The sequence below is a fragment of the Bradyrhizobium sp. MV1.5 genome (assembly GCF_055807615.1).
Genome location: NZ_JBVVPL010000012.1, coordinates 34138 through 147000, shown reverse-complemented (window position 1 = coordinate 147000; position 112863 = coordinate 34138). Strand labels below are relative to the sequence as shown.

The following is a 112863-nucleotide window of genomic DNA, read 5'->3' as shown; positions in this document are numbered from 1 at the left end:
GCCGGGTTGAAATAGGTATAGGCGCCTCCAATGTCGATCGCGCCATGACCGAGCCCGATATTGGGAATCCGCGTCGGATCATAGTCACCGACGGGAATATTGCCTGTGACGTAAGCCATGTAATTGTGGACGCCATCGTTCCAAAACACCTCCGCGAATGGCGCGAGGTCGCCGTATGAGACAAGTGAGCCTTCGACAGTCCCAGTGCGCGTCACCACAATCGGTCCAGCCATCGCTGTCAGTGTTCCAGCGAGACTGGCGGCGGCTCTGCCGTATTGGCCGGACATGCCCACGACCAACTGACCGCCAAGCACCGTCGTCTCGAAAGTATACGATGGCGCGAGGGCGACTAGATCAGTCCGTCCGCTCAGACCCAGATTCAAACTGACGTTGACGTTGGCGGGGATTCTGCTGGCTTGGATCTGCTTAGCCACGGCAGCGCTCCCCGCGGCCGCTACGCCTGAATGGTAATCGATGACACTGAGCGCCCAGCCCGGCGTCTGCTGCACGGCGGCAAGACTCGCAAACTGGCCTGGAAACCAGAATGAGCTACCGCCCTGGTCGGCATACGAAACATCACTGCAAAGCACGAGTGCAGCAATCGCGGCCGCATAGTTGATGACGCAGCGTTGCGGTTTGTTTGATCCCATTTACAAACCTCTGGGCAGTATTTGCAGCCAAGCGCTGTTACAGCAAAGCGCTCCGCGAACCGCAGGACCCCAGGTTACGACGGCATTCACTACTAGGCACAAGCAACGTCCAAATGCGTCACAGAATGGTAACAGTTCGAGACAATTGTCTTGGGACGATGACGCAGTCGCAGCTCTCTCAAGGTGCTTGCGCTGGAGATGCTCGGCTTCTTGAGTGCCAAGGATTCATAAGCACAAAAAAGCCCCGGCATGCCGGGGCTTTGGTTTGCCAAGTTGGTGCGATCAATATCTCGCCGTGACCGGTGCGCCGTATCCACCGAAACGGTAATTCAACCGAAGCGTGAGCATGTCCACATCCTGGCTGACCCCGCTGCCGGTGAGGACGAACCCTCCGGGAGTGACGACGCCTGCGAAGCCGGCATTGTCACGCCCCATCCAGAGATGGTCGTATTCGATGCCGAACGACCAATTGGGCGTGAAGCCGTACTCCCAGCCCACGCCAAGGGCGCCGCCCCAGCGTGTGTGGCCCGCCGATGCCAGGCCGACCCCGGTGACGTTGTTGAATATATCGAATCGGTTGCGCGTCACGGCGGCGCCGCCCTTCACGTAAAACAGCGAGGCATTCCACGCCCAGCCGAGCTGCGCCGTGAAGAGCCCGATGGCGTCAATCTTACCGGTTGTCGAAATCAGCGGGTCGATCAGACTGACCCGCGTATTCTTGATTTCTGCCCAATCTCCCTGCGCTTCCAGGCCGAGCACAAACTGATTGGTTTGCCAGCGGTACCCGATCTGTCCGCCAGCGAGGCCGCCGGAGCGATCGGCGCAACCACCTGCGACCGTCCCTGCTGGCGTCACGAAATCCACACAGCCGTGGCTTTGTCCCCAACCGCCGTTGGCGCCGATGTAGAACCCGGTCCAATCATAGATCGGCGCGATCACCGGAGGCGGGGCCTTGACGTAAGGTTTAGCAGCCAGATCAGCCGCTGACGCGGGTGCCGCCATGCTCACCGCCAGCAAGGCCATGCAACTCAACCAAATCTTTTTCATTTTTTTTGCTCCATCCACGTTTCACCCTAACGATGCCGGCTCTTTTGGCAGCCGGCATTCCAGTTCGAAGCTAGCTGAGCCGACTGGAATTCGGTGTGCTTACGCGGCAACAGTTGGGAAAATTGAGCAATTTGCGCGCTTGAGTTGTGTCAGGAATATTGACCGGTCAACTGGCCGCCTGAAATTGTTCCGCGATGGTGGGCAAGGGCGCTTGGTCTCATCCCCGCACCCTTATGCTGAGATCCTAGGCCCCGCGCCAGACGTGCAACACGCCTTCGCGGAACCCGCCGACGAACTGATCAGATGCGTCCGCTGGCAGAATTTCGCTGAGATCATCAAACGACCCGCTCACCATGGTGGCAAGCTCGTGCGCCGAAGCATGCTCTGCCCAGCGGCGACCCAACTCCGAACCTCGTTGCCGATCTGCTTCTGTGTCCATAGTCCTGGACCATCCCCGCGTGGCCCCGGCGAAGCTGATGCCGCGCCGGGGCCTGTACGATCTCGCCAATCCTGGAAGCTTGGGGGCTCGAAAGAATCGGCAAGGCGCACTCTAGACAATCAGATGCGCAGTGCTTGGCCAGTGCACTTTGTGCCAATGGGTGAATGCCCCGGCCGAAAATAGCTTTCGGGCTGTCGGGATAACGGGCTGATCAAGGCTCGTTATCCGAAACAGCCGGGGCGATTCAATGTGCCTGAGAGCCACAGAGGTGTTCGCGGCGGCGGGCTCGTTGAGCCATCTGCAGACTTCGATCGAGGTTGCCTGGTCGCGTCTGGTCTTTAAAGCACCGACTTGGGCTCGTTGTCGGGATGGCTCTCCCAGTCATCAATGGCCGCACGTCCAACTTGGCATTGGGGCGGACAAGCCGCGCAAATCCGACCGGAGGCTTCGCGCGTGATCGACCAGCTACTAGGGCAGAACGGGCTGCCCGCTTGCCCTAGCGCTAGTGTCCGCTTGAGACCCTTAGTAGCCGTTCGGGCAAATCCAGTTTCCGTAGCCATCGTATCCGCAGCCGCCTCCGTAGTACGCGCCTGCTGCGGCGGCGCCGACTGCCGCAGCGCCTACTGCGGCTGCGCCGTAGCGGTAGCCTCGGTAGGCGCCGTAGCCACGGTACGCGCCGGTTCGATAGCCATAGCGTCCGCCGCGCACAGCAACTGCACCGCCTCGATAGCCTCGAACGGCCACGGCTCCGCCGCGGTAGCCGCCCGCCCGCATCGCGCCGCCGCCGTGATAGCCTCCGGCTCGCACGCCTCCACCACCACGACGGGCGAAGGCTTCGTCAGAATGCAAACTAGCTACAAGCAGCGCGGTCGCGGCTGAAGCTGCAATAAGGAATTGGCGGAGCATGGCATTCTCCTTCTGGAGGAAGAGCCGCAGCGCGCTGATACGGCCGCGACCTTCCTGAAGTGCAATGCAGGTGGCACCATCGCCGATTGACGCAGATCAAACATCTCCGTTCATCTATGTTAACTCGATCGTTCCGGCAGGATGCAAGAGCGCTCAGGGAACACATCCACTTACAGCGCCATCGGCGGAACTAGTCATTCGGCAACGAACGTCTAACAAGATCATCGCCAATCGTTACAAGCCAGCCGGAGCATACGCAGCCGAAACCACCATCTCAACCCGACATCGGGTGCAGCGCGCGCTAGTCCCCACGATCTCGCAAGCTGGGTCAGCCGGCACAATGCCGCGGCAGCACTTCGGGCAAGTGTATCCCGCGATCTCTGGCGTGAAGTCATACTCCGGACCAACATAGCACGTCGAGGATCGACCGCCCCGCGGTGATCGACATCAGGTATTCGACGCTTTGAAGCCCTGTCCATATCGAGTCGCGCTCGTTGCTGATCGCGATGCTGCAACTCGCGCCGGCGACGAGCGGATCGCCGAACGCAGCCGCGAGGCGCTCAACCGCGTTCGGTTCGAAGACAGTGTCGGCATCTACGGTTAAGAGAAGATCGCCGCGGGCAAACCGTGCTGCAGCGTTGATGGCAGCGCTGCGGCCGCAGCGCGCCCCATGGCAGATAACCATGTCAACCAGGCCCTGCGCTCTCGCCCGCTCCGCGACCGCACGTGTTGCGTCGGTGGAGCCGTCGTCGACGACGATGATTTCGACAGGTCGCAGGGTTTGCCGGCGCAGCGAGCTGATCGAAGGAGCAAGCCCGGAGCCGCCGTTGAATGTCGGGATAATCACGCTTACCGTTGCCTGGCAAACCGTCTTGCCAGCGCTTCGCCGCTTCGAGCTGAACAGAGTAAGAGAGACCAGCGATAAAGTGTAGCGGGGGATGTCGAATATCAGCAGCGAGAAGGCGAGTAGAAATAAACTCGTTCCGGCGAGCACTTCCACCATTTCGGACATGCCGCCCACCTCCGCTACGACAGGACCATTCCGAACATCCGACCAAACAAGACGCACAAGGCGATTATCAGACGGGAAAATGAAGAACATCGCGTTGATGGTCGAGTGGCAAATTGCGTAAACATTTGCTTCTTGTGTCTGCGCTATTCACCTGAATCGTCGGCTTCGTCAGTTGACGATGACCGGCTCTCGAAGGCTGATTGTTGGCGTGCCGGCATCAGCGTTGCGGTTGGAGTTGTTCCCGGTTCGATAAATCCCACAAGGTGACCGGTCCGTCCAACCTTTCAGGTGCAAGACGGCCTCAGTCTGGGAAGACTGAGGCCGGTGGGGGGCGTCGATGTACCGTTGGGGTCGGTACTCTAGAATTCTAATCGCGACACACCAATTTGCGTATTGTCCTTGAGGACAACCAATCAGCACGTCGTCCCTCTCACACATCTGCGGACCGCCCGACGGGTATGCCGGACGGTCGTCCGTGCCACGCACACGCCGTTGATACGTGTCCTACCGACGCCGCAGGCAGCAGCGACTTCCGTAATCAGGCTTTCGGGCTGCGCAATCGGGCCAGGCGTCATCGCCTGAGCCGATACTGCGAAGAAGAAGGCGAACGTGGCAATTCCGAGCGACTTGATCATATCGTGCTCCCTGGAAGCGCCCAACCGCCCGGCCGGCGCGGCGGGGCGATGGACGCGACTCCCCCAAACTGATACCCCCTCCTGTCGGAGAATTGAGATAGATCAAAGCGACTTCAGTGACTTGCGATGCGGCCATTGCTGCAGGCCCAGACGCGAGCTTAGGACTATGACCGCAAGAAGACTGCGGAGTCCAAATAGCAGCGCGCAAATATCGTCTGTAACTGCGCGCCGCGAAGGAAGATGGTGTGAGGCGACAAACCACCCCGGCCTGAGATCCAACTCCGAACTGGAGCCGGGTACATCGAATAGATCATCCGTGTAGCTTCTCGATTTGTAACATGGCGTCCGCCGGCGCCGAGATCCCAAGCTGCGTGGAAAGCAAGGTTTGCCCTTTCTGTCACGCAAACTCTATCTGATGGGATCTTTGCTAATAAGATCGTGCAGGCGGACGCGCAGAGGCCATCGATTACCACGGTTTGCCCCGTGCCCTTTAACTCATCATAACGATCCAGGTAACGTTGGATCAAACCACCTCGATCGTTCGCAATTCTCACTACGGCTTGGCTCTGGCTGGCGCATGCAATCGACAATGTGGAAGCGAGCAACAGGGCAATAATTTTCATAATTTGCCTCTTCGACTGAGACCGTCATTGCAGTTCTTCGCCCGCACGAAATGGAATAGCGGCTTCGCGATGCGCGAGCGAACGCTCTGCAGCAAATCGTCTTGGGCGGCCGACCGCTCCGCGATCGGGTGCACCGGGGCGCGAGCGTCCGGCAGCGCCCGCCGCGAATGCGTCCAGCGTGAACAGCTCCTCCTCGGCAACTGTCGCCTGAAAACCTCCGGCTCTCATTCGGCCTTCGTGATCCTCCGCCACCCGGAAGCCGCCGCCACCATCGCGACGGGCCAGAGCATCGTCCAGGATCAGGCTCGCGCTGATCAACACGACGACCTCCAAAGCGGAAAGGACGTTATAAGCATCGCGCTTGTCTTCTAGATCGTTCGGCCGTCCTGGAATGACGACGCTGAGCATTCGTGTCCCACGTAATCAATCTTGGATCCCTGGTGGCCCAGTGTTGACCTAGGTCAAACATTGCGAACGCAATGACCTCAGGCATTTGCAGGAAATCGAAGCCCCGCGACCTTTTGAGTTCCCGCCGGAAAAGAAAAGCGGCTTTGGAAGAGCACCGCTTGGACGTTCCGGAGATACGCAGTCGGGCAAATGTGAAAGGGCGCTGCAGCAGAATGTTTCTATTATGGTGACGGGGATCGCCCAATGCTGGATCGCCATGAATGTAGGCTTTAAGGTCTTGAGCAAGGCAGGAGCGAGTTATAGGTCGGCGGGAAGCCTGAGTGCGATACCTAGCGCGACGGGCGGTATTGCACGGTTGGCTTGCGCGCGCGTCGCTGCCTCTGGCCAAGACACAGCTGCGCTACTGTCCAAGGCGGGATTGACGCTGAATGACTTCCGCGACCCTGCAGTCCGGCTCGAGGTGGCGACTCAGATCAAAATTCTGGAATTGGCCTCCCAAGTATTGGAGGACGACATCCTGGGTTTCCGGCTGGCCCGGAGCTTTGATCTGCGTGAGATCGGCCTTGTCTACTACGTTATGGCGTCGTCGGAGAATGTCGCCGACGCGCTTCGTGCCGCGGAACGGTACAGCCGGATCATGAATGAGGGAGTCCGGCTGTGTTTCGACATGGAGGGGCATACTGCGACCGTTGCCCTCGAATATGTCGGTGTCGATCGAAGGGGCGAGCGGCAACAGATCGAATTTTGGATAGTGACGCTGGTGCGGATCTGCAGGCAGGTGACGGATGGCCGTCTGGTGCCGTCCAGGCTCCAAGTGAGGCACCTGCGAGCCGCGCTGCCGCCCGAATTTAGAACGTTCTTTGGCAGGGACGTCGAGTTCGGCGCTGACGGCGATGTGATCTCCTTTCCGGTGCCGGTGGCACTGCTTCCGCTGGTCGGCCGCGACGGCTATCTGCACGATTTGTTGCGACGCTATGCGGATGAAGCGTTGGTACGGAAAGTGCCGCATGGCCCGACGGTCCGTTCAAAAGTCGAAAAGACGCTTACCACACTGCTGCCTCACGGTAGAGGCGTCGCGAAGGAAGTCGCACGGCAGATGGGACTGAGTACCCGCACGTTGTCACGCAAGCTTGGCGAACAGAAGACGTCCTTCGCTGAAATCCTTGATGAGTTGCGGGCCGCGCTTGCAAAGCGGTATCTCAAAGAAGAGCAGCTACCCGTGTCTGAAGTTGCTTGGCTGCTTGGCTATCGCGAACTGAGTTCCCTCACACACGCGTTCAAGCGATGGACCGGAATGACACCACGACAGTTCCGGTCAAGGTCTCAACAGAAGCTGAGTTGCAGCGAAAAGCCCTAATTGCCGTTGATTACTTCGACGAGCGGAGTACTTGCCGAGTGTGGAGCGGAGAAAGGGTGACGTCATGGCGCTCGGGTTTGCAGGCCGGCTCAAGTGCTATTCATAGTGTACCCAAGGACGATGCCCTTTGGTGCAATTGCGAGTCCCTCTACCCTGCTGCAGCTTGCTCCGGAGTAGTTCACTTCGAAGAGGGGGAGATCATGTCTTGTCATGCCTCGATCCGACGGCACTTCCCGGACCCGTCAATCACGGCCGAAGGTACCCGCGAGACGTCTCTGGCGCAAGAATCGCCGCGAGGTTCTATTTTGATCCTTGCAGGATTCCGAACCGAAGTTGAGACCCAATTGGTGATCGATCGACTCTTGAGTGAGTACATTACGCCTGAATCGCGGCCGGCGTAAGCGCCACCTCACGGTCTCTTGCGTCAGTGTGCGCCATCCCTAAATTGACGTGACGAGCACTTCGTTGCCTTCGCGAGGACATACTTTGCTTGAGCCGGGATGGTTGGCAGGGACATTGCTTCGCCGGCGTTGATCTAGATCAACTAGGCCGTCGCCACAACGCCCGAATACAGTTGTGGTCACGGGATGTGTGATCACGCTGTTGCTTGGTCTGGTAGCAATCGTTGCTCGGGAGGTCATCACAATGAGGTGCAGATTGCTTCTGCTTGCGCTGATCTTAGTGTCCTCAGCTTTCGCCAGTGAGGCGCGCGCCACGACGGCCGATATACGCAGCATCACCTGTGGCGAATATCTTGCCATGCCGGCTGCACCGTCGAGCAAGTTTTCGGCTTGGATGACCGGCTGGTTTGCTTATGAAAGTCGGAGGACTTTTGTGGATTTTGACCTGCATCGGACAAATGTCGCAAGCGTAAGAGGGTGGTGCCAATCCAACCCGAGCGCCAGTGTGATGGCAGGGCTGGAAAAATCGATGGGCGTAACTGCGGTGCCTAACGCTACGCTGGATTTTAACAAGATCACTTGCGGAACCTGGTTGGCGTACGGTCCAGCGGATCAAGAGTTTGTAAGATATTTTATGAGTGGCTACTACAACGCCGCAGCAAGCAACAGTTTATTGGACTTCGACCGTCTGCAGAGGAATTCCAGTGCGGTCGTTACGTATTGCAAGAAGAACAAATCTCGCACCCTACCAACGGCCATTCAGAACAGAGCTACCTAAGTCGGCCAGTTTTCCACCCGGCCCCCCGATCTTCGGTGCTTATGAGCATTTCCGTAGCTGGAGAGCCTTGGCTCACCAATTTGACCGCTTCGCCCGTCGGAAACAAAAAGGACCGGAGCGTTCGATCCGCTGCGGCCAAGTAGCAGCAGGCACGTGCTGGGCGCTTGTCTTGGTTTACTCCTCCCTCGGCGGATCATCTTCAGCATGCTTATCTTTCGCAACCCCCGACCCGACAACCTCTTTCGGCGGCTGGGTTGATCTAGGTCAACGTCAGCGATGCTTTCGTGCACAGGCTGCGCGCAGCCGCACCAGAAATGGCACGACGGTGGTGCCGAAGAGAAACGTAGTCATGCGCCACTAGGCAATTCGCAACGAACCAAACAGGAGAAAACATGAAAATATCAGCGGTTTTGGGCGCAGGCCTCGGTGCAGCGATGTTGTGCTTGACGCCAGTGTCGTTTCACCTGTCACCGGCCGGGACAGTCGTTATCTCCGTCGACCAAGCTGATGCTCGTGTCGGTCGTCCGCTCACACCAGGCAGCGTTGCGGGGGTTCATAGGCGAGTGCATCGGCGCGCTTATCGGCGTGGATACTATGGAGCTGCGGTAGGCGCGGCTGCCGTTGGAGCAGCGGCCACGGGAGCGTACTATCACCGTCGACACTGCGGTTATTACCCATATCCGCCGTGCTACTGAGAGCTTCGGTGTCGTTAGAAAGGCACCTAGAAGTTTGCAATCCGGACTCCTGATGACCAAAAACGATTTGAGGGAAAGATGCGCAGCAGCGGAGCAGTGTGAGAGGCATTTGAGCAGCATCCGCCCCCAGGCTTGGATGCCTGCGCGAACTGTTTGACCGGCATCGCCACGATCATGCGCGCCAGCCCGGGATTCTCCAGCCCAGCGGAAATGCGCACGAACGCGGAAAGGTCGTGGGTCTGTGAATCACACTTTGCGGGCGTGATCATTCCAGACCCGAGAAAGTAGGCCACCCACGGCGTGACCGGCCCCGATCAAGATGGTGACTGCACCGGGGCCTTCGACGTTCTCGCCAGTCGTTGGAAGCTTGTACGATTGGCAGGCGCGCCTTCGACAAACAGGATGTCAGTGTTTGGCTACTGCATTGTGTCCCAATGCAGATTGGGCCGTGGCGTGAAGCCCGGCGTGGTGTTGAAGCAGGCGAGGCGGCTATTGGTTACTTCCAAGCGCGCGCCCTAATCGCTCTAATTCAAGCGTTACGCAGAATAGCGCGAACAGCGACGCCAGGAGTTGCAGCCCGCGACGAAACATGAGCCATAGATCGGCGCCCTGATGGATCTCGGGCAAATGTCTGAAGAACACGACGCCGAACAGCGACCCACCAAAAATGAAGGCAAGACGCCCCAGAAACAAAAACAGGTGGCTCAGGATTGGATTCGAGCGCTGAGGGGGAAGCGGAACGCGCTGCAGGCGATACCAATAGGCGACCTGCATTGCCATGATCATGATCGGTGCAGCAAGATTGTCAGATCGTTCGAACGGCAGCTGCTCACCGGGATAGTTCATCAAGTGCCTAAATTCGGGCAAGCCCTCCAAGATTATGAAAAGGGCTCCACTGAGCTGAACCAAAAGAAGAACCAGATAGACGGCTCGCGATTTCAAATTTGTCATTCCGAACACCCGTCGAGACTATGCTAAAGGTTGCAACCGGGTGCATGGAAGCGTTCGAATGCGTGAGCATCGTCCGGAGGTGTTGATGGTCGCCCCAGCTGGCTGGCGTATTCCGCGACGATTCGGCGCGCCATTCCGTGTAGGACAGCTTGAGCTTTTTAGCCGCGCCGCGTTTTCTGACGAGCGGTTTCATGTGCCGACCGTCGGCGCATAAACAAAGGCCGCGTTGAGCTAGATCAAATCTTTGCCCGAGCAGTCCCCAACCTATGTGGTCCGGTACCTGCCTCTGACATGAAGCCGGCCTTCAATGCCAGCTCCACAGCAGCCGCGAGCGTGTTGAGATGTTCCGCAATCTTGGCGAAAAGTTCTCGCTTCTCTGGCGAGGTCGTAAGCGCGCTTATCAACGCAACCTCTGCTGCCTGCTTTCGCAGTGCTTCGAGATGATGCCGGTGATCGTTCATAGCGGCTGGCCCCCGGGCTGGCTCATGGCTGCGGCCTGGGCAACGAAGCCCTCAAGCACCGGTACCGCATCCTCGATGCTGTGGCAGCAGCAGCTGTCGAGTGAAAGCCCGGCACTGAGATCAAACAGCTCTAGCCAAAATAGTGGCACGCCATTCAGATCGAGTTTGGGACCTCGCAACATGCGTATTACACAGCTTGCCACCGTGGCGACCGAAACGGATAAATTTTGATCGTTGTCGGGGATGCACGAAAGCCGAACGTAAGCCTGCGCGATCTTCAGTTGCGTAAGCGCTCTTTCGGGCATGCTGCCGTCGACCAAAATTCGATCCTGGGTGTCTTGTGGGAGCATTGACCAAGCGCTTTGGTCCACCGCGACCAGCCTGCGCATTGGGGTGAGGTCGATCGGAGATAGCAGTACTCGGGAGACACTCGCTTGCGGGAAGTCGCCAAGTTTTTGTTATTTGAGGCCACAAAATGTGTGGGCGCAAAGTCTCTGCCACGGATCGATACGCAGGTAAAAAGAAAGCGCCGCGACGGCGTGAGGTGACCTGTCGCCGATGGGCAGCAGTCAGTAAGGTGCTGACCGGGACGTAATTGCCATAGTTGTCGTACTAGCAGCTGTCGTAGCTCCCTAGGCTGCAGCTCGGAGGGCGGCCCCTCCCACGGCGCCCGCCGCTCCGTATATGCGGTAGCCATAGTAGCAGCCCGGATAACCAGCCACGGGACGATAACCGGGCCGACCGGGACGGCCGGCAACAGGATAACCAGGGCGCCCGGGGCCGACCGGCGATGGGGTGCGACGATGCATCGCTCCGCAAGATCTTGAGCGCGGGCGCCATGCACCGCTCATTGATCACCGCCCCTCTTTGCCCAGGAGTAGCGCGAAACGCATCGTCTGTGGGTCGCGGTTCCCGTCCGGCTTAAAGCCGAACTTGCCGAGTACCGCCTGCATGGACTTGTTCTCGGGCAGGACCTCAGCGGTGAGTTCACGCAATCCGGCATTGGAGGCGATCTCGCCAAGGTGGCGCATCAAGATGGAGCCGATGCCTCGGCCCTGCCAAGCGTCGATGACGACGAAGGCCAACTCGGCTCGTCCGGGCTCAAACACGACGTATCGAGCGCCTCCGACAATCATTGTCCGCTCGGGCTGCCCGACCTCGCACACCAGCGCGACGTGATTCATGAAGTCGACATCCATGAAGAACGCGCGCTCCTTGTCCGAGAAATGACGCTTGATCCCAAAAAAACGGCGCTGCAACGACTGCTTGCTGGTCTGATCCAGCGCGTCGAGGACAGCCGTCTCGTCGGCCGGCCGCAACGCTCGGATTTCGGCCGTGCTGCCGTCCCGCAAGCGTTCCGTCACCCTGTATTTGGCGATGTCCGACATGCGAGGTCTCGGCTCGGGCGGCGGAAAACACGACGGCCTGAGGCTCGTCTATGAACGGGCGGTCGGTTACCCGTTTGATTTGTATCAAGGGCCCCGCAAAAGCCGGCGGCCTGACTCTCGGCAGTTAGCTCGACACATTCGGGCGGGATGACGACGTGACACGACTGGGTCGGCGTACTCGCCGTCCAGCATTGACCTATATCAAAGGCCTGCAGTTGCGGCGGGCTTTGGATGCATTCATACCACATCGAGGTCGGAGCATGCAGATGGAAGTGCCTGGATCACCCGGTGGTCCGATGTCCGGTCTCGTCGCCTCGGCGGTTGAATACATGGTCGATGCTGGGCAACGGAGCATACTCTTCCTCGATGTGATGCGCCGGCGCGGCGACCAATATCGGGAGCACGTCGCCCAAACCGCGCCACACGTTCTGCAATATGCGGCCGAACTGATCATCGATGGCCGCAAGCTGGACGAACCCGTCAATTACGCGCTTGTCCGCATCGTCCCGCCAGCCGGCGTCGAGATCGATTCCACGCGGCGGCCGTTCATCGTGATTGATCCACGCGCCGGGCACGGTCCAGGCATCGGCGGGTTCAAGGCCGACAGCGAGATCGGCGTCGCGATGAAGGCGGGGCATCCCTGCTACTTCATCGGCTTCCTGCCGGAGCCGGTGCCGGGCCAGACTATCGAGCGTATCGCGCGTGCCGAGGCACTGTTCATCGAAAAAGTGATCAGTCGTCACCCGGAAGCTGACGGGAAACCCTGCGTGATAGGCAATTGCCAAGCCGGCTGGGCGGTCATGATCCTGGCTTCGGTTCGGCCCGAACTGTTCGGCCCACTGATCATCGCCGGAGCCCCGCTCGCGTACTGGGCGGGCGTGCATGGCAAAAACCCGATGCGATATTCGGGCGGCTTGCTGGGCGGAAGCTGGCTAACTGCGCTCGTTAGCGATCTCGGCGGCGGGAAGTTCGATGGTGCCTGGCTGGTCCAGAATTTCGAAGGCCAGAACCCCTCGAACACGCTCTGGACCAAGCAGTACAACGTCTATTCAAAGGTCGATACCGAAGCCGATCGCTACCTCGAGTTCGAGCGCTGGTGGGGTGGGCACGTCAATCTCAACGCCGAGGAGATCCAGTTCATTGTCGACGAGCTCTTCGTCGGCAACAACTTGGCCGCCGGCAATATCACCATGGCCGACGGGCAGAAGGTAGATCTGCGCAACATCAGTTCGCCGATCGTGGTGTTCTGCTCCAAGGGCGACAACATCACTCCGCCACAACAGGCGCTGGGTTGGATCCTCGAATGCTACGCCGACGTTGATGACATCAGGGCCTATGGACAGACGATCGTCTATACCGTTCACGAGAGCGTCGGCCACCTCGGCATCTTCGTGTCAGGCGGTGTCGCCAAGAAGGAGCACGCCGAATTTTCCAGCAACATCGATCTGATCGATGTACTACCACCCGGCCTTTACGAAGCGACCTTCGAAGCCAAGAACGAAGAAACCTCCAGTTCCGATCTCGTTGTGGGCCAGTGGGTGATGCGCTGCGAGGCCCGGACATTAGATGATATTCGGGCCATGGGTGGCAATTCGCCTGAGGACGAGCGGCGCTTTGCCGCGGCAAAACGCGTCTCGGAGCTCAATCTTGCCGCCTACCGCAAGTTCGTGCAGCCCTGGATCAAAGGCATGGTGGCGCCGCAGACGGCGGAGATGATGCGCAATCTGCATCCGCTACGGACGCAGTACGAGGCGTTCAGCAGCCAAAATCCGTGGATGAGCGCGGTGAAATCGGCAGCGGAAGGGCTAGAAGAGAACCGCAAGCCGGTTTCGAACGACAATCCGTTCCTGGCATTTCAGGAGCAGGTCTCGAAGCAGATCGTTCATGCGCTGGACAGCTGGCGCGATTCGCAGGAAGCGATGAGCGAGGCGATGTTCCTCAACGTCTACGGCTCGCCGGCGCTACAGGCGGCGGTCGGCATAGATCCGAAAGCTGAACCGTCGCGCCGGCGCGAGATGCCGGCCGAACACCGTGCCATGCTCGACAAACGGATCGCCGAGCTCCGATCCAGGATTGGCGAAGGGGGGCTTCGCGAGGCGGCCATCCGTGCCCTGCTTTATATCGGCTCGGCGAGAGGAATGGTGGATGAACGCAGCATCGAGGCGTTGCGTCAGGCTCGTCGCGACGACAGCGGAGCGCGATTAACGCTTGCCGAATTCAAGATGCTGGTTCGCGAGCAGTTCTTCATGCTGCTGCTCGATCGCGAGGCGGCGCTGGCCGTTATCCCGAAGTTGCTTCCCGACGACGTCAATCAACGCCGCGCGGCTTTCACGACGATGAGCGAGGTGCTGTCGGCCAGCGAGGACATCACAGGCGAGCGCGCCAGCCGCCTGCAGCGTGTCGCACAGCTGTTCGGTCTCGCCGCCGAAACGTCGGGGAGGGCGTCGAACGTTGCCCCTTTCGACCCCAAGGCGAGGGCATCGTAACACTGTCTGGAAGGAACCGGCTCATGTCAGCCGACACGTCGCAGGCACAGTCCCCGAGCAAATACGACCGCTTGATCGCGGCCGCGCAGGCCGTGCCGCCGGCCCCAACCATCGTTGTGCATCCGTGCGATGAAAGCTCATTGCGGGGCGCTGTCGATAGTGCACAGGCCGGCATTATCCGGCCGCTCCTGGTCGGACCTGAAAGGAAGATCCGGGATACGGCCGCCAGGCATGGTCTCGACATCGCGGCCTTCGAGCTTGTTGACGCAGCACATAGCGATGAAGCCGCTGCAAAGGGGGTAGAGCTGATCCACGCCGGCCGAGGTGAGCTGTTGATGAAAGGCAGCTTGCATACGGATGAGTTGATGCGCGCGGTCACCGCGAAGGCCGGAGGCCTGCGTACCGATCGGCGTATCAGCCATGTCTTCGTGATGGACGTGCCGGCCTATGCGGAGACCATCTTCGTGACGGACGCGGCCATCAACATCTTCCCTGATCTGGACGCCAAACGCGACATCATCCAGAACGCCATTGATCTGTATGTGGAAGCTGGGTTCGGCAAATCGCCGCGCGTGGCAATCCTGTCAGCGGTTGAAACCGTGACCTCGAAAATTCCGTCTACGATAGAGGCGGCGGCACTCTGCAAGATGGCGGACCGCGGGCAGATCACCGGAGGGATCCTCGACGGTCCGCTGGCCTTCGACAACGCCATCGACGTGGAGGCGGCGCGCATCAAGGGGATCAAGTCCGAGGTCGCCGGTCGCGCTCAGATCCTGGTCGTTCCCGACCTGGAGGCCGGCAACATGCTGGCAAAGAATCTCGCCTATTTCGCCAAGGCGGACGGCGCCGGCATCGTGCTCGGAGCCCGCGTCCCGGTCGTCCTGACGTCACGCGCGGATTCGGCGCGTGCGCGGATGGCCTCGTGCGCGGTCGCTGCGCTGTATGCCCATGCCCGGCGCCGGCGTGCTCCAACGATTGCCGCGTGAACGCCATGGATACCATCCTTGTGGTCAATGCCGGCTCCTCCAGCGTCAAGTTCCAGGTCTACTCGATCGAGGGTGACGGAATATTGCGGCGACAGCTGAAAGGGCAGATGGATGGGATCGGCAGCCGCCCGCGTTTGCGCGCGAGTGGCTCCACCGGCGATCCGCTTGCGGATCGCGCCTATCCGATCGAGGCGGTGCCGGATGTTCCGGCCGCGATGGACATTGCCGGTGCCTGGTTGCGGGACGAGCAACGCATTCACCCGATCGCTGTCGGTCATCGCGTCGTTCACGGTGGTCCGGACTACGACCGGCCGATCCAGATCGATCATGGTGTCGTCACCCGGCTGGAGCGGTTCATTGCGCTCGCGCCGCTGCATCAACCCCATAATCTGGCGCCGATCCGCTCGATTCTCGGCAATTTCCCGGAGCTTCCGCAGGTCGCCTGTTTCGATACTGCATTTCATCGCACGCATAGCGCGGTCGCCGATCATTATGCGATCCCGCATCATCTTTATGCTGAAGGCGTGCGTCGCTACGGCTTTCACGGTCTCTCCTACGAATACATTGCGAAGACCTTGCCAAAGGTCGCGCCGAAAATCGCGAATGGTCGGGTGATCGTCGCTCACCTCGGAAGCGGCGCCTCGATGTGCGCTTTGAGCGCGGGACGAAGCGTCGAAAGCACCATGGGATTCACCGCTCTCGACGGGCTTCCGATGGGAACCCGCCCGGGTCAGATCGACCCCGGGGTGGTGCTGTATCTGATTTCCGAGAAGGGGATGTCAGCCTCCAACATCCAGAACTTCTTTTATCGCGATTGCGGCTTGAAGGGGTTATCCGGCGTCAGCAACGATATGCGGGAGCTGGAGAGCAGTGAGGATCCGCGAGCCAGACTCGCGATTGAATATTTCAGCTACCGCATAGGGCTCAATGCCGGGATGCTTGCCGCGGCGCTGCAGGGGCTGGACGCGTTTGTCTTTACAGCCGGTATCGGTGAAAATTCCGCAACAATTCGCGCGCATGTCGCTGGCCAGCTCGCGTGGCTGGGCGTCACCCTCAATCAAGCCGAGAATACGCGCCACTCACAGCTGATCTCGGGTCCCGACAGTCGCATTCCAGTCTATGTGGTGCCGACCGACGAGGAGCTGATGATCGCGCAGCACACACTGTCGCTGCTGATGAAGAGAACATCGAACAATCAGAGGCAGGAGAGGGCATCATGATTCCAGTGTTTCCAGATTCCAAGATTGCCCTGAAGGGGAAAAAAGGCCTCGTCGTAGGAATCGCCAACGACCAGTCGATCGCATGGGGGTGCGCCAAGGCCTTTCGCGCTCTCGGCGCTGATGTCGCCGTCACCTACCTGAACGAGCGCGCGAAGAAGCACGTCGAGCCTCTTGCGCAGGCACTCGAGGCGTCTATTTTCATGCCCCTCGATGTCATGACGGAGGGGCAGACTGAAGACGTGTTTGCCCGGATCGAGAGGGACTGGGGCCAACTCGATTTCCTGCTGCATTCGATCGCCTTCTCACCGAAGGAAGCCTTGCACGGACGTGTGGTGGACGTCGGCCGCGACGGGTTTCTGAAGACGATGGAGGTCTCCTGCTGGTCCTTCATGCGCATGGCTCATCTGGCCGAGCCGCTGATGAAGAACGGCGGCACCATGTTTACCATGACCTATTATGGCAGTCAGATGGTGGTCGAGAATTACAACGTGATGGGCGTAGCTAAGGCCGCGCTCGAAGCGTCGGTGCGCTACATTGCGGCCGAGCTGGGCCCGAAGGGTATCCGCGTGCACGCCATTTCGCCCGGACCGCTGGCCACGCGCGCGGCATCAGGCATTCCCGACTTCGACGAACTGATGGACAAGGCGCAATCGAAGGCGCCCTCGCGCAGTCTCGTCAGCATTGAAGATGTCGGCAATGCCACGGCATTTCTCGCGCTCGACGGGGCGAAGCTCATTACGGGAAGCGTTCTCTATATTGATGGCGGCTATCACATCATCGATTGAAGAGGACGGGACGCGGCTCAGCGATAGTGCAGGGCGATCAACTCGGCGACGCAGGCCGGTCGTTTGCCGCCTTCGATCTCGATGACCAGATGATAGTTCACGCGCAGCCCGTCGGGAGGCACGTCCTCCGTTTCAGCAACGCTGACGCGGCCGCGCAGCTTCGAGCCCGCCGGGACCGGTGAAAGGTACCTGATCCGGTCGGCACCGTAGTTCAGGGTGTTTCGGAGGCCTTTTAACCCCATCACCGAGCGGATGAACATCGGTGCCAACGCCAGGGACAGCATGCCATGGGCGATGGTGGTGCCCCCGGGCATTTCTTTCCTCGCGCGCTCCTGATCGACATGGATCCACTGTTCATCGCAGGTCGCTTCCGCAAACTTGTTGATGCGGTCCTGCGTCACCTCGATCCACTCACTAGCGCCGATTTCGGTGCCGACCGCAGATCTTATCTCATCAAAATCGCCGAATATCCGCATGTCCCTTACCTTCAGATCATCATCTCCCGGACATGGTCGCCGACGAGGAGGTCGGCTTCTGTCGCGGCCATCACTTCGCCGATCGTGACGCCCGGCGCGGTCTCTAGAAGCGTCGCCCTGCCATCGGCAAAGCCGATCACAGCCAAGTCGGTGACGACCAGATTCACCGGTCGCGCCGAGGTCAGTGGCAAGCTGCATTTGGCAACGATCTTTGACTTGCCCTTTGCAGCATGCTGCATGGCGACGATGACCCGCTTCGCGCCGCTGACGAGATCCATGGCGCCGCCCATGCCAGGAACCATCTTGCCCGGGATCATCCAGTTGGCGAGATGGCCATGGGCATCGACCTGAAGACCGCCAAGCACCGTGACGTCGACATGGCCGCCGCGGATCAGCCCGAACGACATCGCGCTGTCAAAGGTCGAGGCCCCGGGCAGTGCGCTAATCGGGCGCCCCCCTGCGTCCGTTAGCGTCGGATGAGCCAGGCCTTGCTCGGGGATAGGCCCCGTTCCGATCAGGCCGTTTTCCGACTGGAAGAACACTTTCAGGTCCGTTGGAACGTAGTTCGCGACCAGCGTCGGAATACCAATGCCGAGATTGACGAGATCGCCGCTCCGAAGCTCCTTGGCGACGCGCCGGGCGATGATGATCTGCGGATCCATGTCGTCACCCGTTTGTAATGAGGTAGTCGACGAGCGGCGCCGGGGTCACGACGTGGTCGGGCGCGATCACGCCGACCGGCACAATGTTCTCCGCCGTGACGATCACGGTGTCGGCGGCCATCGCCATGACTGGATTGAAGTTGCGCGAGGTCAGTGCGTACGCCAAGTTGCCGAGGTAGTCGGCAAGGAAGGCGTGCACTAGCGCAAACTGCGCACGCAAGGCCGTCTCAAGCAGAAAAGGCTTTCCGTCGACTTCGATCTCGCGCTTGCCCTGCGCAACCAGCGTGCCGACGCCGGTTGGCGTCAAAACTCCACCCAGCCCGCATCCACCCGCACGAATGCGCTCGACGAAGGTTCCCTGGGGTACCAGATCAACGGCGATCTGGTTTGCCAGCATCTGCTGCTGTGCCTTCGCATTCAGACCGATATGCGTTGCAGTCAATCGCGCGACCAGCGCAGCATCGAACAGCTTGCCGACGCCCTTGCCGGGGATCGCCGCGTCGTTGCAGATCAGCGACAGGCCGCCCTTCTTCTGCCGCACCACCTCGTCGAGCAGGCGCTCCGGTGTCCCGACACCCATGAACCCGCCGACCATGACACTCGCCCCGGCCGGGATCATTGCGACGGCTTCTTCAAGCGAAATGGCCTTCATGAGGGAGAACTCCGGTCGGCGCGTGCAGGGCGGTCGATAAATGCTGGAGGGCGGAAGTCGCGCTGCTTTGATCTGCGTCAAGGCTCCGCATCATTCGCAGACGATTCCCAGGCTCGCGAGCGTGTCGTGCCAGAGCTTGCGCAGTTCGGTGTGTCGGCTTTCCAGGACTGTACTGACGGTGTCGCGGAAGGGTAGCAGGTCGGGACCTTTCAGGAACAGGATTTGCGCCTGCAACAAGCGCCCGCTCTCGAACTCGATGCGGCGCAAAGCCATCACGAAGGGGTCATTCGGGTTTGCCTCAAGCGGTAGTAACGCCGCTGGCCGGATCCCGGCGTGGATGGCATGCGCGAGCGTGGCGAGGTGGACTGCTTGCCAAAGAGAGCGATCGGCAATGCCTTCGTTCGGCGCCGGAAGCCAGGCGGCCTCCCAGGATACGGCCATATAACCCAGGGCGAGATCCGGCACCCATGTGGTTGCGCGCATCAGAAGCGAGACGATCTCGCTTTCGCGGTAGAGCTGAGCGTTCAGTTCTGTCTGCCAACCGGCCTCGAACTTAGCCGGCAGGGCGAGGGCGAACTGCCTTGCGAGAGCGCCATGGGCCGAGATCAGGAAAGCGGCGACGCGGGTCTGCTGGCTGGGCGGCACGCGGCCTTCGGAGTCGAGTGGTCCGAGAAGTCCGCTCATGCCCGGGTCCTCTGGACGGGGATGGCACGCAGATGGTCGTAGCCGGCGGGAAATGGAGTGAGCTCACCGCCAGGATCCTCAGGCGCAATCCAGACCGCCTTGTTCCCCTGCCAGCGTCCGGCCAGCACGTCATCGGCGAAGCGCGCGAGCAGGTCGGCTGTGAGCGCACCCTTTTCCAACGTGAAAGCGTGATAGGCGCCTGGGATGATCACGAGCGCGCTGTTGGGGATTCCGACACGCAGCGTCTCGTGTAGGGCGCGCGGCGTCAGGAAGTCGAACTCTCCGTTTAGGATCATGGTTGGGACGGCGATCGAGGCGAGTTGCGGCGTCAGCGGCTGGAAGTCGAGGAACGACTCCATCAGGTTCTGCAACGCGTAGAGGTCATTGACCAGCCAGCCCTGCCGCTTGACCACGTCGAGCTTGTCCAACAGCGGCTTCAACCATTCATCGGACAGATTCATCGGCAGCAGCAGATCCTGGAGATAGCCGGTTCCACCCAGAATTAGGCCGGTGCGTAGTGCGTTGCCGATCAGGAGAAGTTGAGGCGAAAGCTCGGCAAAGCAACTCATTGGCACCAGACCCGAGAGGCGCGCCCCATGCTCGATGGCGTAGCGCAGCGCGATCAGGCCGCCGAAGCTAATTCCACTGAGGAAGACCGGACCTTCACCAAGCATCTCGATCAGGCGATGCAGCGCAAGGACATGGTCGTCCTGATTAATGAAAAGCGTGGGCTTGTCGGAGGCGCCCTGGCCGAGCAGATCGAATGTCGCGACGCGAAACCCCCGCGCGATGAGCGCGTCGCGATAAGCGGTCCACAGTTCGGAATATTGAGTCAGTCCATTGACCAGCACGTAGGCCGGCGCCGTCGCAGGACCGTCGAGCTCATACCGGATCCGGTAGGAGCCGTGGGTAAGGAAAGGCATCGCGGCGACCCGGCATGTAATTTGTTCTCAAAATTCTCGCGCGGGCAGTTCAAATTCCCTTGCGCTAGATCAAGGGTCGCGCCGCGTCCGCTCCTAGCTTTCGGCAAAAATCAAGCCTGCCGGAGGAATTCGTCATGATCGGGAGACATGTCATGCGGCGATATCTCATCAGCCTGCTGCTGCTGTTGATCGGGACATCGCTCGCGGTCGCGCAGCCCTTCACACGCCGCTCGTCGCAGATACAGCATGATGGGCTGAAGAAGACGTACGAGATTGCGAATTTCCGGCTTGGCGGCAAGTACGATCTCGCTGATCCCTCGAAGTGGGAGAATGGCGGGGAGGGCGGTGTCACCCTTGAATCGCTTGGCGCCGGGAAACTGCACACCGCCTATATCGCCGTCGGTACGCCGCGGCGCAACGCAGCTGGTGAGATCACCAATGCCGTTGTCATCAACTCATATTATTCCGGTGACTCCACTGACATGTACGAGCAGTGGGTCAAAGGAGCAGCGTTATCAGGCACCGTGCCAATTATCGGCCCGGGCCGGCCGATCGATACGGATCGCTACTATGTCATCATGGTCGATCCGCTTGGAACCTGGGGCGCCAGCAAACCTTCGGACGGTCTCGGCGTAAAGTTTCCGCAGTACAGCTACTATGACATGGTCCAGGCCAATTACCGAATGCTGCGCGACGGGCTGAAGGTCGCGCGCGTTGCGCTGGTGTCCGGCGTTTCCATGGGCGGCACGCAGACCTATGTCTGGGGCGTGATGCATCCCGAATATATCGGCGCACTGATGCCGATCGGCGGCACCACGCAGTCGGATGGCGAAGATCCGGTCGGCAACTGGACATTCCAGATGATGACGGCAGCGATCGAATCCGATCCGGTGTGGCAGAACACGAAGGGTGATTATTACAAGCTGCCCAAGGAGAAGCATCCGATGCCGGGCGTGGCGTTCGGCTGGTCGATCCTCGGCATGACGGGCTATGACTTTGCGTTCCGTACGACCCAGAATTGGGGCGCCGTCCAGCCCGAAATCTTCTATTGGGACCCACCGAACGAAAAAGCGGCGTTGAACGTCGTCAACCGTGCCAAGCTTTACGATGCGGTCGACCTGGTCTGGCGCAACCGTGTCGGCGAAACCCACAACATCAACCCTTATCTCGGCCGCATCCAGGCGCGGACGCTGGTGATGCACATCACGAATGACCTGTGGCTGAACTTCAAGTTGGCTCAGAAGGCTGTCGACCGTGTACCCGGTGCGGACCTTATCGCTCAGGAAAGCCCGGTCGCACATTATGGTGTGTTTCCGATCATCAACCAGCGCAAGAACGACCCGAAGTTCGTTGCCTTCATGGATGATGTGGCGAGCCTGGACCGCGCGCAGAAGTTCGTTGACAAGAATTATCGCGTGCCCGGCGTCGCCGAGAACATCGACCCCAAAAAGTCGTTCTGGAAAGAGTTCGTGACCTATCCCTATCCGGTCAAATACGCCAATGCCAAAGACAAGGGCGGAAATTCCTGGCAGATCGGCTACATGGATGAATATGCCGGCACGGAGAAGGATCCGAAGATCCTTGTGATCATCCATGGCAAGGGCGCGTTCGGCGGGCACTACGGCAACATCATGCAGTATGCACTACGCAGCGGCTTGCGCGTGATCGTGCCCGACCTGCCGCATTACGGCATGTCAGGCCCCGGCAATCTCGACAAGAGCCCGGCGCGCACCATGCAGGACATGCGCGAGGTCATCTACGATCTCGTCGTCAACCAGCTCGGCGTCAAGAAGGCGTATTATCTCGGCCATTCGCTCGGCGGTCAGTTCGTGATGGGTTATGCCCTGACCTGGCCGGATGCAGTGCAGGGCCTCGCGCTGGAGGCGCCGTCCGGTCTCGAGGAATATCCGCGCGAGATCACCATCGCCAAGGGCAAAAAGGCGCCGCTGTTCGACCCGGCCTTCGATCATGACTTCGACAAATGGAGGGCGACCTGGGACCAGACCGGGATCCTTGCCGCGGAGAAGGCGCGCGACGAGCAGAACATCCGGGACTTCTTCTACTTCAAGAAGCGTGACCCGGAGACCGGCGCGGTGTCGGCCGCCAAAAGCGGCTATTTCTTCAGCGACAGCGAATATGCCCGCCTCCACACCGAGCAGCGCGTCGGACTGACCAAGGGCAATCCGAAGGAGCTGGAGCAGTGGTGTAATATCTTTATCTACGACATCTACACGATCGGCGCGGAACTGCAGCAGGATGATCCGAAGAACCTCTACAAGCGGCTCACGCAGATCAAGGCGCCGATCTTCCTTGCATTCGGCGACAAGGAGCCGTTCATCCCGACGCCGGCATTCAACGGGCTGACGGACCTCGGACGCGACGCCATCACGCCGTTCATGACGCGCATGAGCAATGCAGGCAATCGGCCGATCCTCAAGATCTATCCGGAGACCGGGCATTTCATTCACACAGACAATCCGGTCGAATACCCGTCCGATGTCGTGGATTTCGTGACGCGGGGAAGCGTCGACACCTCATCGCCGGTCGGAACCGATCGCATGATCAAGGGGGCGGTGGTCTCGGCCTTGCCGGTGGCTCCGACCCCGCCGGGGGCCGCGCCTACCGCTGGCCTCAACAAGTAGGGCCGGTTGATGCCGAGGGTGCAGGCAGGCGAAGTCCAGCTGGGCTGGCGAGAGTGGGGACGAGGCGACGTCACCGTCGTCTTCATCCACGGCAATCTCGCCAGCAAGGACTGGATCGAGCTCGCTGCGCCGCTGTTTCCCTCCGGCCTCCGCGTGATCGGGATCGACTGGCGCGGCTGCGGTGATAGCGACCGGCCGAAGCCTACGGTCGACTACACCAACTATACGATGCAGCAGCATGCGGAAGACATGCTGGCCGCGCTCGATACGCTGGACATTGGATACTGCCATCTTGCAACGCATTCGACCGGCGGCATCATCGCGGCCCGCATGCTGCTGATGCAGCCACGGCGGTTCGGGCGTGTATTTGCGCTTGATCCGGTCACGCCGTTGGGCATGGCCTTCAATGCTGATCAGATCGGACTGTTTCGGGCGATGATGGCGAGCAAGGAGTTGACCCGTTCGGTGATGGCGACCGCGGCATCATCGCTGTTCGTGCCGGAAAGCATGGCGCCGAACAAGATCCCGCAATTCCGTCCAGGGGGCGCGGACATCCAGGCGCTGTTCGAGCGGATCATCGAACAAACCTTCGGCGTCTCCGAGGGCATCTGGATCGGGACGCCCGTCAATCTCACACGCGAGCGGGAGAGTCGGGAATTGGAGAGCCGCATGCCGGAGATCGGGCATTCGCATTTGGTATTGTGGGGCGAACGGGACGGCTGGATCCCCCCCGCCGACCTTCGCACGATGGCCGCGGCAATGCCGGACTGCCGCCTCGTCGTGGTGCCCGGTATCGGACATTCGATGAATCTCGAAATGCCCGCGCTCTACGCCGGCTATTTTGGCGCGTGGTTCGGGGGACTTACGGCATAACAAGGAGGAATGACACCATGGCCGATAGCAATCCATCCGCAGCGGGTATCCGCACCATGCTCGCCGAGACGCTTGTTCGCCTGCGCAAGGCAAACGCCGAGTATTTCGAGCAGCTGGAAATGGGCTTAAGTGCCTCAAAGCTGCCGATTGCAAGCGGCGCCAAGGAGTTCTGCGGCTACATGCAACGCAACGTCACCGCGACGTTCGACCTCGGCGACAGGCTCATGCAGGCCAAGGACATGAAGGACGCCCTCGAGATCCAGTCTGATTTCTTCCAGGCCCAAATGCGATTGCTCACCGAGCAAACCAGAAGCATGGGCGAGTCTGCCATGAAGGCGGCGACCGAAGCGTTTGCACCGAAGAATTAAATCACGCTCCTTGCTGCCATGGCGGCCATCAGGCGCGATCCTCGATCGCCGGCGCCTAGCCCAGGCGTCTTGGTCTTGTCCTCGTTCTTCTCGTGTTTTGTGCCGCGCAACGCATCGGCCATCGCTTTGCGGTGGATCGGCTGGCCCTTGTACATGGGGCTTTCGAACACAAATTGCTGATCCTCCCGCGCGAGCGCTTCCTTGATGATCGCCAGATCAGACAAGGGCTGCTGGATCCCGCGCCGCTTTTTGACCCGCTTGAGGGGCATGTCAAACCGCGGATGCTCGCGGTCGAGTCGAACAACTCGCTCCGGTGCGCGCCGAGCAACTCACGCGAGCGCAGCATGGTTACGAGCTCGAACTTGAGCGCCAGCCGGGTCCGGCGGTCCCAGGGCAGGTCCTTGCGATCCAGTCCATGCCAGAAGATCCTGATCTCATTCTCCGACAGGACTCGCGTGCGCGGATGCCCGGGATCGAGCTTCGGCAGGTTGATGCAAGGACTGGCGGTCACATAGTCGCGGCCCGCTTCAGCCGCCCAGTTGAACAGCCCCGAGGCTGCCTTGCGCATATGGCGGGCGTTGCTGACGGAGGGCTTGCCGAACTTCCCCGCGACAATGTCATTCGAGAGTGTTGCGATGTCAGCTTCGTGACGTCTCTCGCGAGTGTCTTGCCAAGCCTCGCACCGAGAAACCGGCGCAGGTGGCTCGCCGTATTTTCCGAAGCCTCAAGCCGGGGCCGCATCTCGCCATCCGGCTTCTTGACTGGCGTCTTCATCCAGTCGATCCGCTCCTCAATGATCTCGGCGACGGTCTTGCCGCGCTTTGCCTTGTTGGCCTTCTGGTCCCGGAAACTCTCGGCGAGAGCTTTGGCACCCAGTCCCTTGAGGCCGTAGGCCTTGCTGTGGGCGTCCTCGACGGTGAAGGTCTCGGGATTGTAGACGCCGAGCCAGCCGGTACGCTGCTTCCCGGTCTGCCGGTCGGTGAACTTGTACGAGAAGGTCGCCACGCCCGCCGCGGTGATGCTGACGTAGACACCAGGGCGTTTGCGGTCGTAGAGCTTGGCTTTGCTTGGCGACCCGCTTCTCGCACAGGCGGTCGGTCAGGATGACGCTGCTGTTGCGGCCGCGCTTGCCGGCGGCGGAGGCGGCGATGCTGTTATCCATGTGGTTTCGGCTCCTAAGGCTTGGACCAAAGGGCTCGGCTTTGAGTCTTTCAGCTTGTCGTGCGGACCGCTGGAAGGCTTAGGGCCGGGCCCTCAATTTGGTGAAGCCCGCTGAAACAGCCTGCATCAGGGTAGTCGAAAAATCCGTGCTTCAAGTATTTTGTTAGTTTCGGCGTGTTTCACCGGATGCCAAAATATAGACGTGTGGTCCTGGCCGTCGTTGCTGCGGTCAAGCCTTGGCGGATGCGGGATTTGCGCCAACCGGCGATGTTGGCGACTTTCTGTAAAGGCGAGGGAGGGCAGATCGCCGGGCCGCGACAAACAGGCAAGCCGCCCAACCGCTTCAGACAACTGGCACCAATTCAGCATGCGGTCCCATCCGTTATCTTTAGCCAGAAGATTTCCGCCGTCGAAGTGGTGGCCGGAGAAGGGTGAACGGGACGGAGGCGGGAATGGGATTTGCAAGATCACTTTATTGCTCTTAGCTACTCTTTTCTCCGTATGACCTCGAGTTCACCACGCATATCGCATACCGGCCGCTCCGCGGACGCCGTCGCGCCTGCCTCCGTCGGTATCGCTGACAGCGAACTGGTAGTCGGCATTGGCGTAGAAGCTGACGTTGGCGTTCATCCTCACGCTCACCCCGCCTCCCAGTTGCAGGCGCGTGGCCTGCTCCAACAGCGGCACCAGATCGACACCGGAAAATGTCGTCGTCGCCTGCGCCGCCCAATCGCGCCACAGATTGGCGCGAACATAAGGCTGCCACACCTGGCCGCTGTCGCTGACGACGGTCCATCGGCCGCGCAGGCCAATCCGCCCGCTGGTGCCCGACGTAGTACCCAGTGCGACCGCACCTAGGCCATCATGGGCGTCGTCGAACGACACATGTTGCCAGACGATCTGCGCCTGCGGCTCCAGCACGAAGCCCGGCCCGAACATTGGCAGCCGAATGGGATAGCCCGTCTCCAACGACGAGAGGAAGCCGAAACCGGTGGTTGAAAGGCTGGCGAATTGCGTCGAGGCCGCGCCTTCATAGCGCGTCGCCTGCGCCACCGCGTCGAGGTACCAGTCATTCGGGCCGTAATGCGTCCAGTAAGCGCCGCCCGACCATGCATTGAGATTGAGACCGCCGGTGTGACGGAGCACGTAGCCGGTCGCTGCTTCGTTCGTGACCAGGCCGCTCACATCGACATTGGCGTTGGCATATCCGACATAAATGCCTCCGGCATCGCGATGGCCCGGTATCCATTCGCCTCGCCAGAGATCCATTCCGCTCTGAAAACCCAGCACCTGTCCGGAGGTGCGCGGATCAGCGAACGCCTTGTAGTGGTTGTCGATCTGCTGGCCCAGGAACCGGCCCCAGACCGAAGGTCCCCAGACGGCATTCAGGCAATCTGTCGACGCCTTCACCGGTGTCCTGCGCGGCATCCTGTCCCATGTGTTACCATCGGTTGGGCACGGCGTGTCCGTGTTTGCGGTCGGCGAAGTATCGCCGGTGCGTTCATGCAAGGTGCCAAGCGTCGTCATCCCCAATTGCCGGGCGATCGGCTGGACCACGCCATAGGTCGCGATCTCCGGCCCAATAATTGGATAGACGCCCGGCGGCAGCGGCCCTGTCACCGGCGGCTCGGGCGGCAGGATCGGCAGCGGCAAGGTCGGCGGCTCGATCGGCGGCCCCACGGTGAAGGTCGATCGTAGGAACCAGTCGTTGGGACTGTTGCTGGGGTCGAGGCCACCACGGAAAAGAAAATAGTCAAAGGCGCCACCGCGCACCTCGCCGGCAAGCGCGAAAGCACCTTGAGCCGTCGTGCCGCCGTTAATTGCCTGCACCACTGTAATGCCGTTTGCCACCGTCTCGGCGCCGGGGCCGCCGACATTGGTGATGCGCAAAAAGGAATTCCCGGTCGCATTCCCGCCATTGATGACGAGCCTGTCCGACGGCGAACCGTCGGCGCCAAGAAATGTGTTCATCGCGATCGTTCCGCCAATCCCGATGTAGCCGTTCGTCGTCAAGACCGTGCCCGGGGCAGCGCTCGTACCCATGCTCACCAGACCGCGGTTCGTGAGGCTGAGTACGGTCTGGTTGAAGCCGTTGAGATCGAGCGTTCCAGCTGGGGCCACCGCTACTGCCGAATTTGGACTGAACGTATTCACCGCGCCGGCTCCCAACGTGCCCGCGTTGACGTTCGTCGCGCCGAAATAGCTGTTGGCAGCGGTGAGCCTGGTGGTACCGGCAAGCACATTGACGGTGCCGGCACCGCTGATCGTCGGTGCAAACACATAGTCGACGGACGTATGATTGAAGTTGATTGCGCCGGCGCCGGCGCCAAACGTCACGCTCGGGGTGTTGAGCGTGCCGGGCGCAGCCGCCGGGGCGCTCGCGCCCGCGCCGATGTTGAGCGTTCCAGTCGCACCTACATTTGCCGCGATCACAACAGTAGGCGCCGTAACGACGCCGCCTTCCGCAAGCGTAAGCGTGCCGGTGCCCGAGTTGCCGACGTTCACGCCCGAACTGTTGCTCCAGATAGAGCCCGCGCCCGCCACCCTTACCGTACCGAGCGAGCCTGCATTGCTACCAACGTTGGCAGTGAACGCAGTGTTATTGATGACCGTTCCACCGTTCGTGATCGTGAGCGTGCCCGTGCCAAAACTGCCGATATTGAACCCGCCGCCTGCAGTGATGTTCAAACTGGAGCCCGCGCCGGTAACCGTCACTGTCCCCGACGAGTTGGTAGACAATCCGACGGAGACGCCGCCGAAACTGTTCACGGTACCGCCGCTTTCGACGGTGAGCGCGCCCGCGCCCAAACCGCCGACCACGAGGTTGCCAATGTTCGTCCATGTGGAGCCGGCGTCGGAAACGGTCACGGTACCCTGCGAACCCGGCAAATTACCAATAAAGCCGCCTATGTCGGTCAATGTTCCGCCGTTTCGGATGACGAGCATTCCTGTCCCGTTTTGACCGACTGCAAGGTTTAGTGCTGTTGCTCCCGGTCCCCTGACCTCCGTCGAATTTGGGATCACCGTGTCAATGTTTGCGCTGGTCGCCGTGTTCGGAACACCGGCGCTCCAGTTTAGAGGGTTAAACCAGCCATTGGAGAATGCCCCGGTCCAGTTTGTCTGAGCGTGGGTCGAAACCGGTGCTGCAGTGATAAGCGCAATCGTTGCGAACAATCCTGATGAGAGATGTCTGCACGCGGCGCGTGCTGGCGAGGTATCGCGGCGCGATCGGATGAAGAGAAGTCGATCCGGGTCCAAAGCAACCTCCAATCCGCAACGATAAACGCAGCCGTCATGACGGAGTACAAAGGATCACAATCGTGATGGGATGGCCGTAATTGTGACGACAGGAGATGCAACTTGAGTTTGTTGCCCGTTGATGCTCTTCCGCCACGCAATAGGGAGCAATACTGACCGATCGCTGGCATTACAAATGCCCGCCGCCAACTTTTCGCGGCGCCCCTGTAGTGTGCGTGTATTGTCGCGGGTCCCTGCGACTTGCCGCTCGGCTTCGACTACGATTGGCGAGCGACGGAGGTTCCCACGACCTCACGCGCAATGCGGGCAGTAACCAGGACGGTCGCGCGCTCGGCAACCCCGAAACATCGCCAAGCCGGCAGTAGCCAGGCAGCGAAATTTTCAGCTCGTTAACAATGTTGAATCCCTGGCCGGAGCGATTGCCCTACCGTGAACCTTTCCGCTGGGGCTTTCCATGATCGATACCGCGACCAAGGCGTTGTTGCGCACCGTTCTCGACGAGGTGTGTGAAGGTGTTCCACGCTGTGAGATCGGCGCCAGGACCCGCGTAGCCTCGAAGCTTCTGGAGACTGCAAGCAGGGGTGACATCTCTGCGGATCGCCTCAAGCAAGCGGCCCGCAATGCTCTCTCAGAAATCCCGACGATGTGACGATGGTCATGTGGGGGCGGGGGTGAATTTCCACGTGACGGTCCTCAAGATCCTGGTGAGCTACCCGGATGGGTTCGCCGCCTTGGAGGATCTCAAGCGGGATATGGCCATTCTGGCGACCAGCGGTCGCGACTGGGCGGAGCGCACCCGGCGGCTCGCCGGGCGGGTGCCGGGGCTGGACATCTTTTCGCAAGGGCTGATCGACCGGACGAATGGCGGGTGGCGCATCACGGCCAAGGGCCGCGCGGTGCTCGATCTGATGGAAGCTCGTCCGGACCAAGCGCCGATTGCCGCCCAACAACCTCCCTCAGAGCCGGAACTCCTACCGGCGATCACGCGGCACTTTCCGGCGGAGAGGGTCGGAGGACGACTCGCGGCGCGCCGTCGCCGACGCAATGCCCGCAAGCAGGCTCGGGCGTCCTAGCGAGGAACGAGCGTCGCTCCCGAGGCTTGAGCAAACGCCTTGTGATGGAAGACGCTCATGCAAAGTTCCGACGCCACCTTGTCGACCGCCCGTTTGTCGCGAGCGACGGACGATATCTGGGTCGTGGACGACGCGCCAATCAGCGCCGCCGGTCTGAAACTCCCGGTGCGTATGACCGTCATTCGGCTCTCGAATGGCGATCTCGTGCTGCATTCGCCGGTGAGATATTCGCCGGCTCTCCGCGGTGAGCTGGAGCGGCTTGGGACGATAAGGTACTTGCTCGCGCCGAATATCGCGCACTGGATGTTCCTGTCCGAGTGGCAGAGCGAGCTGCCGCAGGTGACGACATTCGCGGCGCGCGGTCTTGCGGCACGCAGGCAAGTGCGGGCGGCACGCATCCGCATCGACCGAGAGCTCGGAGATATGACGCCTGAGGAATGGAGGGCCGACCTCGAAGCCGTCTCGGTGAACGCTCCGATGTTCTCCGAGATCGAGCTGTTCGACAAGCGCAGCCGGACATTGATCCTGACGGATCTCGTGCAAAACCTCGATCCCAATGATCTCAGCGCGCCAAACGAGGCCGCGGCAAACCTCCTCGGCATTTCCAAGCCAAACGGAATGGCGCCGGTCTATCTGCGACTGCTGCTGCGCTTCGGCGGCCGTTCGGTCCGGTCCGCAGGCGAGCGGCTTGTACGGCTATCGCCGGGGCGGGTGATCTTCGCGCACGGTGACTGGTTCGAAGCGGACGGAACCGAGCGCCTCCGGCGATCCCTGCACTGGCTGCTTCCGGCGGGCGGCTCCGGACCCGAGCCGCGGCAGATGACTGGCACGCGCGTCGTCATCACCGGCGCATCGAGCGGAATCGGGCGTGCTACTGCGCTGGCCTTCGCCGGAAAGGGCGCAAGCGTGGTCCTGGCGGCACGCCGTGCTGAAGTCCTGACGAGCCTCGCCGCAGAATGCGACGCGCTCGGAGGCCGCGCATTGGCGATCGCGACCGATGTCACCGATGCCGAGGCGGTGCAGCGACTGGTCCGAGAGGCCGAAGACGCCTTCGGCGGCATCGACGTCTGGATCAATAACGCCGGCACTGGCGTTTTCGGGGCCTATCAAGACGCGGATATCGCGCTTCATCGCCGAACGATCGAGGTCAATCTCCTCGGCACGATGCATGGCGCTTTCGCGGTGCTTCCGATCTTCCTCCGCCAGAACCGCGGCATCCTGATCAACAACATCTCGCTCGGCGGCTGGGCGCCGACGCCTTTTGCTGCGGCCTATACGGCGAGTAAGTTCGGCCTGCGCGGGTTCACGGCGAGCTTGCGCCAGGAGCTCAGGGCTCACCGCAACATTCATGTCTGCGGTGTCTTCCCGGCCATGGTCGACACGCCGGGCTTCGTCCACGGCGCCAATATGTCCGGCCGAACGCTTGATCCAGGTCCGCTGCTGTATCAGGCGGAGGACGTTGCCGAGACGTTCGTGAGCCTCGTTCGCGCACCGCGGGACGAGGTTGCCGTGGGCTGGCCGGCCCGTGCCGGCCAAATTGCCTATGCGATGGCTCCGCAGATCACCGAGAACATCGTGGGAGCTGCCTTCCGCTATCTGCTGTCGCGCGCGCGCCCGGCGAAGAGCAGCGAGGGCACCATGATTGAAGCTGGTCCGCAAGGCGCGTCGATCGATGGCGGTTGGCTGTCACGCAAGCAGCTCCCACCTGCCGAGGTCATCAGTCAGGGGCTCGCGGCGCTGGGACTGGCTGCGGGCGTGGCCCTCCTGGCTTCAGTAATTGCGCGTCGCGCCGGCAGATCGGGACAAGGCGTCGGCAAGCGCAAGCAAGTCGCGCGCCGAGGCAGATCAGGGCAGCGCGTAAGCCCGCACGTAATCGCCGAGTTTAGTTCCGAATGACCCGTGGCCGCCGTCGACCGTGACGACATATTGCTTGCCGCCGGCCTCATAGGTCATCGGCGTCGACTGGCCGCCGGCAGGAAGGCGGTCTTGCCAAAGCTGTCTGCCATCGCGAACGTCAAACGCGCGGATGTAGTCATCCATCGTTCCCGTGATGAAGATGACGCCGCCCGCGGTGACGATCGGACCGCCGAGCATGGGAACGCCGAGCTTGAATGGCAGCGGCAGCGGGGCCTGATCGCGGATCGTGCCGATGCGATGCTGCCAAACCACCTTGTGCGTCCTGAGATCGATCGCTGCGATGTTGCCCCATGGCGGGGCAAGGCAGGGGATGCCGAGCGGTGAGAGGAAAATGCCGAGGTCGACCCCGTAGGGGGCGCCGTACATCGGCTGCACGCCGAGCTCGGTTCCCGGCGGATGCGCTGCGTTCGGCGCGGCCGGATTGTCTTTCCCGCGCGGCACGAGGCGCGAGACGAAGGGAATCGATTGAGGGTTCGCGATCGCGATCTGGCGCTGCGGATCGACGGCGATGCCGCCCCATTCGAACATGCCGAAGTCTCCGGGAAACACCAGCGTGCCTTGTTCGGACGGCGGCGTGAACGGCCCCTCATAGCGCAGGCGCTTGAACTTGATGCGGCAGGCGAGCTGGTCGAACATCGTGCTGCCCCACATCTGCGCGTCCGTCAGTTTGCCCGAGGGGCGGAAGCTCAATTCCGAAAAAGGCTGGGTTGGCGACAGCCGGTCTCCGTTCGCGGCGCCCTGCGGCACCGGCTTCTCCGGTGCGGGCACCAGCTGACGCCCGTCGCGGCGGTCGAGCACGAAGATGTCGCCGGTCTTTGCCGGGATGTAGATCGCAGGCGTCACGCCGCCGTTACGGCGCAAATCGACCAGACTGGGCTGCGAGGGCATATCCATGTCCCAGAGATCGTGGTGCACGTTCTGGAACGACCAACGCAGTTTTCCGGTCGAGACATCGAGCGCAATCAATGCCGAATCGTAGCGCTCCTTTTCGGGCGAACGGCCGCCGCCCCAGATATCCGGAGAACTCGAGCCGAGCGGGACGTAGACGAGCCCGAGCTTCTCGTCGACCGCCGAAATGCTCCACGAATTGGGTGAGCCGGCCGTAAAATGATGCGAGGCCGAGGGCATCTCGTTCGGATCGGAATTGCCGGCATCGAAGGCCCAGATCAGCCGTCCTGAATAGATGTCGAAACCACGGATCACGCCCGACGGGACGCGATCGGAATAGTTGTCGATCACCGCGCCGCCGACGATCAGCACCTTGTCCGTGACCACGGGTGGTGAGGTGCCCTCGTAGAAGCCGAGTGTCTGGATCTCGCTGCCTTGCTTGAGATCGATCTGGCCGTGATTGCCGAAGCTGGCGCAGGGCGTCCCGGTTTGGGCATCGAGCGCGAACATCCGCCCGTCATTGGTCGGTACGAAAATGCGTCCCGCACAATCGCTCGGCGCCGGCGTGCCGTCGGCAGTCACCGCGCCGGGCCTGGTCGCGTGATAGGACACGCCGCGGCATGTCATGTGCTGGAAGGCCTTGTTGTGCTGAACCTGGGGATCGAACTTCCAACGCTGTTTTCCGGTCGCCGCTTCGAGCGCGAACACGATCTGGTGCGGCGAACAAGTGTAGAGGAGATCACCCACCTTGAGCGGCGTTGCCTGGTTGGTGATCTCGTCGGGGTCATCAGGGCCCTTGTGGTCGCCCGTGCGGAATTCCCAGGCGAGTTTGAGGTTCTTGACGTTGTCCTTGGTGATCTGGCTCAGCGACGAAAAGCGCGTACCGAAGCCGCTGCCGCCGTAGGCCGTCCAGTTCTGGCCGGCAGCGGGCTGGTTCGGTTCTGGAGACGCAATGGCTCCCGTTGTTTCGCCCTCAGGTATCGTGCCGGCAAGATCGCGGCGATCGCTCGTCAGGGACATGCCGACGACGATGGCTGCGGCGACCAGCACAAGGCCAAGCGTCCATCGCGCTGCGCGCAAGCGGGGCGCCAGGCGGGAGGCAATGAAGGGCAGCATCAGCCACAAGCCAAGCGGCACGAGCACGTCGCCGCGCGGCGCCAGCGACCAGAAATCGAGGCCGGCCTCCCAGATCGCCCAGGCCATCGTTCCGGCCAGCAGCGCGGCATAGGTCCAGAGCGCCTCGGCACGGCGGCGCGCGAGCAGCCAGCTCGTGAGTAGAAGCATGATGCCCGCGACCAGATAGTAGACGGAGCCACCGAGGGCCGCGAGCCAGGCACCGCCAGCCAGGAGGCCCAATCCCATGATAGCGACGACCACCATGGTGATGGCCAGCAATGGCGCGTCACGGAACCAATTCGTCGAACGATGTATCGGTGTCATGATGGTCACTTCAGCGTATAGAGAAACGCCGCGATGTCCCGCGCGTCCTTCTGCGGGATGCCCATTCGCGGCATGGCATTGCCCGGCAACGCCCGCTGTGGATCCTCGATCCAGTCAGCCATGTTGTCCGGCGAATTGTGGATGTAGCCGGCGATGTAGGTCCGCGTGCCGATCCGATGCAAGGGTGGGCCGACATTGCCTTCGGCGCCGGCAATACCGGGGATATCGTGACAGCCGCCGCACTGGTACTGCTTGACGAGGTCGGCGCCACGACGCGCGTCGCCTATGAAATTGCCCGGACCCGCAGCCTCGCAGGCGGCGGTAGCGGTAGCCAGGAGTGCAGTGACTAGTAATCTTGTGATCGGATTCACCATCACTGCTCCGCTCGGCCGGTCAGGGCTTCTGGCCGAAATTGAAAGACTTGGTGGCAGACCAGGGATCCGTCGTCGAGACCTGCTCGCTCGGGACTTGCTCGACCTCGGGCGACGGCAGAGTCGCCGAGAAGGTGCGGCCCCATTGGTGGCTCGGCTCGTTGCTGATCTTGCCGATATAGGTGACGAGGTCCCAGATCACGCTGTCGGGCAGCACGCCGCCCCAGGCCGGCATCCCGTTCGGCCGCCCCTGGTAGATCGAGAGAAAGATGTTCTCGGGCTGCGAGCCGTAAGTAAAGGTGTTGTTGCTCAGCGCCGGCCCCATGCCGCCGCCGCCATTGGGCGCGTGGCAGCCGACGCAGTTGAAGTTGACATAGTAAGTCATCCCGCGCTGCTCCGCATTGGGATCGCCCTGCACGGGATTCTTGATTTGCGGCGGGTCCGGCTGCGCGCCGGGATGGAGGTGACTGACCGGGACCTGCATGAAGACGCCGGGCCTGCCATTGCCGACGCTGCCACCGAAATTCGGGCGGGGAGACAGCGTCGGCATCTGCGCCTCCTGCGACTGCGGCAAGGTCTGCTGGGCCAGCGCCGCGCCGTTCGGCGTGGTCAACAGCAGCAACGACAGGATGCTTGCGCGCAACGACATCATTGGCCTCCTCCCGATGCCGTGACGGGCAAATCGATCAGAGGCACGCCGTAGCTCCGCAGCAACGCGTTGATCTCGGATCGGTGCTCGTCGATGAAGGCATTGAGCCGGTCTCGCAGGGCGTCGTCGCCTTTGCGGACGCCCATCGCGATGGCGAACTGGAACTGCTGAGGCGCAAAGCGCTCGTAATCCCGGATCGGCGTGACCGTCAGGGGGACGGGAGAGCGCTGGGCGAAATATCCGCCGAGCGGACCCCAGGCTGCGGCGACATCGATCTTGCCGCTTTCGACCGCTTCGATCAGGCGCGCCGGCGGATCGGGTTGGCGATAGTCACCGTAGATGGAGTAGCCGCGGACGTTATCAACGATGCCCTGGTCGCCGAGCACCTGCGCCGGCGGCGGATTGTTGCCGTCATCGCCGATCAGATGCACGCCGATCACAAGGTGATGCAAGCGCGGATCGAGCAGGGATGAAAGGTCGAGGTGCTGGTCCTGCCGCGTGACGAACACGTAGCTCGAGCGATAATAGGGCTTCGTCGTCTCGACCAGATCATAGCCGGACGGCACGCCCATGACGACGTCGCATCTGCCGGCTTTCAGCGTGTTACGGATGAAGCCGCGGCGTTGCGCCCACCAGGTGTAGGAGACCTGCTGGCCGAAATGCTCGGCCATCATGGCCGCGAGCCTGTTCTCGAATCCTGCTTCGGCGCTGTTCGAGAACGGCAGATTGTTGGGATCGGCACAGACGCGAAGCTCGCGATCCGACGCTGCCGCCGCCGTGGTTGCGAGCCCGACCAGAAAACCAAGGGCGATGCCCGGACAACTATTTCGAAGGCGCATGGCTGTTGTCCTCACCATTCGCGCCGCCGAGCTTGAAGACCAGCAGCTCGCTGCCGCCGGCGGTGTAGAACGGCAAATCCTGCGTCGCGCCGGTGAAGCCCAGCGCGGCGTTGCGCACGCGCTGATCGACCTCCGCATTGGCGACCACGCCCGGCCAGCCGCCGACGCCCGACAGGATCGCGACGTATTGCTGCCCGTCGGAGCCGCGATAGGAGATCGGCTGGCCGATGAACCCGGAGCCGGCACGGAATTGCCAGAGCACGTGCCCATCCTTGGCATCCACTGCCTTGAAAAGGCGGTCCATGGTGGCGTAGAAGGCGACATCGCCTGCTGTGACCAGCGCGCCGCTCCAGACCGGCAGCCTCTCGTGAATCTCCCAGACCTTCTTGCGCGCGATGGGGTCCCACGCCATGAACTCGCCGCGATAGCCGCCAGGGCCGGCATACATGTCGACGTCGGCGCCGACATAGGGCGTACCGGCGATGTAGCCGACTTGAGAAGCCTTGAAGTTCATGCAGAGATGCTGATGCGGAACGTAGAGCAGCTTGGTGCGGGGCGACCACGCGCTCGGCTGCCAGTCCTTGGCGCCTGGAGCGGTCGGGCAGATGTTCTCAACCGTCTTGCCGACCAGCGGCGTCTTCTCCTCGTTTGGGATGATCTTGCCGGTCTTGAGGTCGACGCCATTGTAAGCGTTCACGAACTCATAGGCGTCCGCCGAGATGACTTCACCGGTGGCGCGATCCATCACGTACATATAGCCGTTGCGGCCGGGGTGGATCAGCACCTTGCGCGGTTGTCCATTCAGCTCGAGGTCGACGAGCACGTTCTCGTTGATCTCGTCGTGGTCGAACAGATCGTGCGGGTTGACCTGGTAGGCCCATTTCGCTTGGCCCGTGTCTGGGTTTCGCGCGAAGATCGATGCGCTCCAGAGATTGTCACCGCTGCGCTGGTTGGCGTTCCACGGACTAGGATTGGCGGTGCCGTAGTAGATCAGATTCAGATCGGCATCATACGAGATCCAGCCCCACATCGTGCCGCCGCCGACCTGCCAGCGGTCGGCTGGCCACGTCTTCACGCCGAGATCCTTGCCTTTGAGATTGTCATAGAACGGCTTGAAGTCATCGCCGATCAGCACGTCCTTGTCTGGGCCGGTGGCGTAGGCGCGCCACATGATCGCGCCGGTGTTCTCGTCGAGTGCGGTGACCCAGCCGCGCACGCCCATCTCGCCGCCGCTGTTGCCGACAAGGATCTTGCCCTTCACCACCACGGGGGCCATCGTGATGGTTTCGCCCTTGTTGATCTCGCCGAGCTTCGTATGCCAGAGCTCTTTGCCGGACTTGGCCTCTATCGCGACGGTGTGGTTATCGAGCGTGTTGAGGAAAACCTTGCCATTGTCGAAGGCCAGTCCGCGATTGACGACGTCGCAGCAGGCAACGCCCGCGGCAGCGGGCTCCGGCTTCGGTGCGTAGGACCATTTCAATTCACCAGTCGTGGCATCGAGTGCGAACACACGGTTGGGGTAGGGGCCCGCATAGGGGCCGACCACATACATGGTGCCGTCCACCACGAGCGGCGCCGCCTCCTGGCCTCGATCGGCACCGACCGAGAAAGTCCATGCAAGCTGGAGGCGCGATGCATTGGATGCGTTGATCTGGTCGAGTTCGCTGTAGCGGGTGTTGGCATAGTCGCGCGCCGCCATCGGCCACTGGGCCGGGTCTTTCATGCGGCTAGCGAGATCAGTCTGTGCTGAGGCGGCCGACAGCACCGCCGAGGACAAGCAAATCGCGCTCAGTAGCCGCATGAAGCTACGCACTAACATATGTAAAGATCTCCACGGCAGTGACGAGGCCGTGCTGCGTTGCAGGCCGGTTTACGAACCTACAAACGTTCCGCCTTCGCTTGGTTCCAAAATGGTGAGACCGACGAGTTATCTCACGACGTTGCCTGACACGCCGGCGCCGAGGTCGACTGCGATCTGATCCTCCTTGCCGTTGCACTTGGGATGACCAAATCCCGACGGGCTTTTGCCGTCGGGCCCGATGTCATAGATGATCGCGTCCTTCATGTTGGGACTGACGCCGGCGGGCACGCGGTCGAGCCCGAGTTGGTGACGCACGCGCCAGGCCACGTTGTGATCTGCGCAGGAACTGTCGCCGCTGACGCCCAGCGCGCCCGTGATGCCGTTGCCGTCATAGAGCGCCAGCCCGCCTCCGAACACGATGGTGCCGCCGATCGGCTTGCCCACCATCGGATCGTTGGCCGTGCCGAAATTGTCCGGAGAGCCGGCGTACAAGGCTTCCGGGGACGGCGGGTTGCCGAGTGCCGCGCCGAACAGGAATCCGCCGGGCTGCGCACCGGCATAGAGATTGGCCGTCGCCATCGCCTTGTCCTTCAGGCTGAACGCATTCGCCGTGTTGGCCTTTTCGGCTGCGATGGCCCGGCTGCCAAGCCACTGATCATCGGCCTTATTACCGCTGTAGGCGACGGCGCAGACGACGCCCTGTCGATCGACGACGGCAGCCCATTCGTTGTTGTCGAGACCTCCGTTGCTCGGGCCGCCGCCCGGCTTGACACTCTTCTTGAGGATGTCCGCGAGCTTGTCATGGTCGACCGGGCACGAGATCCCTGGCCGGGGTTGATCCTGCGCGTTCAAGACTGCAGGCATCACGAATGTCGCGGTGAAGATAGCCGTTGCCGCTATGACGTATCGTTTTTCCATGTGGCCTCCGTGGAGTGTCGCAGTCGGCAGGCGAACGTCCGAAGAGAAGTTGCGGTTCCTATGCAGCGTCGCTCAGCTCGGATGTTGAAGGAGCGGCAGGTGGGAATGCCCGCCGTTCGCAGTCAGCCACCGATGAGCAAAGAACAACGCAGCCCCCGTGTAGAGTATGCCCATGGGCACCCACATCAGGATGCCGGCGAGTTGCTGGTCCTCCAGTGCCGAGAGGCCGAATTCGCTGGCGAGAGCGCCCTGACTTGGAATCCAGAGCCGGGGTGACACTGTCAGCAGAGCCCCGAGCACACCCGAATGCAAAATCGTGATAAACAGGCACGCGACAGCGATGCCGTCGCGAATTCGTGTGCTACGACCCTGACCGCGGCCATGCAGCAGCACCCACCAGAACAACAGCGCGCTTGCGAAGAAGCTGATGTGCTGGAGACGATGGATGGCCGTATTCTCAAGCGCCCACGCATATAGCGGCGGTGCATGCCAGATCCAGAGCGCTGTGCCATGGAGGGCAGTCGCGCTCATGGGGTGCCTGACAAAACGCCACGGCCACGCCAGTATCGGCCAATTGAGCATGCGACCCGCGGCCGGGCGCAGCCGGGCTGGCAGACTCCACAGCATTGGCCCATTGATCCGGGCGTACGCCATCAGCGGTGCCGCGACCACCATGAGCAGTTCGTGCTCGACCATGTGCGCGGTGAACAGACGCTCGCCGAGCCAGTGCAGCGGCGAGGTCACGGCAAGTGCGGCCACCGGCCATCCGGTCCAGAATGCGGCCACCTGGCGGAAGCTGACGCCGCGGCCGCCTCCCGCATGATGCCAGAGCCGCTGAGTTCCGACATAGAAGCCGATACCGACGGCATAGAGCGGGGCCATGAGCCAGGGATCGTAGCTCCACAGCGAGCCGGGATCGACCTCCGACAGTCCGTGCGCATCGGCCCGCGCCGCGAGCAGTGCAAGCAGCAGTGCTGCAAGGCTCAGCGCAGGCATGGGTTGATCATGAGCGAGGCGGCGAACTGGTTCGCAATCACCAGCGCAAACAGCACGCCGGAGCCGACGCCGACCCAGGCCATGAACGTCCGTGGCCCGCCGCCTTGCGCATCCGTCCATTCAGCCCCCGCGCGGCGTCGAACCGCGCGGGCGGAAATGACAGTGCCCGCGAGCGAGACGACAGCCAGAACCGCACTCATGATCGCGCCGCTGATCCTGGTGCTCTCACAGGAGAAATGCGTCAGCACGTAGACACCTTGCAGATTGATGCCCCATGCGAGAGGCCCCAGTGCAACACCGGCCCAATAGAGCAGTCTGGAACGTCCCTCGGCTTCGGTCATAGGCGCGGCACCCAATCGAGCAGGACATAGAGCGGCAGCCAGGCGAGCACGACGAAGTTCCAATAAAACACGTTATCGGTCACGTCGCTGAACCGGCGCGGTTTCGCATGGCGCGTGAACATCAATACCGCCAGCACGACCGTGTCGCCGAGATCCGTGGCAAGGTGAGTCGTGTGTAGACCCAGAATGAGCCATACAACGGAGCCATAGGCTGAATTGTCCCAGCGGGTGTTGAGATGCGCGAACTCGAAGCCGCGCAGCACCAGCAGCGCGATGCCGATCAGGGCCATCACGATGAGACCGATCCGCACCTTCGCGAGATCCTGCCGGTGTGCGGCGCGGTTGGTGAACTCGTTCGGGATGATGCTTAGTACATAAATCACCGTCTCGGCCGTCCCCGGCCAGAGATCCGGCGGGGAGGCTCCGATCGGCCAGGTCGGGTTGACTGCGTAGAGATAGAGGTAGGCGCCGATGGCAATGGCAAAGCCCATGCCTTCGAGGGCCATGAAACCCATGGCGCCCCACCACGGACCGCTGCGCGGACCGTAGCCGTAAGTCGGCAGGTCCGAGACGTCGCGGACGATCGTCTGTCTCACTCCTCATCCTCCTTGCTGCCGGTCGGCCAGAACCAGCCGATCAAGGTCACGGCCATCGGCGGCGTTCCCCACAGCACGGCCCAAGGCGTGAAGATCGACCCGATGAAGAAGATTGTGGTCGCGATCGCCGTGAGCAGCGGCCAGATGTTCGGCTCGGGCGAAGCTTCGCGGGTCTGCGGCTCGGCTTCCGCCAGCGAGGTCAGGAGAACCTCGCGGCGTTCGGCGCTCAGACCCGCGACCACGGGCAGGCTCTCGCTATCAGCCCACAGCGGATCGCGGTGTTTGACGACCGGAATGCGGTCGAAGTTCTGCGGCGGAGGCGGTGACGAGGTCGCCCATTCCAGCGTCGAGGCATCCCAGGGATTGTCACCCGCAAGCGCGCCCTTGCGCAGGCTGTAGATCACATTGGCCACAAGCAGCGCGAAGCTAAACGCGAACACGAGAGCACCGCCGCTGGACACGAGGTTCAGGTGCGCCCAATCCATGTCGGCGGTGTAGGTGTAGACCCGGCGCGGCATTCCGATCAGCCCGAGGATGTGCATCGGGAAGAACGCGACGTTGAAGCCGATGAAGGCCAGCCAGAAATTCCAGCGCCCGAGCCGTTCGCTGAGCATGCGGCCGGTGATCTTGGGAAACCAGTAGTAGACCGCGCCCACCAGCGGGAAGACGGCGCCGCCGATCAGCACATAGTGGAAGTGGGCGACGACAAAATAGGTGTCGTGCACCTGGGTGTCGATCGGGACCGAGGCGACCATCACGCCTGACAGGCCGCCGAGCACGAAGATTACGATGAAGCCGAGCACGAACAGCAGCGGTGTCCGGTAAACCGGACGCCCGTCCCACAGCGTGGCCAGCCAGCAGAAGATCTGGAGTCCGCTCGGCACAGCGATCAGCATGCTGGACGCCGTGAACAGCCCGGCGCCGAGCTGGGGCAGGCCCGTGACGAACATGTGGTGAACCCAGAGGCCGAACGACAGGAAGCCGGTGGCGATCAGGGACAGGATAATGACGGGATAGCCGATCACCGGGCGGCGCGCGAAAGTGGCGAGAATCATCGACACCATTCCCGTGCCCGGGATGAAGATGATGTAGACCTCGGGATGGCCGAAGAACCAGAACAGATGCTGCCAGAGCAGGGGATGTCCGCCCGAAGACGAATCATAGAAGCGGGTGTTGACGAGGCGGTCCAGGATCAGCGACGTCGATGCGACCATGATCGACGGCATCGCGAACATCACCAGGAAGGCGGTGACCAGCATGGCCCAGACGAACAGGGGGATGCGGTCGAGGGTCATCCCTGGCGCGCGGAGCTTGAACACGGTCACGACGATCTCGACGGCGACCGCGAGCGCCGCGACCTCGGTGAAGGTGATCATCTGCGCCCAGACATCGGCCCGCTTGGTGGGCGTGAACTGCAGACTGGAGAGCGGAACGTACGAAAACCAGCCGACGTCGGGGCCGACGTTGAACAGAAAGGAGATCCACAGAAAGCAGCCGCCGAACAGAAACATCCAATAGCTGAAGGCATTCAGGCGCGGAAAGGCGATGTTCCGCGTGCCAACCATCAACGGCACCAGATAGACGGCGAACGCCTCCATGACAGGCACGGCGAACAGGAACATCATCGTCGAGCCGTGCATCGTGAAGACCTGATTGTACTTGTCGGCCGAGAGAAACGTCTTCTCGGGCCCGGCAAGCTGAATGCGCATCAGGATCGCAAGAACGCCGCCGAGAAGCAGGAAGGCGAATGCGGTCAGGATGTAGCGACGTCCCACAACCTTGTGGTCAACCGACATGAGCGCACCGACAAGTCCAGACGGCGTGCGCCACACCCGCTCGAGCTGCGTCGAAAGCTGCAGGCCGTTCAGGACGTCGTCGCGCAACTCATTTGGTTCAGCGGCCATGCTCACTTGAGCTGCTCCACATAATGAATGATGGCGATCAGCTCGTCCGATCGCAGCGGCATCTTCGGCATCAGATTGCCGGGCTTGATGTGCTGGGGATCGGCGATCCAGGCGCCGAGCGTGGCCGGGCTATTCGGCAGCGTCCCCGCCGCGATGGTCGTGCGGCTGCCGATATGCGTGAGGTCCGGACCCAGCTGCCCGCCGGCCATCGTACCGCTGATGTTGTGGCACAAGGCGCATCCGCGCGCCCGGAACAGAGCCTCGCCCTGCTTGCCGAGCTGATCCGCAGGGCTGTTCGCGCTCTGGTTTTCATGATCGCGCCAGCGGCCGAACTCGTCGGGCGACATCGCGATCACGGCGAATGCCATATGGGCGTGCTGGATCCCGCAGAACTCGGCGCATTGCCCGCGATAGATGCCCGCGTTCTTCGCCGTGAATTGCAGCTCGTTCTTCTGCCCGGGGATCAAGTCCATCTTGCCGGTCAGGCTCGGCACCCAGAAGCTGTGGATCACGTCGGCGGATTCCAGCTCGACCTTCACCGGCTGGCCGGTCGGGATCCGGATCTCGTTGGCGGTCACGAAACTGTGGTGCGGACTGTCAGCCTCATAGCGGACCTCCCACCACCATTGGTGGCCGATGATCTTCAGGATGTGGGCTTTCTCGTCCTTGGCAAAGACGGTGCGCTGACCGGCATAGCTGACAAGGGAGAGGCCGAGCACGATGACGGTGGTTGCAATCCCAAGCGCAAGAATGACGCGCCCGGAGCGTTCCTCGAAGGCCTGGTGAAGATCGAGCGGCCGATCGGCCGCGCGCTTCCGCCGCAACATTCCGACGCCCAAGACGATCACGACAGAGGTCCAGACGATCGCTGCTACAGCGAGGAAGGTGAACAGCGTGTGCAAGATCTGGCCCGATTGCGGCCCCTGAGGGTCAAGCGCCGACTGCCGGCCCGCGCACGCAGCAAGCGGCCACGTCATGCACAACACCAAAACCCTTCGCACCCAGACCGGCATTGACGTTTTGTCGCACTCCGCTTCACATGCGGAACCGGTCAGGCCTACAAAGGTTCCTATGCGCTGATCGGAGCGATTGGCCGAAGAGGGATATGTCCGACATCGATCACCGGACTAAAATGGCCACCCCTTCGCAGCGATCACGATGGCTGCGTCGCCTGCGGCCATCAGCAACAGGACGGCGAGACAGGCGATGATCGCGCCCGGCTGGGCAAGCACGCGCAACTCTCCGAGCATGTGTCGGCTCCAAAAGCACAGCAATGCCGCGATGACCCTGAGGGTTCCTGCGGATGCGCCGGGAGTTGACGTGCGAGCGCCGGAACGAAGGCTCGACATCGCGCGTTCCTGCGACGGATTCGAGGGTTCACGTGCCGCGCTATCATTTCGATCTGGTCGATTCGAAGACCGTTGCAGACGAGGGAGGTGCTGAATTGCCTGACGACATCATGGCGCTGGATGTCGCCGAGGAGATCGCGAAGAGGCTCCTTGCGGTGCGTCCCGAACTCAGAAATCGTCATTTTTCCATCCTGGTCACGAACCAAGAGGGTGAGGAGATCGGCAAGGTGCCACTTGATGTCCTGCACTGAAGCCTTGGTCTGACATGGCATTGAGGATCACGGCGTTGAGGATCGGAGTGATCTCGGATACGCACGGCCTTCTCAGACCTGAGGCCGAACACCGTCTTGCGGGGGTGTCGCATATCCTCCATGCCGGTGATATCGGCGCGCCGGAGGTTCTGGAGAGGCTTTGCCGAATAGCGCCCGTCACCGCCATCAGGGGAAACGTCGACGTCGGCAGTTGGGCGAGGCGCTATCCCGAAACCGAAACAGTGCACCTCGGCGCTCGTTGTTTCTACCTCCTTCACGATCTCAAGGCGCTCACCATCGACCCTGCGGCAACCGGTGTGAACGTGGTGATATCAGGACATTCGCATCGGGTGCAGGTCAACACGATCAACGGAGTGCTTTTCCTGAATCCCGGGAGCGCCGGTCCAAGGCGCTTGAAGCTGCCGATCACGCTGGCAACGCTCGATCTGGATGAGAACGGCGACCTGCGGCCCACCATCCATGAGCTCGACGCGTGAACGAGGTACGTGCGTGGCAGCTGTGGCAGCTAGTGGGTATTCGATCTTTGCCACCGTTCCAGATCGATCGGGGGACGCTTTGGGTCGATCTGCTCCTTCTCGGGATTTCCCTGCCAAGGCTGGTCCGTCTGCCGGTGGGTTGGCAAATCGGTCTGCTGTCGCGGATCGTCGGCCGGGGTTTCTCTCGGGTCGTTCTCAGGTGCTTTCGCTCTCGGCATAAGCTGTCCTCTCTACAATTTGTCGAAGCGGCGGCACGCGATCAGCGTACCCCAGCGATGATTGCGGCCACGCGGCGCGAATGCTGATCGACGATGACGAGATCATTCCCGGCGATCAGGTACTGGTCGCCCCAGAACCCGTTCAGAACTTGCGTGACCTCGGGCGGCAAGTCGGCCACCTCGGTCTGGCGTGGCACGGAAGTGCCGATCATCATCTCGAAATTCGGGCGATCCATTGTCGGGCTATGCGCCGATGAGATGATGGCGCGGAGCTGCTCGCGTTGCTGATCGTTGAGGCCAGCCGGCTGGGCGGTCTGCTTCACATCCCGCGCACGGGCGCCGGTCGCGTCCTCATTGCCGGCCGGGTTTTCCTTGGCAGCTTTGCTGACGGCTTCGCGCTGCGTCGGAACTCCCGTGCCCACCGTCGTGGCCGCCGCACCTTTGTCTGCTCCTGTGGAGGGGCGGCCCAGATAGTCCGTTGCCCCGAACATCTGCGGGACGGCGAACCAGACGATGAAACCTACAAACAGAACCGCGGCCACGACCGATCCCGCCATCATCACCTTCCGGGTTCCGTCCTTCTCCGTTTTCCGCGATAGATCCTTGACCATGAACTGAAAGCCTTCGGTATGAACTGCGGGGTCAACACGGGCAGGAATCCTTCGTTCCTACGGGCATGCATCAGCATCGATCAGGAACGACCGCCGCCGCATCTCATTGCCAGCGCATGAGGTCGCGAGACCCAAACACGGAGCATGCAATGACCAAAATGCCCCCCGTACCGCCAGAGCAGCGCAGCGACAAGGGACCCGGATCTGATCCTGGAATCGAGACGGACGTAAAAGTCCCCGGCGGTGAGAACTTCGACACGCAAGGACGTCATGGCAACATCAAGCAGAACACGACGAACCAAGGCTACCAGCAGGATCGATGAATGCCACACAAGACACTGAGCGCTTCGGTGGTCCGGCTCCTCGCGGCAGGACCGCAAGCACCCTGAAAAGGGAGGTCGCGAGCACGAGCGACCTGCGCCCGGAACGCCCACCAACGACCGCAAATCACACGTCTCCGGAGGCGGTGGTGAGCGCGATCAACATCACACGCACGATGATCGTGAGAGGAGCTGAGCAATGGCTAGGACAACTTCGAGCTTGATGCTGATCGCGTTCATGGCGACGGCGTCGATAGGGGCCGCCTCGGCGCAGAGTGGCGGTGGCGGCGGCGGCGGTTCGGGAGGATCGGGCGGATCAAGCGCGAGCAGCACGAGCGGCGGCACCGGCGGTGCCACAAGCCCTGGGTCGGCCGGCGGTGCCTCAAGTCTCGGGTCCGCAGGTCCCGGGTCTGCAGGTCCTGGGTCTGCAGGCCTTGGGTCTGCGGGAGCTACAAACCAGACTGGCGGTGCATCGCCCAGCCTGGGCAATCCAGCCGACGCGGCCGCGGCTTCGCGCGGCACGACGGTTACCGGCACGAACACCGCTGGAACGGCCCAATCGACCGGTGGGGGTCCGCGAGGATCGACTACGGTCGGGCGGGCGGGCAATCCTGCGGGAGGAACCAACAGCGGACGCATCGACGGAACTGCGACACCCGGTCCGTCGATGCCGGGCGACGCCGAAATACGCTCGGAGAACTCTCAGGATTCCCACGTCGATCGGAAGATCAAGAGCATCTGCAAAGGTTGCTAGATCGGCTATCAGGACGCCGGGTTTTCCGACGTCCAATCGAGGTCGTCCTCGCATCGAGGTTCGGGGTCGGGCGAGCAGGGCTTGATCTTCAGGTCGTCCTCGAGCCTGGGTTGAGCGCCGCCGCTTTCGACCAGACCAGCGTCGTCGGCCTTTTTCAGGGCTTCCTCTTTCGTTGAAAACGTCCGGCTTAGTTTTTCGTCGTCCTTGAACAGGGCATACGCCATATCGGCTCCTCGCGATTCGAATCATCGAAGACTTTGACGGGGCCGATACACACGGCCATCGGCGCTCCTTGTCGCTGGGGTGAACCTCTAGCCGACTTCCCTGAGATTGCTCAGGATCGCCAGGTGGCGTTGAATGATCGGCAGCGACATCTGTGCGACCTGCTGTTCGACGGGGTTGCCGCCGGATCGCAAATAAGACGTGTTGAGCGCGAGCAATTCACGGTGCCCGCGGATCTGCCCCTGTACATACATCCGGTCGAAGGGACCCGACGGTGCGGCCTGAAGGCGCTGAAAGAGGGCGGCATGATCCGGCCGCAGCGGTGCCGATCCCGGCGCTGCTCCGAGCGCGCTCGCGACCTGGACCTGTTCGGCGATCTGTGCATTGGCGAAATTGACGATGTCGGGATTGCCGGTGCGCGTCAGGGCGAGGTGACTCGTCTGCATCGCAAACGACCCACCCATGAGGTCGGCCGTTCGAAAATCCCGCTGCGGGATTGGTTTGGATTGCGCAGCGTAGGCGGATAGTCCGAGGCCGCCCAACGCAAGCAAAAACGATCTTCTCAGCATGATGAAATCTCCAATGTTGAATTCACAAGACGCTGCGACTGTTTCGAACGTTCCGATCATCGCCGTAAACCGCCGAGCGATGCTCCGCCTGATGTTATCGGCATCGTGGCATGAGCCGGCAGGTTAACGCAGGTTATTGGCACGGGAAGTGCGTCATGATCATAGGAACGGCAGCACTGAGGACGGTTTGTCCATCATCCAGATGCCGACCGGCGCACGAGTCATTCATGCAAGACAGCAATTCATCCAGCTTCCCGATTTCCGCGGGTGTCCTTCTCGGGCTTGGTCTGGGCGGGTTTTTCGATGGCATCGTGTTTCATCAGTTGCTGCAATGGCATCATATGTTAAGCGGCTGGTACCCGCTCGACTCCATCGACAACGTCAAGCTCAACACGACCTGGGACGGCATCTTCCACAGCGCGGCCTATGTTCTTGTGCTCCTCGGCCTGTATGTGCTGTGGCAACGGGCGCGCAGATCCGACATTCACTGGTCGCGCGGCCAGTGTCTCGGCGCGATCTTGCTCGGTTGGGGCATCTTCAATCTGGTTGAAGGCGTGATGGATCATGAGATCTTGAAGCTGCATCGGGTGAATGAGACGGTCCCTGACGAGCAGCGCATCTTCTGGGACATCGGCTTCCTGCTATGGGGTGCGGCCATGTTGGTCATCGGCGCCGCCATGTCACTCGCCGGCACGCAGGGGAGGGTCCATGCGGAAAGCAGTCTACAGGTTCGCTAGAGAGACCCCGCCGGCTCTGGTCTATGCCATTTTCATAGTGCTGCTGGTGCTGGCGATAGCACCGGTTTTTCGCATCGTGCTGTTTGGTGTGTCGCTGGACGATCTCCTGCAACTCCGTTGCTTCAATCCCAACTGATGCGGTTGTCAGCGCTTCATGTCTGCCCGGAGGTACCATGGTCGAGTTCAGGCTTCCGAAACACTCCCGCGTCGAAAAGGGAACGATCTGGCCCAAGCCGGACAGCAAATCGTTGCGCGAATTCCAGGTCTATCGCTGGAATCCCGACGATGGTCGCAATCCTCGGCTCGACACCTACTTCGTCGATATGAGCGATTGCGGGCCCATGGTGCTGGACGGTCTGATCTGGATCAAGAACAACATCGACTACACGCTGACATTCAGGCGGTCCTGCCGCGAAGGCGTGTGCGGCTCCTGCTCGATGAACATCGCCGGCCAGAACACGCTTGCCTGCACCAAGTCCATGAGCGAGGACGTCCCGCAAGGCGAGCCGCTGCGCGTCCTGCCTTTGCCGCACCAGCCCGTGGTGAAGGACCTCGTTCCGGACCTGACGAATTTCTACGCCCAGCTCGCATTGATCGAGCCTTGGCTGCAAACCGTGTCGCCCACGCCGAAGAAGGAATGGCGGCAGAGCCATGAGGATCGGGCCAAGCTCGACGGTCTCTACGAATGCATCCTCTGCGCCTGCTGCTCGACGTCTTGTCCAAGCTATTGGTGGAATTCCGAGCGTTTCCTCGGCCCGGCGGCCCTGATCCAGGCGGCGCGGTGGGTCAATGACAGCCGCGACGAAGCGACAGGCGAGCGTCTCGACAAGCTTGAAGACCCCTTCAGGATCTATCGCTGTCACACCATCCTCAACTGCGCGAAGGCGTGTCCCAAGGGCTTGAATCCGGGCGAAGCCATTTCCGGATTGCGCCTCAAGATGGTCGAACGGAAGTTCTGATCGGAGATGGACGCTCCCCGCAGAAAGGAACAATGGCTGCGGCGTAGGCTTATCGACCAAACTGGAGGCGCCCGATGGGCAAGAAACAATTCGCCGCGTTGCCGTTCACGCTGAACAATTCCGAATTGCGCGTGATGCTGATCACGACCAGGCGCAAGGGCAGGTGGAGCGTCCCGAAGGGATCGCCGATGCGCAAGACGGAGCCGCATCGTACGGCTGCGCTGGAGGCGTACGAGGAGGCCGGTCTTGTCGGCGTCACCGCAAAGCGCGCGCTCGGGTCCTTCAAGCATCGCAAGCGGAAGGGTGATCGCAAGCGGACCATGGACGTCGCCGTCTTTCCCATGAGGGTCCACGGGCAGGAGCGCTGGTGGCCGGAAAAGGGAGAGCGCGAAGCAATCTGGGTCTCGCCGAAGAAGGCGAGCCGTCTGGTGCACAAGGCGCAGCTTCGGCGTCTAATCGCACGCTTCGCGGCGCAGACGGAGAAGACCCCCTCCTCACCGTTGGTCGATGCTGTGACTCGAGGAACCCGGGTGCCCTCCAATAATTCAAGGTAGATGAACCAGCAGGCGACCGGACACGCATTCGAGGAGCGACCGCCTCGTGAGGTCCTGGCCGCTGCGGTCAAGCGGCGCTGCGCGATCCTGTTCGTCGGCGCCGGCGTCTCGATGGCTGTCGGCCTGCCGTCCTGGCAATCTCTGATCGACCATCTGCTGGATGACCTTGGACTTGAACGCAACGTGATCGATGGAATGCACGGCGGCTACCAGATGCTGGCGGAGTACTACCGGCTGAAGCGCGGCGGAATTGGCCCGCTCCGCAGCTGGCTCGACCGCAACTGGCGCGTCGACCCGGACAGGATCGCGGCCTCACGGCTCCACCAGCTGATTGTGGAGCTCGATTTTCCGACCATTTACACCACGAACTACGACCGCAACCTCGAGACGGCATTCGAGGTTCTGGAAAAGCCCTATGCCAAGATCAGCAACGCAAAGGACATTGCAAGCGCCCGTTCCGGCGTCACGCACATCATCAAGTTTCATGGCGACTTCGACGACGATGCCTCGCTCGTCCTGACCGAGACCGACTTCCTCAACCGGCTCGCGTTCGACTCGCCACTCGATATCCGGTTTCGCGCCGATGCCTTGGGCAGCACGCTGCTTTTCATCGGATACAGCATGTCCGATCCCAATATTCGGCTCCTGCTGCACCGTATTTGGCAGAGTTGGGACGAATCCGGGCACCGCCAGGACCGACCAAGGTCCTTTGTTTTCGTCACGCAGCGCAATCCGGTGCAGGAAGCGGTATTGGCGAACTGGGGCATCATCACCATAGCGCCGCCTGAAGGCGTCAGCCTGGATGATGGTATTAGCCGGCTTTTGCTGGACATCCGCCAGCGTATCGACCGAGAGACCTAACGCGGACCATGGCGCGCTGAAACGCTGATGTCCATTCAAGTCCGAGTTGGTCAGCTCACTAGCGCTCGATCGTGCCGATCCGCCGGATCTTCTTCTGAAGCAGCATCACGCCGTACAGAAGCGCCTCTGCAGTTGGCGGGCAGCCGGGCACGTAGATGTCGACAGGCACGACGCGATCGCAGCCGCGCACGACCGAGTACGAATAGTGGTAGTAACCACCGCCGTTGGCGCACGACCCCATCGAGATCACGTAGCGCGGCTCAGGCATCTGATCGTAGATTTTGCGAAACGCCGGCGCCATCTTGTTGGTGAGCGTGCCCGCGACGATGATCACATCTGACTGGCGTGGCGACGCGCGCGGCGCGAATCCGAAGCGTTCGGCGTCATAGCGCGGCATCGACATCTGCATCATCTCGACCGCGCAGCAGGCGAGCCCGAACGTCATCCACATCAGCGACCCGGTTCGCGCCCAGGTGATCAGCTCCTCCGCGCTTGCCGTGAAGAAGCCCTTGTCCGCAAGATCGTCGCGAATCGTCATGAAGAACGGATCGGAAGCGTTGTCCGGGGGTCCCTCACCGGGCCGGCCAAATCCGGGCCTGCCCGGTCCAGGCCGGCCAAGCGAAGGGCCTGAGTTGCTGACGTGCGGAGAGCTGCCTGTCATTCTTGTCCCTGAGCGCTGCGGTCGTTCGGCGATGCGACCACCCGCTCCGGGAAACAGTCATTTGTATGCGACGTTCCTGCGGCGGTAAGGGGATTTGTGTTCTGTTATCGCAGGTTAGCTTCGGGTCCGGCGGCGGGACCCAACGTTGGCATCACGGATCACCCTAGGAACGATCCACCGAAACTACGGTTGGCGGCAACAAGGCCCATGAAATGGAGAACATGAAATGACGAACGCAGCCCGCGATACATTCGTAGTCGGATTACGTAATGCGCATGCGATGGAAGTGCAGGCGCGAGAGCTGATGGAACGTCAGTCGGAACGACTGGACGAATATCCCGAGGTCAAGGCTAAGGTCGCCGCCCACCTTCAAGAGACCAACGAGCAGCTGAAGCGCTTGGAGAGATGCCTGGAAGCCTGCGGCGAGAGTACCTCCAGCCTCAAGGATACGACGCAATCCATGATGGCGAACATGCAAGCCATGGCACATTCGGTTGCCGGCGACGAGATTCTCAAGAACACATTCGCCAACAATGCCTTCGAGAATTTCGAGATCGCTGCCTACAAGTCCTTGCTCGCCCTCTGCGGCGCCGCTGGTTTCGCGGAGGCCAAGGAGCCTCTCGAGACATCGCTGAAGGAGGAGCAGCGCATGGCCGCCTGGATCGACTCAAACGTCGAGAAGGTGACAATGGAATATCTGGCGCATCAGCGCCAGGCAGCCTGATCGTACTCCATCGCCATCACGGCGAGACCGCCGGTCCCGTCTGGTGCGAGACCGGCGGGTTCGGCCGCTAAGGTTGCCTGCGCTCTCATATGGGCTCGCAGGACCGAAACCCTCTCATCCGCGTTTTGCTGTCATGGCGCACATCATCTTCAGCGACTACCGCAATCCTGCTGCCGAACAGGCCTATGAGATCGCATGGGACTTTCTCGCCCGCAGCGGGGCGATCCACGATGAGTTCGAGGCGTGCGTATTTCTCGCCCAGCGCATCACCATGATGGTCGAGGAAGGCCAGGAAAACCGGATCCGGATGGCCAATCGCGCGATCTCCGAATACCAGTACCATCTCGAGAACTTCTGCAAGCGGGCCCGCGGCGCGGCTGCTTCACGGGCTTGAGAGCTTGCGAGGGCCCGTGGGTGCTTTCCGCTGATCACTGCCGATCGGCGATCGTCAGCTGGCCGCGTGCCCCGGTACGTCCGCCCCTGCGCGGTGCAATGGCAGGAACGAGCGCCGGCGCTTCCCCGGCCATGCGCATGGCGAAATAGGCGATCGTCGCCCTGAGACCGTCTTTGAGCGCCACGCGCGGGCGCCATCCCAGCGCTCGAACGGCTGTGTCGATCACCGGTTTGCGGCGCTTTGGATCGTCCTTGGGCAACTCCTCGAACCGGAGCGGGGAAATTGAGTCCGTGTACGCCAGCACGTCGCGCGCAATAGCCTCGATGGTGACCTCGTGGGGGTTGCCCAGATTGCACGGACCGGTAATCGAGGATGGACTCTCCATGAGCAGCTGGAGGCCGCGCACGAGATCGTCGACGAAACAGAAGCTCCTGGTCTGCGTACCACCTCCATAGATCGTGATCGGCTCTCCGCGAAGTGCCTGCACGATGAAGTTGGAGACCACGCGTCCGTCATTCTCCAGCATCCGAGGTCCGTAGGTGTTGAAGATGCGCGCGACCTTGATGTCGACCCCGTACATGCGATGGTAATCGAACATCAGCGTCTCCGCGGCCCGCTTGCCCTCGTCGTAGCAGGCCCGGGGTCCGATCGGATTGACGTTGCCGAGATAGGTTTCGGGCTGGGGATGGACCTCCGGATCGCCGTAGACTTCGCTGGTCGATGCCTGCAGCACCCGGGCGCCTTTCCGCTGCGCGAGCTCAAGCATGTTGATGGTGCCGAGCACGCACGTCTTCATCGTGCCGACCGGATCTTTCTGATAGTGACGGGGCGACGCCGGGCAGGCGAGGCTGTAGATCCGGTCGATGTCGCCCTCGATCTCGGCGGGATCGCGCACGTCATGTTCGATGAAGCGAAAGTTCGGATGATTGAGCAGCGGCCGGATGTTGTCGATCCTTCCCGTAAACAGGTTGTCGAGGCAGATCACGGTGTGGCCGCGTTGCAGAAGCGCGTCGCAGAGGTGAGATCCGATGAAGCCGGCGCCGCCGGCCACCAGGACGGTGGGAGAGCGGCGGGACGCGTTGATGCGGGTCTGAAGTGTCATGGTGCTGCCTTTCAGATTTGGGCGACCTGCATGGGACGCGAGGCGGGAAGTTGCGGGGCTTTCCGGCGGCGACGGACCGATGCCTCGGCGTAGTAGGTCTCCACTTGCCGGGCGCGATGGTCGGAGGTGTGGTCGGCCAGAACGCGGCGCCGTGCGTTTTCCGCGATCGTGCGCCTTTGCTCCTCGGGCATGTCGCGCAGGATCTCCATGACGTCGCGGGGGCTCGATGCGAGCAGGATTTCCCGCGAAGGCTCGAAGACGGTCTCGATTCCAGGCCACCGGTCCGAGATGACGGGCGTGCCGCACGCGGCCGCTTCGAACAGCCGAACGCTGGGCGAGAAGCCGAGCGCGCGCATGTCGGCGCGGGTGGCGTTTAGCGTAAAGCGTTGCTCGGCGTAAAATCCCGGATGATGTCTGGGCGTGAGGTGCTCGATCCGGGCGACATTGGCGGGCCAGACCACCTCCTTGGGATATTGCGCACCGGCGACGACGAATTGCTCGCGTGACAGAGTGCGAGCAGGGGCGAGCAGCAACTGCTCCAGAACCGGCTGCCGGTCCTCGCTGTAGGTTCCGAGATAGCCTAGTGCCCATTTCTGCTCCGCGCGTTGCGGCGCGTAGATGTCGGCGTCGGCACTGCAATACAGCACCCGAGCTAGCGGACTGCCATAGTTCTCCTCGATCATGCCGGGCACCGGGCCGCCGGCAAAGGACAAATAAAGGTCGAAGCGCGGGATCATCGCAGCGGACAGGTAGTCCAGGCCCTGCTCGAGCTTCGCAAGCGTGACGGGCGTGTCGATGTCGTAGAAGGCGGTAATCCCCCGGGCATGGGTCGTGATCCATTCGGAGATCGCGATGCCTTCGGGCACGTAGGAGCCGATGACGACCAGATCGGCATCCCGGATCATCTTTCCGAAACGCTGCGGGATGTCCTTCAAGGATTGATAAAGCTCGACAGTCCAAGCGGAAGGCTTGGCAAGATCACGATGCTCGCGATACCAGGGGACGTCGCGTTCCAGAAATGTGACCTGGTGACCTCGTCGTGCCAGGGCTTCGATCAGGGCGCGGTAGGTCGTGGCATGGCCATTGCCCCAGGACGAAGTAACCGAAAGACCGACGACGACGATGGTGAGGTTCATTCTGCTGCCTCGATTCGCGAATTGCTTGCGGCAAAGAGATTGTTGAACTGGCGCGCGCGCTGCCGGTAGGTGTGATGGCTCAGAATGCGCGCACGAGCGCGCGCTGCGATCGCATGGGCCCGGTCGGGGCGCAGTGCGGAAAGATGCTCTGCGACCTCCGCCCCGCTCGCGGCCACCAGCACCTCGCGATCTGGCTCGAGAAAATGATCGATGCCGTCCCACTGGTCGGTGATCAGGCAGGCTCCGGCACCAATGGCTTCGAACACGCGTGTTGGCGGCGAGAAGCCGTAGCGCGCCATGCTGTCGCGATTGACGTTCAGCGTAGCCAGACCGGAGCCGAAGAAGGCGTTGTGGTCGCCGGTGCCGACATGCCCGACCTTGCGCAGATTGGCTGGCGTGTCTTTGGAGTCCCACCCCGATCCACCGAGCAGGAACGTCTTGTCCGGCAATTGGCGTGCGACATCGATAAAGAACCGCTCCACGCGTTGCTCGCGATCAGGGAGGCGATTTGCCAGCAAGCTCAGATCGCACGCGAAGTGTGGATTTGGCGGAGCCGGAAAGTGTGTGGCGGGGTCGAGCGCATTGTAGATCGGCACGCAGTCCCGCGCGCCGATGCCGCGATAGGCGGATACGACTGCATCGCCGCCGCCATAGGTCAAAACCATGTCGTAGGACCGGATCGCATGGCGCAGATGATGGTCTGGATTGTCCGCCACCGACTCCAGCGTCGCGGGGGCATCGACGTCCCAGTAGATGCGCATTGCATTCGACGGAATTTCGGCGACCGCGTTCTCCAGTTCCCGATCGAAGACACCGACGCCGCTGGCCTTGACCAGCATGTCGGACGACCGTGCGGCTTCGTCGAGCGAGCTTCGCCAGCCGTCGGGCGTCGCGGCATAGACCACCACCTCCGCCCAGTCGGGATCGTCGATGTCACGATGGGCCTGGCGCTCGAAAGCATCGGGCTCGAAGAATGTGACGTCGTGGCCGAGGGCGGCAATCTCCTTCAGTATGCCGCGGTAATAGGTGGCGGCACCGTTCCAGTAGGATGAGACGAGGCTGGATCCGAAGAAGCAGATCTTCATGCGGAGGCTCCGAGATATCGCAAGGGCTGTGTGGCGTGGCCTGAGGCCCTGAGGTCCTGCACGATGCCGACTAGCTGCTCCGCCCGGTGACGGCAGGTGTGACGCTCCTTGATTGTCCGGAGTCCGGTCTCCACGGTAGCGGACCATAACTCCCGGTCATCGAACAGCGTACGAAGCGCCCGCTTCATTTCGGTGCCGTCAGCGGCGCTCAGATAGGCACCTTCCGGGAACAGGCCTTCCGCGTCTGACCAAGGGGCCGAGACCAGTGGAATGCCGCACGCCATCGCTTCGAAGACGCGAATGGTTGGAATGCCCGGAAGCAAGCGGACATAGGGGCCGCGGGGAACGTGGACAGTCGCGCGCGCGCCGGCGAAAGCAATGGGAGCCCAGTGTGCGGGCAGCCAGCCGCCATACCGAATGCCTGCCGCCTGAATGGTCGCGAGCGCCGCGTCCGAATAGCGGACGCCATAGACCCCCGCGCGCAGCTTCAACTCGGCCACGGGTTCGACCAGAAATTCGTTGAGCTCGGCGCTGCGTTCGCCGTCGCCCCAATTGCCAATCCAGACGACATCGTCGGTGCGCTCGATATCTGGCAGCGGATGGTACAGGGCGATGTCGGCCGCCTCGTGCCAGGTGAAGGCCCGGTCGGCCCAGCCGAGCTTCAGATAGATTTGACGAAGGATCTCTCCGAAGGCGAGCACACCGTCGAAGCCGTCGAGGTCGAATTGCGCAAGTTCGTCCGGTGAGCTGACGGCGCGATGATGGGTGTCGTGGAACAGTAGCGTGAACGGAGCGCCGTGAGCCCGTCTCGATCCGATGTCCGCGATCAGATCAGGCGAATTCCATTCGTGGACGACGACGAGATCGGCGCCGTGCAACGCTTCATCGAGATCGAGGGAGGCGTCGTAGCGACGGATACCGATGCCGGGAAACAGCATTGGAATGTCCTCCATCGTCTGACTGCCACCCTCGCGGATCGCATTCAAGCGGCTCCAGCCGTCGATCGGCTCGAACACGACGACCTCATGACCCAGCGCGTGAAGTTCGCGGGCATAGCCGCGCAGGAAATGGGCATTGCCGTTGTTCCAGCAGGAGGTGAACGCGTGGTAGAACAGAACGCATTTCATGCGCGGACCTCCATGGGGGCGGGCGCGTGATTGACGGCAAGCAGCTCCTCGTAGAGGCTGAGATAGGCGCTCGTGGTTCGGGTCAGCGAGTAGGTCAGGGAATGCTCAAAGGCGGCACGTTGCAGCCGCACCCGCTCGCGATCGTCGGTGCACAGACCTGCGAGTGCTCGACGCAGCGCCTTGCTGTCGGTGGGATCGACGAACAGCGCCGCCCCGCTCCACAATTCCCTGAAAGTGGGAATGTCGGACAGAACGAGGGCGCATCCCGCGGCCGCGGCTTCCAGAACGGAGAGGCCGAACGGCTCATAAAGCGCGGGGCTGGCGAAGATGGCGGCGTGCTGGAAGTGCGCGCGCATGGCTTCGTGAGGCAAATGCCCGAGCCAGGTGACGGAAGCCGAAGGGTACTCGTCCGCCGGCCCGGCGACCTGAACGGGCCAGTCCAGCCCAGGCGCTGCGGCCGCCAGGACCTCGATGTTCTTGGCGCGGTCCCAGAGCCGGCCCGCCGCAAAGATCATGTCTTGCTTTCGTCCCGCGAGGCCCTGAGGGCTAATTCCATTCCAGATGACGAGCCCGCGCGAGCGAGGCCGATAGATCTCCACAATGTCATCGTGGAAGGACTGGCTGGGACAAACCCAGGCCCGTGCCGTGTCGAGTGCGGCCGTCACTCGTTCGGTGTAGCCGCGCCATTTCGGTTCGCCGAGCCAGCTCGTATCGCGGCAGGCGAGCCCCCAGGAGTTGACGCAGGAATGCGCGACGACCACCACCGGAGCGCGCCAGGCGAAGGTCGCCTCGCGAAAACTGTTGAGGTGAACGACGTCAGGCCGCATTCCGGCTTCGAGCTTCGCAAGGACGCGCCTGGCCTGGGCCAGATCTTGTCCTTCCGGGTCCTGCCATTCGAGTGCAAGGTCCGTTTCGATCAGGCGGACCCGCGAGCCACACAGCATCTCAAGCTGGCCGGCCCGCGCGCGCGGGCCCATCGTCACCAGGATGACGTCGGCGCCCTTCGCGGCAAGGGACGAAGCAAGCGATGACGAGTAAGTCCAGACGCCTCCGACGGTATCGGTCGTCATCAGGATCCTGAGCTGCGAGCTGCGGCTCATGATGCCACCTGCAGTTCGAGAACCTCGAGCGGGACCGGGCGATCGTTCTGCACGTCGCTGAACTGATCGAACATCGTGAGATAATGCCGGTGCGCGCGCTCCCAGGCGAAATCGTCGGGCTCGCCCCACAGCTTCCGATAATCCGGCGAGCCCGGATAGGGATACAGCGGGACCGGATCGTTGGCCCAGATGCCGGCATCCTGCATCGTTCGGCGCCAGCGCTGCACGACGGGGTCCTCGTCCTCGGGGACTTCGATCAAATTGGCCTGCACGAAAGGAACGTGACGGCGCGCTTCAACCAGCCGTTCGGCAAGCTGGTCGGTCGTCATCTTGCAGTTCTTGGCGAGCGCGGCGCGGCCCTCGACCGTAAGACTCTCGATGCCGGCTTCGATCGAGACGCAGCCGGCGCGGCCGAGCAGAGCCAGCATGTCCGGCTTCCAGAGGTCGATGCGGGTCTGCACCCCGAACTTCAGCCCGCGTGTGGTCAGCCCTTCCAGCAGTTCCGCGTTCGGTAGGAAAATCTCGTCGATGAAATAGACATATTCGATGCCCTGATGACGCAGGCCATCGATCTCTTCGAGAACGATGGAGGGAGGCCGCTTGCGGTAGGCGTTGCGGAAGTTCTCCTTGGCGCAGAAGGTGCAGTTGTACGGACATCCCCTGGACGACTCGACCTCGGCACCAGGCGCCTGCGGCTCCGCTTCGAAACGATGATGGTGATGGTGATGCCGCCGGATCATCTCCTCCGGCCAGTCAAGCGGCGCCTGATCCGTGAACGCGACCGCCTGCGGGCCGCCATTGACACGGAGCGATGTGCCGTCGGCGAAGCACAGGCCCGGAAAATCCCGCTCGCCATTGGCAAGACGCAGCAACGAGGCCTCGCACTCGCCCATCACGATGAAGTCGGTGCCGAGCTTTCGAAGCGCCGCTTTTGGCACAGTCGAGCCGTGGGGACCCACCGCGATGAGGATCGGAGCCAATTCGCGCACCGCCATCGCAAGCTCTTGGGGAACGCGGAGCTCGGGAGGGGCGCAGCGCCAGAACAGATAGGTCGGCGCCGTCGTGATGACGATCTGATCGGGGCCGAACGCGCGCAGCTCGGCTTCGATCTCGGCGAGAGAAAGGTCGAACATGTGGGCGTCGAGCAGCAGCGTCTTGTGCCCGGCCGCCTTCAGGTAGTGCTCGGAGATCCCGAGTTCGAGCGGAAGGTGAGGGGATCGGCAGCCGAAATAGATGCTGCCGCCAAAATCCCAGTTTGGGTTGATGAGGGCAACACGCGTCATGCCAGCGCCTCGCGGTTGCCTTGTGACGATCCGAACCGGCCGTCCAACCAGGTGTGGAGGGATCGGAGGCCGTCTGCGAACGAAATCTGAGGGGCCCAGCCGAGCGCGCTGGAGAGCGCGCGCGTGTCGGTCACGTACCAGGGCTGATCCCCAGGCCTCCAATCGGCAAAGCGATAGGCCACCTTGCGGCCGGTCAGATCGGTGATGCGGTCGATCAATTCCAGCAGACTGATCGCGTTGGCCGGACCGCCGCCGAGATTGAACACGCGTCCACGGGCGAGCGCGATGCCATCGAGCACGGCGAGCCAGGCCGAGGCCGCGTCGGAGACGTGAAGCGCATCGCGGACCTGATGGCCGTCGCCATAGATCGTCAGCTCCTTGCTGCGGATGGCGCTCAGCAGGAAATGCGCGATCCAGCCCTGATCCTCCGTGCCGAATTGACGGGGCCCATAGATGCAGCTCATGCGCATCACCACGGTCTGGAGGCCGTAGACCCGCGCATAGTCGTGGACGTATTGATCCGCCGTTCCCTTGGAGCATCCATAGGGGCTGTAGAAGTCGAGCGGCGCATTTTCCGAGATGCCGGCGGCGAGCAGGCCGCTTGTCGGCGTGTAGCGGCGGCCGGTGAGCGCGATGTCGCCATCGTCGATCAGGCGTCCATAGACCTTGTTGGTCGAGGCGAACACGATCGGCGCGGCGTTGTTGTGGAGCCGCACGGCTTCGAGCACGTTCAATGTGCCACGCGCATTGATCTCGAAATCGCCCGCCGGATCGCTCACGCTGTCGGTGACGGCGACCTGGGCGGCCAAATGCAGCACGGCGCGGGCTTCGCGTACGGCGTCGATCACCGGGATCGGCTCGCGAATATCGGCCACGGTGATTGTGACCCGGTCGCCATGCCGGGACTTCAGCCACTGCGCATTCTCCCGCACGCCGGCGCGGGCGAGATTATCCAGGATCAGCACCGGCTCGCCGCGCTCCGCGAGACGGTCCGCGAGGTTGCAGCCGATAAACCCGCAGCCGCCGGTGATCAGGACGGGTCTGTTGTCTCGTTCACTCATCACGCGACCAATCCTCGTTGCTGCAGCTCCCTGGTGGCTCGCTCCGCCTGATCGTCGGCGATCTGGTCGGCGAGATATTCCGCCAGCTCTTCGAGCCCGTCCCTGAATGCGACGCGAGGTTCGAAGCCGAGCACGTCGCGGGATTTTCCCATGTCGGCGAAACAGTGTCGGATATCCCCGGCGCGATATTTCCGCGTCAGCTCGGGCGCAATGTCGCGGCGCCCCATGACTTCGGCCAGATCCTCCGCGACCGACAGAATGGTGCGACTCTGGCCCGAGCCGACGTTGAAGACGTCCTGCGCGTGCTCCGCCTCCAGCGCCATCCGACAGGCGCGGGCGACGTCATGCACATGGACGAAGTCGCGGCGCTGCCGGCCGTCCTCGAAGACGAGGGGAGGGCGGCCGTTGAGCAGCCGGGCGGCAAAGATGGCCAGCACGCCGGTATACGGATTGGACAGGGCCTGACGCGGCCCGAACGCATTGAAGAAGCGTAGCGCCACGGTCGGGATGCCATAAGCCTTTCCCGTGATCAGGCACATGCGCTCCTGCGCATATTTGTTGAGCGCATAGATCGAGCTCAGCGAAGGCTGCTTTGTCTCCGGCGTAGGGACGGGATCGAGCGGGTTGCCGGCTGCATCGCGTAGCTCCCAATCGCCGCGGCGAAGCTGCTCGACCGCCCGCTCCTCGCAGGCGACCACGCTCTGATCGGCGCTCCGGTAAAGGCCTTCGCCGTAAATGCTCATGGACGAGGCCACCACGAGCCGCGCGACCGGGCGTTTGGATAGTGTTTGCAACAGCACGGCGGTACCGAGCTCGTTGGTTCTGACATAGGGTTCGATGTCGTACATGCTCTGGCCGACGCCGACTGCTGATGCGAGATGCAGGACCATGTCGGTGCCGCGCAACGCATGCTCGACCGCGCGAGCGTCGGTGACATCACCGACGACGAGCTCCGCGTCTTTGGCAAGATAGGCGGGACGCTGGCGGTTGCCTCCGTGGACCTGCGGCGAGAGATTGTCGAGTAGGCGGACTTCATAGCCGGCCGCCAGCAGCGCGTCGGCTGCATGCGATCCGATGAATCCCGCACCTCCAGTGATCAATACTCGCGTCATTCACCGCTCCGTGCCGCCGTGAGATCGATCCTGCGGGATCAATCCTTGATGAGAATGAAAGCGCGCTGCTGTTCTGGTCGGGCGACCGGCGCGCCAGTCACATTTGGAATTAGAAGCGATGCAAGGAATGTTCGTTCCTGCGAAACCTACAAACGAATATTTCTCTAACCTGGATCAATAACCCAGGTGAATCTGCCGGATGCAGCCAACTAGAATTGCGCGCCGTGAACCGGCGCCTGCAGGTCGAGATGGCTCGCGACCGTCGCGCCGATGTCCGCAAATCCGTCGCGCTTGCCGATCGGAGAAGTCGACCGCGCGCTCCACGCCAGGATCGGCACCTGTTCCCGCGTATGATCGGTACCGCTCCATGTCGGGTCGCAACCATGATCGGCCGTGACGATCAGGAGATCATCGTCGCGCAGGCGGTTCAGCAGATCCGGAACGCGGGTATCGAAGGTTTCCAGCGCCGCTGCATAGCCCGCGACATCTCGGCGATGGCCGTACAGCGTGTCGAAATCGATGAAATTTGCAAAGAGCATGCCGCCCTCTGCGAGGGAGGCCAGCCCATCGAGCGTGGCATCGAACAGCGCCTGGTTGCCATCGCCGCGCAGGTTCCTCCCGGTCGCGCGATGGGCGAAGATGTCGTCGATCTTGCCGATCGTGACGATGTCGCGGCCCGCGCTTTCGGCGAGATCGAGGATCGTCCGCTCCGGCGGCGGGACGGAAAAGTCCTTCCTGTGCGCTGTCCGCTTGAAGTCACCTACCGACGTGCCGATGAACGGACGTGCGATGACGCGCCCGATGTTGAGGGGATCGACCAGTCGGCGCGCAACGCGGCAGACCTCATAGAGGCGTTCGAGTCCGAACGTCTGCTCGTGCGCTGCGATCTGAAACACGCTGTCGGCCGACGTATAGCAGATCGGTTCGCCCGTCCTGATGTGAAGCTCGCCGAATTCTCCGATGATCTCGGTGCCGGAGGCGTGACAGGTCCCGAGGATGCCGGGCAGTCGAGCCTGTTCGCACAGGCGCTCCATCAGGTCGCGCGGGAAGCACGGCTTGGTTCTTGGAAAATAGCCCCAGTCGAATGGCACCGGCACGCCGGCGATCTCCCAATGGCCGGATGGCGTGTCCTTGCCTTTGGAGATCTCGCTCGCGCAGCCAAATCGCGCATGCTTAGGACGGCCATCCAGCCCCGGCGGCACGCGCCCGGTGGCGAGACGGCAAGCCTCGCCAAGGCCGAGCGCAACCAGATTGGGAAGCCGAAGCGGCCCCTCCCGGCGAGGTCCGTCGGCATTGCCGGCCATGCACATGTCAGCAATGTGGCCGACAGTATCTGCACCCTCGTCGCCATAACTGACGGCATCGGGCGCGGCGCCGATCCCGACGGAGTCCATCACCAGGATCAGGGCACGCATGTCGGCTCCGAGATGGCCGGGCGTGAACACGCTGCGGACGGCGCCAGCCCGGTTTTCGCGCAATAGCGTTCGACCATCTGTGCGCAGAAATCCGCGAACTCGTTCACGTCGAGCGGCGGGCTGGTGTGATGAGGCTCGATACCCCGATGTTCCGGGGTGAAGCAGAAGGTCACTGTGACCTGAAACTCGGCCAGCGCGTCCATCTGCCGATCGAACCAGTCGAGTGCATTGGGACGGAAGCTGTCGGCCCAGGACAGGCCGGTCCTGAGATGCTGCACGCCGAGCCGGCGCATCCAGCGCACGGCGTCATCGAGGCGGTGGTCCTCGAAGTGAAACCACTGGCACAGGCCCATCGCCGGTGCATATTGGGCGAACAGGTCCGCCGAGGCTTTCGGCGTTCCGTCCTCGCGTAGCAGGCCCATGTGAAAATGCCTGTAGTAGGACGAACCTTCAGCCTCCTTGTGCCGGGTCGTGGCCTCCCAACTCGAAGGCAGATCGTAGAGGCTGTACCAGTGAATGCGCGGAGCGCGGTCGATCAACAACTCCGCCGTTCGGGTCAGTCCCCAAGCCTGCACCTCCTCGGCGCCGAAAGACGAGACTCCCACCTCCGTTACCCAAACCGGCAGCGGGGTGACCGCCTTGATCTCGTCGAGCTTGGCCGGCCATTCCGCGATCTGCCACAAGTTCCAGTCCAGCGGAAAGCCGTGCACGGCCGCGGCATCGACATGATCGAGCACGCCGCGCGCCTGCATGTTGCGTATGAAGGACGGATCAATCGGCGATATGCCGCCAAGCACTCGCGGGAGCGTGGGATGCGCGCTGCGGATCGCCTTTCCCGCAGCGAGCGCCAGGCTCGCGAACATGGTCCAATCCGGATCGATCAGGATATCCCAGTGCGACTTGTTGTTGGGCTCGTTCCAGATCTTGGCGGCTTCGATCATCGGCCGGTCTCCCGCGACGGATAGACCGGACCTTCCACCTGCGGCCTTGTCACCCGCTTGCAGAGATAGACTTCCTCTTCCGGATGCGCTGCGATCGCAAAGCCGGCGCTGCGCAGCATGGCTTCGGCGCAAGCGCGGTTCGGCACCCACCAATTGGTGGGGTCGTCGGCATATTTGTTCTCGATGAAGTGCAGCTTTGGATAGCCCGGGGAATCGAACTGATCGGTGGTCCAAAAGTCGTAGTTCTTGTCGAGGGAATCCACGCGGCTGTCGCCGCGCTGCATCGACTGGAACAGCAGGAGATCGCCGGCCACGTGCTCGTGGATCAGGTCGAGTGCCAGCAGAGGGTGCCGCAGGTGATAGAGCACGCCCATGAAGATCACGAGATCGAACTTTTCGCGGAGTTGTCCGACATCGTAGGCTGACATCTTGCGGAATTCGATCCTGAGCCCGTTCACCTCAGCCGCGAAGCGGGCTTGCGCGAGATATTCGTCGTCGGTGTCCAGGCCGAGAACGCGCTCGGCGCCGCGCCGCTTCATCTCCATGGCGTAGAAACCGGCATTGCAGCCGATATCGAGCACGGTCTTGCCTTCGAGGCGGTCCGGAATGATCCCGGAGAAGCGTCGCCATTTCACGTTGGGATAGTCGCCAAGAAAGTGTGAAGGCGCCGTCGGCACGCCGTTCAGGTCCAGATTGTGAAACCATGGCCCGAGCGCATCGACGCGCTGGCGGATTTCCTCGCGGGAGAGGGCGCCTCTGCTCATGCGGTCACTCCATTGTTCATTGCGTGAGCCGGGCGGGCTGCCTCCGGCGAACCGCCGGCCAGCAGTCGAGAGCGTCCGTTCCCGACGGAGCTTTCAGCGAGCAACGCCATTGCCGTCCGGTAGCCGTCGATGGTGCCGACGTCGACATAGGATTCGCCGGCCTTGACGCCGAGACCCTGGCCGCCGGCCGCGATGTAGGCATTGACCAGCGTCCCGAAATATTCATCGCGGCGCTCGCGCTTCGTCCACAGCGACTGGAGCTCGCGAAATCCGTTGCCGGACATCTTGAAGGCGCCCCATATCCATTTCGATGCCGCATCCGGCTGCTTGACCTGGATCTCCGTGACGCGGTCACCGTCGAGCACGACGGCATCGAAGAACTCGGGGTGCTCGACTGGAAACAGCAGAAACGACAGGTCAGCGGCCGGCAATGCCTGCAGGGCCGCCTTTGGGAACCAGACGGTATCCGGAAGTCCGACCAGGATGTCTTCGTCGTGGCCAACCACCGTGCCTGCCCTGAACACGGCATCGCACAGCCCCGACGCATCGGGCTGCACGACGTAGGCGAGCTGGGCACTGCCATAATGATCGCCGAAATATTCGAGGATGTCCGATTTTCCGGGCGAGATCACGAAGCAGATCTTGTCCGCACCTCCAAGGATCAGCCGCTCCAGCAGATATTCGGAGACGGCGCACGGACGGTCGATGCCGTCGTCCCGTTGGCTTCCGACCGGAAGCAACTCCTTGGAGAAGGCGAGCGGCTGGATGCGGCTGCCGCGGCCCGCGGCCGGAACGATGCCCCACATGATCAGGCCTCCTCGGGTTGCTGTCGGCGCGCGCCGAAGCATGCCGTCCGCTCGAGCAGCGAAATCAGTTCGGCTGCACGCTTGTCGGATGTGTGCTGATCCATGGTCCGTTCATATGCGCGCCCGGCGATGTGCTGAAGCTCGGCGTCGGCCATCGCCAACGCAGCAAGCGTGTCCTTCGCATCGCGTGCGATCAGGATTTCCTGGCCGGGTACAAAGAATTCATCGAGTCCCGGCCAATCGTCGCTGAGGAGCGGGGCCTTGCAGGCCGCGGCTTCGAACAGGCGGCCGGAGGGACACCAGCCCATCTCCGCCATCGCGCGGCGCGTGACGTTGAGTGTCAGCCGGGACGACGCAAAGAACGACGCGTGCTCCGACGGCGGCAAGTGCTGCACGAAGTAGATGTTTGGCGACCAGGGAAAATCTTCCGGATATTGTGCACCCCCGATCAGGAAGCGCCGATCCTGCCTGTTACGTGCGGGTTCGACGAACAGAGCCTCGAGCGCGCGCTGGCGGTCCTGCGAATATGTGCCGAGATAGGACAGATCCGCACGGTAATGCGGCTGCGACGGCACGGACCGATGGATGTCCGTATCGACATGGCCGTAGAGCGGACGGACATTGCAAGCGCCGAGCCTGTCGCGAAATTCGTTGCAGATGCGGGAACCGCCGGTGAAGCTCAGGACCAGGGCGAAATCCCGCAGGCCGCGCGGCCCGATATAGGGAACGGCCTCGCCGTCTATGAGCTTCGCCAGCGTGACCGGCGTGTCGAGGTCGTAGAACACGGGCACCGCACGGCCCTCGGACAGGACGAGCTCCGTCGCGGCGATCGCGTCGGGACAATAGGAGGTCACGATCGCGACATCGGCCTCACGAATATCGCTGCGCGCCAAAGGAAGCACATCGTCCCAGTTCGAAAACAGTCGCAATTGCCCGCCAGGCAGTTCGTGCAAATCCCGCGCCCCGGCGTAATAGGGCACGTCGCGCTCGAAAAAAACGACGCTGTGGCCGGCTCGCGCGAGATGCTTGCAAAGCCCTCGCCACAAGGTGGCGTGACCGTTGCCCCAGGACGAGGAAATTGTCAGGCCGAAAATGACGATCTTCACGCTGGCACCCGCTGATTGATCCCGGTGATCTTGATTCCGCGATTGTCCACGCTGAGGGTGCTGACGCTGCCGGGGTCGATCTCGATCGAGAGGAAGTCGTCGAGCTCTTTCCGGGAATAATGCAGCAGCGCCGCGCGGATCGGTTCGGCATGGCTGACGGCGACGACGACGGTGCCGCTACCATGATCATTGCGCAACTGCTCCAGATGGGCGACGACGCGCTTCTGGAGCGACCGCATGCTTTCGCCGCCCGGCGGGCGGTTCGTTCCGCGTTGTTCGTTCCAGCGCGACCACCGGGGGTCCCGGACGAGCGCCTCGAACGACAGTCCGGTCCATTCGCCGTAGTCGAGCTCGTCGAGTGCCGGCACGATCTCGACCGGCAAGCCGAAACGCGCCGCCAGGATGCAGGCCGACTGCATGCAGCGCCGCTGCGGGCTCGACTGCACCATGCTCGGCGGCGGCGTGAAGGTATCGGCGCATCGCGCGATTTCCTCGCAGCCGAGATCATCGAGTTCTACGCCCTTCATCCGGCCGCAGAGCGTGCGGCCGAGCAGGGCATGATGCCCATGGCGGATCAGATGAATGATCTTCGCCATCAGGTATACGCCTTGTCGTCGATGAAGGCGCGCGTCCGTCGCCCGGCCTCTTCGTCCGTGAACTGCTGAGGCGGCGACTTCATGAAATAGCTCGAGGGGCCCGTCAGCGCGCCGGCCTGCCCGCGGTCCATGGCAAGCTTGGCGCAGCGGACCGCGTCGATTACGACACCCGCCGAGTTCGGGGAGTCCCAGACCTCGAGCTTGACTTCCGCGCTCAAGGGCACACCGCCGAACGTCGTGCCCTCCAGGCGGATAAAGGCCAGCTTGCGGTCGGTCAGCCACGGCACATGGTCGCTCGGGCCGACATGGATGTTGTCGGCATCCATGGGCACGTCGAACTGGCTGGTCACGGCCTGGGTCTTGGAGATCTTCTTCGACGTCAACCGCTCGCGCTCGAGCATGTTCTTGAAATCGGTGTTGCCGCCGACATTGAGCTGGTAGGTTCTGTCCAGCCGCACGCCGCGTTCGCGGAAGAGATTGGCGAGCACACGGTGCAGAATGGTGGCGCCGACCTGGCTCTTGATGTCGTCGCCGACGATCGGAAGGCCTGCATCCTCGAAACGCCGCCGCCAGTCCGGATTCGAGGCAATGAAGACCGGGATGCAATTGACGTAGCCGCAGCCGGCCTCGATCGCGCGCGCGGCGTAAAATTCGCTCGCACGCTGCGAGCCGACGGGAAGATAGGACACAAGCACGTCCGTGCGCGAGGTCGCGAGCACTTCGGAGACGTCGGCTTCCGGCACATCCGCAATCGGGACGTCGTCCTTGAGATAATGGCCGACGCCGTCCATGACCGGGCCGCGTTGGACCATGATCCCAGTGGGCGCGACGTCGGAGAAGCGGTGCGTGTTGTTCGGTGCTGCGAAGATCGCCTCGGCCACGTCGCGTCCGACCTTGCCGGCATGGACGTCAAAGGCCGACGCGACCTGAATGTCGCTGATGTGGTAGCCGCCGAGATCGGCGTTCATCAGCCCAGGCACCGGCTCATTCGATTTGGCGTCCCGGTAGTAGGAGAGCCCCTGAACGAAGGAGCTCGCACAATTGCCGACACCGACGATGCCGACGCGCACGCGCCGCCTGTCCTGAAGACGAGAATGCATGGATCGAGGCCCTCCGGAAGACGTGCAGCGTTAAGGCATGCAGTGTTGAAGACGTACTGTGTTGACGTAAGTACGTCGGCGAACGTGAGGAACGTATGTTCGTTCCTGAACTCACCCCACTAAGTCCGCCTCACGTCAGATTCCGGCCAAAAAAATTTAGCGCGCTTAACCTGGGATAGAATTCGAGGCCGTTTGGCGGGAACGAAAAGCTTCCATGATGAAGATGAAGAAGATGATGCTCCGAGAGAGCCCCACACCACGAAAGAACAAATCCTCCCGTCCGGCGTTCACGGCGAACAGTCTGACGCGACGACCTATGCGTCGCTCGCTCTTTGTCAGCCATCGAGGTGTCACATGTCATCATCACAAACCAGCGAAGCCCAGCAGACCACCAGCCACGACGTCATCCGGAAATGGGCGGAGGAGCGCGGGGGAAAGCCCGCGACGGTCAAGGCTACCGAGGAGGACGGACACGCCGGAATCCTGCGCATCGATTTCGATCCGCCCGACGCAGGTCTCGACAGGATCAGTTGGGACGAATTCTTCGCCAAGTTTGACGAGACCGGCATCGCGTTCCTTCATCAGGACCGCACCAAGGACGGCAAGGTCAGTCGCTTTCACAAATTCGTGCGTCGTTGATCGGATCACCGGGCGTTTCGGGCGGTTGGACGGAGGCGATGCGGGCAGGCGACTTCGAACGCGCCTGGGCGATCAGCGACCGCGATCTGACGATGCTTGCGTATCCACCCAAGCACACCGGGCCGCGTCATCTCCAGCGGATCTGGCGCGGCGAGGAGCTGAGGGGCAAGGATGTGCTGGTCCGCTGCTACCACGGGCTCGGCGACACCATCCAGTTCCTGCGCTTCATGCGGCCGCTTCGTGACTTCGCGCGCCGCGTCACCGTCTGGTGCCAGGGCGAGCTTCTGCCGCTGGTCGAGAGTGCGGCCGGCGTCGATCGGGCCTTCGCGCTCCATGACGGTGCACCTGAAATCGACTTCGAGGTCGATATCGAGATCATGGAGGTGCCCCATGCCATAAGGGCGAGGCGGGAGCAGGTCGAAATGCGCGCACCTTACCTGTCGTTGCCGGCCAAGGTCGAACCAGCGCTCCCGCAAGACCGAGGTCTCGAACTCTGGGGCCTTGCCGTCGGTCTGGTTTGGGAAGTCGGCAACTGGGACAAGCGAAGGACCATCCCGCCGTCCCTGTTAGGGCATCTTGCCGTTCCCGGCGTGACGCTCTGCTCACTGCAACGCGGGGCCCGAACGCGCGACCTGGCAGAGATCGGCGCGAGAGACGTCAGTACGCCTGACATTACTGTTCTCGGTCATCTCCTCCGGCGGCTCGATCTGCTCATTTGCGTCGACACCATGGTGGCCCATCTCGCGGGAGCACTCGACCGTGACGCGTGGGTCTTGTTGCATGCGGATTGCGACTGGCGCTGGCCGTCATCCGAGTCCCACTCCCTTTGGTATCCGAGCCTGCGGCTGTTTCATCAGAGGACACTAGGCAATTGGGATGACGTCCTCGGAGAGGTGCGGGAGGCTCTGATTGCACACTCCGCAAGTCTCCAGGGTGTCGTCCGAAAGGAGCTCAAGCGAGCGCAAGGTCCGCCGTAAGTGGTTTGAGACGCGAGGACGACGCATCGTCGCGGCTGGACTGAATGCCCAGGTAAGTCGGATCGAATCTTGCGAGCCGCACGAGCCCCGGCCAGTCCGTGATCGTTACCGTCTTACCCTGCCATTGCAGGAGATTGCATCGTCGCAGTTCCTGAATCGTGCGGTTGGCGTGGACCGGGGAGATGCTGCATGCTGCCGCAAGGTCCGATTGGGTAAAGGGTGACGGCAGTCTGAGATCTCTCGCCAAGCCGACGCTTTGCAGCCGGGTGGTGATCTCGCACAGCAGATGCGCCACGCGCGTCAATGCATCACGGCTACCCAGGTTCACCGTCCAGTTGCGCTGAATGGCGTGGCTGGTGAGCAGCATCAGCAGCAGTGCGCGAGACATCGCGGGCGAACGCGCGGACAAATCGTGAAAGAAGCGGTGTGGCACGAGAGCGACGATGGCAGGGCCGAGCGCGATCAGGTTGCCGTCAATACGAGGACGATAAAGCGTGTGTAGATCGGCGATGTCACCGGGAACATGGATTGACGTGATCTGCCCGTCCGCACTCTCTGCATCCTGCCACGACAGATATCCCTGAAGGAGCAGACAGCACTGGGTGGCATCGTCGCCATGCCGCAAAACGGCCTGACGCGAACTGAGATGCGCGATTGTGCTTGCCATGTCCGCGAGCAGGTGGAGATCGTCGGCCGTTACGGGAGTGAGGCTCGCCAACCGGTCGGCGAGCTTGGAGAACGCAAATCCTGCCTGCATTGGTCGCCTGACAACTCAGAACCCGTCCCCAATCTGATCGATGAAAACGACAGAGCGCATTAAACTTTGATAGTTTCACTCCATACAGGTCATTGTTTGTCTGCCCAGCATGCGCCCGGAAGTTCGGAGGGACCAACGGTCAAACGGTTCCGGAACAGTAGACGGCGCATGCGATCGTCCTCAGGGATCGGACGATTAGGGAACCGGAAGCGCGAGGAGCGCTCGATCGCGCTACTCATGCTCATATTGTTCCGAGAGAAACTGGTTGATCGCGTCGAACGCCTGCAACCGGTTCTTCTCCAGCAGAACCATGTGCGTGCCTTCGCCGATCTCGACCCATCGCCGATATCGCGCGTGCTTCAGCGAGAGGAAGAAGTCCTGCGCCGAGCTGATGGGCACGTCCCGGTCCCATTCGGCGTGAACCAGGAGCACCGGCACGCGAATGTCGCTGGCGTCGTAAAGGGCCTTGCCGGCGGCCCAGTACTCGCGGATGTCCAGGATCGGGCCGTTCACGGCACGCATGAGCGGACGAGCTCCTGGGCCGGCCTGCGGGTCCGTCGCGAGCGAGATGTTCGCCCAGAGTTCGAAGCCGCCTGCCGGAATTAGACTTGATCGCGCTGCTTCCGGCGCTGCCGAAAGCCAGCGCTCCCTGAAGTCCAGAACAGGGACGTTGCGATAGGCCCCAAGGCGGCCGCCCGCATCGATCGGAGCCGGGCCGTTCAGCAGCCACAGCGGCGCGACCAGCGCGAGCTTTACGATCTTGTCGTTATTGCCCGCCGTGTAAGCGCCGGCCACAGAGCCGCCCCAGGACATGGCGACCAGATTGAGCTGCATGATTTTGCGCTGCTTCAGAATGTAATGAACTGCGCTGGCGAGATCGCGCACGCCCACCTCGGTGCGCACGAGCGGCTCTGAGTCCTCGGGCGGCGCGTCCATTTGGGGCGGACGCGTCGATCCGCCATAGCCGCGCACGTCGAGTGCAAAGACGTCGTAGCCGTGCCCGGCGAGATAATCCATGAAGGAGATGCCACCGAGCGGCGCATCGAACAGGCTTTCCGACGAATAGGTCGCGCCATGCACCATCAGGATGGTCCGCTCGGCGGAAAACGTCGTGTGCATCGCTTGTCGCTTGTTGCGCAAGTGAAGCGAGATGCCGGCCGTGTCGCTCGGGATCATGAGATCCTCGACCATGATGTCGGATCCGTCTGCCTGCGCGTAAGTTTTCTGGTCCATGGTCGGTCTCCTTGATCAGAGGAATTGCCAGGCGAAGCGATCGCCGCGACGGTCGATGCGTCCGACGGACGATTGTGCGAAATGGGTGGTGAAGACGGTTGCGCCACGCTCGGCAGCGTCCTCCAGGACGCTGGCGCGCGAGCGCAAGGCGGCCTCGGGGAATTCGCAGAAGCAGGAATTGAGCGAAGGCTCATACACCTGCAACGGATGGTGCATCACGTCGCCGGCAAAAAGCGCCTGCTGGCCGCGGGATACGAGACGGATCGACGCGTGATCGATACTGTGGCCGGGCGTCGGAATGAAGGAGACGCCGTCGAGGACCTCCTCACCATTCACGGAGATGAGCTGGGCAAGCCCGGCCTCGATCACGGGCCGCACGCTGTCGTCATAGACGCGATCGGCCGGCTTGCGCGCCGCCGGGCCGAGCGCCGGGTCCGGGCGGGCTGCCCCTGTGGGCTCCGCGCCCGCCGCGAGGCGCTCGCCATATGCCTGCTCGATCCCGGAGAAGACGTAGGTCGCATTCGGGAATGTCGGAATCCAGCGACCGTCGACCAGGCGCGTGTTCCAGCCGACGTGGTCAGCATGGACATGCGTGAGCAGGACGTAGTCCACCTGTTCCGGGGTGACGCCCGCCGCGGCCAGCCGCGCCAGGAAGGGCTCGTTCAGACGATGGAGCGGCGGGATGTCGGGCCGGTTCTTGTCGTTGCCGGTTGCCGTGTCGATCAGAATCGTGTGGTGCGGGGTTTTGACCAGCCAGCTGTGGATGCTCTGAATGAAGGTGCCGGTCGCAGGATCGAACGAGCCCGCCTCGAGCCGGTCGCGATGGCGCTCAAGCGCATCCGGCTCGGCGTCAGGATAGAGGGCGCCGAACTTGAATGCGGCAAGCCGCAATTCATCGATCCGCGTGACGGCTGCATCGCCAACGCGATAGGTTTTCGTCGCTTGCGTCATCAAGGTCCTCCACTCCAGGTCGTGGCTGAGCCGGCCTGATTGCCGGCGCCGCCGTGACCGTGAAGTACGAAGCGCACCATGCCGCGAGGAGGGCCGTGGGCTCGATAGGTCCCATCGACCGCGTCGATATCGAAAGGCTGTCAGCCGAGCTTTTCAGACCGCCATTTTGGCTTTACCTCTCTCATCGCGGCTCGTCCGGCCGCGATCATGTGCCTTGAACGGAGGAGGACCGATGCCGGATGCGGAACACGGTCCAGGTCGGCTGGCCGACGACACCGATCTCGCCGAGATCGACCTTGGCCTGTTGCTCGCGCTGGAGGCTCTGCTACGCGAGCGGAACGTCACGCGTGCGGCGTCGCGCCTGAACATCGGCCAGCCAGCGCTATCGGCTCGGCTGAACCGGCTGCGACAGGTCTTTGCCGACCCGTTGTTCGTGCCCGCGGCGGCGGGCCGCGGCGTGGTGCCGACGACGAGAGCGGTGGAGCTGCAGGCGGAGCTGGCAGACGTGCTCGGCAAGCTCCGTCGCATGGTCGAGGGACCGGCCGTATTCGACCCTGCCCGCAGCCAGCGCACCTTTGTCGTTGCCATCCATGAGAATCCAGCCGTGACGCTGGCGCCCGGATTCGTCGCGCGGTTGACCGCCACGGCCGCACGGGCGCGGCTGGCCTTCGTCCATCCTACGCGCGACGTCGTCGATCGTCTTGAGCGGGGCGAGATCGACATTCTGGTGACGGGGGCTGATGGGGCACACGGCGATCTGATGCAGCGTCCGCTTTTCGAGGACAGCTTCCTCTCCGCCCAGCGCAAGGGTCATCCCCGCGGCAACGGCGCGCTCGATCTTGATCGCTTTTGTGCGCTCGATCATCTGCTGATCTCTGCCGACGGCGGCGGCTTCTCAGGCCTCGTCGACGATGCGCTGGCTGCGCTCGGACGTTCCCGACGAGTCGCCGTCTCGATTCAAACCTATGCGCTGGCGCCGGTCATCCTTGCCCACAGCGACTGCATATGTACCCTTCCGCGGCGTTTTCTGATGCGATTTTCCCACGAGCTCGATCTCACGCCGCCGCCGCTCGATCTGCCGCCGGCACGCATCATTGCGCTGTGGCATCCGCGCAATCAGGAGGACGGCGCTCATGCTTGGTTACGTGAGTGCCTGTACCAAGCGGCCGCCTCCTGATTCGACTTGCCTCAACCGCACCAGGTTACGCATCCAGACTTGATGATCCTCGAGCGGCGATGGCCGTGATCTCGAGTTTGACACGGGGACCGAGATCGGCCACGCCGATCGCGGCGCGCGCCGGCAGATGAGCGTCTGCAAAATGCGCTTTCCAGGCCGCGTTGAACTCTGCCTTTTCCTTGAGGCTCGTCATGTAGATGGTCACTTGCAAGACGTTGCTCAGATCGGATCCGAGGGTCTTGAGCAACTGCCCTAACTGCGCGAGGACGTCGTTTGCCTGGCCGGACATGTCGAGGCTCGTGTCCTCGGGGACGATTCCACCGATGTAAAGCACGCCATGATGCTCGACCACTTCGTGGAGCAGACCTTCGTAGGGCAAGACGCGCTTGATCATGATGGGACCGATGTTGCTGAGTGACGGGCCGGGATATCGCACATTTCAATGTCAGTGTCGTCGCAAGAGATCTCGCGCCAAGTCTTGCCGGAAAAGTCTTGCCGGAAGGCGGCCCGCGCGGCTCTGAATGCAGACCGCTAAGACGTTGACAATAAAAGCACAAATTGGTCGAAAAATCGCCACCGGTCGTCCCCGCGAGTCTTCGTCAAGCTGCCCTTGCACGAGCGCCCGGCATTTTCGCCGGCCCTGACCCGACGACATCGAAGAGCGGATCGCTATACTGCTACCTGGATGGCATCGGTGCGGCCAGGACAATGCCGCGACCGGAACAAGGAATGCGACGATGGACGATACGATTGGCTTTCCCGACCCCGGCCTCGACCTGTCCGACGGCTTCAAGCCGCACACCTCGCATTGGGGTGTGTTCTCGGCACGTCAAGGCGAGGCCGGGCTCGAGGTCAGGGCGTATGCGGGCGATCCCGATCCGAACCGCATCATCGACAATTTTCCCGGCGCGCTGCGCCATCAGGCGCGCATCACCCAACCCGCGATCCGCCGCGGCTGGCTCGAACGCGGTCCTGGTCCCGATCATCGCCGCGGCCGCGACGAATTCGTCTCCGTGAGCTGGGAGAAGGCGCTCGATCTGCTCGGCGACGAGCTGGCACGCATCCGTGACACGCGCGGCCCCGGCGCGGTGTTCGGCGGCTCCTATGGCTGGTCAAGCGCGGGCCGCTTCCACCACGCCCAGAGCCAGGTGCATCGCTTCCTCAACATCGCCTTGGGCGGCTACGTGCGCTCGGTGAACTCCTATTCCTCCGGCGCGTCCTCGGTGCTGCTGCCGCAGATCCTCTGCGGTTACGAGGACATCACCAAGCGCAACGTCACCTGGGAGCAGATCGCGGCCGACACCGACATTGTGCTGGCGTTCGGCGGCATGGCGCTGAAGAACTCGATGGTCGCCGGCGGCTCGATCAGCAAGCATGTCGAGCGCGGCGCGATGGAAGCTGCGCGCCGCCGCGGCTGCGAGTTCATCCTGGTCAGTCCGTTGCGCGAAGACCTGCCCGTCGAAGCCGGCGCCGAATGGATGACATGCGTGCCCGGGACCGACACCGCGCTGATGCTCGGCATCGTTCATACGCTGGTCGCGGAAAACCTGCACGACCAGGCTTTCCTCGATCGCTACACTGAGGGATGGCCCGTCTTCCTGCGCTATCTCACCGGTGACAGCGACGGCCAACCCAAGCACGCCGAATGGGCCGCCGCGATCTGCGGCGTCGACGCCGCCACAATCCGCAAGCTGGCACGCCGGCTCGCCGGCAAGCGTGCGCTCATCACCGTCTCTCATTCGCTCCAGCGCGCCGAGCATGGCGAGCAGCCGGTGTGGATGGGCATGGTGCTGGCGGCAGCGCTCGGCCAGATCGGCCTCTCCGGGGGAGGTTACGCCTATTCGTTGGGGGCGATCGGCTATTACGGCCGCCGCGTCAACGACGTGCCGGGGCCGACACTGGGGCAGGGCCGCAACGCTGTCCGCGATTTCATTCCTGTGGCGCGCATCGCCGACATGCTGCTCAATCCCGGCAGCACCTATCGCTATAACGGCGAGACGCGCACCTATCCGGATATCCGCCTCGTCTACTGGGCCGGCGGCAATCCCTTCCATCATCACCAGGACATCAACCGCCTGCGCAAGGCGTTTGCGAAAGTCGACACGCTGGTCGTGCACGAGCTCGCATGGACTGCCACGGCCCGGCATGCCGACATCGTGCTGCCCTCGACCATGACGCTCGAGCGCGAAGACATCGGCTATTCCAGCAACGATCCCCTGATGGTCGCGATGCACCGGATCGCCGAGCCGTTCGGCCTCGCGCGCGACGACTACGAGATCTTCGCCGATCTCGCCGACCGTCTCGGCGCGCGCGAACCCTTTACCGAGGGGCGGACGTCACGTCAGTGGCTGGAACATCTTTATGAGCCGACCCGGGCCTCGCTCGAAGCGCGCGGCCTGGAGGCACCGAGCTTCGAAGAGTTCTGGCGGCGGGGCAGCCTGGTCGTGCCGCAACAGCCCGACGACGGCGGCCGGCTGCGCCGTTTCCGCGACGATCCCGTCAATCACGCTCTGCCGACGCCGAGCGGCCGCATCGAGATATTCTCCGCCAAGATCGCGGGTCATGGCGATACGGATTGTCCGGGCCATCCGGTCTGGCTGGAGAAGTCCGACATGCCCAAGCCGGCGGCGCCGTGCTTTCTGGTCGCCAACCAGCCGGTGACGCGTCTGCATAGCCAACTCGATTTCGGTGGACATTCGCTTCAAAGCAAACATCGCGGGCGCGAGGTCGCGCGCATGAACCCGGTTGATGCCGATGCCCGCGGCATCAGGGACGGCGACATCATCCGCCTGTTCAACGCGCGGGGCGCCTGTCTCGCCGCGGTCCACGTCACCGACGGCATCGCGCCCGGCGTGGTCCAGCTCCCGACCGGCGCGTGGTACGACCCGATGGACCCCGAAGACGACGCGCCGCTCTGCGTGCACGGCAATCCGAACGTGCTCACCCGCGACGTCGGCACCTCGTCCTTTGCGCAAGGCTGCACCGGCCAGCTCACGACGGTCGAGGTCGAGAAGTTCACCGGCAATCTGCCGCCGATCCGGGCTTTCGATCCGGTGTAGAAAAAAAGGGGCCGCACTGTGTGGGGTGCAGGGGCGGCCCCGAGTGGCTCGCAGGCCCGGGAGGATGAGGGCGCGAGCGGATGCTTATGCGGCTGCGCTGATCCAGCCCCTCTCCGTAGAAGGACGACGCGGCGGCACTGCTTGCACCTCTCGCCGCTCGCCCTTGCTGGCGAGGCGCCAGCGTGCCGGGGATTGGTCGCTGATGCGCTTGAAGACGGTCGAAAAATGCGCCTGCGTGCTGAAGCCGACCGCAAGCGCAATCTCCGCCAGCGGCCGTTCCGTGGTCGCCAGCAGCGTCTTGGCCTGCTCGATCCGGTGATTGAGCAGATATTCGCGGGGCCGGTAACCGGTCGCGACGCGGAACTGCGCCGCAAAGTGCATTCTGGACAGGCCGGCGACCTTGGCGAGTTCGGACAGGCTGATGCAGCGGTGGAAATGATCGGCGACATATTGCTCGACCCGCCGCAGCCGCCATTTCGGCAAGGCATTGACCCTGGCGCGTGGCAATTCCAGGCGCGCCAGATGCATCGCAAGGGTTTGGCCAATGCAGCGCGTGAACTCGCGGTCCGCGGCGTCGCCAAGTTCGATCAGCGCCTTGCCAAGCTCGGCCGCGAGCGGGTCGCGCAACAGGACGAGATCATTCAATCCTTCGGTCGCCGAAGATTGCTCCGGAAAATGATCCGCGGATATGTGGAAGTGCAGGAAGGCGCATGGCGACTGGAATTGCACAGCGACAGGATTCGACGGCGCGGTGAGATACAGTGTGCCCGCGGGCATGGTGCCGTCGAAAATGACCTGACGATCCCGGGTGAGTTTCGCGCGCGTGGCCTTCAGTGCGATGCCGACGAAATACCGATCCTCAGGGGTCGTCGCCTGGTGCGACGAGGTGCTCCGCGGGTCTTCCCATCGCGAGATCGCGATGTCCTCGGCCGCCGCCCCCGTGCGCGGACCGATCTGACGCCATTGACGCTCCCGAATGATCGCCTGTGTTGCCTGGGGGATCTCGCAATCCCCCGAGCCGCCCGGAAATTCAATCCAGGCATCAGCCGCCTGCAAATTGGTCAACATCGTTCGTCCTCTCCGGGCTTTCTCCGCTGTTTGCGACCAGCAAACGCGCAAAGCCCCGCGTTTTCCATGGTGAGAGGATAGGGGTGAGCTGCGCTGCAAGCTCGTTAGTGGTGATTAGGATGTGTTAGTTTTTGTGGGACCGCATCAGGTGCGACATCCCGTCTCAGGAAGCGTCCTTTTTTCAAATTTTATCAGATATTTGCGCATCTCCGACCCGACTCGGAGAGCGCAGAACATCCCGTGGAGATCGATGCGGCGGTGTGAGTTCTGTGCGGTGCCCTCGCTGGACCTCGCACCAGTGCCGGGTATAGTCACGCCGCATTTCCATGGAGCAGCTGTCAGGATGAGTCAGAAGTGACCGAGCTCTCGGCGGGACACGGCCCCCGCGGCAGCGAGGCCGCGACGATGCTCGATTTCGATACCGTCGCGTTCGGGCCATTTTCGCTTCGGTCGCGGCTGCTGGAGAAGGATGGCTTGCCGGTCAGGCTCGGCAGCCGCGCGATGGATATTTTGCGCCTGCTGGTCAGCCGCGCCGGCGAAGTGGTCCCGAAGGACGAGATTCTCGGCTATGCGTGGTCCGGGCTCTCCGTCGAGGAGATCAGCCTGCGCGTCCACGTTGCGGAGCTACGCAAGGTGCTCGGCGACGGAAAGGATGGTGCCCGCTACATCACCACCATTCCGGGCCGGGGCTATTGCTTCGTCGCGCCCGTGCGGCGTGGCGAGCGCGCGGAGGTGTCTGCGCCGGCGTCGCGTGCGCCTGTAAGGGGCTCGCCGCCACCGTCGCTGCCGCGCCGATTGGACCGGATGGTCGGGCGGGAGGACGCTGTGGCCGAGTTGGCGGCGCGCTTGCTCCGCGATCGCTTCGTCACGCTGCGAGGGCCGGGCGGCATCGGCAAGACCACCGTTGCGACCGCGCTCGCGCACGAGATGTGCGAAAGGTTCGACGGCAACGTCCATTTCCTCGAATTTGGTCCGCTCAAGGACGCGGCCCTGGTCGCGAGCACGGTTGCTGCCGCGTTGGGGCTCGTCGTGCACCACGATGATCCCTCGGCCAGCATCGTCAATTTCCTACGCGGCCGGCGGCTGCTTCTCGTGCTCGACAGCTGCGAGCACGTCATCGAGGAGGTCGCGCGTCTTGCAGAAAATATCTACCGGGAGGCGCCGGGCATCGTCATCCTCGCAACCAGCCGTGAGTCGCTGCTGGTGGAAGGCGAGCAGATTTTCGAGCTCGTTTCGCTCCCGGGGCCGCCCCAAGGCACCCGCCTCAGTGCCGGCGAGGTGCTGGCCTATCCCGCTGTGCGCCTGTTCGTCGATCGGGCCGTCGCGGCGGGGCATCGCGACGACATCACCGACGAGGATGCCGAAGTCCTGGCCCGGATTTGCGGCAAGCTCGATGGCATCGCGCTGGCGATCGAGCTGGCTGCCGCACGCGTCGGTCTCTATGGACTGCGCGAGATGGCGGCGCTGCTCGACAACCGGCTGCAGCTCGAATGGCGCGGGCGGCGGACGGCGCCGCCGCGGCAGCAGACACTCGGCGCCACGCTCGACTGGAGTTTCGGTCTGATCGGCGAGAGCGAGCGGATCGTGTTTCAGCGCCTCGCCGTCTTCGCAGGTCACTTCACGTTGAAGGGCGCGATAGCAGTCGCGGCCGGGGCGGAGATGCCGGAGGATCGGGTCGTCGAGGCGCTGGAGCAACTCGTGGTGAAGTCGCTGGTTTTCACCCAGCCGGACGGCGCATCGCGGCGCTATCGCCTGCTCGACGCAACGCGTGCCTATGCCCTGCAAAAATTGGCCGACGGCGGACAGCTGGCGCAGATCGCGCACCGTCACGCTCTCTATGTTCAATGCACGCTCGAAGCGGGCATGAAGGACAAGGAGGGCAGCGATCATGCGTCGCGATTGCAGGAACGCGCGAGCCTGCTCGCCGATGCCCGCGCTGCGCTGCAATGGATTTATGCCAACGACGAGGGCGCCGGCTTGCGCGTGCCGCTCGCCGGCAGCTGCACAAGGCTGTTCGTCGAACTCAATTTGCTGAACGAGGCGCGCATCTGGTCCGATCGCGCACTCACAATGCTCGACGAGGCCGACCGGGGCGGCGCATGGGAGCTCGAACTTCAGTCGACGCTCGGTCACGCCTTCATGTTTACCGAGCGCAACAGCGAGCAGGCGGAAGCGGCGCTCAGGCGCGGGCTGGAGATAGCGGAAGCGCTTTCCGATCACGCCAACACATTCAGGTTGCTGTCCCGGCTCAATATGTTCTACCGCCGGACCGGTCGCTATCGGCATCTGGTGCCGACTGCGCTTCACGCCGAGCGGATTGCCCGCGTGATCGGCGATACCGCGGGCATCGCCGGGAGCAAAGCGCTGCTCGGCGTGTCATATCACCTCGCCGGAGATCAGGCCGAGGCGCAAGCCCATCTCGACCAGGGCCTGCGCGACGACGCTGCGCTCCGCGGGACCCAACCCGGGCACTTCGCCTATTCACGCACACCGCAGATTCCGCTTGCGCGTGTGCTATGGCTGCGCGGCTTTCCCGATCGCGCGCTTGAATGCGTCCGGCCGCTTGTCGGCGCTTCAGCGCCGCATGACGTGGTCATGCATTGTATCGCATTATGCTGGTCCGCTTCGGTGTTCGGCTGGCTCGGCGACTGGTCGTCAGTCGAGGCCATGACCGGTCGTCTGGCCGCGCATGCGAGCATGCACGGACTCGTGCCCTACGAAGCCGTCGCTGCGGGTTTTCGGGCGCAGAGCATGATCGCTCGAGGCGAGGTCGCCGGCGGCGTCGACCTGATGCGGAGTGCGCTTCCACGCCTGCACGCCGATCGCTACGAGCTCTATGCCTCGGCGTTCGCCGCGGATCTGTCCCAAGGTTTGGTCACCTTGGGACGGTTGGCGGAAGGCATTCAGGTTCTTCACGAAACCATTGTGCGGGTCGAGCAGGAAGGCGGCGCCTTCGACATGCCCGAGCTGCTCCGTCTGCGGGGAGAGCTGGAGGCCCATGGCGGCAATCTCGACGCGGCCGAGGCAGATCTTGTCGCCTCGATCTCGCTCGCCGAACAGCAGGGCGCATTGTCCTGGCGGCTGCGAGCCGAGATGTCGCTGGCGCGGCTTCGAGTCCGGCAGCGCGGGCAAAGTCCGCTCGAACAGCTCGCTCAAACCTATGCCCGGTTCTCGGAAGGGTTCGAGACCGCCGATCTCATTGCTGCACGGGGCATGCTGAACGAGCCGGCGACCTGACCAGTCGAAGCGAATCGCGCGTGCCGCTACTCGAAGACGGCGTCAAAGATCTCGACATCCATCAGCACGGGCTTGGCGACCACGGTTCCGTCGGGCCGCAGCGTCTGCGCGCGTCGGAGTGTCGGCACCACAATGCCGCCGAAGCTGTCATGGGCCCAGGAGTAATGCGCGACCTTCATTCCAAAGAGATCGTGATCGGTCCGCCGTTGCAACGCGTTGTCGTCGAAATAGAAGATCTGCTCGGGCGCGAGCGTGATCAGGCCCGGCGGGAACTGCGCCCGCAACCTCCGCCATGACTCGTTGTTCTCCTGCCATGGTGGCAGTTCTTCCACCACGACATCGGGATGAGCGAGCAGGAATGGATTGGTCAGATAATTCCAGATCGCGACGCCGCAGAAGAAGACGAGATGCAGTTCGTCCACCAGCGTGGGCGAACCGGCCTCGGTGAACGCAAGGCTTGGATTGCGCCAGGTCCGCAGGATCTCACCCTCGAGGCTTTCGATCGTGATCGCGTCCGGCTGAAAAGAGCCGGAGTGTTCGCCTCCGGTGATGCCGGTGAAGCGGACCGACTGCGTGCGGGTCGAGCCCTCCGCCGTCACGTCCTTGAATTCGCTGGCATGTCCGGTGCTGGAGAACAGCGTTCCGGCGACGGAGAGGTGAAGCGTGAACCGGCTCAAGCTATTCCAGCGGGCCATTCCGCCGCTGGCATCAATTACATCGTCAAGAAGCGCCATGTCCCGCCATATCCACCATGAAGTGCCACCACCATGGCGGGGCGGATGCGGCTTGGCGTGTTAGAATTTGTTAGGAGTTGCGAGCGGAAATTCTTGTGGTATCCCGTTGAAGATATTGTCAATTCAGCGCCGCAAGGAGCTCCCTGGCCGCGACGAGATCACGGGTCTGGAGGCCCTCCTGGTAGCGCGCGACCAGCGGGGCGAGCAGGGCGCGTGCGTCTCCGGCTTTTCCGGCCTGGCGCCAGACCCGGCCGAGACTGATGGCCCCCCGCAGCTCCCAGCCGAGCGCGCATTGGCGGCGTGACAGATCGAGCGAGTCCCGGAAACAGCTTTCGGCCTCCGCGGCATTGCCCGACCGGGCGAGGATGTCGCCCTTGACCCTGAGCATCTCGGGCATGTCGAAGGATTCACCGTGAGCGGGGATTTCCGCGATGGCACCATTGATGGTCTGCAAGGCTTCGTCGGCCAGGTTCTGCGCCACGAGTCCCTCCGCGAGCGCGGTCGCAAACACCGTGGTCATGATCCGGTGTCGCGTCGCGTACAGCGTAGCCTGGCTGCGGCGGAGATGCTCGATGCCGGCGGCGGCGTCGCCGCGGCGAAGCAGCAGCTCACCCTTCTGGCCGATGCCGACCGCATGATAGGGCCCGAGGAAGTGCCGCGCGGAATGATCGATCAGTCGCTCGATCAGGATTTCCGCATTGGCCAAGTCGCCGACCCAGAGGAACACGTAGATGGTCCAGATCAAGGAAATACCGAGAGTGAGCGGCTGTTCGAGCAGCTCGGCTTCGCGAATGGTGTATCGGGACGCCTCGATCGCACGATCGGGCCGGCCGGTGAGCCAAAGCCCGCGCGCCAGCGCCACCAGTGCGACGATGCGGTCGTCATAGCCGAGATGCCCGATATTCAGCCGCTGCGAGCCGGGATTATGCAGCATCGCGCTCTCGCAGAGCTGCACCGCCTTGTCCTGGTTGCCGATCAAATGATGCGCGACGCCCAACATCCATTCGACGTTCAGCGTGCTGGCAGGATCGTTCAGCTTCCGCGCGACGCTCTCGCCCTGTTCGCCGGTTCCGAGCGCTCCGTGAAAATCCCCGACCCTGGTGAGGTAGATGTGTAGTCCGCGCAGCAGCCAGAGCTGCCAGTGCAGATCCTGGAGCTCCCGGGCAAGCTGGAGACTGCGCGTGAATGCCGAGCGGACCGCTTCGGTATTGCCCTGCGTGAACATCGCGGAGACGCCGAGCGCCGCCTGCAAGATCATTTCATTGCGGCCATCCACCGCGCTCGCGTCGAGGGACGCCAGCGCCTGTTGAATCCAGCGGTAGCATTCCGTCAGCAATGTCAGCTCAAGGAAGAACTGGGCCGCTGATGCCGCCAGATCCACGCCGATCGTTCGGTCCCCGCCATCTGAAAAGCTCCAGGTCAGCGCGGCCCGGACATTGGGCAGGTGGTCGGCATAGGGAAGGAAGCCGCCCGCCGTCTGCATGCCCGTGGATTTGACGGCGATGTCGCGCAGGAAGTCGCGGAAATATTCGGCGTGGGCGCGTGCGACGCGGTCAGCGTCGCCGTTCTCGACGAGCTTGTCCGCGACGAAGGCACGTGTGGTGTCGAGCAGGCGATAGCGCAGCCGCCGCTCCGCAGGCGAGGTCGCGATCAGCGATTTGGAAAGTAGATTGGAGATCGCCTCGGCGGCTTCTGCCTCGCCGATGCCCTGACAGGATGCAACCGCAAGCGCGGCTTCCAGCGTGAACGGCCCGACGAACGCCGACAATCCGCGCAGTGTTGCGCTTTCGGTTGGCGGCAGCAAATCATAGCTCCAGGCGAGCGCCGCACTCAGGGTGTGGTGCCGCGGGACAGCGGTGCGCCGCCCGCGCCAGAGCAACGAGAAACGGCTGTCGAGCAGCGAGGCGGTCCCGGCAATGCCATAGGCGTTCACACGCCCGGCCGCGAGCTCGATCGCGAGCGCGATGCCGTCGAGCCGACGGCAGATATCGGCCACAAGCGGCGCATCCTCTTCGCTGAGCTCGAATTCGCTGAGGCTCTCTGCAATGCGTTCCACGAAGAGCTGAGTTGCGGGATAGGCAAGGATGTCGGCGATGCCGAGTCCGTCGCGCTGTGGCGGGCAATCCAGTGGAAACAGCCGATGGACACGCTCACCTTCGGCGCGGAAGGATTCGCGGCTGGTGGCGAGAATATGCAGCCCGCCCGCTTCCCGGACGATACGCTCGGCGAGAGGGGCGAGATCGTCGAGGATGTGCTCGCAACTGTCGAAGACCAGCAGCATCCGCCGGTTGCGCAGGAACGTCAGCAATCCCGGCATCGGGTCGTCGGAATTGACGGTCAGGCCCAACGCGGCCGCAATCGTTCCCGCAACGAGCCGGGTCTCCCTCAGTGCGCCGAAATCGACAAAACACACATGGCCGTCGAAGGCCTGGAACTCGCGATGCGCGACCGCCAGTGCGACCGAAGTCTTGCCGATCCCGCCGGGGCCGACGATCGTGACGAAGCGATGTTGCGCAAGCTCGGCGGAGATTTTCGCGACCGCATCGTCCCGCCCGATCATCTTCGAAAGCGGCGAGGGCAGCGAGCGCGGCCCAGCAACGGGCAGGCTGGTCCGGTTCTCCGACGGGGCGGCCCGGAGCAGCGCGGCCGTGAAGCAATAACCCCGTCCGGGGACGTTGACCACGTAGCGGGAGCCTTCGCCCGCATCGCCCAAGGCCTTGCGCAGTGTCGTGATGTGAAAGCGCAGGCTGCCTTCGTCCACATTCACGTCGGACCAGACCCGCCGGATCAACTCACGCTTGTCCACGACCTCGCCGGCGCGCTCGGCGAGAAAAACGAGAATGTCGAGCGCACGGCCGCCGAGGTGAACCGGGGCGCCGTCCTTCTCGAGCAGCCGCGTCTTTGCGAACAGCCGGAATGGCCCGAAAGCAATGGCCGAATCCTGGTCGTTAGTGTCCGGCACGGGCCAATCATTCCAGTGAAAGAGCTGAACTCTGCACTTTGATCTACCAGAAGGGAACCCAGAGTAAACTGGCCGAAAGTGGCGAAATCGCGTGGGGCGCCGGCAATTGGCCGGCTCTCGCGGCGATCCCTATCAAATTGGCTTAAACGCCAACATCTTGCGAAGCGATCGGGCAACCCGGCGGCGTGCTTGACGGCCAAGCTTACGGCTCGGAGTCCGGTCGTCGTACCCTCATCATAACAGAATCTTGCAACGTCTAACGAGCAATGCGCGCGAACTGCATCCAGTATCCGTTCCGAGTTTGGCGTTAGTTCCAACGGGGAGGCTACGATGTCCGGTTTCAATGCTCGGCCGAATGACGACGTCGTTCGATCTCAATTTGTGGCCAGTTTAGACGATCAGTCGCGTGACTGGGAGCTCGTGCTGCGGGAATCCCACCATCGGATGAAGAACACGCTGACGATACTGGGTGCGTCAGTCCGCCGCGATTTCACCCGAACGGGTACCAGGGATGTGTCGCTTGCAGCGGACCGGCTCGAGCGGCGGATCGTCGCCTTCGGAAGGCTCTATCAACTCCTGTCCGACAATGACGACCATACGGCGATCCCGGTGGCGGCCTTTTTCGAAAATCTGTGCGGAGCGATTTCCGAGGCGGTCCTGGAGCCAGCGGGCATCCGCTGCGAGGCGGCGATCGAGAACGGCACGCTGCCGGCGTCGCAATGCCACCGGCTTGCGCTGATGCTGACGGAGCTGGTGACGAATGCGGCCAAGCACGCCTTCCCGAACAGGAATGACGCAATGATCCGCATCGACATGGCCAATCGCGATGGCGCCTGGTTCTGCACGGTAACAGACAACGGGATCGGCGCGACCGGGCCGCTTCAGGGCACCGGCAGCCGGATTCTCGAAGGACTCGCACGCAGCATTCACGCCCGGCTGCAGGGCGAAGCGGGAGAAGACGGCACACGCGTAACGATCGTGATGCCGATCGCTGCTGCTTGAAGTTCGTCTTAGATCCAACCCAGGGAGTTCGACATGGCCACTACCGAAATCGACCGCGACGCCGCGGCCGATCCTTCCAACAAGTCTGCGAACAAGCGTTCGACATTGCGTGGCGTTGATCAGAGGCTCGAGGTGATCGTGATCCCCGTGTCCGATGTCGATCGCGCCAAGGCCTTCTACGCGCGTCTCGGCTGGCGATTGGACGCCGATTTTGCCTCCGGCGATGATTGGCGCGTGATCCAGTTCACGCCGCCAGGCTCGGCCTGCTCGGTGATCTTCGGCAGGAACGTGACCGCGGCAGCGCCGGGCTCGGTGCGAGGCCTTTACCTGATCGTCTCCGATCTGGAGGCGGCGCGAAAGGATCTGCTCGACCGCGGCATCGAGGTCAGCGCGCCATTCCATGGCGCCGGCGATGTTCACGCGGGAACCGACGAGCCTTATCTCTCCGGCAGCGTTCGGGTCAGCGGTGCTGATCCGAAGCGCGGCAGCTACGGCTCATATGCCTCGTTCAGCGATCCCGACGGCAATGGCTGGCTGTTCCAGGAGGTCACGACGCGATTGCCGGGACGGATCGCGGGCGACGGTACGACATTCGCTTCGCAGGCTGCGCTGGCCGCGGCAGTGCGCCGCGCGGCGGCGGCCCATGGCGAGCACGAAAAGCGGACCGGCGGGCACGATGAGAACTGGGCCGATTGGTACGCCGATTATATCGTCCGCGAGCAGGCGGGCCAGCCGCTGCCGTCCTGAGTGGGACAGCACGGATTCTCCGACTGATGCAAGTCGACGCGGCGCGCGATGAATGAGTTCATCGCGTGCCGTGTTGCTTTGGCCGCGAGCTTCGTGGATCGCCGATCGCTCGCCTCTGTGTTGCGCGGCTCGCAACCGCTAACGCGGTCTAACAACCCATAACGAGCAAATTGCCAAGGCCTGCGCCAATCTCTCTGCATGACGAACCGAGGCGTTGATGTCGAATTCGGTCAGCGTCACCGACCAAAATCAGGGAGATCGAACATGACCACGCAAGCACGTACCGACATTCTCAATCCAGACCGCCGTCAACTGTTGGGCCAGGCCGCGATGACCGCGGTTGCCGCAGGCGTATCGAGCTTGCTGCCGCTGCATTCCGCCAAGGCTGGCGTGAGTGGCGCGGTTCGCCCGTTCCACGTCAGCGTGCCCGAGCAGGATCTGCTCGAACTTCGCCGCCGTCTCGCGGCGACGCGCTGGCCGGATCGTGAGATCGTTGCCGATCAATCGCAGGGCGTGCAGCTGAAGACGGTGCAGCAGCTCGTGAACTATTGGCGGAACGACTACGACTGGCGCAAGATCGAGGCGCGGCTGAACGCCTTGCCGCAATTTGTCACCGAGATCGACGGCGTCGACATCCACTTTATTCACGTTCGCTCGCGTCACGAAAACGCGCTGCCGATGATCGTCACGCATGGCTGGCCCGGTTCGATCATCGAGCAGATGAAGATCGTCGGCCCGCTCACCGACCCCGCCGCACATGGCGCGACGGCGGCGGACGCCTTCGATCTCGTGATCCCCTCGCTGCCCGGTCACGGCTTCTCCGGCAAGCCGACGGAGCTGGGCTGGGACCCTCAGCGCGTCGCGCGCGCCTGGACCGTGCTGATGAAGCGGCTCGGCTACAACCGCTATGTCGCGCAAGGCGGCGATTGGGGCAATGCCGTGACGGAGCAGATGGCCGTGATGGCGCCGCCCGAGCTGCTCGGCATCCACACCAACATGCCCGCGACCGTTCCGGACGACATCGCCAGGGCGCTTCAGCCCGGCGGATCGCGGCCGTCGAACCTCTCGGCCGACGAGCGTTACGCCTACGATCAGCTCGATGACTTCTACAAGCACGGTCTCGGTTACGCGATCGAGATGTCGAACCGGCCGCAGACGCTCTATGGCCTGGTGGATTCGCCGGCGGGCCTCGCGTCCTGGATGCTCGACCATGATGCGCGCAGCACCGCGATGATTGCTCGGGTGTTCGACGGCAAGACGGAAGGGCTGTCGCGCGACGACGTAATCGACAACATCACGCTCTATTGGCTCACCAACACCGCGGTGTCCTCGGCGCGGCTGTACTGGGAGAACAAGCTGGTGTTCTTCGAGCCCAAGCACATCAAGATCCCGGTCGCCGTCAGCGTCTTCCCGGACGAGATCTACGCCGCCCCGCGCAGCTGGACCGAGAAGGCCTATCCGAAGCTGATGCATTACAACCGCCTCGACAAGGGCGGCCATTTCGCGGCGTGGGAGCAGCCAGCGTTGTTCTGCGCGGAAATGCGCGCCGCCTTCCGACCGCTGCGTCAGTCGATCTGAGACCTGCGGGGACGCGCACTTCCGCGCGTTCCCCTCTTTCCCCACAGACCAGGAATCCAATCATGAACCGCCCCGAACGCACCTTCACGACCAACGAAATCCGCCTGGAACGTCGGCTGCCGTCCTATTGGCGTGTCACCTTCGACATGCCCCCGGTCAATATCTTCGGCCCCAAGCAGCTCCCGCTTCTCGACGACGTCGTCACGGCGATCGAGACCGATCCTGAGGTGAAGGTCGTGGTGTTCGACAGCGCCGTCGAGGGCTTCTTCATTACCCACTACGACTTCCTCGCGCCGCTGGAGGATTCGCTTCGTATCCCGCCCGAGCCGACCGGCCTGCAGGCACTGCCCGACATGCTGGTGCGTCTCAGCCGCGCGCCGGTCGTCTCCATTGCCTCCATCAGGGGCCGCGCGACCGGCGTCGGCAGCGAGCTCGCGCTCGCGAGTGACATGCGCTTTGCCAGCCGCGAAAAGGCGATCCTGTCGCAATGGGAGGTCGGTGCGGGCCTGGTGCCCGGCGGCGGGCCGATGGCGCGATTGCCGCGCCTGATGGGCCGCGGCCGTGCGCTCGAAGTTCTGCTCGGCGCCGACGACATCCACGGCGATCTCGCCGAACGTTACGGCTATGTGAACCGGTCGTTGCCGGATGCCGAGCTCGACGGCTTCGTCGAGGCGCTGGCCATGCGCATCGCGTCCTTTGACAAGGAGGCGATTGCCGAGACCAAGCGCCTCGTCGACGTCGCGAGCCTGCCGCCGGATGTCGAGATCAAGCCGGAATGGGACGCCTTCCTGGCTTCGCTCAACCGCCCCGCGAGCCAGGCCCGCATCAAGGCGCTGATGGCGCGCGGTTTCCACCGCGCTGGCGACGTCGAGAACCGGCTCGGCTTCCACGTCGGACAGATCGGTGGCTAGCGGAACTGTTACGGCGTTCGACCGGTTGGAATGGCGACAGGCGGCCGTGCCAATGTCGCTTTCGTCCGGTATCGAGTGCCGGTGCTAAAAAAATCAGCAAGGAGAATTGAGATGATCCGCAAGGCAACAGCAGTCTGGAAGGGCACCGGCCGCGATGGCACTGGTCAGCTATCGAGTGAATCTGGCGTGCTCGCCGCAACACCTTATTCGTTCAAGACGCGCTTCGAGAACGAGAAGGGCACCAATCCCGAGGAATTGATCGCTGCGGCCCATGCCGGCTGTTTCACCATGGCGCTGGCCTTCGGCCTGCAACTCGCCGGTTTCACGCCGGACGAACTCTCGACGGAAGCCGCGGTCACGCTCGAGCCGGAAGGCAAGGGTTTCAAGATCAGCAAATCGGCGCTGACGTTGCGTGCCAAGGTGCCGAACCTCGACGACGCAGGTTTCGCCAGGATTGCCGGCGAGGCCGAGAAGAACTGCCCGGTGTCGAAAGTTCTCAACGCCGCGATCACGCTCGACGCTAAACTGACGTAGGGCGCGCTTTCATTGTGTCTCCATCCGGTTCTGGAAGCTTTGGCCTCCATGAGAGGAACTGGATGGACAAATGCCCGGCTTTCGGCTCGGCCGCCAAAAGCATAGGATGCGACGGATGCAGAACGGACAGACGGATCAATCGGGAGTGGTGATATGACAACGGAACGCGCAATTCTAGCCGGAGGCTGCTTCTGGGGCATGCAGGATCTGATCCGCAAGCAGCCGGGCGTGGTCGCCACCCGCGTCGGCTACACCGGCGGCGCGGTGAAGAATGCCACCTACCGCAATCACGAAGGCCACGCCGAAGCGATCGAGATCACCTTCGATCCCGCCAAGACCAGCTTTCGGACCATGCTGGAATTCTTCTTCCAGATCCACGATCCGACCACGCTCAACCGTCAGGGCAATGATTTGGGCACGAGCTATCGCTCGGCGATCTTTTATACGAGCGACGAACAGAAGCGCATCGCCGGGGATACGATCGCAGACGTCGAGGCCTCCGGTTTCTGGCCTGGCAAGGTCGTGACCGAAGTCGCGCCCGCGGGCGAGTTCTGGGAAGCCGAGCCGGAGCATCAGGATTATCTCGAACGTTATCCTGACGGGTACACCTGCCACTTCATCCGCCCCGACTGGAAGCTGCCGCGGCGCGGGGCTGCAGCGGCAGGCTAGGCTAGTGAGCGCGCGTTCAGGTTCGCAATTGCGCGACCAGATCGCGGGCAACGCGCATATCGACGAAGTCTGAGCCCTCGGCAAACGCTCCGCAGACATGATCGAGAACCGCCAGAGCGTTCGCGCTCTGGCCAGCCCCGATCATCAACCGCGCCAGGCTGACCGCGCTTCGCAGCTCCCAGAAGCGCGCGCCTTGCTGGACGGCAATGTCCATGGCCTCGCGAAAGCCCGTCTCGGCATCCTCTGAATGCCGGGCGCTCCTGAGCATCAACTCTCCCTTGATGCGGATCAGCTCCGGCAGATACCAGAGCTCCTGCCGGTCGTTGCAGCGGGTCAGGACATCCTCGATCACGTCGAGCCCGCGATCGACCTGGTCGGCCTCTCCGGAACACGCGGCGAGCTCGCCGAGCAGGGGTAGAAAGCGCGGCAGGAAGCGCGCATCGCCGGCGCGATTGAGCTCCTCGCGCAGCAGCGGCAGGCCGGTCGTGACGTCGCCGCGCCTGACCATGACTGCGGCGTTGAAGGCCCGTGCCCACAGGCCCCACAGCCGGATGGCGTGGCGCTCGGTGTGTTCGAGCAGCTCGATGCCGTGACGCTCCGCGGCGTCGAAATCGCCGGACCAGAAGGCGATCGGACAGGCGGCTTGTCCGAGTACGCTGCAGAAGGTCAGCGCGTGGCCATTGGCGCGGCCTTCCTCGATGTTTCTGGCCGTGAGGGCCTGTGCCTGATCGGCCAGGCCCTGAAGCCACAGGATGCGAGCCCGAAAATATTGCGTCGAGATTCTCAGATCGAGCGGGAAGATCTTCGGCTTCTCCGCCAGTACATGCAGCGATGCATTGACCCGGTCGATGCGCAGCCGAGCCTCGTTCTGATCCCCGAGATAGTGCAGCGCCACGGCCATCAGCCGGTCGCCCAGCATGACATCGGTCCTGTCGGACGAGTTCGCAGCTGCGTTCGCAAAGCGATCGGCGAGCGCACGGGCCTTGCCGAACTGTCCGTTGTTGAACTGGTCGATGCACAAGCCCCAGAGCGCGCGCAGCCTGAAATCCTTGTCGTCGAGCCTGTCAGCCAGCTCGAGGGTCGTATCGAGGATCGGTCGCGCCTCCCGCGCGCGACCCTCGCCATACATGAGCGACCAGCCGAGCGCCGACAGGAGCTGCATGCGGATGCGGTCGTCGTCGGCGGTGTCTCCGAGCGCCGCGAGGGCCGTTCTGCTGCGCTCACGGCATTCCGCGAACAGCGAGAGACGCACCCACAGGGTGACCGCGGCCGCCGTCAGCGCGACACCGAGCCTCGCCTCGCCGTCGGGCCCGAACGCCCAGTCCAACGCCGCACGCACATTGTCCAGCTCCGCGCCATAGATGCTCAGCCATTCGGGCAGCGGCGTCGAAATATCGGCCTCCGCGCGCTCGAATAAATCGCGAAAATGCTCGGCATGACGCCGCGCGAACTGCCTGGCTTCGTCGAGCTCGTTGAGTTTTCCGTATGCATAGGTGCGCGTGGTGTCGAGCAGCCGATAGCGCAGCGTCCGCGAGCCGGACGGCGAAATTAGCGACTTGGTTACCAGGCTGTCGATTGCTTCGAGAGTCTCGGATGCGTTGAGGCCGTCACCGGACGCGACCGCCGCAGCCGCCTCCGGCGCGAAAGGCCCGGCAAAGACCGACAGGCGTCGCAGCGTGGCGCTCTCCGCGGCAGGCAGAAGGTCGTAGCTCCAGTCGAGAGCCGCTGCGAGCGTCTGGTGCCGTGGCACGGCGGTGCGCCGTCCCCGCCATTGCAGCGAAAAGCGGCTGTCGAGCAGAGTTGCCGTCCCGGCGATGCCGTAAGCATTGACGCGGCCCGCCGCGAGCTCGATCGCCAGCGCGATGCCGTCGAGGCGCCGGCAGATGCTCGCGACGAGGGGGGCCTCTTCCGCGCTGAGCTGGAACGGGCCCGAGCTCTGCGCAATGCGCTCCACGAAGAGTTGAGCCGCAGGGTAGGCAAGGATCTCGTCGACGGCAAGCCCTTCGCGCTCGGGCGGACAATCCAGCGGGAACAGCCGGAAAATCCGCTCGCCTTCGCTCCGGAACGACTCGCGGCTGGTTGCGAGAACACGAAGCTGCGGTGCTTCGCGAACGATGCGCTCGACGAGCGGCGCCAGATTGTCCAGCACATGTTCGCAACTGTCGAAGATCAGAAGGGCCGGGCCGGTCTTGAGAAACGTCAGCAGGGCCGGCGTCGGATCCTCCGCGCTGATGGTCAGTCCGAGCGCCGAAGCAATGGTGGTCGCGATGTGACTGGCATCCCTCAGCGGACCGAAATCGACAAAGAAGACTCGCCCGGCGAAATCCTGGGAACGGCGATGCCCGACGGTGACCGCGACCGAGGTCTTGCCGATACCGCCCGGGCCGACGACGGTCATGAAGCGATAGAGCGAAAGTCCGTTCGAGATCTTCTCGATGACATCTTCCCGGCCGACCATCCTCGTGAGCTGAGCGGGCAGCGAGCGGGGAGGAGCGGCTTCGGCCGGGAGCGGTGCGGCCGGCGCAGCTGCTTGAGCGAACGAGGCGACAAAACAATAGCCTCGGCCGGGCACGTTGACGACGTAACGGGCCGACTTGCCGGTGTCGCCGAGTGCCTTGCGTAGCGCCGCGACGTGAAAGCGCAGGCTGCCCTCGTCGACATTAACGCCGGCCCAGATGCGCTTGACGAGCTCTCTCTTGTCGACGACTTCTCCGGGGCGTCCTGCAAGGAAGATGAGAATGTCGAGCGCGCGGCCGCCGACATGAAGCGGCGAGCCCTCCTTCTCCAAGAGTCGGGACTTCGGAAACAGTCGAAATGGCCCAAAGGAAATGGCCGAGTCTTCGCTATGATCTGGCACGCGCCATCGCCCCCTCGAAGGGAGTCAAAAGGTATTACTTTCTCGTCTACCAGAACGAGGCGTACAGTAAACTGGCCGAAAGCAGTGGGCAGGGCTGGCAGCCCTGCGTGGACGGCTTGGGTCGGCGCGCTCGCCGAATAACGCTTGGAAAGTAAAGAGTTAGGCCGATGTGACAATGCGGTGACGCCGGGGCTCGCCCAGATGGAGCATTGACTGTCATGCCGGATTGCTGCGATGGCATCGTCCGGGAGCCGGTCCCGCCACCACATTGACTGCCGACTTCCGGAATTTCCAGCATGGCCTCTTTCACGCGGCGACAGTTCGTGCACGCGTTGACAAGCGCAGCGGCGCTCGCCGCGCTTCCCCGCAGCGGACAAGCCGCCGACTATCCGTCTCGTCCCATTCGCCTGGTGATTCCCTACGGAGCCGGCGGATCGGGTGACCAGATCGCGCGCCCCTGGGTGGACAAGATGTCGTCGCTGCTCGGGCCGACCTTCGTCGAATATATCGGCGGCGCGGGCGGCGCCATCGGGACCGCGGCGGTCGCGCGTGAGGAGCCCGACGGCTATTCGCTGCTGCTCGGCAACGGCAGCACGCAGGTCATCATTCCCATGACGTCGGCGAATCCCGGATATTCCGTTGGCGATTTCCGCGCCATCTACCGCCTGATCAACAGCGCATTGGTTTTCGCCGTCAATCCTTCGGTGCCTGCCGCAAACCTGCGCGAGTTGATCACCTATGCGAAAGCCAATCCAGGAAAGCTGTCCTATGGCACGCCGGGGATCGCCACCGGAAACCATCTGGTCGGCGAATCCTTCAAGCAGCAGGCCGGCGCGCTGGACATCGTCCACGTGCCCTATCGGGGCATTGCGCAGGCGACCAACGACCTCGTCAGCGGCCAGATATCGCTCGTCATTGCCGTCATGTCCGTTCAATTGCAGCAGCTGGCCCAAGCGGGGAAAGTCAGGCTGCTCGCGGTCACCACCGAAACGCGGCTGAGCGGCGCGCCGGAGATCCCGACCGCCGTCGAATCCGGCATGCCCGGCATCCGGTATGAGGGATGGTTCGGTCTGTTCGCACCCAAGCACACCGACGATGCGATCATCGACCGGATCGGGCAGGCGACGCGGCTCGCCATGGCCGATACGGCGCTTCTGGCGAGCTATCGCGCCCAGGGCATGGAGCCGGACGACGATTCAAGCCCGGACAAATTCCAGCGCATCGTGGAGGCCACATCCGCAAGCCTCGCGCCCCTGATCAAATCGATCGGGCTGAGCAATTTGTGAGGCCGCTCAGCTGTCGGCGCGCGTAACAATACGCGCCGTCAGCGTGACGAGGCCCATCAGCGCGGTCAGGAGCCAGAACGCCACCGGCAATCCGCCAAGACGTGCCACGAAGCCGACACCGGCGGGGCCGACGAGAACGCCGGCGTAGCCGGCGGTCGTGATCGCCGCGACGGCGAGCCCGGTGGGCATCACCGTCTGCCTCGCCGCCCGGCGGAACAGCACCGGCACGAGGTTCGATGCGCCGAGGCCGATGAGCAGGAAGCCGCCTACGGCGACCGCCACGAGGGGAGCGGTGAGCAGGACCACGAAACCCGCGATCGCAATCAGGCTGCCCCAGAACAATGTCGTGCGGTCTCCGATGCGTGCGACGACGGCGTCGCCGGCGAGCCGCCCGATCGTCATCGCGACCGAGAACACGATGTAGCCGATCCCGCCTTGCGCTTCGGAAACGAGACCCGCCCCGATGACGAGCAACGCGCCCCAATCAAGCATCGCGCCTTCGACCAGGAAGGTGATGGCGCAAAGCAGCGCGAGCAGGAGCACGGCGCCATGCGGCAGCACGAACAGCGGTCCTTCCTGCACCTGCACGGAGCGAAGCAGCCGCGGCCAGGCTGCCAGCATCGCGATCAGCATCAGGACGGAGCAGATCAGCGTGCAAGCGAGCGCACCGAGTTGCAGCGAGAGCAGTGCGGTCATGAGCGCGGCCCCGGCGAAGCCGCCGATGCTGAACAGCGCGTGGAAGCCGGACATCAGCGGACGTCCCGCGGCGCGCTCCACCTCAACCGCGTGGATGTTCATGGCGACGTCGATGGAGCCAAGCGCGGCGCCAAATGCGAGCAGTGCCAGCGCCAGCGTCATGGGCGAGCTCGCGATTGTCAGCAGAGGCAGGACCAGGGCAAGAGCGAGCCCGCCCGCAATGATGATCGGCTTGCTGCCATAGCGCGCGCTCAGCACGCCGGTCAGAACCATCGCGATGACCGAGCCGATGCCGAGGCTGAGCAGGAGCAGTCCGAGGATGCCGTCGTCGACGGCGAGCCTCGCCTTCGCGAACGGCACCAGCGGTGCCCAGCACGAGATGCCGAAGCCCGCGACGAGGAAGGCAAGCCTGGTCGCAAGGCGTGTCGCTGGCCTGTCGGCAGAAGACATGGGAACTCCGGGGAGGGGGAATCAGGGCAGGGGCAATCGACAAGCCTCGCAATTGTCGCGTCTTTATGTCCGCGGCGGACTCGAAGTGTCGCAGGCGGCCCCTGGGCGGCCGGAACGCCAGTGCGAACCAAGGAGTGAGGCTTCGTAGCCCGGATGGAGCGCAGCGCAATCCGGGGCCGCTCGCGCCGTGTTTCGCACCTTCCCGGATTACGCTTGCGCTCCATCCGGGCTACGGGACCTCGCCTGTGTCGCGCCTCTGTCAATCCGCCCGCGTAAAAATATTCCACTTTACCGAAATTCGGAAATGACGTATATGTCGCCCATCCCGGCTCATCCTTGAGGGGCGATCTTGTGGTCGTCACGTTCGCGAGCCGGGCTTGCGGTGGACGCGGCAGCGTTCGGGTGCGAGAGGCCAAGGGCAGGGCGGATTGCTCTCCGTGAGCCCATGGCTTCGTTCCGACGAGCGGCGCTGTTAGGTTCGTCTCGTCTGTAAGTTTCCGGCTCCGTCGACAGGGCTGGAAAAACTGCGGCGAAATGGCGGGCCGTGCGTACGGCAAAACCGTGTGGTCCTGGCCGTCGTTGCTACGGTCAAGCCCTGGCGGATGCGGCATCTGCGTCAACCGGCGCGATGCCGGTGACTTTCGCGAAGGCGAGGGAGGCCAAAGAGAACTCGGCTCCCGGGAGAGCACGGCATAAGCCGTCCAACCATCGCGCAGGGAAGGCCGAGTGATTGGCACCACCTGTATGCTGCTGTGCGGTTTTCCTGCGTGTGCTTTTCGCGCAGCGGACCGCGGGTGCGAGGTCAGCACCCGGCCTTCCCTGCGCCCTCTTGGAATAGAGGGTGGAATGACGAAGCAAAGCTCGGGCGAAACGCGCCGCGAGGCTGCGAGCTGTGTCTGCAATTGGAAAATGAACGCGATGAATATCCGCTCTCGCGCCCCGGACGCAGCGCAGCGCTCTTGCGGTGCGCTGCAGAGCCGGGGCCCATGTCTCCGCATTGTACCGTGTCGCCCCTGGGTCCCGGCTCTGCGCAGCAACGCCATAAGCGCGTTTACGCGCGTCTTCGACACGCTATGCGCGTTGCAGCGCGTCCGGGACACGAGCCTAGCCTCCAAGTATCCGCCGGCAAGCGTCGACGAACACCTGGGCGCCGGTGACGATGTCGGCGTCGGCGGTGTTCTCGGTCCAGTGATGGCTGATGCCGCCGATCGACGGCACGAACAGCATGCCCGCGGGCATGATTGTCGCCAGCATCTGCGCGTCGTGGCCGGCGCCGCTGGGCATGCGGATGGACCGTCCGCCGGCCAGCGCCTTGCTCGCGGCTTCGATCGCGTCCTGGATGCCCGCGTTCATCATGGCCGGCGCGCCGGTACGCAGTTTTTCCACGGTGACGGTGCAGGGGCCGTTCGCGCCGACCTCGTTCGCCATCGTGCGCAGCAACTCCTCCAGCCGCGCGATGACCGATGGATCGTCGTCGCGGATCTGGAACAGCATTTCGGCACCACCCGGAATGATGCTCGGCGCGCCCGGATCGAGCGTGATGCGGCCGGTGGTCCAGACCGTGCGCGGGCCGCAGCTATCGGGGAAACGCTGGTCGATTGCGACGCAGAACTTTGCCAGCGCCAGCCCGGCATCCTTCCGTGCAGCCATGCGGGTGGTGCCGGCGTGATTCTGCTCACCGACGAAATTGATCTGGTACTGCCAGATGCCGACGATGGAGGTGACGACGCCGATCGCGAGGCGGCCGCTTTCGAGCGTGTCGCCCTGCTCGATATGCGCTTCCAGATATCCGACATGCCGGCCCGGCTCCGCGGTGATGCGCGGTCGTCCTGCGAGCCCCATGTCGGCGAGCGCGTCCCGCATGGTGCGGCCGCTGGTACGGTCGCATGCGGCATCGATGTCGGCCTCGGTCACTTGCCCGACATAGGAGCGCGACCCGAGGAAGTGCCCAAAGTGTCCTTCCTCGTCGCACCAGGCGGCAATTTCGATCGCGCCTTTGAGCGAGGGATCGCCGTTGAGCACGCGGGCCGCTTCGAGCGCGTAGACGACACCGAGCGGACCGTCGAGCCAGCCGGCGTAGTTCTGGCTTTCGAGATGCGATCCCGCGAGCAGCTTGGGTCCCGGCTTTACGCTGGTGCCGAAGACGTTGCCGATGCCGTCGATCGCGGCGGTGAGGCCCGCGTCGGGCAGATTCTGCACCAGCCAATCCAGCGAAAGCTTGTGCGGCTCGGAGAAGGTCGGCTTGTGTACGCCGGTCTTGTAGGCGCCGATGGCACGGAGCGCATTGAGATCGGCGAGAACGCGCATCCCGTTTGCGCGCGAAAAAGAGTCAGGCATGTTCGGCAACCTTCAACGCCTCGGTGCGGATCTCCTCGACCAGCCGTTCCTTCAACTGGACGAATTCGGGCGTGGTCTTGATCTTGTAGGACCGCGGATGCGGCAGGTTCACGTTGATCTCGGCCTTGATGCGGCCGGGACGCGCGCTCATGACGATGACGCGGCTGCCGAGGAAGATCGCTTCCTCGATGTCGTGGGTCACGAACAGCACGGTCTTCTGGTCGCGCTCCCAGATCCCGAGCAGCATCTCCTGCATCAGGGCGCGGGTCTGGTTGTCGAGCGCGCCGAAGGGCTCGTCGAGCAGCAGGATCTTGGGGTCATTGGCGAGCGCGCGTGCGATCGCGGTGCGCTGCTGCATGCCGCCGGAGAGCTGTTTTGGCCAATGCTTCTCGAAGCCGGACAGACCGACCTGGCGGATGAAGGCATCGGCGACCTTGTTTCGCTCCGCCTCGGGCATGCCACGCTCGCGCAGGCCGAAGGCGATGTTCTCGCGCACGGTCAGCCAGGGAAACAGCGTGTAGGACTGGAACACCATGCCGCGGTCGGCGCCGGGGCCGGTCACCTCGCGTCCATCGAGCACCACGCGTCCGCCGGTCGGGCGATCGAGGCCGGCGACGATGCGAAGCAGCGTGGACTTGCCGCAGCCGGAAGGGCCGAGGATGGTGACGAAGTCGTTGTTGCCGATCACAAGGTCGGTCGGCTCCAGCGCCTTGGTCGGGGCGTTGCCGTGGCGCGCGGGAAAGGTTCGCGAGACCTGTTCGATCTTGAGGATCGTCATGCGAGCCTCCAGGGAAACAGCCACGCGTTGAACGCCTTGAACAGGAAGTCCGAGACGAGGCCGATCAGCCCGATCACGATGATGCCGAAGATGATCTGGCCGGTGTTGAGCAGCGCCTGGCTGTCGGTGATCATGTGGCCGATGCCGGAGGAGGAGCCGATCAGTTCGGCGACGATGACGTAGGTCCAGGCCCAGCCCAGCACCAGCCGCAGGATCTCGGCAATCTCCGGCGCGGAGGAGGGCAACAGCACGCGGCGGATGATGCCGCGGTCGCTGGCCCCCAGCGTATAGGCCGCCTCGACCAGATCGCGCCGCGTCGTGCCGACGGTGACCGCGATCATCAGGATGATCTGGAACACCGAGCCGATGAAGATGACGAGCAGCTTCTGCAGTTCGCCGATGCCGGCCCACAGGATCAGGAGGGGAATGAAGGCGGAGGCCGGCAGATAGCGCGCAAAGGAGACGAACGGTTCGAGGAACGCCTCGACCGGCTTGTAGGCGCCCATCAGCACGCCGAACGGCACGGCGATGAGTGCGGCCAGCACGAAGCCGCCGACGACGCGCCAGATCGTCATGCCGATGTCGACCAGGAAGCCCTGTTTGATGATCAGATCGACGCCTTCCTGCACCATGGTCAGCGGGTTGGCGAGGAACACTTTCGACACGTGGCCGCCGAAGGTCGCCCAGGACCAGAGGGCAACGAACACCACGAAGAACGCAAGGCCGTAAGCCACGCGCTGCCTTGACGTCACGGGATCGAGGGGACGCATCAAACTGTCTATCCGGGCGGTGAACAAGTTTGCCGGCCCCGCCGCGAGACGGGGCCGGCGGCTCCTGGGAGATTTACTTGATGTAGCTGGCGTCGAAGAGATCCTCGACCTTCGGCGCGGCCTTGATGATGCCGATCTCCAGCAGGAGGTCGGCGGCCTCCTTGTTGAAGGTCAGGAAATCGCCGGCGAAGAATTTCTGGTTCGCGGCCTTGTCCTGCCAGCGCAGATACTTCGCCGAGTTGCCGAACGCCTCGCCGGTCTGCTTCACGTCGGCGCCCATGATCTCGTAGGCCTTGGCCTGGTCCTTGGCGATCATGTCGAGGGCCTCGAAATAGCTGTCGGCGAGCGCCTTGGCGGCCTTCGGGTTCTCGGTGAGGAATTTCGGTGTGCAGCCGAACGTGTCCATGACCATCGGATAGTCGAGCGTGGTGGCGATGATCTTGCCCTTGTCGGGGGCGGCACGAACCGTCGACAGATACGGCTCATAGGTCATCGCGGCATCGTTCTGGCCGGAGACGAAGGCCTGCGCGGCGGCGGCCGGCTCGAGGTTCACGACGGTGACGTCCTTCACCGACAGGCCGTTCTTCTTGAGCATCCAGGCCAGCGCGAAATAGGGCGAGGTGCCGGGCGCGGAAGCAGCAACCGTCTTGCCCTTCAGATCCTTGATCGCGGCGAGATCGTTGCGCACGGCCATGCCGTCGGCGCCGTAGCTCTTGTCGAGCTGGAAGATCTGCTTGGTCGCGACGCCGTTGGCGTTCCAGGAGATCCAGGTCTCCACGGTCGTTGCCGCGCACTGGACGTCGCCGGACGCGATTGCCAGATGGCGATCCTTCTGCGGAATCTTCTTGATGGTGACGTCGAGGCCGTTCTTTTTGAAGATGCCGGCCTCCTTCGCCAGGGTCAGCGGCGCGAAGCCGGTCCATCCGGAGATACCGACGCCGACCTTGACGTCGTCGGCGAGCACGGGGGTGGAGACCGTAAGCGCAATGACTGCCGCAAATACTTTCGAACTACGCATGATTGTCGTCCTCTTGCCGATCGATGGATTGACGTCCTGTTGATCTTGGTCGGTCCGCGTGGACCGCTGCCCGAAACGTTGCACGATTTGTGCCGACATCGTCCTCTCAGCCTCCCTTGAATCGGGCGACAAGGCGGTGAGAGTCACCGGGATAGAGCAGCCGCACCGCGGTGATCGTGCGCGCGCTGCGCCAGGTATAGCGGTCGATCACGAGGCAGGGCGCGCCGACGGCGATGTCGAGCGCTTCGGCCGTGCGATCGTCCGCAACGATAGCGCTGATCGTATGCTCGGCCTCTGTCCATGGCACATGGTGAAGCAGCCACGAGCCGGGCGGTTCACGCGAAAAATCCGCGGTCGCCGCATCCGGCACCGACGCGAGATCGATCAGCCGGTCTTCGACGGCGAAAGGCACGTCGTCGGCGCTGTGGCGGCAGGTGATCGCGACCACCTTGCCGGCCTTCTTGACACCGAGGCGGTCACGGTCGGCCGCGGTCGCGGCGCGGAGCTTGCGGCCGATCAGCTCGTAGCCGTAAGCACGCCCGAGCGCGGTGATCTCGGCGCGCATGTCGGCGATCTTGAGCACGGCAGACTGATGTTGCGGCCGGCGCACGAAGGAGCCGGCACGTCGCCGCCGCTCGATCAGGTCGGCTTGCGCGAGCTCCGACAGCGCCTTGTTCACGGTCATGCGCGAGCAGCCGTAACGCGCGACCAGTTCGTGCTCGAACGGGATGCGATGCCCGGGGGGCCACTCGCCGGTCAGAATGCGCTTCTCGATATCGGCGCGGATCCGTTTGTAGAGCGTCGGCTGGTCGTGTGTATCAGTGGCGAGGCTCATGCAACGAGCCTCCGTACCGATGCGTTGAAGCGTTCGCGCGCGGCCTGGCGCAGTCTGTGCCGGCCGCCTTCGACGACCTTGTCGCCGCCGGCCCAGACGCAGTCAATCGCGCCGCTGCCCGCGGCAAAGATCCAGCCGTCGATGACGGCGTCGTGCGCGCGCCCCGCCAGCGAGGGATGCGTGATGTCGAGCGTGACGATGTCGGCGCGCGCCCCTGGCGTGAGACCGACTGACATCTGTGCCAGTGCCCGCGAACCGCCCGCAAGCGCATGATCGAACAGGGCGCGCCCCGTCGAGCGGCCTGCGCCGGCCGAGAGCACGTTGCGCTCGCGGTGCTTGAGCCGTTGGCCATATTCGAGCTGGCGCAGCTCATCGGCGACGCCGACCAGCACATTGGAATCCGTGCCGACGCCATAGGCGCCGCCGGCACCGACGAATTCGCGGGCCGGGAAAATGCCATCGCCCAGGCTTGCCTCGGTGACGGGGCAGAGGCCGGCGACCGCACCGGTCTTGGCGAAGCCGCGGACTTCCTCGTCCGTGGTGTGGGTGGCGTGAATGAGGCACCAGCGTCGGTCGACCGGCGCGTGCTCCAGCAACCATTGCACCGGACGTCGCCCGGACCACGCCAGGCAATCCTCGATTTCCTTCACCTGCTCGGCGGCATGAATGTGGATCGGGCCGCCCTCAGCAAGCGGAATGATCGCTCCAAGTTCGTCCGGCGCCACCGCGCGCAAGCTGTGCGGCGCGATGCCAATGTTGGCATCCGGCAATGTTGCGATCGCCCTGCGCGACGCATCCATCAGCGCGGAAAATTGGTCAACGCTACAGATGAAGCGGCGCTGGCCGGCGTGCGGTGCTGCGCCCCCAAACGAGCCATGCGCATAAAAACTCGGCAGCAACGTCAGCGCAATTCCCGAGGCTTCGGCGGCCTGCGCAATCCGTGCGGCCATTTCGGCGATGTCGGCGTAGGGCGAGCCGTCGCGATCATGATGCAGATAATGGAATTCGCCGACGCGGGTAAAACCCTGCTCCAGCATCTCGACATAAAGCAGTGTCGCGACCGCTGCGACGTCGTCAGGCGTCATCGCCAGCGCGAAGCGGTACATCGTCTCGCGCCAGGTCCAGAAGGTGTCGGTGCTGTCGCCGCGCAGCTCCGCGAGACCCGCCATGCCGCGCTGGAAGGCGTGGCTGTGCAGGCTCGCAAGTCCCGGAAGCGCAAGGCCGCGGCGTTCGTCGCCGGAGGTCGGCGCCACGCCCGGCGTCACCTCGGCGATCGCGCCGCCGGTGATCACCACCTGCACGTCATTGGCCCAGCCCGAGGGCAGGAGCGCGGAGGCGAAATGCAGTCGTGTCATGTTTCCATGCCGGCTGGACAGAACCGCGACACGATTATATGTCTAGACATATAAGTCAAGCATCCCAGGGCGCAGGGGCATCCGCGAAGGGACAGTTGCATGGCAGAGCGCTTCGACCGGATCTGGCATAACGCCCGGCTCGCCACGATGCGGGCCGACGGTCCCGATCCCGGCGAGATCGAGCACGGCGTGATCGCCGCGCGCGGCGGCCGTATCGTCTATGCGGGTGCGCAGACCGATTTTCCGGCGAGTGCCGATGCAGCCGACCGGATCGATTGCGAGGGGCGCTGGATCACGCCCGGTCTCGTCGATTGTCACACTCATCTGGTCTATGGCGGTAACCGCGCCCAGGAATTCGAGCTGCGCCTGAAGGGCGCGAGCTACGAGGAGATCGCGCGCGCCGGCGGCGGCATCGTCTCGACGGTGGCCGCGACGCGCAAGGCAAGCGAGGCCGAACTCATAGCACACGCGCTGCCGCGGCTCGATGCGCTGATTGCCGAGGGTGCCACAACGGTCGAGATCAAGTCAGGCTACGGCTTGGACACCGAGACCGAGATGCGGCAGCTGGCCGCCGCCCGAAGCCTCGGCCGGCAGCGGCCGGTCGCGATCCGCACATCCTTCCTCGGCGCGCATGCGCTGCCGATCGAAGCCGATGGCGACAAGGATCGCTACATCGATCTCGTCTGCAGGGAGATGTTGCCGGCGGTCGCAAGGGCCGGCCTCGCCGATGCCGTCGATGCCTTCATGGAGGGGATCGCATTTTCCGGCGAGCAGACGGCGCGGGTGTTCGAGGCGGCGAGGCGGCTTGGACTGCCGGTCAAGCTGCATGCCGACCAGCTCTCGAATCTCGGTGGGGCTGCGCTCGCCGCGAAATTCTCAGCGCTATCGGCCGATCACCTCGAACACGCCGACGAAGCCGGTGCAGCGGCGATGGCGAACGCCGGAACGGTGGCCGTGCTACTGCCCGGCGCCTTCTACTTCATCCGCGAGACGCAAAAACCGCCAGTCGAAACGTTCCGCAAGCACGGCGTCGCCATGGCGCTCGCGACTGACTGCAATCCGGGCAGCTCGCCGCTGACCTCGCTCCTGCTCGCCATGAACATGGGCGCGACGCTGTTCCGGATGAATGTGGCCGAGTGCCTTGCCGGGGTCACCCGCGAAGGCGCGCGTGCGCTCGGCGTGCTCAATGATACCGGCACGTTAGAGGCCGGCAAATGGTGCGACCTCGCGATATGGGACATCGAGCGCCCGGCCGAGCTGGTCTACCGCATCGGCTTCAATCCGCTCCACCGCCGGGTGTGGAGGGGACAATGACAGACCAGCGCGCGCAGATCGTCGTCAAGCCGGGAACGGTCAGCATCGACGATCTCGCGCGCGTGCTCGAAGGGCATTCAGTGCTTCTCGATCCCGTCTTCTGGCCGCGCGTCGACGCGGCCGCAGAGATCGTTGCAGGGGCCGCGCGAGCCGATGCTCCCGTGTACGGGATCAACACCGGCTTCGGGAAACTTGCCTCGAAGCGCATTCCGCCCGACCAGACCGCGCTGCTCCAGCGCAATCTCATCGTCTCGCATTGCTGCGGCGTCGGCCCGGCGACCCCCGAACCGATCGTCCGCCTGATGATGGCGCTGAAGATCATCTCGCTCGGGCGCGGCGCCTCTGGCGTGCGCCGCGAGGTGATCGAGCAGTTGCAGGCCATGCTAGCCCGGCACGTCTCACCGCTGGTGCCGCAGCAAGGTTCGGTTGGCGCTTCCGGCGATCTCGCGCCGCTCGCGCATATGACCGCCGTGATGATCGGCGAAGGGCAGGCCTTCGTCGGCGGCAAGATCGTGTCGGGTAGCGACGCGCTCGCCGCGGCCGGCCTGCCGCCACTGACGCTCGGGCCAAAGGAAGGGCTCGCGCTGATCAACGGCACGCAATTTTCCACCGCCTACGCCGTCTCCGGCGTGCTGCGCGCATTTCGCCTGGCGCGCGCCGCGCTCGTCACCGGCGCGCTGTCGGTCGATGCGGCGATGGCCTCGACGGCGCCGTTCCGCCCCGAAATCCAGGCGTTGCGCGGCCATTCCGGCCAGATCGCGGCTGCGGCAACCCTGATGGCGCTGCTCGAGGGCAGCGACATCCGCCTGTCGCATCTCGAAGGCGACGAGCGCGTGCAGGATCCCTATTGCCTGCGCTGCCAACCGCAGGTCGCTGGCGCGGCGCTCGACCTGATCGTGCAGGCGGCACGGACGCTGATCGTCGAGGCCAATGCCGTCACCGACAATCCGCTCGTCCTGGTCGAGACCGGCGAGATCGTCTCCGGCGGCAATTTCCACGCCGAACCGGTGGCCTTTGCCGCGGATGCCATCGCGCTGGCGCTGTCGGAGATCGGCGCGATCAGCGAGCGGCGCATTGCGACGCTGGTCGATCCCGCGCTCAATTTCGGCCTGCCGCCGTTCCTCACTCCCGATCCCGGTATCAATTCTGGCTTCATGATTGCCGAGGTGACGGCGGCCGCGCTCTATGCCGAGAACAAGCAGCGCGCGGCCGCCTGTTCGATCGATTCAACGCCGACCAGTGCCAACCAGGAAGATCATGTCTCGATGGCCGCGCATGCTGCACGGCGCCTGTCTGACATGGCGGACAATCTCGCCACCATCCTGGGCATCGAGCTGCTAGTCGCCGCCCAGGGCATCACGCTGCGCGCGCCGCATGCAACCAGCGCGCCGCTCGTTGCCGTCATTGCCGCACTGCGCGAGCAGGTGCCGGCGCTCGGCGCCGATCGCTACATGGCCGGCGATCTCGCCAAGGCTGCCGCGCTGGTCGAAGCCGATGCGCTGCCGGCTGCGGCGCTCGCCGTACTTTCAACTGACCCGTTTCCGACACTTGCCTGACGAGGTGCTCCGCATGAACCGCCGACTGGACAATGACCGCACCATCCGCGCGCCACGCGGCAGCGAAATCAGCGCCAAGAGCTGGTTGACGGAAGCGCCCTTGCGCATGCTCATGAATAATCTCGATCCCGATGTTGCAGAACGTCCGAGCGAGCTCGTCGTCTATGGCGGCATCGGCCGCGCCGCACGTGACTGGGAGAGCTTCGACCGGATCGTTGCTTCGCTGCGCGAGCTCGAGGACGACCAGACGCTGCTGGTCCAGTCCGGCAAGCCGGTCGGCGTGTTCCGCACCCATGCCGACGCGCCGCGCGTCCTGATTGCCAACTCCAACATCGTGCCGCACTGGGCGACGCTCGATCATTTCAACGAGCTCGATCGCAAGGGCCTGATGATGTACGGCCAGATGACGGCGGGTTCCTGGATCTATATCGGCAGCCAGGGCATCGTGCAGGGCACCTACGAGACGTTTGTCGAGATCGGGCGTCGCCACTATGGCGGCAGCCTCGCCGGCAAATGGATTCTGACCGCCGGTCTCGGCGGCATGGGCGGCGCGCAGCCGCTGGCTGCGACCATGGCGGGGGCCTCGATGCTGGCGGTCGAATGCCAGCCGAGCCGCATCGAGATGCGTCTGCGCACCGGTTATCTCGATCGCCAGGCCACGACGCTCGACGAGGCGCTTGCGATCATGGCGGAGGCGGCGAAGACGAAGAAGGCGGTCTCGGTCGGCCTGCTCGGCAATGCCGCGGAGATTTTTCCCGAGCTGGTCCGCCGTGGTGTCAGGCCCGACATCGTCACCGATCAGACCAGCGCGCACGATCCGATCAACGGCTATTTGCCGAAGGGCTGGACGCTCGCCGAGTGGGAAGCCAAGCGCGCCGCCGACCCCAAGGCCGTGGAGCGCGCCTCGAAGATCTCGATGGTCGAGCACGTCCAGGCCATGCTGGATTTCCATGCGCAAGGCATCCCGACGCTCGACTACGGCAACAACATCCGCCAGATGGCGCAGGACATGGGCCTGAAGAATGCCTTCGATTTCCCCGGCTTCGTCCCTGCCTATATCCGTCCCTTGTTCTGCCGCGGCGTCGGGCCGTTCCGCTGGGCCGCGCTGTCGGGCGATCCCGAGGACATCTTCAAGACCGACGCCAAGGTCAAGGAGCTGATGCCTGACGACAAGCATCTGCACAATTGGCTCGACATGGCCAGGGAGCGCATCAAGTTCCAGGGCCTGCCGGCGCGGATCTGCTGGGTCGGGCTCGGCGATCGCGATCGCCTGGGCCTTGCCTTCAACGAGATGGTGGCGCGTGGCGAATTGAAGGCACCCATCGTGATCGGCCGCGATCATCTCGACAGCGGCTCGGTGGCGAGCCCCAACCGCGAAACCGAAGCGATGAAGGACGGGTCGGACGCTGTGTCCGACTGGCCCTTGCTCAACGCGCTGCTCAATTGTGCCAGCGGCGCGACCTGGGTGTCGCTGCATCACGGCGGCGGCGTCGGCATCGGCTATTCCCAGCATGCCGGCATGGTGATCGTCGCCGACGGTACGCCGGAAGCGGCGAAGCGCATCGCGCGCGTGCTCTGGAACGATCCTGCCAGCGGCGTCATGCGCCACGCCGACGCGGGCTACGACACCGCGATCGGCTGCGCCCGCGACAAAGGGCTCGACCTGCCGAGCCTGCGCTAGGCGCGACTCAGGCCACGACCCTGGCTCCGGCGCCGCTGAGGCGCTGGCGTTCCTTTGCGAGATACTCGTCGATCGCGTCGCCGTGCATGGGCTTTGCGAAGTAGTAGCCCTGGATGAAGTCGCATCCCAGCCGGCGCAGGGTGTCGAGCTGAGCGCGGGTCTCGACGCCCTCGGCGACGCAGGCGATCTCCATGTCGTCACAGAGGCCGGTGAGGGACTTGATGATCTTGTGACTTACTGCATTGTCGTTGACGTCGGCGATGAAGCTGCGGTCGATCTTGATCTTGTCGAGCGGCAGCCAGTGCACGTGGCTCAGCGAGGAATAGCCGGTGCCGAAATCGTCCAGCGAAATGCCACAGCCCATCGCCTTCAATGCCGCGATCGACTGCTGCGCGCGTACGAAATCGAATGTAACGGCGGTCTCGGTGATCTCGAAATCGATCCGGTGCGGCGGCAGCCCGCTCTTCTCGACGATAGCGATCAGCGGCAGGACGCCCTCGGGCGAGCAGACGTCGTGGGCGGACAGGTTGAACGAGAGGCGGATGTGGTCGGGCCAGGTCCTGGCCGTCGCGAGCGCGCGCGCCAGCAGCGCTTGCGTCAGCGGCCGGATCAGGCCGATGCGCTCGGCGGCCGGAATGAAGTCGGCCGGCGAAACCAGGCCGAGGCGGGAGCTGCGCCAGCGCGCCAGGACCTCGAAGCCGGCGGTGTGCTCGCTCATGGCGTCCACGATCGGCTGGAACACCAGGTCCATCTCGGTGCTGAAATCGGCGGTGCGCAGCAAATTCTCGATGACGCCGCGGCTGCGGATCTCGGCCTCGAGCTCGCTCGAGAAGATCACGGTGCGGCCGCGCAGGTGGCGCTTGGCGTGATAGAGGGAATAGTCGGCGCATTCATAGAGCGCTTCCGCCGTCGTTGCCGATTGCGGGAATAGCGCGAAGCCGATCGAGCAGGACAGTCCGGTATGGGCGGTGTCGAGCTGGTAGGGCAGCTTGACCTGGTCAGCGATGCGTTCGCCAAGCCGCATCAGATCCGCCTCATCGGGGTCGCCGCACACGACGAGGCCGAACTCGTCGCCGCCGAGCCTGGCGAATTCCACCCGCTGCGGGCCGAAGCCCTCGCAGACCTCGCGGATGCGCCGGCCCGCCTCGATCAGAACGCGGTCGCCGACGGAATGGCCGTAATTGTCGTTGACCGGCTTGAAGCCGTCGAGGTCGATGATCCCGACAGCGACGCGAACTTTCCTGCGCTCGGCGTCAGCGAAAGCGCTCGACAGCTCGGCGAAGAAGCGGCGGCGATTCGGCAGCTCTGTCAGAGAATCGAGGTTTGCGAGGCGGAAGTTCTCGTCCGAAAGGGCTTGGGTGGCTGCCTGCTGCGCCAGCAGCGATTTGCGGCTGGCGACGAGGTCGGCGAAGTCGCGATAGTAGATGAACAGCACCGTCACCATCGCACCCGACACGAGCAGATTGTTGACGGCGATCGCCTTCAGTGTGGGCTCGCCGGTGGTCCAGAAAAACAGAACATAGGGCACGTCGACGACCAGCGTCACAATCAGTGCCGCCGAGCGCAGATGCATCAGCGAGAAGATGCAGCCGATCACAGTCACCGCCATGTAGAAGGCAACCTGGCTCTTGGCGAAAGCATCGCCGTAGGGATACAGGGCAAACGACCAGACAGTAAAACCCGCCGCGATCGGCGCTGCAATCCAGTTGGTGAGACGCAGGTTGCGCAGGATGTCGGCATCGTTGCGGACGACACGGCGCTGGCGCAGCCACCAGAATGTGCGAAAGCCCGTCATCGCGATCAACAGGGCAGGCACGATCATACTGAGCGAGGGCGGTGCCAGCGGCACATAGGTATAAGCCACCGCGATCGTGTTTGTGATCAGGATGAAATAGAGCAGCGGGATCTGTTTGGAGAAGGCGTCGAATTGCGCCCGCATCAGTTCCGGATTGTCGGCCGGCACCCGAAACAGCTCTGCAACGGCAGCTAGATGAGACTTAAAATTGGTGACAGGCATTGCAATACGAGCCCCGGATCCCCTTCGAAACGCCGGCGATCTTGCACGGCGGGGGTAAAGGTGGCGTTAGGTGGATTTCGCCGGAAAAGCGGGGAAGGTTGTACGCTACCGCGAAGTCTTCCGGCCGCGTGCATTGGTGAGGCCGCGTTAACGATATGTGGCGGCAAAAACGGATGTATCGACTGCAAAGGACTGCAAAAACCTTGGTGAGGTTCTGCTAACCATCGGTGTCGGCGCAGCATTCTGTCGCATCGCCAATGATGGGGCCGACTTGTTCGCATACCTCTCCCCGGCGAGGAGTCGCCTTCCTTCGCGGTGCGATCGACCTTCGCCGGGAAGGCAAGATTGTCGTGCGGTGGATTTCAGAAGCGTCATATCTATCGCGTTTTGATTGGGCGGTCCTTCACGGCGCGGCCGGCCGGCAAGCGACGCCGCGCGAGGTGCGGCAGCAACGGCCAGATGTCTGGATAATTTCGTGGCAGTGCGCGGAATAACCGTCCCTGTCCGGTTTGAGCATGGCGGCCATAGCTGCAATGCGGCCGGCTGGGGTTTGACCGCGCGTAGGTGGCTCGTCATACTTTGCGCCAAGGCGAGCCAGAAAGACTCGTCAGCACCGGGAGCTGAAATGACCAATTCGTTGTCCGTCCTTGCGGGGACGCTGATTTCCCTCGTCTCCTTCACTTCAATCGCGCTTTCGCAGCCGGCCTGCGTCACCCAGAACATGGTGGTGCCGCCCGGGGCCAACACCGCCGACAAGGCGGGCCCGTTCTTCATCGATACGGCGGGTCTCGATTTCAAGACGGCGCCTCCGACGCGCGATCCGTCCAATCCCAACTATCCGCGCGCCACTGAGCTTCCTGACGGAACGCTGCCGCCACCGGGTGCCGAGGGCAATTTCATCATCGGTCCCACCCACAATCCTGCGCCGGAGACGATCGCGAAGGAGGGCGTGCCGCGTGGGACGACAAAGTCCTTCACGCTGTCGTCGAAGGAGAGCACCATCTACAATCCCGGCCTGATCCGCGATGACGCCGCCGGTTGCACCAATTCCTCGATCATGACGACCGTTACGGCGCCGGATGACAAGTCGCACATGATTGTCACCACCAGCCACCCAGGGATCTGGTCGCGCACCATCGACGTCTATGTGCCGGCGCAATATGTGCGCGGCAGCGAGGCGCCGTTCATCGTGGTCGGCGACGGCGGCTCCAACGCCTACAAGGATCTCGCCGTAACGCTCGACAATCTGATCGCGCAGCACCGCGTGCCGCCGATGATCGCGATCCAGATCGGGAATGGCGGGCAGGACGCGCAAGGCAGTCAGCGTGGCCGCGAATATGACGCGGTGTCAGGTGTCTACGCGCAGTTCGTCGAGCGTGAAGTGCTGCCGCTGGTCGAAAAGAACGCCGACGTCAGGCTGACCAAAAATCCCGATGGACGTGCGACCATGGGGCTGAGTTCGAGCGGCGTGGCAGCCTTCACCATGGCGTGGTTCTATCCCGATCTCTATCACCGCGTCCTGGCGTTCTCGCCGACCATGGTCAACCAGCAATGGCCGCATGACCCGTCGCTGCGCGGCGGCGCCTGGGAATATCACAGCGCATGGACGGGGCCGGCCACACCCAACCTCATCTCCAAGGCCGGCGTGCTCACGCCGGCCGAGCCGCCCGGCGTGCCGCTAATCGTCGCTGCGCCGACCAAGCCGATCCGTTTCTGGTTCTTCGGCGGCGACCAGGACCTGTTCTATCCGAACCCCACCATCCCCGACGGCATGCACGACTGGACCCTGTCCAACGCGCTGATGGCCAAGGTGCTGGCGGAGAAGGGCTACCACTATCAGTTCCTGTTCGTGCGCAACGCCAAGCACGTCGACCGTCCGACGATCGCCCAGACGCTGCCGTCGGCGCTGGAGTGGGTCTGGAAGGGTTATCCGATCCCCTGAGCGCAGGGAACAAAGGGTCAGGCGAGAGCGGCCTGGCGTTCCCGCATCGGTTCGCGGACCCGGTCGTGTTTCCCCGGCTCGGCGAGCCGCGTAAAACTGCGCTGGCTTGCGTGTGCGGGTGCCTCGACAATCACGCCTTCGCAGACGATCTGTCCGCCGAGCATCAGGAATTCCAGCTTGTCGTAGCGCGGCATCGTCTCGCCGGGCGCGGGCGGCAGCAGCCCGACGCTTCCCTGGATGTTCAGCGTGGCATCACCGGCGCCGTGGAGGCGGGGATTCCACATCCTGATTCCGGTCTCCGCCCAACGCTGCCGGATCAGCGCGGCACGGTCGGCGGGTTCTACGATCTTTGCACGGGTCTTCGGCGCGCTGGTGATCTCCGGAGCGGGAGCCTCGAGGGCCGGCTCCGGCGCAACATCCGTGACGACGCTGGGCGTGTCGGCGACGACGACTTCCGCGGCACCGGGGCAGGGATTGCTGTCGATGCTATCCTCGGGGACATGCTCTGGCGAGATGTCGCGGTCGGCGAACGCGATACACGTGTCCTCAAGAATCGAGCGAGTATCCACGCTGACGACGAGAGCGATGGCGTCAACCGGAGCGACCTCGACATCGACCGGAGACGCCTTCTCCGCGATAACGGGCTCAACGTCGTCCACGAGTTCGGAAGATGGACCGCTGTTGACGATGATTTCGGGGAGGTCGGCCGACTCGCGCTCGACGTCGATGGTCGTGACCGAAGCTTCCTCCACGACGACCGGCTCGACTTCCGTCAACGTCTCCCGGGATGAATCGTCGCTGCCGCTGATATCGGCTGGCGCTTCCGACGGGCTCTCCGCGATGACAGGGCTGGCACTGTCGTCTTCGGCTGAAGCCGCGACCGCGGCGTCGCAGTTCAACGTATCCGCGCTGATGCTGGTGTCGAGAACCTCCGCGGCTTCTGCAATGTCGGCAACGAGGGCGGGTGAGGGGTCTGCGGTATCAGGCGCGACGTCGATGCTGCCGCCGTGCGGCAAGGGCCGAAGCCGGGTGAACGCCCATTTCACCGCGGGGATGCGGCGCAGCAACGATATCAGTCTCGAAAGCACTGGGAGTTGTCCAAGAGGTACTCGGCTTGAGGCCATCGCTGATTCGTCAGCAATGTAAAAATCCCCGGCTGTCACACTGATGTCAATGTAGATGGGACCAATTGCAGAACATTCACGCTTTCAGAGCGCACGGCTGCAATTTAGTCGGCGTGACTGTAGTGCCGACGTGACCGTAATCAAAGTGCAGCACCGCCAATATGCTTCGTTCGACACCAAGACCTTCGCGTATGACGTCGACAAGCTCTGACGGCACGAAGACTTCTGGATAGGGGACGATCGCCCCCTCTCCAGAATTTCCGATCGATGCCAGCCTACTTTCCGGAGCCAGCGCCGCCGCCGGCCTGGCTGCCCATGTTATTGGTGTTGCTGCCGCCGGCCGACGGAGTCTGCTTGCCCTTGCTGTCAGCGGCCTCGTTCTGCATGTTCGAGGAGGCGCCGGTCGTCATGCCCTTGGTCGCGGGGCCCCCCCCCCCGGGGGCCACCGCGCCCGGGCCCGCTGCGGCGGGGGGGGGGTGTGTGTGGGCCAAAGCCCCCCCGGGCGCCCCCCCCCCCCACCCCCCCGCTGGCAAAAAA

General features: G+C 63.1%; 104 protein-coding genes (1 of these 104 only partly in view). 38 read left to right on the top strand and 66 right to left on the bottom strand.

Features of this window, described 5'->3' with window-relative positions; translation table 11 throughout:
* From AC0L2J_RS14570 to AC0L2J_RS14550, 5 genes are all read right to left on the bottom strand, one after another.
* On the bottom strand, positions 1 to 650 hold the 5' portion of the coding sequence (locus AC0L2J_RS14570; protein ID WP_473390989.1) for a SphA family protein. Its footprint begins 403 nt before the window's first position; only the first 650 of its 1053 coding nucleotides appear in the window; it begins with the start codon at positions 648 to 650; its stop codon lies off the left edge, out of view.
* A gap of 282 nt (positions 651 to 932) precedes the next feature.
* Positions 933 to 1697 (bottom strand): outer membrane protein, encoded by a 765-nt coding sequence (locus tag AC0L2J_RS14565; RefSeq protein ID WP_007613237.1) that lies wholly within the window; start codon positions 1695 to 1697, stop codon positions 933 to 935.
* Positions 1698 to 3433: 1736 nt separating this feature from the next.
* Complete coding sequence (locus tag AC0L2J_RS14560) at positions 3434 to 4054, bottom strand: glycosyltransferase family 2 protein (RefSeq protein ID WP_245313332.1); 621 nt, start codon at positions 4052 to 4054, stop codon at positions 3434 to 3436.
* A 799-nt stretch (positions 4055 to 4853) separates the two neighbouring features.
* Positions 4854 to 5312, bottom strand: coding sequence for a hypothetical protein (locus AC0L2J_RS14555; protein WP_473390983.1), 459 nt, complete (start codon positions 5310 to 5312; stop codon positions 4854 to 4856).
* Between the two features lie 24 nt (positions 5313 to 5336).
* On the bottom strand, positions 5337 to 5720 hold the full coding sequence (locus AC0L2J_RS14550; protein ID WP_473390980.1) for a hypothetical protein: 384 nt from the start codon (positions 5718 to 5720) through the stop codon (positions 5337 to 5339).
* 85 nt (positions 5721 to 5805) lie between these two features.
* Between AC0L2J_RS14550 and AC0L2J_RS14545 the strand changes: the two genes are divergently transcribed.
* The gene (locus AC0L2J_RS14545; RefSeq protein WP_473390976.1) at positions 5806 to 7077 is read left to right on the top strand and encodes an AraC family transcriptional regulator; all 1272 of its coding nucleotides are present in this window, start codon (positions 5806 to 5808) and stop codon (positions 7075 to 7077) included.
* A 591-nt stretch (positions 7078 to 7668) separates the two neighbouring features.
* Positions 7669 to 8256 carry an HdeA/HdeB family chaperone gene (locus AC0L2J_RS14540; RefSeq protein ID WP_473390973.1) on the top strand — a complete coding sequence of 196 codons (588 nt, stop codon included), beginning with the start codon at positions 7669 to 7671 and terminating at the stop codon, positions 8254 to 8256.
* Between the two features lie 1184 nt (positions 8257 to 9440).
* Here the strand turns inward: AC0L2J_RS14540 and AC0L2J_RS14535 are convergent.
* From AC0L2J_RS14535 to AC0L2J_RS14525, 3 genes are all read right to left on the bottom strand, one after another.
* Complete coding sequence (locus AC0L2J_RS14535; RefSeq protein WP_245313335.1) at positions 9441 to 9902, bottom strand: hypothetical protein; 462 nt, start codon at positions 9900 to 9902, stop codon at positions 9441 to 9443.
* 457 nt (positions 9903 to 10359) lie between these two features.
* Positions 10360 to 10752, bottom strand: coding sequence for a hypothetical protein (locus AC0L2J_RS14530; protein ID WP_473390970.1), 393 nt, complete (start codon positions 10750 to 10752; stop codon positions 10360 to 10362).
* 465 nt (positions 10753 to 11217) lie between these two features.
* On the bottom strand, positions 11218 to 11751 hold the full coding sequence (locus tag AC0L2J_RS14525) for a GNAT family N-acetyltransferase (protein ID WP_473390966.1): 534 nt from the start codon (positions 11749 to 11751) through the stop codon (positions 11218 to 11220).
* 260 nt (positions 11752 to 12011) lie between these two features.
* On the opposite strand from AC0L2J_RS14525, the gene AC0L2J_RS14520 reads away from it, so the two are divergent.
* From AC0L2J_RS14520 to fabI, 4 genes are read left to right on the top strand one after another with little or no spacing between them, the layout of a single operon-like run.
* Positions 12012 to 14237, top strand: a complete 2226-nt coding sequence (locus AC0L2J_RS14520) for a DUF3141 domain-containing protein (protein ID WP_473390962.1) — start codon at positions 12012 to 12014, stop codon at positions 14235 to 14237.
* A gap of 23 nt (positions 14238 to 14260) precedes the next feature.
* Positions 14261 to 15223: a phosphate acetyltransferase gene (locus AC0L2J_RS14515; protein ID WP_473390960.1), complete on the top strand. Its 963-nt coding sequence runs from the start codon at positions 14261 to 14263 to the stop codon at positions 15221 to 15223.
* Between the two features lie 5 nt (positions 15224 to 15228).
* The gene (locus AC0L2J_RS14510) at positions 15229 to 16443 is read left to right on the top strand and encodes an acetate/propionate family kinase (RefSeq protein WP_063995339.1); all 1215 of its coding nucleotides are present in this window, start codon (positions 15229 to 15231) and stop codon (positions 16441 to 16443) included.
* Positions 16440 to 17228 (top strand): enoyl-ACP reductase FabI, encoded by a 789-nt coding sequence (fabI, locus tag AC0L2J_RS14505; protein ID WP_063995340.1) that lies wholly within the window; start codon positions 16440 to 16442, stop codon positions 17226 to 17228. Before AC0L2J_RS14510 ends, fabI begins: the two co-directional genes overlap by 4 nt.
* 17 nt (positions 17229 to 17245) lie before the next feature.
* On the opposite strand, the gene AC0L2J_RS14500 is transcribed toward fabI, so the two are convergent.
* The 5 genes from AC0L2J_RS14500 to AC0L2J_RS14480 all read right to left on the bottom strand — a co-directional run bounded on the left by AC0L2J_RS14500 (position 17246) and on the right by AC0L2J_RS14480 (position 20625).
* Entirely contained in the window at positions 17246 to 17704 is a 459-nt protein-coding gene (locus AC0L2J_RS14500) for a MaoC family dehydratase (RefSeq protein ID WP_007613199.1), read from the bottom strand.
* An 11-nt stretch (positions 17705 to 17715) separates the two neighbouring features.
* Positions 17716 to 18366 (bottom strand): 3-oxoacid CoA-transferase subunit B, encoded by a 651-nt coding sequence (locus tag AC0L2J_RS14495; protein ID WP_063995341.1) that lies wholly within the window; start codon positions 18364 to 18366, stop codon positions 17716 to 17718.
* A 4-nt stretch (positions 18367 to 18370) separates the two neighbouring features.
* Complete coding sequence (locus tag AC0L2J_RS14490) at positions 18371 to 19018, bottom strand: CoA transferase subunit A (RefSeq protein WP_007613196.1); 648 nt, start codon at positions 19016 to 19018, stop codon at positions 18371 to 18373.
* A gap of 90 nt (positions 19019 to 19108) precedes the next feature.
* Positions 19109 to 19702, bottom strand: a complete 594-nt coding sequence (locus tag AC0L2J_RS14485; RefSeq protein WP_007613194.1) for a hypothetical protein — start codon at positions 19700 to 19702, stop codon at positions 19109 to 19111.
* Positions 19699 to 20625: an alpha/beta fold hydrolase gene (locus AC0L2J_RS14480; protein WP_063995342.1), complete on the bottom strand. Its 927-nt coding sequence runs from the start codon at positions 20623 to 20625 to the stop codon at positions 19699 to 19701. Before AC0L2J_RS14480 ends, AC0L2J_RS14485 begins: the two co-directional genes overlap by 4 nt.
* 134 nt (positions 20626 to 20759) lie before the next feature.
* Here AC0L2J_RS14480 and AC0L2J_RS14475 point away from each other — a divergent pair, with 134 nt between their 5' ends.
* From AC0L2J_RS14475 to AC0L2J_RS14465, 3 genes are read left to right on the top strand one after another with little or no spacing between them, the layout of a single operon-like run.
* The gene (locus tag AC0L2J_RS14475) at positions 20760 to 23267 is read left to right on the top strand and encodes an alpha/beta hydrolase (protein ID WP_063995343.1); all 2508 of its coding nucleotides are present in this window, start codon (positions 20760 to 20762) and stop codon (positions 23265 to 23267) included.
* 9 nt (positions 23268 to 23276) lie between these two features.
* Positions 23277 to 24140, top strand: coding sequence for an alpha/beta fold hydrolase (locus tag AC0L2J_RS14470; protein WP_473390958.1), 864 nt, complete (start codon positions 23277 to 23279; stop codon positions 24138 to 24140).
* Positions 24141 to 24157: 17 nt separating this feature from the next.
* The gene (locus AC0L2J_RS14465; RefSeq protein ID WP_007613186.1) at positions 24158 to 24508 is read left to right on the top strand and encodes a phasin; all 351 of its coding nucleotides are present in this window, start codon (positions 24158 to 24160) and stop codon (positions 24506 to 24508) included.
* On the opposite strand, the gene AC0L2J_RS14460 is transcribed toward AC0L2J_RS14465, so the two are convergent.
* From AC0L2J_RS14460 to AC0L2J_RS14450, 3 genes are all read right to left on the bottom strand, one after another.
* A complete protein-coding gene (locus AC0L2J_RS14460; RefSeq protein ID WP_231170972.1) occupies positions 24505 to 24732 on the bottom strand; it encodes a hypothetical protein in 228 nt (75 codons plus the stop codon). The genes AC0L2J_RS14465 and AC0L2J_RS14460 overlap by 4 nt on opposite strands.
* Before the next feature lie 283 nt (positions 24733 to 25015).
* Positions 25016 to 25513, bottom strand: a complete 498-nt coding sequence (locus AC0L2J_RS14455; protein WP_007613183.1) for a hypothetical protein — start codon at positions 25511 to 25513, stop codon at positions 25016 to 25018.
* Between the two features lie 669 nt (positions 25514 to 26182).
* The gene (locus AC0L2J_RS14450; RefSeq protein WP_473390949.1) at positions 26183 to 28615 is read right to left on the bottom strand and encodes an autotransporter family protein; all 2433 of its coding nucleotides are present in this window, start codon (positions 28613 to 28615) and stop codon (positions 26183 to 26185) included.
* 766 nt (positions 28616 to 29381) lie between these two features.
* On the opposite strand from AC0L2J_RS14450, the gene AC0L2J_RS14445 reads away from it, so the two are divergent.
* From AC0L2J_RS14445 to AC0L2J_RS14435, 3 genes are read left to right on the top strand one after another with little or no spacing between them, the layout of a single operon-like run.
* Positions 29382 to 29576, top strand: a complete 195-nt coding sequence (locus AC0L2J_RS14445) for a hypothetical protein (protein ID WP_063995349.1) — start codon at positions 29382 to 29384, stop codon at positions 29574 to 29576.
* Positions 29548 to 30000 carry a hypothetical protein gene (locus AC0L2J_RS14440; protein WP_063995350.1) on the top strand — a complete coding sequence of 151 codons (453 nt, stop codon included), beginning with the start codon at positions 29548 to 29550 and terminating at the stop codon, positions 29998 to 30000. The genes AC0L2J_RS14445 and AC0L2J_RS14440 overlap by 29 nt, the downstream gene beginning before the upstream one ends.
* A gap of 57 nt (positions 30001 to 30057) precedes the next feature.
* Positions 30058 to 31896 carry an SDR family oxidoreductase gene (locus AC0L2J_RS14435; protein ID WP_473390943.1) on the top strand — a complete coding sequence of 613 codons (1839 nt, stop codon included), beginning with the start codon at positions 30058 to 30060 and terminating at the stop codon, positions 31894 to 31896.
* Here AC0L2J_RS14435 and AC0L2J_RS14430 read toward each other — a convergent pair.
* The 12 genes from AC0L2J_RS14430 to AC0L2J_RS14375 all read right to left on the bottom strand — a co-directional run bounded on the left by AC0L2J_RS14430 (position 31846) and on the right by AC0L2J_RS14375 (position 43910).
* Positions 31846 to 34245 (bottom strand): glucose/quinate/shikimate family membrane-bound PQQ-dependent dehydrogenase, encoded by a 2400-nt coding sequence (locus AC0L2J_RS14430; RefSeq protein ID WP_473390939.1) that lies wholly within the window; start codon positions 34243 to 34245, stop codon positions 31846 to 31848. The genes AC0L2J_RS14435 and AC0L2J_RS14430 overlap by 51 nt on opposite strands.
* Positions 34246 to 34250: 5 nt before the next feature.
* Positions 34251 to 34619: a c-type cytochrome gene (locus AC0L2J_RS14425; RefSeq protein WP_473390936.1), complete on the bottom strand. Its 369-nt coding sequence runs from the start codon at positions 34617 to 34619 to the stop codon at positions 34251 to 34253.
* 19 nt (positions 34620 to 34638) lie between these two features.
* The gene (locus tag AC0L2J_RS14420; RefSeq protein WP_473390933.1) at positions 34639 to 35268 is read right to left on the bottom strand and encodes a c-type cytochrome; all 630 of its coding nucleotides are present in this window, start codon (positions 35266 to 35268) and stop codon (positions 34639 to 34641) included.
* Complete coding sequence (locus AC0L2J_RS14415; RefSeq protein ID WP_473390929.1) at positions 35265 to 36104, bottom strand: substrate-binding domain-containing protein; 840 nt, start codon at positions 36102 to 36104, stop codon at positions 35265 to 35267. The genes AC0L2J_RS14420 and AC0L2J_RS14415 overlap by 4 nt, the downstream gene beginning before the upstream one ends.
* Positions 36088 to 37905: a PQQ-dependent dehydrogenase, methanol/ethanol family gene (locus AC0L2J_RS14410; protein ID WP_473391036.1), complete on the bottom strand. Its 1818-nt coding sequence runs from the start codon at positions 37903 to 37905 to the stop codon at positions 36088 to 36090. Before AC0L2J_RS14410 ends, AC0L2J_RS14415 begins: the two co-directional genes overlap by 17 nt.
* A 126-nt stretch (positions 37906 to 38031) precedes the next feature.
* Positions 38032 to 38823, bottom strand: a complete 792-nt coding sequence (locus AC0L2J_RS14405; protein WP_473390926.1) for a GlcG/HbpS family heme-binding protein — start codon at positions 38821 to 38823, stop codon at positions 38032 to 38034.
* A 72-nt stretch (positions 38824 to 38895) separates the two neighbouring features.
* Positions 38896 to 39819 (bottom strand): cytochrome c oxidase assembly protein, encoded by a 924-nt coding sequence (locus AC0L2J_RS14400; RefSeq protein WP_473390924.1) that lies wholly within the window; start codon positions 39817 to 39819, stop codon positions 38896 to 38898.
* The gene (locus tag AC0L2J_RS14395; protein WP_473390920.1) at positions 39807 to 40160 is read right to left on the bottom strand and encodes a hypothetical protein; all 354 of its coding nucleotides are present in this window, start codon (positions 40158 to 40160) and stop codon (positions 39807 to 39809) included. The genes AC0L2J_RS14400 and AC0L2J_RS14395 overlap by 13 nt, the downstream gene beginning before the upstream one ends.
* Positions 40157 to 40756: a cytochrome c oxidase subunit 3 gene (locus tag AC0L2J_RS14390; RefSeq protein ID WP_473390916.1), complete on the bottom strand. Its 600-nt coding sequence runs from the start codon at positions 40754 to 40756 to the stop codon at positions 40157 to 40159. The genes AC0L2J_RS14395 and AC0L2J_RS14390 overlap by 4 nt, the downstream gene beginning before the upstream one ends.
* Complete coding sequence (gene ctaD, locus AC0L2J_RS14385) at positions 40753 to 42660, bottom strand: cytochrome c oxidase subunit I (RefSeq protein ID WP_473390912.1); 1908 nt, start codon at positions 42658 to 42660, stop codon at positions 40753 to 40755. Before ctaD ends, AC0L2J_RS14390 begins: the two co-directional genes overlap by 4 nt.
* Positions 42661 to 42662: 2 nt before the next feature.
* On the bottom strand, positions 42663 to 43637 hold the full coding sequence (gene coxB / locus AC0L2J_RS14380) for a cytochrome c oxidase subunit II (RefSeq protein WP_473390909.1): 975 nt from the start codon (positions 43635 to 43637) through the stop codon (positions 42663 to 42665).
* 150 nt (positions 43638 to 43787) lie between these two features.
* Positions 43788 to 43910 (bottom strand): hypothetical protein, encoded by a 123-nt coding sequence (locus AC0L2J_RS14375; RefSeq protein ID WP_007613138.1) that lies wholly within the window; start codon positions 43908 to 43910, stop codon positions 43788 to 43790.
* A 131-nt stretch (positions 43911 to 44041) separates the two neighbouring features.
* Here AC0L2J_RS14375 and AC0L2J_RS14370 point away from each other — a divergent pair, with 131 nt between their 5' ends.
* Positions 44042 to 44260 (top strand): DUF6894 family protein, encoded by a 219-nt coding sequence (locus AC0L2J_RS14370; RefSeq protein WP_007613137.1) that lies wholly within the window; start codon positions 44042 to 44044, stop codon positions 44258 to 44260.
* A gap of 14 nt (positions 44261 to 44274) precedes the next feature.
* Positions 44275 to 44757 carry a metallophosphoesterase family protein gene (locus tag AC0L2J_RS14365; RefSeq protein ID WP_473390906.1) on the top strand — a complete coding sequence of 161 codons (483 nt, stop codon included), beginning with the start codon at positions 44275 to 44277 and terminating at the stop codon, positions 44755 to 44757.
* A gap of 29 nt (positions 44758 to 44786) precedes the next feature.
* Here the strand turns inward: AC0L2J_RS14365 and AC0L2J_RS14360 are convergent, their stop codons facing one another.
* Together AC0L2J_RS14360 and AC0L2J_RS14355 are read right to left on the bottom strand one after the other, a co-directional pair.
* Positions 44787 to 44975, bottom strand: coding sequence for a hypothetical protein (locus tag AC0L2J_RS14360; protein ID WP_473250192.1), 189 nt, complete (start codon positions 44973 to 44975; stop codon positions 44787 to 44789).
* 41 nt (positions 44976 to 45016) lie between these two features.
* Positions 45017 to 45586 carry a DUF1236 domain-containing protein gene (locus AC0L2J_RS14355; RefSeq protein WP_063995361.1) on the bottom strand — a complete coding sequence of 190 codons (570 nt, stop codon included), beginning with the start codon at positions 45584 to 45586 and terminating at the stop codon, positions 45017 to 45019.
* A 149-nt stretch (positions 45587 to 45735) separates the two neighbouring features.
* On the opposite strand from AC0L2J_RS14355, the gene AC0L2J_RS14350 reads away from it, so the two are divergent.
* A complete protein-coding gene (locus AC0L2J_RS14350; protein ID WP_473390901.1) occupies positions 45736 to 45909 on the top strand; it encodes a hypothetical protein in 174 nt (57 codons plus the stop codon).
* A gap of 759 nt (positions 45910 to 46668) precedes the next feature.
* On the opposite strand, the gene AC0L2J_RS14345 is transcribed toward AC0L2J_RS14350, so the two are convergent.
* Both AC0L2J_RS14345 and AC0L2J_RS14340 read right to left on the bottom strand, forming a co-directional pair.
* Positions 46669 to 46884, bottom strand: a complete 216-nt coding sequence (locus tag AC0L2J_RS14345) for a hypothetical protein (RefSeq protein ID WP_473390897.1) — start codon at positions 46882 to 46884, stop codon at positions 46669 to 46671.
* Positions 46885 to 46971: 87 nt separating this feature from the next.
* Complete coding sequence (locus tag AC0L2J_RS14340; protein ID WP_473390893.1) at positions 46972 to 47511, bottom strand: DUF4142 domain-containing protein; 540 nt, start codon at positions 47509 to 47511, stop codon at positions 46972 to 46974.
* Positions 47512 to 47678: 167 nt separating this feature from the next.
* Here AC0L2J_RS14340 and AC0L2J_RS14335 point away from each other — a divergent pair, with 167 nt between their 5' ends.
* The 5 genes from AC0L2J_RS14335 to AC0L2J_RS14315 all read left to right on the top strand — a co-directional run bounded on the left by AC0L2J_RS14335 (position 47679) and on the right by AC0L2J_RS14315 (position 50562).
* Positions 47679 to 48188 (top strand): DUF2243 domain-containing protein, encoded by a 510-nt coding sequence (locus tag AC0L2J_RS14335; protein WP_473390890.1) that lies wholly within the window; start codon positions 47679 to 47681, stop codon positions 48186 to 48188.
* Positions 48160 to 48324, top strand: coding sequence for a hypothetical protein (locus AC0L2J_RS14330; RefSeq protein WP_473390887.1), 165 nt, complete (start codon positions 48160 to 48162; stop codon positions 48322 to 48324). Before AC0L2J_RS14335 ends, AC0L2J_RS14330 begins: the two co-directional genes overlap by 29 nt.
* 37 nt (positions 48325 to 48361) lie before the next feature.
* The gene (locus AC0L2J_RS14325) at positions 48362 to 49147 is read left to right on the top strand and encodes a succinate dehydrogenase iron-sulfur subunit (RefSeq protein WP_473390884.1); all 786 of its coding nucleotides are present in this window, start codon (positions 48362 to 48364) and stop codon (positions 49145 to 49147) included.
* Positions 49148 to 49221: 74 nt separating this feature from the next.
* Complete coding sequence (locus AC0L2J_RS14320; RefSeq protein ID WP_473390880.1) at positions 49222 to 49701, top strand: NUDIX hydrolase; 480 nt, start codon at positions 49222 to 49224, stop codon at positions 49699 to 49701.
* Positions 49702 to 50562, top strand: coding sequence for an SIR2 family NAD-dependent protein deacylase (locus AC0L2J_RS14315; protein WP_473390876.1), 861 nt, complete (start codon positions 49702 to 49704; stop codon positions 50560 to 50562).
* 58 nt (positions 50563 to 50620) lie between these two features.
* Here the strand turns inward: AC0L2J_RS14315 and AC0L2J_RS14310 are convergent, their stop codons facing one another.
* Positions 50621 to 51223 (bottom strand): NuoB/complex I 20 kDa subunit family protein, encoded by a 603-nt coding sequence (locus AC0L2J_RS14310; RefSeq protein WP_473390873.1) that lies wholly within the window; start codon positions 51221 to 51223, stop codon positions 50621 to 50623.
* 226 nt (positions 51224 to 51449) lie between these two features.
* Between AC0L2J_RS14310 and AC0L2J_RS14305 the strand changes: the two genes are divergently transcribed.
* The gene (locus AC0L2J_RS14305) at positions 51450 to 51947 is read left to right on the top strand and encodes a ferritin-like domain-containing protein (protein WP_026234016.1); all 498 of its coding nucleotides are present in this window, start codon (positions 51450 to 51452) and stop codon (positions 51945 to 51947) included.
* Positions 51948 to 52080: 133 nt separating this feature from the next.
* The gene (locus tag AC0L2J_RS14300; RefSeq protein ID WP_007613108.1) at positions 52081 to 52341 is read left to right on the top strand and encodes a hypothetical protein; all 261 of its coding nucleotides are present in this window, start codon (positions 52081 to 52083) and stop codon (positions 52339 to 52341) included.
* A gap of 34 nt (positions 52342 to 52375) precedes the next feature.
* On the opposite strand, the gene AC0L2J_RS14295 is transcribed toward AC0L2J_RS14300, so the two are convergent.
* The 15 genes from AC0L2J_RS14295 to AC0L2J_RS14225 form a co-directional block, all read right to left on the bottom strand.
* Positions 52376 to 53443, bottom strand: coding sequence for a UDP-glucuronic acid decarboxylase family protein (locus AC0L2J_RS14295; RefSeq protein ID WP_473390869.1), 1068 nt, complete (start codon positions 53441 to 53443; stop codon positions 52376 to 52378).
* Positions 53444 to 53454: 11 nt separating this feature from the next.
* On the bottom strand, positions 53455 to 54579 hold the full coding sequence (locus AC0L2J_RS14290) for a CgeB family protein (RefSeq protein WP_473390865.1): 1125 nt from the start codon (positions 54577 to 54579) through the stop codon (positions 53455 to 53457).
* Positions 54576 to 55664 carry a CgeB family protein gene (locus tag AC0L2J_RS14285; protein WP_473390862.1) on the bottom strand — a complete coding sequence of 363 codons (1089 nt, stop codon included), beginning with the start codon at positions 55662 to 55664 and terminating at the stop codon, positions 54576 to 54578. The genes AC0L2J_RS14290 and AC0L2J_RS14285 overlap by 4 nt, the downstream gene beginning before the upstream one ends.
* Entirely contained in the window at positions 55661 to 56791 is a 1131-nt protein-coding gene (locus AC0L2J_RS14280) for a CgeB family protein (RefSeq protein WP_007613096.1), read from the bottom strand. Before AC0L2J_RS14280 ends, AC0L2J_RS14285 begins: the two co-directional genes overlap by 4 nt.
* A complete protein-coding gene (locus tag AC0L2J_RS14275; protein WP_473390856.1) occupies positions 56788 to 57891 on the bottom strand; it encodes a glycosyltransferase family 4 protein in 1104 nt (367 codons plus the stop codon). Before AC0L2J_RS14275 ends, AC0L2J_RS14280 begins: the two co-directional genes overlap by 4 nt.
* Positions 57888 to 59174 carry a TIGR04295 family B12-binding domain-containing radical SAM protein gene (locus AC0L2J_RS14270; protein WP_473390852.1) on the bottom strand — a complete coding sequence of 429 codons (1287 nt, stop codon included), beginning with the start codon at positions 59172 to 59174 and terminating at the stop codon, positions 57888 to 57890. Before AC0L2J_RS14270 ends, AC0L2J_RS14275 begins: the two co-directional genes overlap by 4 nt.
* A complete protein-coding gene (locus tag AC0L2J_RS14265) occupies positions 59171 to 60235 on the bottom strand; it encodes a GDP-mannose 4,6-dehydratase (RefSeq protein ID WP_473390849.1) in 1065 nt (354 codons plus the stop codon). The genes AC0L2J_RS14270 and AC0L2J_RS14265 overlap by 4 nt, the downstream gene beginning before the upstream one ends.
* On the bottom strand, positions 60235 to 61347 hold the full coding sequence (locus tag AC0L2J_RS14260; protein WP_007613087.1) for an NAD-dependent epimerase/dehydratase family protein: 1113 nt from the start codon (positions 61345 to 61347) through the stop codon (positions 60235 to 60237). The genes AC0L2J_RS14265 and AC0L2J_RS14260 overlap by 1 nt, the downstream gene beginning before the upstream one ends.
* Before the next feature lie 209 nt (positions 61348 to 61556).
* Positions 61557 to 62762 carry a phosphopentomutase gene (locus tag AC0L2J_RS14255; protein WP_473390843.1) on the bottom strand — a complete coding sequence of 402 codons (1206 nt, stop codon included), beginning with the start codon at positions 62760 to 62762 and terminating at the stop codon, positions 61557 to 61559.
* On the bottom strand, positions 62750 to 63703 hold the full coding sequence (locus tag AC0L2J_RS14250; RefSeq protein ID WP_473390839.1) for a glycoside hydrolase 5 family protein: 954 nt from the start codon (positions 63701 to 63703) through the stop codon (positions 62750 to 62752). Before AC0L2J_RS14250 ends, AC0L2J_RS14255 begins: the two co-directional genes overlap by 13 nt.
* Positions 63700 to 64467, bottom strand: a complete 768-nt coding sequence (locus AC0L2J_RS14245; RefSeq protein WP_473390835.1) for a TIGR04290 family methyltransferase — start codon at positions 64465 to 64467, stop codon at positions 63700 to 63702. Before AC0L2J_RS14245 ends, AC0L2J_RS14250 begins: the two co-directional genes overlap by 4 nt.
* Positions 64464 to 65273 (bottom strand): nucleotidyltransferase family protein, encoded by an 810-nt coding sequence (locus AC0L2J_RS14240; protein ID WP_354204913.1) that lies wholly within the window; start codon positions 65271 to 65273, stop codon positions 64464 to 64466. Before AC0L2J_RS14240 ends, AC0L2J_RS14245 begins: the two co-directional genes overlap by 4 nt.
* 2 nt (positions 65274 to 65275) lie before the next feature.
* On the bottom strand, positions 65276 to 66379 hold the full coding sequence (locus AC0L2J_RS14235; protein WP_473390832.1) for a CgeB family protein: 1104 nt from the start codon (positions 66377 to 66379) through the stop codon (positions 65276 to 65278).
* Entirely contained in the window at positions 66376 to 66975 is a 600-nt protein-coding gene (locus tag AC0L2J_RS14230) for a histidine phosphatase family protein (RefSeq protein WP_473390828.1), read from the bottom strand. The genes AC0L2J_RS14235 and AC0L2J_RS14230 overlap by 4 nt, the downstream gene beginning before the upstream one ends.
* Positions 66975 to 68075 carry an inositol-3-phosphate synthase gene (locus AC0L2J_RS14225; RefSeq protein ID WP_007613064.1) on the bottom strand — a complete coding sequence of 367 codons (1101 nt, stop codon included), beginning with the start codon at positions 68073 to 68075 and terminating at the stop codon, positions 66975 to 66977. Before AC0L2J_RS14225 ends, AC0L2J_RS14230 begins: the two co-directional genes overlap by 1 nt.
* Positions 68076 to 68429: 354 nt before the next feature.
* Between AC0L2J_RS14225 and AC0L2J_RS14220 the strand changes: the two genes are divergently transcribed.
* Complete coding sequence (locus tag AC0L2J_RS14220; protein WP_063995382.1) at positions 68430 to 68714, top strand: hypothetical protein; 285 nt, start codon at positions 68430 to 68432, stop codon at positions 68712 to 68714.
* Between the two features lie 38 nt (positions 68715 to 68752).
* Complete coding sequence (locus AC0L2J_RS14215) at positions 68753 to 69691, top strand: glycosyltransferase family protein (protein WP_473390823.1); 939 nt, start codon at positions 68753 to 68755, stop codon at positions 69689 to 69691.
* Here the strand turns inward: AC0L2J_RS14215 and AC0L2J_RS14210 are convergent.
* The 3 genes from AC0L2J_RS14210 to AC0L2J_RS14200 form a co-directional block, all read right to left on the bottom strand.
* The gene (locus AC0L2J_RS14210; protein WP_473390820.1) at positions 69666 to 70448 is read right to left on the bottom strand and encodes a Crp/Fnr family transcriptional regulator; all 783 of its coding nucleotides are present in this window, start codon (positions 70446 to 70448) and stop codon (positions 69666 to 69668) included. The genes AC0L2J_RS14215 and AC0L2J_RS14210 overlap by 26 nt on opposite strands.
* Before the next feature lie 231 nt (positions 70449 to 70679).
* Positions 70680 to 71681, bottom strand: coding sequence for an alpha/beta hydrolase (locus AC0L2J_RS14205; RefSeq protein ID WP_473390818.1), 1002 nt, complete (start codon positions 71679 to 71681; stop codon positions 70680 to 70682).
* A gap of 15 nt (positions 71682 to 71696) precedes the next feature.
* Complete coding sequence (locus AC0L2J_RS14200) at positions 71697 to 72632, bottom strand: MBL fold metallo-hydrolase (protein WP_473390816.1); 936 nt, start codon at positions 72630 to 72632, stop codon at positions 71697 to 71699.
* A gap of 232 nt (positions 72633 to 72864) precedes the next feature.
* Here AC0L2J_RS14200 and AC0L2J_RS14195 point away from each other — a divergent pair, with 232 nt between their 5' ends.
* Entirely contained in the window at positions 72865 to 73809 is a 945-nt protein-coding gene (locus tag AC0L2J_RS14195) for a LysR family transcriptional regulator (protein ID WP_473390814.1), read from the top strand.
* Between the two features lie 25 nt (positions 73810 to 73834).
* On the opposite strand, the gene AC0L2J_RS14190 is transcribed toward AC0L2J_RS14195, so the two are convergent.
* Positions 73835 to 74203, bottom strand: a complete 369-nt coding sequence (locus AC0L2J_RS14190; RefSeq protein ID WP_473390812.1) for a RidA family protein — start codon at positions 74201 to 74203, stop codon at positions 73835 to 73837.
* Positions 74204 to 74546: 343 nt separating this feature from the next.
* Between AC0L2J_RS14190 and AC0L2J_RS14185 the strand changes: the two genes are divergently transcribed.
* A complete protein-coding gene (locus AC0L2J_RS14185; protein WP_473390811.1) occupies positions 74547 to 76868 on the top strand; it encodes a molybdopterin guanine dinucleotide-containing S/N-oxide reductase in 2322 nt (773 codons plus the stop codon).
* An 84-nt stretch (positions 76869 to 76952) separates the two neighbouring features.
* On the opposite strand, the gene AC0L2J_RS14180 is transcribed toward AC0L2J_RS14185, so the two are convergent.
* The gene (locus AC0L2J_RS14180) at positions 76953 to 77936 is read right to left on the bottom strand and encodes a helix-turn-helix domain-containing protein (protein ID WP_473390809.1); all 984 of its coding nucleotides are present in this window, start codon (positions 77934 to 77936) and stop codon (positions 76953 to 76955) included.
* Between the two features lie 354 nt (positions 77937 to 78290).
* On the opposite strand from AC0L2J_RS14180, the gene AC0L2J_RS14175 reads away from it, so the two are divergent.
* Entirely contained in the window at positions 78291 to 81173 is a 2883-nt protein-coding gene (locus AC0L2J_RS14175; RefSeq protein ID WP_473390807.1) for an ATP-binding protein, read from the top strand.
* 26 nt (positions 81174 to 81199) lie between these two features.
* Here the strand turns inward: AC0L2J_RS14175 and AC0L2J_RS14170 are convergent, their stop codons facing one another.
* Both AC0L2J_RS14170 and AC0L2J_RS14165 read right to left on the bottom strand, forming a co-directional pair.
* On the bottom strand, positions 81200 to 81907 hold the full coding sequence (locus tag AC0L2J_RS14170) for a hypothetical protein (protein ID WP_473250227.1): 708 nt from the start codon (positions 81905 to 81907) through the stop codon (positions 81200 to 81202).
* A 118-nt stretch (positions 81908 to 82025) separates the two neighbouring features.
* On the bottom strand, positions 82026 to 84869 hold the full coding sequence (locus tag AC0L2J_RS14165; RefSeq protein ID WP_473390804.1) for an ATP-binding protein: 2844 nt from the start codon (positions 84867 to 84869) through the stop codon (positions 82026 to 82028).
* A 330-nt stretch (positions 84870 to 85199) separates the two neighbouring features.
* Between AC0L2J_RS14165 and AC0L2J_RS14160 the strand changes: the two genes are divergently transcribed.
* The 6 genes from AC0L2J_RS14160 (at position 85200) to msrA (ending at position 90310) form a co-directional block, all read left to right on the top strand.
* The gene (locus tag AC0L2J_RS14160) at positions 85200 to 85871 is read left to right on the top strand and encodes a sensor histidine kinase (protein ID WP_007613045.1); all 672 of its coding nucleotides are present in this window, start codon (positions 85200 to 85202) and stop codon (positions 85869 to 85871) included.
* 33 nt (positions 85872 to 85904) lie between these two features.
* Positions 85905 to 86618, top strand: a complete 714-nt coding sequence (locus tag AC0L2J_RS14155) for a VOC family protein (protein WP_473390798.1) — start codon at positions 85905 to 85907, stop codon at positions 86616 to 86618.
* Positions 86619 to 86882: 264 nt separating this feature from the next.
* On the top strand, positions 86883 to 88196 hold the full coding sequence (locus tag AC0L2J_RS14150; RefSeq protein ID WP_473390796.1) for an epoxide hydrolase family protein: 1314 nt from the start codon (positions 86883 to 86885) through the stop codon (positions 88194 to 88196).
* A gap of 62 nt (positions 88197 to 88258) precedes the next feature.
* Entirely contained in the window at positions 88259 to 89107 is an 849-nt protein-coding gene (locus tag AC0L2J_RS14145) for an enoyl-CoA hydratase/isomerase family protein (protein ID WP_473390792.1), read from the top strand.
* A gap of 111 nt (positions 89108 to 89218) precedes the next feature.
* Positions 89219 to 89641, top strand: coding sequence for an OsmC family protein (locus tag AC0L2J_RS14140; protein ID WP_007601290.1), 423 nt, complete (start codon positions 89219 to 89221; stop codon positions 89639 to 89641).
* Between the two features lie 153 nt (positions 89642 to 89794).
* A complete protein-coding gene (gene msrA, locus AC0L2J_RS14135) occupies positions 89795 to 90310 on the top strand; it encodes a peptide-methionine (S)-S-oxide reductase MsrA (RefSeq protein WP_063995393.1) in 516 nt (171 codons plus the stop codon).
* A gap of 16 nt (positions 90311 to 90326) precedes the next feature.
* Here the strand turns inward: msrA and AC0L2J_RS14130 are convergent, their stop codons facing one another.
* Positions 90327 to 93167, bottom strand: a complete 2841-nt coding sequence (locus AC0L2J_RS14130; protein WP_473390786.1) for an ATP-binding protein — start codon at positions 93165 to 93167, stop codon at positions 90327 to 90329.
* Between the two features lie 296 nt (positions 93168 to 93463).
* Between AC0L2J_RS14130 and AC0L2J_RS14125 the strand changes: the two genes are divergently transcribed.
* Positions 93464 to 94453: a Bug family tripartite tricarboxylate transporter substrate binding protein gene (locus AC0L2J_RS14125; protein ID WP_473390782.1), complete on the top strand. Its 990-nt coding sequence runs from the start codon at positions 93464 to 93466 to the stop codon at positions 94451 to 94453.
* Positions 94454 to 94459: 6 nt separating this feature from the next.
* Here AC0L2J_RS14125 and AC0L2J_RS14120 read toward each other — a convergent pair whose 3' ends face one another.
* From AC0L2J_RS14120 to AC0L2J_RS14090, 7 genes are all read right to left on the bottom strand, one after another.
* On the bottom strand, positions 94460 to 95599 hold the full coding sequence (locus tag AC0L2J_RS14120) for an MFS transporter (RefSeq protein ID WP_007613023.1): 1140 nt from the start codon (positions 95597 to 95599) through the stop codon (positions 94460 to 94462).
* 1104 nt (positions 95600 to 96703) lie between these two features.
* Positions 96704 to 97936: a Zn-dependent hydrolase gene (locus AC0L2J_RS14115; protein WP_007613021.1), complete on the bottom strand. Its 1233-nt coding sequence runs from the start codon at positions 97934 to 97936 to the stop codon at positions 96704 to 96706.
* Positions 97929 to 98714 carry an ABC transporter ATP-binding protein gene (locus tag AC0L2J_RS14110; protein ID WP_007613016.1) on the bottom strand — a complete coding sequence of 262 codons (786 nt, stop codon included), beginning with the start codon at positions 98712 to 98714 and terminating at the stop codon, positions 97929 to 97931. The genes AC0L2J_RS14115 and AC0L2J_RS14110 overlap by 8 nt, the downstream gene beginning before the upstream one ends.
* On the bottom strand, positions 98711 to 99484 hold the full coding sequence (locus AC0L2J_RS14105; protein ID WP_007613015.1) for an ABC transporter permease: 774 nt from the start codon (positions 99482 to 99484) through the stop codon (positions 98711 to 98713). The genes AC0L2J_RS14110 and AC0L2J_RS14105 overlap by 4 nt, the downstream gene beginning before the upstream one ends.
* 73 nt (positions 99485 to 99557) lie before the next feature.
* Positions 99558 to 100502, bottom strand: a complete 945-nt coding sequence (locus tag AC0L2J_RS14100; protein ID WP_007613014.1) for an ABC transporter substrate-binding protein — start codon at positions 100500 to 100502, stop codon at positions 99558 to 99560.
* Between the two features lie 106 nt (positions 100503 to 100608).
* The gene (gene hutC / locus AC0L2J_RS14095) at positions 100609 to 101337 is read right to left on the bottom strand and encodes a histidine utilization repressor (RefSeq protein WP_007613013.1); all 729 of its coding nucleotides are present in this window, start codon (positions 101335 to 101337) and stop codon (positions 100609 to 100611) included.
* Positions 101334 to 102692: a formimidoylglutamate deiminase gene (locus AC0L2J_RS14090; RefSeq protein WP_007613011.1), complete on the bottom strand. Its 1359-nt coding sequence runs from the start codon at positions 102690 to 102692 to the stop codon at positions 101334 to 101336. The genes hutC and AC0L2J_RS14090 overlap by 4 nt, the downstream gene beginning before the upstream one ends.
* Before the next feature lie 99 nt (positions 102693 to 102791).
* Between AC0L2J_RS14090 and hutI the strand changes: the two genes are divergently transcribed.
* From hutI to hutU, 3 genes are read left to right on the top strand one after another with little or no spacing between them, the layout of a single operon-like run.
* Entirely contained in the window at positions 102792 to 104006 is a 1215-nt protein-coding gene (hutI, locus tag AC0L2J_RS14085; RefSeq protein WP_473390766.1) for an imidazolonepropionase, read from the top strand.
* Positions 104003 to 105562, top strand: coding sequence for a histidine ammonia-lyase (hutH, locus tag AC0L2J_RS14080; protein WP_473390763.1), 1560 nt, complete (start codon positions 104003 to 104005; stop codon positions 105560 to 105562). The genes hutI and hutH overlap by 4 nt, the downstream gene beginning before the upstream one ends.
* A gap of 13 nt (positions 105563 to 105575) precedes the next feature.
* On the top strand, positions 105576 to 107243 hold the full coding sequence (hutU, locus tag AC0L2J_RS14075; protein WP_007613005.1) for a urocanate hydratase: 1668 nt from the start codon (positions 105576 to 105578) through the stop codon (positions 107241 to 107243).
* Between the two features lie 7 nt (positions 107244 to 107250).
* Here hutU and AC0L2J_RS14070 read toward each other — a convergent pair whose 3' ends face one another.
* Positions 107251 to 109260, bottom strand: coding sequence for a putative bifunctional diguanylate cyclase/phosphodiesterase (locus AC0L2J_RS14070; protein WP_473390760.1), 2010 nt, complete (start codon positions 109258 to 109260; stop codon positions 107251 to 107253).
* Positions 109261 to 109885: 625 nt separating this feature from the next.
* On the opposite strand from AC0L2J_RS14070, the gene AC0L2J_RS14065 reads away from it, so the two are divergent.
* Entirely contained in the window at positions 109886 to 111202 is a 1317-nt protein-coding gene (locus tag AC0L2J_RS14065) for an alpha/beta hydrolase (protein WP_007613002.1), read from the top strand.
* 17 nt (positions 111203 to 111219) lie between these two features.
* Here AC0L2J_RS14065 and AC0L2J_RS14060 read toward each other — a convergent pair whose 3' ends face one another.
* Complete coding sequence (locus AC0L2J_RS14060; protein WP_473391030.1) at positions 111220 to 112290, bottom strand: hypothetical protein; 1071 nt, start codon at positions 112288 to 112290, stop codon at positions 111220 to 111222.
* A 311-nt stretch (positions 112291 to 112601) separates the two neighbouring features.
* Complete coding sequence (locus AC0L2J_RS14055; protein WP_473390754.1) at positions 112602 to 112736, bottom strand: hypothetical protein; 135 nt, start codon at positions 112734 to 112736, stop codon at positions 112602 to 112604.
* Between the last annotated feature and the right edge of the window lie 127 nt (positions 112737 to 112863).

Excerpts from the sequence above, each read along its gene's own strand:
- AC0L2J_RS14295 (WP_473390869.1), bottom strand. The coding sequence starts at position 53,443 with ATGACACTTCAGACCCGCATCAACGCGTCCCGCCGCTCTCCCACCGTC.
- AC0L2J_RS14350 (WP_473390901.1), top strand. The coding sequence starts at position 45,736 with ATGACCAAAATGCCCCCCGTACCGCCAGAGCAGCGCAGCGACAAGGGA.
- AC0L2J_RS14525 (WP_473390966.1), bottom strand. The coding sequence starts at position 11,751 with ATGTCGGACATCGCCAAATACAGGGTGACGGAACGCTTGCGGGACGGC.
- AC0L2J_RS14510 (WP_063995339.1), top strand. The coding sequence starts at position 15,229 with ATGGATACCATCCTTGTGGTCAATGCCGGCTCCTCCAGCGTCAAGTTC.
- AC0L2J_RS14560 (WP_245313332.1), bottom strand. The coding sequence starts at position 4,054 with ATGTCCGAAATGGTGGAAGTGCTCGCCGGAACGAGTTTATTTCTACTC.
- AC0L2J_RS14375 (WP_007613138.1), bottom strand. The coding sequence starts at position 43,910 with ATGCTCGGAGAGTTGCGCGTGCTTGCCCAGCCGGGCGCGATCATCGCC.
- AC0L2J_RS14190 (WP_473390812.1), bottom strand. The coding sequence starts at position 74,203 with ATGATCAAGCGCGTCTTGCCCTACGAAGGTCTGCTCCACGAAGTGGTC.
- AC0L2J_RS14395 (WP_473390920.1), bottom strand. The coding sequence starts at position 40,160 with ATGACCGAAGCCGAGGGACGTTCCAGACTGCTCTATTGGGCCGGTGTT.
- AC0L2J_RS14210 (WP_473390820.1), bottom strand. The coding sequence starts at position 70,448 with ATGCAGGCAGGATTTGCGTTCTCCAAGCTCGCCGACCGGTTGGCGAGC.
- AC0L2J_RS14305 (WP_026234016.1), top strand. The coding sequence starts at position 51,450 with ATGACGAACGCAGCCCGCGATACATTCGTAGTCGGATTACGTAATGCG.
- AC0L2J_RS14115 (WP_007613021.1), bottom strand. The coding sequence starts at position 97,936 with ATGCCTGACTCTTTTTCGCGCGCAAACGGGATGCGCGTTCTCGCCGAT.
- AC0L2J_RS14250 (WP_473390839.1), bottom strand. The coding sequence starts at position 63,703 with ATGATCGAAGCCGCCAAGATCTGGAACGAGCCCAACAACAAGTCGCAC.
- AC0L2J_RS14445 (WP_063995349.1), top strand. The coding sequence starts at position 29,382 with ATGATCGATACCGCGACCAAGGCGTTGTTGCGCACCGTTCTCGACGAG.
- AC0L2J_RS14355 (WP_063995361.1), bottom strand. The coding sequence starts at position 45,586 with ATGGTCAAGGATCTATCGCGGAAAACGGAGAAGGACGGAACCCGGAAG.
- AC0L2J_RS14100 (WP_007613014.1), bottom strand. The coding sequence starts at position 100,502 with ATGCGTAGTTCGAAAGTATTTGCGGCAGTCATTGCGCTTACGGTCTCC.
- AC0L2J_RS14530 (WP_473390970.1), bottom strand. The coding sequence starts at position 10,752 with ATGCGCAGGCTGGTCGCGGTGGACCAAAGCGCTTGGTCAATGCTCCCA.
- AC0L2J_RS14265 (WP_473390849.1), bottom strand. The coding sequence starts at position 60,235 with ATGAGTGAACGAGACAACAGACCCGTCCTGATCACCGGCGGCTGCGGG.
- AC0L2J_RS14215 (WP_473390823.1), top strand. The coding sequence starts at position 68,753 with ATGCGGGCAGGCGACTTCGAACGCGCCTGGGCGATCAGCGACCGCGAT.
- AC0L2J_RS14230 (WP_473390828.1), bottom strand. The coding sequence starts at position 66,975 with ATGGCGAAGATCATTCATCTGATCCGCCATGGGCATCATGCCCTGCTC.
- AC0L2J_RS14440 (WP_063995350.1), top strand. The coding sequence starts at position 29,548 with ATGCTCTCTCAGAAATCCCGACGATGTGACGATGGTCATGTGGGGGCG.
- AC0L2J_RS14485 (WP_007613194.1), bottom strand. The coding sequence starts at position 19,702 with ATGAGCGGACTTCTCGGACCACTCGACTCCGAAGGCCGCGTGCCGCCC.
- AC0L2J_RS14320 (WP_473390880.1), top strand. The coding sequence starts at position 49,222 with ATGGGCAAGAAACAATTCGCCGCGTTGCCGTTCACGCTGAACAATTCC.
- AC0L2J_RS14290 (WP_473390865.1), bottom strand. The coding sequence starts at position 54,579 with ATGAACCTCACCATCGTCGTCGTCGGTCTTTCGGTTACTTCGTCCTGG.
- AC0L2J_RS14205 (WP_473390818.1), bottom strand. The coding sequence starts at position 71,681 with ATGGACCAGAAAACTTACGCGCAGGCAGACGGATCCGACATCATGGTC.
- AC0L2J_RS14160 (WP_007613045.1), top strand. The coding sequence starts at position 85,200 with ATGTCCGGTTTCAATGCTCGGCCGAATGACGACGTCGTTCGATCTCAA.
- AC0L2J_RS14260 (WP_007613087.1), bottom strand. The coding sequence starts at position 61,347 with ATGACGCGAGTATTGATCACTGGAGGTGCGGGATTCATCGGATCGCAT.
- AC0L2J_RS14415 (WP_473390929.1), bottom strand. The coding sequence starts at position 36,104 with ATGCGCCTTCGAAATAGTTGTCCGGGCATCGCCCTTGGTTTTCTGGTC.
- AC0L2J_RS14110 (WP_007613016.1), bottom strand. The coding sequence starts at position 98,714 with ATGACGATCCTCAAGATCGAACAGGTCTCGCGAACCTTTCCCGCGCGC.
- hutH (WP_473390763.1), top strand. The coding sequence starts at position 104,003 with ATGACAGACCAGCGCGCGCAGATCGTCGTCAAGCCGGGAACGGTCAGC.
- AC0L2J_RS14055 (WP_473390754.1), bottom strand. The coding sequence starts at position 112,736 with ATGACGACCGGCGCCTCCTCGAACATGCAGAACGAGGCCGCTGACAGC.
- AC0L2J_RS14335 (WP_473390890.1), top strand. The coding sequence starts at position 47,679 with ATGCAAGACAGCAATTCATCCAGCTTCCCGATTTCCGCGGGTGTCCTT.
- hutU (WP_007613005.1), top strand. The coding sequence starts at position 105,576 with ATGAACCGCCGACTGGACAATGACCGCACCATCCGCGCGCCACGCGGC.
- AC0L2J_RS14430 (WP_473390939.1), bottom strand. The coding sequence starts at position 34,245 with ATGACACCGATACATCGTTCGACGAATTGGTTCCGTGACGCGCCATTG.
- AC0L2J_RS14535 (WP_245313335.1), bottom strand. The coding sequence starts at position 9,902 with ATGACAAATTTGAAATCGCGAGCCGTCTATCTGGTTCTTCTTTTGGTT.
- AC0L2J_RS14450 (WP_473390949.1), bottom strand. The coding sequence starts at position 28,615 with ATGCTCGTCATCCGAAACGGCGGAACATTGACCGACATAGGCGGCTTT.
- AC0L2J_RS14490 (WP_007613196.1), bottom strand. The coding sequence starts at position 19,018 with ATGAAGGCCATTTCGCTTGAAGAAGCCGTCGCAATGATCCCGGCCGGG.
- AC0L2J_RS14475 (WP_063995343.1), top strand. The coding sequence starts at position 20,760 with ATGATCGGGAGACATGTCATGCGGCGATATCTCATCAGCCTGCTGCTG.
- AC0L2J_RS14565 (WP_007613237.1), bottom strand. The coding sequence starts at position 1,697 with ATGAAAAAGATTTGGTTGAGTTGCATGGCCTTGCTGGCGGTGAGCATG.
- AC0L2J_RS14345 (WP_473390897.1), bottom strand. The coding sequence starts at position 46,884 with ATGGCGTATGCCCTGTTCAAGGACGACGAAAAACTAAGCCGGACGTTT.
- AC0L2J_RS14185 (WP_473390811.1), top strand. The coding sequence starts at position 74,547 with ATGGACGATACGATTGGCTTTCCCGACCCCGGCCTCGACCTGTCCGAC.
- AC0L2J_RS14400 (WP_473390924.1), bottom strand. The coding sequence starts at position 39,819 with ATGCCTGCGCTGAGCCTTGCAGCACTGCTGCTTGCACTGCTCGCGGCG.
- AC0L2J_RS14420 (WP_473390933.1), bottom strand. The coding sequence starts at position 35,268 with ATGATGTCGTTGCGCGCAAGCATCCTGTCGTTGCTGCTGTTGACCACG.
- hutI (WP_473390766.1), top strand. The coding sequence starts at position 102,792 with ATGGCAGAGCGCTTCGACCGGATCTGGCATAACGCCCGGCTCGCCACG.
- AC0L2J_RS14280 (WP_007613096.1), bottom strand. The coding sequence starts at position 56,791 with ATGAAATGCGTTCTGTTCTACCACGCGTTCACCTCCTGCTGGAACAAC.
- AC0L2J_RS14550 (WP_473390980.1), bottom strand. The coding sequence starts at position 5,720 with ATGCTCAGCGTCGTCATTCCAGGACGGCCGAACGATCTAGAAGACAAG.
- AC0L2J_RS14070 (WP_473390760.1), bottom strand. The coding sequence starts at position 109,260 with ATGCCTGTCACCAATTTTAAGTCTCATCTAGCTGCCGTTGCAGAGCTG.
- hutC (WP_007613013.1), bottom strand. The coding sequence starts at position 101,337 with ATGAGCCTCGCCACTGATACACACGACCAGCCGACGCTCTACAAACGG.
- AC0L2J_RS14410 (WP_473391036.1), bottom strand. The coding sequence starts at position 37,905 with ATGCGGCTACTGAGCGCGATTTGCTTGTCCTCGGCGGTGCTGTCGGCC.
- AC0L2J_RS14270 (WP_473390852.1), bottom strand. The coding sequence starts at position 59,174 with ATGACGCGTGTTGCCCTCATCAACCCAAACTGGGATTTTGGCGGCAGC.
- AC0L2J_RS14145 (WP_473390792.1), top strand. The coding sequence starts at position 88,259 with ATGAACCGCCCCGAACGCACCTTCACGACCAACGAAATCCGCCTGGAA.
- AC0L2J_RS14255 (WP_473390843.1), bottom strand. The coding sequence starts at position 62,762 with ATGCGTGCCCTGATCCTGGTGATGGACTCCGTCGGGATCGGCGCCGCG.
- msrA (WP_063995393.1), top strand. The coding sequence starts at position 89,795 with ATGACAACGGAACGCGCAATTCTAGCCGGAGGCTGCTTCTGGGGCATG.
- AC0L2J_RS14470 (WP_473390958.1), top strand. The coding sequence starts at position 23,277 with ATGCCGAGGGTGCAGGCAGGCGAAGTCCAGCTGGGCTGGCGAGAGTGG.
- AC0L2J_RS14285 (WP_473390862.1), bottom strand. The coding sequence starts at position 55,664 with ATGAAGATCTGCTTCTTCGGATCCAGCCTCGTCTCATCCTACTGGAAC.
- AC0L2J_RS14325 (WP_473390884.1), top strand. The coding sequence starts at position 48,362 with ATGGTCGAGTTCAGGCTTCCGAAACACTCCCGCGTCGAAAAGGGAACG.
- AC0L2J_RS14120 (WP_007613023.1), bottom strand. The coding sequence starts at position 95,599 with ATGTCTTCTGCCGACAGGCCAGCGACACGCCTTGCGACCAGGCTTGCC.
- AC0L2J_RS14240 (WP_354204913.1), bottom strand. The coding sequence starts at position 65,273 with ATGTGGGGCATCGTTCCGGCCGCGGGCCGCGGCAGCCGCATCCAGCCG.
- AC0L2J_RS14315 (WP_473390876.1), top strand. The coding sequence starts at position 49,702 with ATGAACCAGCAGGCGACCGGACACGCATTCGAGGAGCGACCGCCTCGT.
- AC0L2J_RS14520 (WP_473390962.1), top strand. The coding sequence starts at position 12,012 with ATGCAGATGGAAGTGCCTGGATCACCCGGTGGTCCGATGTCCGGTCTC.
- AC0L2J_RS14480 (WP_063995342.1), bottom strand. The coding sequence starts at position 20,625 with ATGCCTTTCCTTACCCACGGCTCCTACCGGATCCGGTATGAGCTCGAC.
- AC0L2J_RS14365 (WP_473390906.1), top strand. The coding sequence starts at position 44,275 with ATGGCATTGAGGATCACGGCGTTGAGGATCGGAGTGATCTCGGATACG.
- AC0L2J_RS14340 (WP_473390893.1), bottom strand. The coding sequence starts at position 47,511 with ATGATCGGAACGTTCGAAACAGTCGCAGCGTCTTGTGAATTCAACATT.
- ctaD (WP_473390912.1), bottom strand. The coding sequence starts at position 42,660 with ATGGCCGCTGAACCAAATGAGTTGCGCGACGACGTCCTGAACGGCCTG.
- AC0L2J_RS14065 (WP_007613002.1), top strand. The coding sequence starts at position 109,886 with ATGACCAATTCGTTGTCCGTCCTTGCGGGGACGCTGATTTCCCTCGTC.
- AC0L2J_RS14310 (WP_473390873.1), bottom strand. The coding sequence starts at position 51,223 with ATGACAGGCAGCTCTCCGCACGTCAGCAACTCAGGCCCTTCGCTTGGC.
- AC0L2J_RS14425 (WP_473390936.1), bottom strand. The coding sequence starts at position 34,619 with ATGGTGAATCCGATCACAAGATTACTAGTCACTGCACTCCTGGCTACC.
- AC0L2J_RS14500 (WP_007613199.1), bottom strand. The coding sequence starts at position 17,704 with ATGCGGATATTCGGCGATTTTGATGAGATAAGATCTGCGGTCGGCACC.
- AC0L2J_RS14200 (WP_473390816.1), bottom strand. The coding sequence starts at position 72,632 with ATGACGCAAGCGACGAAAACCTATCGCGTTGGCGATGCAGCCGTCACG.
- AC0L2J_RS14105 (WP_007613015.1), bottom strand. The coding sequence starts at position 99,484 with ATGCGTCCCCTCGATCCCGTGACGTCAAGGCAGCGCGTGGCTTACGGC.
- AC0L2J_RS14155 (WP_473390798.1), top strand. The coding sequence starts at position 85,905 with ATGGCCACTACCGAAATCGACCGCGACGCCGCGGCCGATCCTTCCAAC.
- coxB (WP_473390909.1), bottom strand. The coding sequence starts at position 43,637 with ATGACGTGGCCGCTTGCTGCGTGCGCGGGCCGGCAGTCGGCGCTTGAC.
- AC0L2J_RS14150 (WP_473390796.1), top strand. The coding sequence starts at position 86,883 with ATGACCACGCAAGCACGTACCGACATTCTCAATCCAGACCGCCGTCAA.
- AC0L2J_RS14300 (WP_007613108.1), top strand. The coding sequence starts at position 52,081 with ATGGCGCACATCATCTTCAGCGACTACCGCAATCCTGCTGCCGAACAG.
- AC0L2J_RS14330 (WP_473390887.1), top strand. The coding sequence starts at position 48,160 with ATGCGGAAAGCAGTCTACAGGTTCGCTAGAGAGACCCCGCCGGCTCTG.
- AC0L2J_RS14495 (WP_063995341.1), bottom strand. The coding sequence starts at position 18,366 with ATGGATCCGCAGATCATCATCGCCCGGCGCGTCGCCAAGGAGCTTCGG.
- AC0L2J_RS14360 (WP_473250192.1), bottom strand. The coding sequence starts at position 44,975 with ATGCCGAGAGCGAAAGCACCTGAGAACGACCCGAGAGAAACCCCGGCC.
- AC0L2J_RS14555 (WP_473390983.1), bottom strand. The coding sequence starts at position 5,312 with ATGAAAATTATTGCCCTGTTGCTCGCTTCCACATTGTCGATTGCATGC.
- AC0L2J_RS14435 (WP_473390943.1), top strand. The coding sequence starts at position 30,058 with ATGCAAAGTTCCGACGCCACCTTGTCGACCGCCCGTTTGTCGCGAGCG.
- AC0L2J_RS14220 (WP_063995382.1), top strand. The coding sequence starts at position 68,430 with ATGTCATCATCACAAACCAGCGAAGCCCAGCAGACCACCAGCCACGAC.
- AC0L2J_RS14225 (WP_007613064.1), bottom strand. The coding sequence starts at position 68,075 with ATGCATTCTCGTCTTCAGGACAGGCGGCGCGTGCGCGTCGGCATCGTC.
- AC0L2J_RS14195 (WP_473390814.1), top strand. The coding sequence starts at position 72,865 with ATGCCGGATGCGGAACACGGTCCAGGTCGGCTGGCCGACGACACCGAT.
- AC0L2J_RS14090 (WP_007613011.1), bottom strand. The coding sequence starts at position 102,692 with ATGACACGACTGCATTTCGCCTCCGCGCTCCTGCCCTCGGGCTGGGCC.
- AC0L2J_RS14465 (WP_007613186.1), top strand. The coding sequence starts at position 24,158 with ATGGCCGATAGCAATCCATCCGCAGCGGGTATCCGCACCATGCTCGCC.
- AC0L2J_RS14405 (WP_473390926.1), bottom strand. The coding sequence starts at position 38,823 with ATGGAAAAACGATACGTCATAGCGGCAACGGCTATCTTCACCGCGACA.
- AC0L2J_RS14245 (WP_473390835.1), bottom strand. The coding sequence starts at position 64,467 with ATGAGCAGAGGCGCCCTCTCCCGCGAGGAAATCCGCCAGCGCGTCGAT.
- fabI (WP_063995340.1), top strand. The coding sequence starts at position 16,440 with ATGATTCCAGTGTTTCCAGATTCCAAGATTGCCCTGAAGGGGAAAAAA.
- AC0L2J_RS14140 (WP_007601290.1), top strand. The coding sequence starts at position 89,219 with ATGATCCGCAAGGCAACAGCAGTCTGGAAGGGCACCGGCCGCGATGGC.
- AC0L2J_RS14125 (WP_473390782.1), top strand. The coding sequence starts at position 93,464 with ATGGCCTCTTTCACGCGGCGACAGTTCGTGCACGCGTTGACAAGCGCA.
- AC0L2J_RS14180 (WP_473390809.1), bottom strand. The coding sequence starts at position 77,936 with ATGTTGACCAATTTGCAGGCGGCTGATGCCTGGATTGAATTTCCGGGC.
- AC0L2J_RS14275 (WP_473390856.1), bottom strand. The coding sequence starts at position 57,891 with ATGAGCCGCAGCTCGCAGCTCAGGATCCTGATGACGACCGATACCGTC.
- AC0L2J_RS14170 (WP_473250227.1), bottom strand. The coding sequence starts at position 81,907 with ATGGCGCTTCTTGACGATGTAATTGATGCCAGCGGCGGAATGGCCCGC.
- AC0L2J_RS14515 (WP_473390960.1), top strand. The coding sequence starts at position 14,261 with ATGTCAGCCGACACGTCGCAGGCACAGTCCCCGAGCAAATACGACCGC.